The 114,106-nt window shown below is 63.4% G+C and carries 103 protein-coding genes and 2 pseudogenes; 49 read left to right on the top strand and 56 right to left on the bottom strand.

What is annotated here, in order from left to right; translation table 11 throughout:
- Positions 1–135: 135 nt before the first annotated feature.
- Together ACZ9H4_RS34030 and ACZ9H4_RS34025 are read right to left on the bottom strand one after the other, a co-directional pair.
- On the bottom strand, positions 136–2,961 hold the full coding sequence (locus ACZ9H4_RS34030; protein ID WP_476122560.1) for an MGH1-like glycoside hydrolase domain-containing protein: 2,826 nt from the start codon (positions 2,959–2,961) through the stop codon (positions 136–138).
- A gap of 51 nt (positions 2,962–3,012) precedes the next feature.
- Positions 3,013–4,989, bottom strand: coding sequence for an amylo-alpha-1,6-glucosidase (locus ACZ9H4_RS34025; protein WP_476122559.1), 1,977 nt, complete (start codon positions 4,987–4,989; stop codon positions 3,013–3,015).
- A gap of 211 nt (positions 4,990–5,200) precedes the next feature.
- On the opposite strand from ACZ9H4_RS34025, the gene ACZ9H4_RS34020 reads away from it, so the two are divergent.
- A complete protein-coding gene (locus ACZ9H4_RS34020; protein ID WP_408142021.1) occupies positions 5,201–5,509 on the top strand; it encodes a hypothetical protein in 309 nt (102 codons plus the stop codon).
- A 60-nt stretch (positions 5,510–5,569) separates the two neighbouring features.
- Positions 5,570–7,714, top strand: a complete 2,145-nt coding sequence (locus ACZ9H4_RS34015) for a phosphocholine-specific phospholipase C (RefSeq protein ID WP_476122558.1) — start codon at positions 5,570–5,572, stop codon at positions 7,712–7,714.
- A 325-nt stretch (positions 7,715–8,039) separates the two neighbouring features.
- Here the strand turns inward: ACZ9H4_RS34015 and ACZ9H4_RS34010 are convergent, their stop codons facing one another.
- A complete protein-coding gene (locus ACZ9H4_RS34010; protein WP_408142017.1) occupies positions 8,040–8,267 on the bottom strand; it encodes a hypothetical protein in 228 nt (75 codons plus the stop codon).
- Between the two features lie 236 nt (positions 8,268–8,503).
- Here ACZ9H4_RS34010 and ACZ9H4_RS34005 point away from each other — a divergent pair, with 236 nt between their 5' ends.
- Positions 8,504–8,767: a cupin domain-containing protein gene (locus ACZ9H4_RS34005; protein ID WP_408142015.1), complete on the top strand. Its 264-nt coding sequence runs from the start codon at positions 8,504–8,506 to the stop codon at positions 8,765–8,767.
- A 76-nt stretch (positions 8,768–8,843) separates the two neighbouring features.
- Here the strand turns inward: ACZ9H4_RS34005 and ACZ9H4_RS34000 are convergent, their stop codons facing one another.
- Together ACZ9H4_RS34000 and ACZ9H4_RS33995 are read right to left on the bottom strand one after the other, a co-directional pair.
- The gene (locus ACZ9H4_RS34000) at positions 8,844–9,959 is read right to left on the bottom strand and encodes a succinylglutamate desuccinylase/aspartoacylase family protein (protein WP_408154194.1); all 1,116 of its coding nucleotides are present in this window, start codon (positions 9,957–9,959) and stop codon (positions 8,844–8,846) included.
- A 40-nt stretch (positions 9,960–9,999) separates the two neighbouring features.
- Entirely contained in the window at positions 10,000–10,767 is a 768-nt protein-coding gene (locus tag ACZ9H4_RS33995) for a transporter substrate-binding domain-containing protein (RefSeq protein ID WP_408142011.1), read from the bottom strand.
- Between the two features lie 128 nt (positions 10,768–10,895).
- Here ACZ9H4_RS33995 and ACZ9H4_RS33990 point away from each other — a divergent pair, with 128 nt between their 5' ends.
- Entirely contained in the window at positions 10,896–11,816 is a 921-nt protein-coding gene (locus tag ACZ9H4_RS33990; RefSeq protein ID WP_408142009.1) for a LysR substrate-binding domain-containing protein, read from the top strand.
- A 25-nt stretch (positions 11,817–11,841) separates the two neighbouring features.
- On the opposite strand, the gene lysA is transcribed toward ACZ9H4_RS33990, so the two are convergent.
- Positions 11,842–13,080, bottom strand: a complete 1,239-nt coding sequence (gene lysA, locus ACZ9H4_RS33985; protein ID WP_476122557.1) for a diaminopimelate decarboxylase — start codon at positions 13,078–13,080, stop codon at positions 11,842–11,844.
- A gap of 110 nt (positions 13,081–13,190) precedes the next feature.
- On the opposite strand from lysA, the gene ACZ9H4_RS33980 reads away from it, so the two are divergent.
- Positions 13,191–14,120, top strand: coding sequence for a LysR family transcriptional regulator (locus ACZ9H4_RS33980; protein ID WP_408154188.1), 930 nt, complete (start codon positions 13,191–13,193; stop codon positions 14,118–14,120).
- Between the two features lie 178 nt (positions 14,121–14,298).
- Positions 14,299–15,153 (top strand): oxidoreductase, encoded by an 855-nt coding sequence (locus ACZ9H4_RS33975; protein WP_408154186.1) that lies wholly within the window; start codon positions 14,299–14,301, stop codon positions 15,151–15,153.
- A 78-nt stretch (positions 15,154–15,231) separates the two neighbouring features.
- Here ACZ9H4_RS33975 and ACZ9H4_RS33970 read toward each other — a convergent pair whose 3' ends face one another.
- From ACZ9H4_RS33970 to ACZ9H4_RS33945, 6 genes and pseudogenes are all read right to left on the bottom strand, one after another.
- Positions 15,232–15,645, bottom strand: coding sequence for a rubredoxin (locus ACZ9H4_RS33970; RefSeq protein WP_476122564.1), 414 nt, complete (start codon positions 15,643–15,645; stop codon positions 15,232–15,234).
- A gap of 540 nt (positions 15,646–16,185) precedes the next feature.
- Entirely contained in the window at positions 16,186–17,436 is a 1,251-nt protein-coding gene (locus ACZ9H4_RS33965) for a Rieske 2Fe-2S domain-containing protein (protein WP_408142002.1), read from the bottom strand.
- Positions 17,437–17,638: 202 nt separating this feature from the next.
- Positions 17,639–19,090 carry a glycosyltransferase family 2 protein gene (locus ACZ9H4_RS33960; protein ID WP_408327995.1) on the bottom strand — a complete coding sequence of 484 codons (1,452 nt, stop codon included), beginning with the start codon at positions 19,088–19,090 and terminating at the stop codon, positions 17,639–17,641.
- 79 nt (positions 19,091–19,169) lie between these two features.
- The gene (locus tag ACZ9H4_RS33955) at positions 19,170–19,769 is read right to left on the bottom strand and encodes a cytochrome b (protein ID WP_408327992.1); all 600 of its coding nucleotides are present in this window, start codon (positions 19,767–19,769) and stop codon (positions 19,170–19,172) included.
- Positions 19,770–20,022: 253 nt separating this feature from the next.
- Positions 20,023–20,826, bottom strand: a complete 804-nt coding sequence (locus ACZ9H4_RS33950) for a class I SAM-dependent methyltransferase (protein ID WP_476122556.1) — start codon at positions 20,824–20,826, stop codon at positions 20,023–20,025.
- A 308-nt stretch (positions 20,827–21,134) separates the two neighbouring features.
- Positions 21,135–21,494, bottom strand: a pseudogene (locus tag ACZ9H4_RS33945) (SAM-dependent methyltransferase); the annotation flags it as partial.
- Here ACZ9H4_RS33945 and ACZ9H4_RS33940 point away from each other — a divergent pair.
- The 4 genes and pseudogenes from ACZ9H4_RS33940 to ACZ9H4_RS33925 form a co-directional block, all read left to right on the top strand.
- A pseudogene (locus tag ACZ9H4_RS33940) lies at positions 21,495–21,629 on the top strand (LysR family transcriptional regulator); the annotation flags it as partial.
- Between the two features lie 195 nt (positions 21,630–21,824).
- Positions 21,825–22,028, top strand: a complete 204-nt coding sequence (locus tag ACZ9H4_RS33935; protein ID WP_408141996.1) for a DUF3562 domain-containing protein — start codon at positions 21,825–21,827, stop codon at positions 22,026–22,028.
- 168 nt (positions 22,029–22,196) lie between these two features.
- Positions 22,197–23,300 (top strand): NAD(P)/FAD-dependent oxidoreductase, encoded by a 1,104-nt coding sequence (locus tag ACZ9H4_RS33930; RefSeq protein WP_476122555.1) that lies wholly within the window; start codon positions 22,197–22,199, stop codon positions 23,298–23,300.
- Between the two features lie 489 nt (positions 23,301–23,789).
- The gene (locus tag ACZ9H4_RS33925) at positions 23,790–24,251 is read left to right on the top strand and encodes a GNAT family N-acetyltransferase (protein ID WP_408154180.1); all 462 of its coding nucleotides are present in this window, start codon (positions 23,790–23,792) and stop codon (positions 24,249–24,251) included.
- Positions 24,252–24,416: 165 nt separating this feature from the next.
- Here ACZ9H4_RS33925 and ACZ9H4_RS33920 read toward each other — a convergent pair whose 3' ends face one another.
- From ACZ9H4_RS33920 to ACZ9H4_RS33855, 14 genes are read right to left on the bottom strand one after another with little or no spacing between them, the layout of a single operon-like run.
- Positions 24,417–25,820 carry an MFS transporter gene (locus tag ACZ9H4_RS33920; protein WP_476122554.1) on the bottom strand — a complete coding sequence of 468 codons (1,404 nt, stop codon included), beginning with the start codon at positions 25,818–25,820 and terminating at the stop codon, positions 24,417–24,419.
- Positions 25,821–25,845: 25 nt separating this feature from the next.
- A complete protein-coding gene (locus tag ACZ9H4_RS33915) occupies positions 25,846–27,111 on the bottom strand; it encodes an NAD(P)/FAD-dependent oxidoreductase (protein WP_476122553.1) in 1,266 nt (421 codons plus the stop codon).
- Positions 27,104–28,069, bottom strand: coding sequence for a VOC family protein (locus ACZ9H4_RS33910; protein WP_408141986.1), 966 nt, complete (start codon positions 28,067–28,069; stop codon positions 27,104–27,106). Before ACZ9H4_RS33910 ends, ACZ9H4_RS33915 begins: the two co-directional genes overlap by 8 nt.
- An 18-nt stretch (positions 28,070–28,087) precedes the next feature.
- The gene (locus ACZ9H4_RS33905; protein WP_476122563.1) at positions 28,088–29,578 is read right to left on the bottom strand and encodes an aldehyde dehydrogenase; all 1,491 of its coding nucleotides are present in this window, start codon (positions 29,576–29,578) and stop codon (positions 28,088–28,090) included.
- Positions 29,579–29,626: 48 nt separating this feature from the next.
- Positions 29,627–30,457 (bottom strand): aspartate dehydrogenase, encoded by an 831-nt coding sequence (locus tag ACZ9H4_RS33900; RefSeq protein ID WP_476122552.1) that lies wholly within the window; start codon positions 30,455–30,457, stop codon positions 29,627–29,629.
- A complete protein-coding gene (locus ACZ9H4_RS33895; protein ID WP_408141982.1) occupies positions 30,450–32,108 on the bottom strand; it encodes a thiamine pyrophosphate-binding protein in 1,659 nt (552 codons plus the stop codon). Before ACZ9H4_RS33895 ends, ACZ9H4_RS33900 begins: the two co-directional genes overlap by 8 nt.
- Positions 32,101–32,913 carry an SDR family oxidoreductase gene (locus tag ACZ9H4_RS33890; protein ID WP_476122551.1) on the bottom strand — a complete coding sequence of 271 codons (813 nt, stop codon included), beginning with the start codon at positions 32,911–32,913 and terminating at the stop codon, positions 32,101–32,103. Before ACZ9H4_RS33890 ends, ACZ9H4_RS33895 begins: the two co-directional genes overlap by 8 nt.
- Positions 32,910–33,797 (bottom strand): IclR family transcriptional regulator, encoded by an 888-nt coding sequence (locus ACZ9H4_RS33885; protein ID WP_476122550.1) that lies wholly within the window; start codon positions 33,795–33,797, stop codon positions 32,910–32,912. Before ACZ9H4_RS33885 ends, ACZ9H4_RS33890 begins: the two co-directional genes overlap by 4 nt.
- Positions 33,798–34,700: an alpha/beta fold hydrolase gene (locus tag ACZ9H4_RS33880; RefSeq protein WP_476122549.1), complete on the bottom strand. Its 903-nt coding sequence runs from the start codon at positions 34,698–34,700 to the stop codon at positions 33,798–33,800.
- A 39-nt stretch (positions 34,701–34,739) separates the two neighbouring features.
- Positions 34,740–35,267 carry a cupin domain-containing protein gene (locus ACZ9H4_RS33875; protein WP_408154172.1) on the bottom strand — a complete coding sequence of 176 codons (528 nt, stop codon included), beginning with the start codon at positions 35,265–35,267 and terminating at the stop codon, positions 34,740–34,742.
- Positions 35,268–35,293: 26 nt separating this feature from the next.
- A complete protein-coding gene (locus ACZ9H4_RS33870) occupies positions 35,294–36,061 on the bottom strand; it encodes an SDR family oxidoreductase (protein WP_476122548.1) in 768 nt (255 codons plus the stop codon).
- Positions 36,054–37,148, bottom strand: a complete 1,095-nt coding sequence (locus tag ACZ9H4_RS33865; RefSeq protein ID WP_408154168.1) for an aromatic ring-hydroxylating dioxygenase subunit alpha — start codon at positions 37,146–37,148, stop codon at positions 36,054–36,056. Before ACZ9H4_RS33865 ends, ACZ9H4_RS33870 begins: the two co-directional genes overlap by 8 nt.
- Positions 37,149–37,197: 49 nt before the next feature.
- Positions 37,198–37,509: a recombinase-like helix-turn-helix domain-containing protein gene (locus tag ACZ9H4_RS33860; RefSeq protein WP_408141967.1), complete on the bottom strand. Its 312-nt coding sequence runs from the start codon at positions 37,507–37,509 to the stop codon at positions 37,198–37,200.
- A gap of 1 nt (position 37,510) precedes the next feature.
- Complete coding sequence (locus ACZ9H4_RS33855; protein ID WP_168664133.1) at positions 37,511–37,825, bottom strand: non-heme iron oxygenase ferredoxin subunit; 315 nt, start codon at positions 37,823–37,825, stop codon at positions 37,511–37,513.
- A 439-nt stretch (positions 37,826–38,264) separates the two neighbouring features.
- On the opposite strand from ACZ9H4_RS33855, the gene ACZ9H4_RS33850 reads away from it, so the two are divergent.
- Positions 38,265–39,338: a porin gene (locus ACZ9H4_RS33850; protein ID WP_408141965.1), complete on the top strand. Its 1,074-nt coding sequence runs from the start codon at positions 38,265–38,267 to the stop codon at positions 39,336–39,338.
- Positions 39,339–39,436: 98 nt separating this feature from the next.
- On the opposite strand, the gene ACZ9H4_RS33845 is transcribed toward ACZ9H4_RS33850, so the two are convergent.
- Positions 39,437–40,411, bottom strand: a complete 975-nt coding sequence (locus ACZ9H4_RS33845) for an IclR family transcriptional regulator (RefSeq protein WP_408141964.1) — start codon at positions 40,409–40,411, stop codon at positions 39,437–39,439.
- Positions 40,412–40,634: 223 nt separating this feature from the next.
- On the opposite strand from ACZ9H4_RS33845, the gene ACZ9H4_RS33840 reads away from it, so the two are divergent.
- Together ACZ9H4_RS33840 and ACZ9H4_RS33835 are read left to right on the top strand one after the other, a co-directional pair.
- On the top strand, positions 40,635–40,922 hold the full coding sequence (locus tag ACZ9H4_RS33840; protein WP_408154166.1) for a hypothetical protein: 288 nt from the start codon (positions 40,635–40,637) through the stop codon (positions 40,920–40,922).
- A gap of 99 nt (positions 40,923–41,021) precedes the next feature.
- Complete coding sequence (locus tag ACZ9H4_RS33835) at positions 41,022–42,728, top strand: acid phosphatase (protein WP_476122547.1); 1,707 nt, start codon at positions 41,022–41,024, stop codon at positions 42,726–42,728.
- 48 nt (positions 42,729–42,776) lie between these two features.
- Here the strand turns inward: ACZ9H4_RS33835 and ACZ9H4_RS33830 are convergent, their stop codons facing one another.
- On the bottom strand, positions 42,777–43,457 hold the full coding sequence (locus ACZ9H4_RS33830; protein ID WP_476122546.1) for a DUF4410 domain-containing protein: 681 nt from the start codon (positions 43,455–43,457) through the stop codon (positions 42,777–42,779).
- Between the two features lie 162 nt (positions 43,458–43,619).
- Between ACZ9H4_RS33830 and ACZ9H4_RS33825 the strand changes: the two genes are divergently transcribed.
- The 6 genes from ACZ9H4_RS33825 to ACZ9H4_RS33800 all read left to right on the top strand — a co-directional run bounded on the left by ACZ9H4_RS33825 (position 43,620) and on the right by ACZ9H4_RS33800 (position 47,534).
- Positions 43,620–43,979, top strand: a complete 360-nt coding sequence (locus ACZ9H4_RS33825; RefSeq protein ID WP_408141956.1) for a DUF3564 domain-containing protein — start codon at positions 43,620–43,622, stop codon at positions 43,977–43,979.
- Positions 43,980–44,286: 307 nt separating this feature from the next.
- Positions 44,287–45,036, top strand: coding sequence for a DNA/RNA non-specific endonuclease (locus ACZ9H4_RS33820; protein ID WP_476122545.1), 750 nt, complete (start codon positions 44,287–44,289; stop codon positions 45,034–45,036).
- Positions 45,029–45,289: a hypothetical protein gene (locus tag ACZ9H4_RS33815; protein ID WP_042326559.1), complete on the top strand. Its 261-nt coding sequence runs from the start codon at positions 45,029–45,031 to the stop codon at positions 45,287–45,289. The genes ACZ9H4_RS33820 and ACZ9H4_RS33815 overlap by 8 nt, the downstream gene beginning before the upstream one ends.
- A gap of 295 nt (positions 45,290–45,584) precedes the next feature.
- A complete protein-coding gene (locus ACZ9H4_RS33810; protein WP_476122544.1) occupies positions 45,585–45,956 on the top strand; it encodes a hypothetical protein in 372 nt (123 codons plus the stop codon).
- 241 nt (positions 45,957–46,197) lie between these two features.
- On the top strand, positions 46,198–46,539 hold the full coding sequence (locus ACZ9H4_RS33805) for a hypothetical protein (RefSeq protein WP_476122543.1): 342 nt from the start codon (positions 46,198–46,200) through the stop codon (positions 46,537–46,539).
- Between the two features lie 2 nt (positions 46,540–46,541).
- Complete coding sequence (locus tag ACZ9H4_RS33800; RefSeq protein ID WP_476122542.1) at positions 46,542–47,534, top strand: 4-hydroxy-tetrahydrodipicolinate synthase family protein; 993 nt, start codon at positions 46,542–46,544, stop codon at positions 47,532–47,534.
- On the opposite strand, the gene ACZ9H4_RS33795 is transcribed toward ACZ9H4_RS33800, so the two are convergent.
- The gene (locus ACZ9H4_RS33795; protein ID WP_408141948.1) at positions 47,474–48,115 is read right to left on the bottom strand and encodes a lytic transglycosylase domain-containing protein; all 642 of its coding nucleotides are present in this window, start codon (positions 48,113–48,115) and stop codon (positions 47,474–47,476) included. The two genes, ACZ9H4_RS33800 and ACZ9H4_RS33795, sit on opposite strands and share 61 nt — an antisense overlap.
- 152 nt (positions 48,116–48,267) lie before the next feature.
- The gene (locus tag ACZ9H4_RS33790; RefSeq protein WP_408141946.1) at positions 48,268–48,981 is read right to left on the bottom strand and encodes a Crp/Fnr family transcriptional regulator; all 714 of its coding nucleotides are present in this window, start codon (positions 48,979–48,981) and stop codon (positions 48,268–48,270) included.
- Positions 48,982–49,072: 91 nt separating this feature from the next.
- Here ACZ9H4_RS33790 and ACZ9H4_RS33785 point away from each other — a divergent pair, with 91 nt between their 5' ends.
- Positions 49,073–49,612 (top strand): Mpo1 family 2-hydroxy fatty acid dioxygenase, encoded by a 540-nt coding sequence (locus ACZ9H4_RS33785; protein ID WP_408141944.1) that lies wholly within the window; start codon positions 49,073–49,075, stop codon positions 49,610–49,612.
- A gap of 45 nt (positions 49,613–49,657) precedes the next feature.
- On the opposite strand, the gene rarD is transcribed toward ACZ9H4_RS33785, so the two are convergent.
- Positions 49,658–50,554, bottom strand: coding sequence for an EamA family transporter RarD (rarD, locus tag ACZ9H4_RS33780; RefSeq protein WP_408141942.1), 897 nt, complete (start codon positions 50,552–50,554; stop codon positions 49,658–49,660).
- 547 nt (positions 50,555–51,101) lie between these two features.
- On the opposite strand from rarD, the gene egtD reads away from it, so the two are divergent.
- Complete coding sequence (gene egtD, locus ACZ9H4_RS33775) at positions 51,102–52,082, top strand: L-histidine N(alpha)-methyltransferase (protein ID WP_408141940.1); 981 nt, start codon at positions 51,102–51,104, stop codon at positions 52,080–52,082.
- Between the two features lie 79 nt (positions 52,083–52,161).
- Here the strand turns inward: egtD and ACZ9H4_RS33770 are convergent, their stop codons facing one another.
- On the bottom strand, positions 52,162–52,455 hold the full coding sequence (locus ACZ9H4_RS33770) for an acylphosphatase (protein ID WP_408141938.1): 294 nt from the start codon (positions 52,453–52,455) through the stop codon (positions 52,162–52,164).
- A gap of 173 nt (positions 52,456–52,628) precedes the next feature.
- Here ACZ9H4_RS33770 and hpnA point away from each other — a divergent pair, with 173 nt between their 5' ends.
- Both hpnA and ACZ9H4_RS33760 read left to right on the top strand, forming a co-directional pair.
- Positions 52,629–53,639, top strand: coding sequence for a hopanoid-associated sugar epimerase (gene hpnA, locus ACZ9H4_RS33765; RefSeq protein ID WP_408328919.1), 1,011 nt, complete (start codon positions 52,629–52,631; stop codon positions 53,637–53,639).
- A gap of 142 nt (positions 53,640–53,781) precedes the next feature.
- Entirely contained in the window at positions 53,782–54,354 is a 573-nt protein-coding gene (locus ACZ9H4_RS33760; protein WP_408154622.1) for a hypothetical protein, read from the top strand.
- A gap of 62 nt (positions 54,355–54,416) precedes the next feature.
- Here ACZ9H4_RS33760 and ACZ9H4_RS33755 read toward each other — a convergent pair whose 3' ends face one another.
- Both ACZ9H4_RS33755 and hpnC read right to left on the bottom strand, forming a co-directional pair.
- On the bottom strand, positions 54,417–55,589 hold the full coding sequence (locus ACZ9H4_RS33755) for a glycosyltransferase (protein WP_408154620.1): 1,173 nt from the start codon (positions 55,587–55,589) through the stop codon (positions 54,417–54,419).
- The gene (gene hpnC / locus ACZ9H4_RS33750; protein ID WP_408328925.1) at positions 55,589–56,455 is read right to left on the bottom strand and encodes a squalene synthase HpnC; all 867 of its coding nucleotides are present in this window, start codon (positions 56,453–56,455) and stop codon (positions 55,589–55,591) included. The genes ACZ9H4_RS33755 and hpnC overlap by 1 nt, the downstream gene beginning before the upstream one ends.
- 337 nt (positions 56,456–56,792) lie before the next feature.
- Between hpnC and ispH the strand changes: the two genes are divergently transcribed.
- Positions 56,793–57,737, top strand: coding sequence for a 4-hydroxy-3-methylbut-2-enyl diphosphate reductase (gene ispH / locus ACZ9H4_RS33745; protein ID WP_408141929.1), 945 nt, complete (start codon positions 56,793–56,795; stop codon positions 57,735–57,737).
- A gap of 10 nt (positions 57,738–57,747) precedes the next feature.
- On the top strand, positions 57,748–58,899 hold the full coding sequence (hpnH, locus tag ACZ9H4_RS33740) for an adenosyl-hopene transferase HpnH (protein ID WP_408328929.1): 1,152 nt from the start codon (positions 57,748–57,750) through the stop codon (positions 58,897–58,899).
- 108 nt (positions 58,900–59,007) lie between these two features.
- On the opposite strand, the gene ACZ9H4_RS33735 is transcribed toward hpnH, so the two are convergent.
- Positions 59,008–59,610, bottom strand: coding sequence for an MlaC/ttg2D family ABC transporter substrate-binding protein (locus ACZ9H4_RS33735; RefSeq protein WP_408141926.1), 603 nt, complete (start codon positions 59,608–59,610; stop codon positions 59,008–59,010).
- A gap of 213 nt (positions 59,611–59,823) precedes the next feature.
- Here ACZ9H4_RS33735 and hpnN point away from each other — a divergent pair, with 213 nt between their 5' ends.
- Together hpnN and ACZ9H4_RS33725 are read left to right on the top strand one after the other, a co-directional pair.
- Complete coding sequence (hpnN, locus tag ACZ9H4_RS33730; protein WP_476122541.1) at positions 59,824–62,439, top strand: hopanoid transporter HpnN; 2,616 nt, start codon at positions 59,824–59,826, stop codon at positions 62,437–62,439.
- A gap of 2 nt (positions 62,440–62,441) precedes the next feature.
- Positions 62,442–63,446: an MlaA family lipoprotein gene (locus ACZ9H4_RS33725; RefSeq protein ID WP_408328935.1), complete on the top strand. Its 1,005-nt coding sequence runs from the start codon at positions 62,442–62,444 to the stop codon at positions 63,444–63,446.
- Positions 63,447–63,636: 190 nt separating this feature from the next.
- Here ACZ9H4_RS33725 and ACZ9H4_RS33720 read toward each other — a convergent pair whose 3' ends face one another.
- From ACZ9H4_RS33720 to ACZ9H4_RS33685, 8 genes are all read right to left on the bottom strand, one after another.
- The gene (locus ACZ9H4_RS33720; RefSeq protein WP_408328938.1) at positions 63,637–64,116 is read right to left on the bottom strand and encodes an acyl-CoA thioesterase; all 480 of its coding nucleotides are present in this window, start codon (positions 64,114–64,116) and stop codon (positions 63,637–63,639) included.
- 174 nt (positions 64,117–64,290) lie between these two features.
- Positions 64,291–65,025, bottom strand: coding sequence for a phosphorylase (locus ACZ9H4_RS33715; RefSeq protein WP_476122540.1), 735 nt, complete (start codon positions 65,023–65,025; stop codon positions 64,291–64,293).
- Between the two features lie 3 nt (positions 65,026–65,028).
- Entirely contained in the window at positions 65,029–67,080 is a 2,052-nt protein-coding gene (shc, locus tag ACZ9H4_RS33710) for a squalene--hopene cyclase (RefSeq protein ID WP_408141916.1), read from the bottom strand.
- Positions 67,077–68,345 carry a hydroxysqualene dehydroxylase HpnE gene (hpnE, locus tag ACZ9H4_RS33705; RefSeq protein ID WP_476122539.1) on the bottom strand — a complete coding sequence of 423 codons (1,269 nt, stop codon included), beginning with the start codon at positions 68,343–68,345 and terminating at the stop codon, positions 67,077–67,079. Before hpnE ends, shc begins: the two co-directional genes overlap by 4 nt.
- A 4-nt stretch (positions 68,346–68,349) precedes the next feature.
- Positions 68,350–69,198 (bottom strand): presqualene diphosphate synthase HpnD, encoded by an 849-nt coding sequence (hpnD, locus tag ACZ9H4_RS33700; protein WP_476122538.1) that lies wholly within the window; start codon positions 69,196–69,198, stop codon positions 68,350–68,352.
- Positions 69,199–69,439: 241 nt separating this feature from the next.
- The gene (locus tag ACZ9H4_RS33695; RefSeq protein WP_408141911.1) at positions 69,440–70,378 is read right to left on the bottom strand and encodes a sensor domain-containing diguanylate cyclase; all 939 of its coding nucleotides are present in this window, start codon (positions 70,376–70,378) and stop codon (positions 69,440–69,442) included.
- Positions 70,375–70,998 carry a chemotaxis protein CheC gene (locus ACZ9H4_RS33690; RefSeq protein ID WP_168663193.1) on the bottom strand — a complete coding sequence of 208 codons (624 nt, stop codon included), beginning with the start codon at positions 70,996–70,998 and terminating at the stop codon, positions 70,375–70,377. Before ACZ9H4_RS33690 ends, ACZ9H4_RS33695 begins: the two co-directional genes overlap by 4 nt.
- Positions 70,991–71,359 carry a response regulator gene (locus tag ACZ9H4_RS33685; RefSeq protein WP_168663191.1) on the bottom strand — a complete coding sequence of 123 codons (369 nt, stop codon included), beginning with the start codon at positions 71,357–71,359 and terminating at the stop codon, positions 70,991–70,993. The genes ACZ9H4_RS33690 and ACZ9H4_RS33685 overlap by 8 nt, the downstream gene beginning before the upstream one ends.
- A 685-nt stretch (positions 71,360–72,044) precedes the next feature.
- On the opposite strand from ACZ9H4_RS33685, the gene ACZ9H4_RS33680 reads away from it, so the two are divergent.
- A complete protein-coding gene (locus ACZ9H4_RS33680; RefSeq protein ID WP_476122537.1) occupies positions 72,045–74,336 on the top strand; it encodes a hybrid sensor histidine kinase/response regulator in 2,292 nt (763 codons plus the stop codon).
- A 241-nt stretch (positions 74,337–74,577) separates the two neighbouring features.
- Positions 74,578–75,600 carry a hypothetical protein gene (locus tag ACZ9H4_RS33675; RefSeq protein WP_408328950.1) on the top strand — a complete coding sequence of 341 codons (1,023 nt, stop codon included), beginning with the start codon at positions 74,578–74,580 and terminating at the stop codon, positions 75,598–75,600.
- A gap of 105 nt (positions 75,601–75,705) precedes the next feature.
- On the opposite strand, the gene ACZ9H4_RS33670 is transcribed toward ACZ9H4_RS33675, so the two are convergent.
- On the bottom strand, positions 75,706–76,260 hold the full coding sequence (locus ACZ9H4_RS33670) for an NADPH-dependent FMN reductase (protein ID WP_476122536.1): 555 nt from the start codon (positions 76,258–76,260) through the stop codon (positions 75,706–75,708).
- A 454-nt stretch (positions 76,261–76,714) separates the two neighbouring features.
- On the opposite strand from ACZ9H4_RS33670, the gene ACZ9H4_RS33665 reads away from it, so the two are divergent.
- Positions 76,715–76,921, top strand: a complete 207-nt coding sequence (locus tag ACZ9H4_RS33665) for a hypothetical protein (RefSeq protein ID WP_408154604.1) — start codon at positions 76,715–76,717, stop codon at positions 76,919–76,921.
- Positions 76,922–77,218: 297 nt separating this feature from the next.
- On the opposite strand, the gene ACZ9H4_RS33660 is transcribed toward ACZ9H4_RS33665, so the two are convergent.
- The 3 genes from ACZ9H4_RS33660 to ACZ9H4_RS33650 all read right to left on the bottom strand — a co-directional run bounded on the left by ACZ9H4_RS33660 (position 77,219) and on the right by ACZ9H4_RS33650 (position 79,565).
- Positions 77,219–77,350, bottom strand: coding sequence for a hypothetical protein (locus ACZ9H4_RS33660; RefSeq protein ID WP_408141899.1), 132 nt, complete (start codon positions 77,348–77,350; stop codon positions 77,219–77,221).
- A gap of 409 nt (positions 77,351–77,759) precedes the next feature.
- On the bottom strand, positions 77,760–78,050 hold the full coding sequence (locus ACZ9H4_RS33655) for a DUF1272 domain-containing protein (RefSeq protein WP_408141897.1): 291 nt from the start codon (positions 78,048–78,050) through the stop codon (positions 77,760–77,762).
- 138 nt (positions 78,051–78,188) lie between these two features.
- A complete protein-coding gene (locus ACZ9H4_RS33650; protein ID WP_476122535.1) occupies positions 78,189–79,565 on the bottom strand; it encodes a GntT/GntP/DsdX family permease in 1,377 nt (458 codons plus the stop codon).
- Between the two features lie 222 nt (positions 79,566–79,787).
- Between ACZ9H4_RS33650 and ACZ9H4_RS33645 the strand changes: the two genes are divergently transcribed.
- The gene (locus ACZ9H4_RS33645) at positions 79,788–80,771 is read left to right on the top strand and encodes a sulfonate ABC transporter substrate-binding protein (protein ID WP_476122534.1); all 984 of its coding nucleotides are present in this window, start codon (positions 79,788–79,790) and stop codon (positions 80,769–80,771) included.
- A gap of 85 nt (positions 80,772–80,856) precedes the next feature.
- Here the strand turns inward: ACZ9H4_RS33645 and arsC are convergent, their stop codons facing one another.
- Complete coding sequence (arsC, locus tag ACZ9H4_RS33640) at positions 80,857–81,216, bottom strand: arsenate reductase (glutaredoxin) (RefSeq protein ID WP_408328962.1); 360 nt, start codon at positions 81,214–81,216, stop codon at positions 80,857–80,859.
- A gap of 1,135 nt (positions 81,217–82,351) precedes the next feature.
- On the opposite strand from arsC, the gene parA reads away from it, so the two are divergent.
- Together parA and ACZ9H4_RS33630 are read left to right on the top strand one after the other, a co-directional pair.
- Positions 82,352–83,014, top strand: coding sequence for a ParA family partition ATPase (gene parA, locus ACZ9H4_RS33635; RefSeq protein WP_476122533.1), 663 nt, complete (start codon positions 82,352–82,354; stop codon positions 83,012–83,014).
- A gap of 25 nt (positions 83,015–83,039) precedes the next feature.
- The gene (locus ACZ9H4_RS33630) at positions 83,040–84,095 is read left to right on the top strand and encodes a ParB/RepB/Spo0J family partition protein (protein WP_476122532.1); all 1,056 of its coding nucleotides are present in this window, start codon (positions 83,040–83,042) and stop codon (positions 84,093–84,095) included.
- A gap of 46 nt (positions 84,096–84,141) precedes the next feature.
- On the opposite strand, the gene ACZ9H4_RS33625 is transcribed toward ACZ9H4_RS33630, so the two are convergent.
- Positions 84,142–85,491, bottom strand: a complete 1,350-nt coding sequence (locus ACZ9H4_RS33625; RefSeq protein ID WP_408141887.1) for a replication initiation protein — start codon at positions 85,489–85,491, stop codon at positions 84,142–84,144.
- 2,080 nt (positions 85,492–87,571) lie between these two features.
- On the opposite strand from ACZ9H4_RS33625, the gene ACZ9H4_RS33620 reads away from it, so the two are divergent.
- Complete coding sequence (locus ACZ9H4_RS33620; protein WP_476122531.1) at positions 87,572–88,798, top strand: DNA-binding protein; 1,227 nt, start codon at positions 87,572–87,574, stop codon at positions 88,796–88,798.
- 51 nt (positions 88,799–88,849) lie between these two features.
- On the opposite strand, the gene ACZ9H4_RS33615 is transcribed toward ACZ9H4_RS33620, so the two are convergent.
- The 3 genes from ACZ9H4_RS33615 to ACZ9H4_RS33605 all read right to left on the bottom strand — a co-directional run bounded on the left by ACZ9H4_RS33615 (position 88,850) and on the right by ACZ9H4_RS33605 (position 91,145).
- On the bottom strand, positions 88,850–89,932 hold the full coding sequence (locus ACZ9H4_RS33615; RefSeq protein WP_408141885.1) for a tyrosine-type recombinase/integrase: 1,083 nt from the start codon (positions 89,930–89,932) through the stop codon (positions 88,850–88,852).
- A 58-nt stretch (positions 89,933–89,990) separates the two neighbouring features.
- Positions 89,991–90,389 (bottom strand): DUF2471 family protein, encoded by a 399-nt coding sequence (locus ACZ9H4_RS33610; RefSeq protein WP_408141884.1) that lies wholly within the window; start codon positions 90,387–90,389, stop codon positions 89,991–89,993.
- Between the two features lie 117 nt (positions 90,390–90,506).
- Positions 90,507–91,145, bottom strand: a complete 639-nt coding sequence (locus ACZ9H4_RS33605) for a helix-turn-helix domain-containing protein (protein ID WP_408141882.1) — start codon at positions 91,143–91,145, stop codon at positions 90,507–90,509.
- A gap of 167 nt (positions 91,146–91,312) precedes the next feature.
- Between ACZ9H4_RS33605 and ACZ9H4_RS33600 the strand changes: the two genes are divergently transcribed.
- The gene (locus tag ACZ9H4_RS33600; RefSeq protein ID WP_408141880.1) at positions 91,313–92,512 is read left to right on the top strand and encodes a glycine C-acetyltransferase; all 1,200 of its coding nucleotides are present in this window, start codon (positions 91,313–91,315) and stop codon (positions 92,510–92,512) included.
- 13 nt (positions 92,513–92,525) lie between these two features.
- Complete coding sequence (tdh, locus tag ACZ9H4_RS33595; protein ID WP_408154590.1) at positions 92,526–93,557, top strand: L-threonine 3-dehydrogenase; 1,032 nt, start codon at positions 92,526–92,528, stop codon at positions 93,555–93,557.
- A gap of 71 nt (positions 93,558–93,628) precedes the next feature.
- On the opposite strand, the gene ACZ9H4_RS33590 is transcribed toward tdh, so the two are convergent.
- Positions 93,629–94,279: a YceI family protein gene (locus tag ACZ9H4_RS33590; protein ID WP_408154588.1), complete on the bottom strand. Its 651-nt coding sequence runs from the start codon at positions 94,277–94,279 to the stop codon at positions 93,629–93,631.
- A gap of 108 nt (positions 94,280–94,387) precedes the next feature.
- Here ACZ9H4_RS33590 and ACZ9H4_RS33585 point away from each other — a divergent pair, with 108 nt between their 5' ends.
- From ACZ9H4_RS33585 to ACZ9H4_RS33570, 4 genes are all read left to right on the top strand, one after another.
- Positions 94,388–95,110, top strand: coding sequence for a TetR/AcrR family transcriptional regulator (locus ACZ9H4_RS33585; protein WP_476122530.1), 723 nt, complete (start codon positions 94,388–94,390; stop codon positions 95,108–95,110).
- A gap of 13 nt (positions 95,111–95,123) precedes the next feature.
- Positions 95,124–95,603, top strand: a complete 480-nt coding sequence (locus tag ACZ9H4_RS33580; RefSeq protein ID WP_121319791.1) for a nuclear transport factor 2 family protein — start codon at positions 95,124–95,126, stop codon at positions 95,601–95,603.
- A 221-nt stretch (positions 95,604–95,824) separates the two neighbouring features.
- The gene (locus ACZ9H4_RS33575) at positions 95,825–96,343 is read left to right on the top strand and encodes a hypothetical protein (RefSeq protein WP_408141872.1); all 519 of its coding nucleotides are present in this window, start codon (positions 95,825–95,827) and stop codon (positions 96,341–96,343) included.
- Positions 96,344–97,050: 707 nt separating this feature from the next.
- The gene (locus ACZ9H4_RS33570; RefSeq protein ID WP_408154584.1) at positions 97,051–97,236 is read left to right on the top strand and encodes a hypothetical protein; all 186 of its coding nucleotides are present in this window, start codon (positions 97,051–97,053) and stop codon (positions 97,234–97,236) included.
- Between the two features lie 154 nt (positions 97,237–97,390).
- Here ACZ9H4_RS33570 and ACZ9H4_RS33565 read toward each other — a convergent pair whose 3' ends face one another.
- Both ACZ9H4_RS33565 and ACZ9H4_RS33560 read right to left on the bottom strand, forming a co-directional pair.
- Entirely contained in the window at positions 97,391–98,638 is a 1,248-nt protein-coding gene (locus tag ACZ9H4_RS33565; RefSeq protein WP_476122529.1) for an ATP-binding protein, read from the bottom strand.
- On the bottom strand, positions 98,622–99,359 hold the full coding sequence (locus tag ACZ9H4_RS33560) for a response regulator (RefSeq protein WP_408141867.1): 738 nt from the start codon (positions 99,357–99,359) through the stop codon (positions 98,622–98,624). Before ACZ9H4_RS33560 ends, ACZ9H4_RS33565 begins: the two co-directional genes overlap by 17 nt.
- A gap of 348 nt (positions 99,360–99,707) precedes the next feature.
- Between ACZ9H4_RS33560 and ACZ9H4_RS33555 the strand changes: the two genes are divergently transcribed.
- The 9 genes from ACZ9H4_RS33555 to ACZ9H4_RS33515 all read left to right on the top strand — a co-directional run bounded on the left by ACZ9H4_RS33555 (position 99,708) and on the right by ACZ9H4_RS33515 (position 112,253).
- Positions 99,708–100,928: an efflux RND transporter periplasmic adaptor subunit gene (locus ACZ9H4_RS33555; protein ID WP_476122528.1), complete on the top strand. Its 1,221-nt coding sequence runs from the start codon at positions 99,708–99,710 to the stop codon at positions 100,926–100,928.
- Between the two features lie 14 nt (positions 100,929–100,942).
- Positions 100,943–104,161, top strand: coding sequence for an efflux RND transporter permease subunit (locus ACZ9H4_RS33550; protein WP_476122527.1), 3,219 nt, complete (start codon positions 100,943–100,945; stop codon positions 104,159–104,161).
- A complete protein-coding gene (locus ACZ9H4_RS33545) occupies positions 104,158–105,666 on the top strand; it encodes an efflux transporter outer membrane subunit (RefSeq protein WP_476122526.1) in 1,509 nt (502 codons plus the stop codon). The genes ACZ9H4_RS33550 and ACZ9H4_RS33545 overlap by 4 nt, the downstream gene beginning before the upstream one ends.
- Before the next feature lie 385 nt (positions 105,667–106,051).
- The gene (locus ACZ9H4_RS33540; protein ID WP_476122525.1) at positions 106,052–108,442 is read left to right on the top strand and encodes an ATP-binding protein; all 2,391 of its coding nucleotides are present in this window, start codon (positions 106,052–106,054) and stop codon (positions 108,440–108,442) included.
- A 35-nt stretch (positions 108,443–108,477) separates the two neighbouring features.
- The gene (locus ACZ9H4_RS33535; RefSeq protein ID WP_476122524.1) at positions 108,478–109,218 is read left to right on the top strand and encodes a methyl-accepting chemotaxis protein; all 741 of its coding nucleotides are present in this window, start codon (positions 108,478–108,480) and stop codon (positions 109,216–109,218) included.
- The gene (locus ACZ9H4_RS33530; RefSeq protein ID WP_408141855.1) at positions 109,215–109,754 is read left to right on the top strand and encodes a hypothetical protein; all 540 of its coding nucleotides are present in this window, start codon (positions 109,215–109,217) and stop codon (positions 109,752–109,754) included. Before ACZ9H4_RS33535 ends, ACZ9H4_RS33530 begins: the two co-directional genes overlap by 4 nt.
- Positions 109,755–109,791: 37 nt before the next feature.
- Positions 109,792–110,763: a chemotaxis protein CheX gene (locus ACZ9H4_RS33525; RefSeq protein ID WP_408141854.1), complete on the top strand. Its 972-nt coding sequence runs from the start codon at positions 109,792–109,794 to the stop codon at positions 110,761–110,763.
- A gap of 20 nt (positions 110,764–110,783) precedes the next feature.
- The gene (locus ACZ9H4_RS33520; protein WP_408141853.1) at positions 110,784–111,149 is read left to right on the top strand and encodes a response regulator; all 366 of its coding nucleotides are present in this window, start codon (positions 110,784–110,786) and stop codon (positions 111,147–111,149) included.
- 246 nt (positions 111,150–111,395) lie between these two features.
- Positions 111,396–112,253, top strand: a complete 858-nt coding sequence (locus ACZ9H4_RS33515) for a class II glutamine amidotransferase (protein WP_408141851.1) — start codon at positions 111,396–111,398, stop codon at positions 112,251–112,253.
- 704 nt (positions 112,254–112,957) lie between these two features.
- On the opposite strand, the gene ACZ9H4_RS33510 is transcribed toward ACZ9H4_RS33515, so the two are convergent.
- On the bottom strand, positions 112,958–113,716 hold the full coding sequence (locus ACZ9H4_RS33510) for an SDR family oxidoreductase (RefSeq protein ID WP_476122523.1): 759 nt from the start codon (positions 113,714–113,716) through the stop codon (positions 112,958–112,960).
- Positions 113,717–114,106: the final 390 nt, after the last annotated feature.

The following is a 114,106-nucleotide window of genomic DNA, read 5'->3' as shown; positions in this document are numbered from 1 at the left end:
CGGACGTGGCGGTACATGAAAGACCACGCTTGAACCCACACAGTTCAAAAACGATCACGCCAGTTGCAAGATGCGCGGCGTTACAGAGCCACAGGGCCGATCTCATCCCGCAGCGTGCGGGTCGGCCGCGGCCCATTACTTGGTCACTGGATCTGCGACTGCGGGCTCGGGTGCGGGCTTGAGCACGCGTGCCGGGGTTGCGGTTTGTGCCGCAGCCCCAACCGCCGACCCGGCCGCCATGGGAATCGGCGCCCGCTCCGGCTCGCCCGCGAGCGGTACGTTGCCCGATGCCGCCATCGCACGCGGCTGCAGCAGCAACGCGACCAGCCCGCTCCAGCCGGTCTGGTGCGAAGCGCCGACGCCGCGTCCGTTATCGCCGTGAAAATACTCGTGGAACAGGACCAGATCAGCCGACTTCGGGTCGGCCTGCAACAGCGGATACGCGCCCATCACCGGCCGCTCGCCGTCCTTGTTCTTCAGAAACAGCGTGGTCGCGCGGCGCGCGAGTTCGTCGGCGATTTCGCTCAGCGAGAACTTCTGCCCCGAACCGGTCGGGTATTCGACGCGGAACTCGTCGCCGTAATAGCGGTGAAATTCGTATAGCGATTCGATCAGCAGATAGTTGACCGGCATCCACACCGGACCTCGCCAGTTCGAATTGCCGCCGAACACGCGCGTGTCCGATTCCGCCGGCAGATACTTGACGCAGAAACTGTTGCCGTTGTGATTGAACACGAACGGCTGATCGCGATGAAAGCGCGACAGCGCCCGCACGCCGTGATCGGACAGGAACTCGCTTTCGTCGAGCGCGCGCCGCAGCAACGCTTTCATCCGATGACCGCGTAGCAGCGACAGCAGCAGCGCGTTGCCCTTACCGGGCTCGTTCCAGCGCGACACCAGCCTCGCCAGATCCGGCCGATGCTCGAGGAACCACACGAGCCGCTCGCGCAGGCACGGCAGCTCGCCATGCAGACGCTCTTCGAGCACGTGCACGGCGAACAGCGGAATCAGACCGACGATCGAGCGCACCCGCATCGGCACGTTGCTGCCGTCGGGCAGGCGCAGCTTGTCGTAGAAGAACTCGTCTTCGCTGTCCCACAGGCCCGTATCGCAGCCGTCGTCGCAGCTCACGGCTTCGGCGATATACAGGAAGTGCTCGAAAAACTTCACGCCGATATCGACGAACACGTGGTTCGCATACGCGAGTTCGAGCGCGATGCGCATCAGGTCGAGCGCATACGCGGCCATCCATGCGGTGCCGTCGGCCTGGTCGATGTGGCCGCCGGTCGGCAGCGGCGACGAGCGGTCGAAGATCCCGACGTTATCGAGCCCGAGGAAGCCGCCCTGAAATATATTGTGGCCGTCGGCGTCCTTGCGGTTCACCCACCACGAGAAATTCAGCAACAGCTTATGGAACACGAGTTCGAGAAAATCGCGATCCGCCTTGCCGGTCATCGCGCGATCGATCTCGTACACACGCCATGCGGCCCATGCATGCACCGGCGGGTTGGCGTCGCCGAGCGCCCATTCGTAGGCGGGCAGCTGGCCGTTCGGATGCTGATAGCGGTCCTTCACCAGCAGCAGCAACTGACGCTTCGCGAACGCCGGGTCGATCAGCGCGAACGCGGCCGCATGAAACGCGAGGTCCCACGAGGCGTACCACGGGTATTCCCACTTGTCGGGCATCGACACGATGTCCGCATTGCACAGGTGCCGCCAGTCCGCATTGCGGCCGTGCTTGCGGCTCGCGGGTGGCGCGGGTTGCAGCGGATCGCCCTGGAACCAGCGTTGCACGTCGTACTGGTAGTACTGCTTGGACCACAGCATGCCGGCGAGCGCCTGGCGCTGCACGAGGCGCGCGTCGGGATCGGCGATCTCGTGTTGCAGCGCGCCATAGAATTCATCGGCCTCGGCGATGCGGCGCGCGAACAGTGCGTCCGCGTCGAACTGCACGTCGTCGGGCGCCGACTGCGGACGCCAGCGCAGGTACACCACCGCGCGCCCGTGCGGACCGAATTCGAGCGCCGCATGTGCGCCGGCCTTGGTGCCGCCGTCGTGACGTATCGCGTGCTGGTCGCCATGCACGAGATAGTCGTTGAAGCCGTCCTTGAACGGGCCAGCGCCGTCCGTGTTGAACAGACGCTTGACGTTGGTGTCGTTCTCACAGAAAAGCCACGCGAGCTGCGGCGCGTCCTTCGACCACGCCGTCACGACAATCGGTTCCTGCCCATGCTGACGCCCGATCAAATGCGCGTCACCGTTGTGGTCCGTGCCGGCGAGCAGCGACGGCTTGTCCTTGTTCTCCTTCCACGACCACGAATTGCGTGCCCAGATTTGCGGCAGCACGTCGAGCGACGCGGATTCGTCGGCGCGATTCTCGATCGTCACGCGCATCACGATGTCGTCGGGCGCGTGTTTCGCGTATTCGATCTGCACGTCGAAATAGCGCAGATCGTCGAACACGCCGGTATCGAGAATCTCGTACTCCGGCATGTCGCCGCCGCGGCGCGCGTTTTCCTGTACCAGATCCTCGTACGGGAAAGCGGCGTGCGGGTATTTGTAGAGCATCCGCATGTACGAATGCGTCGGCGTGCCGTCGAGATAGAAGTACAGCTCCTTCACGTCCTCGCCGTGATTGCCTTGAGCGTTGGTGAGGCCGAACAGGCGCTCCTTGAGGATCGGATCCTTGCGGTTCCAGAGCGCGAGCGACACGCACCAGCTCAGCTTGTCGTCGCCGAACCCGGCGATGCCGTCTTCGCCCCAGCGATACGCGCGGCTGCGCGCATGATCGTGCGGGAAGGAGTCCCAGGCGGTGCCGTCCGGGCTGTAATCCTCGCGCACCGTGCCCCATTGACGCTCGCTCAGATACGGGCCCCAGCGCTGCCAGTGGGCGCAGTCGGCCGAGTGCAGGCGGGCGCCTTCGAGAGTGGCGAGCAGATTGGCAGCGCGCAGCGGTGGCATAACGTCGTCCTTGCTTCGGGCCTGGCGGTGGGACACACATCGTAGCGCGGTTTACGCGGCGATGGGCGCCAACCGGGCAAGCAGGTTCTCGATGCGCAGCAACTCCCCGAGCGACCACGCCTGAAACGGCGTACCGGCGGGCGTATGGGGCGCGTCGCCGTCGGCGATTTCGGACAGGTGGTCGAGACCCGTGTGATCGAGATGCGCGTAGAGCGGGTCGAGAAAGCGCGCTTTGGCTTGCGCGCGGGTCTGCTCCGTCACGCCGTGAACTCGCAGCCACGCTTCGACGAACGGGCCGAGCAGCCATGGCCAGACCGTTCCCTGATGATAGGCGCCATCACGCTCGAACGGAGAGCCGCCGTAGTGTCCGCGATACGCGGGATCGGACGGCGCGAGCGTTCTCAGGCCGAGCGGCGTGAGCAACTGCGCTTCGACCTGGTCGAGCACCGCGCGCGCCGGCGCGCCGTCGAGTAACGGGAACGGCAGGCCACCCACCGCGAAAATCTGGTTCGGCCGGATCGCGTGATCTATCGCGCCTTTCACGTGATCGACGTCGACGTTATCGAACAATGCCTGCGTGGACGGATCGACGAAGCGTTCACGAAACGCTTGCAACACTCGCTCGGCTGGTTGTTGCCACTGTGGGTTCCATGCTGCTGCAATGCGCAACGCGTTATGCCACAGCGCCTGCACTTCAACCGGTTTGCCGATGCGCGGTGTGACGACCCAGTCGCCGACTTTCGCGTCCATCCACGTGAGCTGCACACCGGGGACGCCCGCGCTCAGGAGACCATCGTTCGCGCAGGCGCGGATGTTCAAGCGCGTGCCGTTCGTGTAGCCGGTGAGAATCGCGTCGGCGGCCTGTTGCAGACGCGCGCGGGTCGCGGCAACTGCATGACCTGTGGCCAGATAATCGTGTACGGCGACGATGAACCATAAGGACGCGTCGACGGAATTGTATTCCGGCGTATCGCCGTAATCGGGGAAGCGGTTCGGCAGCATGCCTTCTGACAGCGTGGCCGACCATTGGAGCAGGATCGACTCGGCTTCGTCGAGGCGGTTCGCGCCGATCAGCAAGCCGCGCATCGCGATGAAAGTGTCGCGGCCCCAGTCAGTGAACCACGGAAAGCCAGCGAGAATCGTGCGGCCTTCGTTGCGCGAGACCACGTAGGCATCGGCGGAGCGTTGCAGGCGTGAGCCCAGTGCGTTGCGGCGTTGTTGTTCGATGTGGGCGAGCTCGGCGGCATGGGTGGCGGTTGCGCATGTGGACGCTGCCGCGCCCGCTGCATTCGACGCGTTGAGAACCATCACCGCTTCACCGTCGCTCAGATCGAAGCTGAACACGCCAGGCGTCGCGAGATCTTCGCTGAAGTCGAGACCGCGTTCCCGCTCGCGCACATAGCAGAAGTTGCGATACCAGTCAGGCGCGTGCATATAGACGCCATTCGTCGCCGCATGAATGGCGGGCAGGCCGTCATACGGTTGCCAACTGACGCATGCGCGATCTCCACTCGTCTGCGCATCGAAATTAAATGCCGCGTTTTCATGATGCAGCGCGTGATAATCACGACCCGACAACAACAGCCTGACCTTCAGCACGGGCGCGCTCATTTCGCCTGCCGCCGCAGCGCTTTCCAGGCGCCAACGCAAAACCGTTTCACGCGTCGCTTTACTGACGAGTACTTCGGCAATCAATACGTTCAACGTGTCGAGCTGAATGCGCCAGGTCGGCCACGGCGCAGTATCGAAGCCGGTGAGACTCGCACTCACATCCGGATAGATCACGTCCGGCACATACCGCTGCGAGCTCAACGGATAACGCCGCCCTCCCGCTTCCAGCCACGCCTCCACACCGTTGACGAGCACGACACGCCCGCCCGGCGCGCGCGTGGCGCTCAGCAGCAACGCGTGATAACGGCGCGTGCGCGACATGCCCACCGTGCCCGATGCGAAACCGCCGAAGCCGTCGGCTTCCAGCCATTCATCTTCGAGACGCGTGATGTCGAAAGGTCGTTGGATGCGTGTCATGGACTAACCGGTTATGCAAAGCCGCGAATCGTTCGGTATGCCAAAAGCATCAGGCAAATGGCATTACGGTGACTATTGTCCTTCTTATCACTTTCCACTTTCTTTCGAAAAACAAACGAATTAACGAAACTTATGCTGCTCGCAAACGTTTCACAATTATTTCTTGAAAGGAATAGAGACTGCACACGCTTTCACTCAACCGGATGCAGACATGAGAAGAGACAAACGCCTCGCGGGCGCCGCCTTGCTCGCACTCGCCACTTTTGCGTTGAGCGCTTGTGGCGCGGATGACTCTCCATCGACGGCAACGTCGTCGGCGCCTTCCGCCGCCGACGATCCCGCGCAACGTCCGGCGACCTTGTCGGCCGCGCTGCCCGACGCGTCCGCCCCGCTCGCGGCGAACCCCGTCGCCGCGTCCGATCCGATCACGCAAAACATGCAAGCCAGTCTCGCTGCCGACAACCAGCAAGTCGCACCCGTCATGCACTACGCCCCCGGCGACAGTGCCAGCAACAACTGACCTGCTTTTCACAGTGCGCAGAGGCGCGCTATTCTTTCCCCCCGCAGAAGGTGATATTCGATGACATCAACTAGCCGTCGCCGTTTCCTGCAGACCGTGGCTTCTTCCACCGGCGCTGCCGCCGCGCTGACCGCGCTGCCCGAGTCGATCCGCAATGCGTTGGCCGTGCCCGCGTTCTCGCGCACGGGCACGATCCGCGATGTCGAGCACATCGTCGTGTTCATGCAGGAGAACCGCTCGTTCGACCACTACCTCGGCCATATGCGCGGCGTGCGCGGCTACAACGACCGCTTCCCCATTCCGCTGCCGAACGGCAAGCCGGTGTGGTATCAGCCGTCGAAAGCGGACGCCACCAAGCCGGTGCTGCCGTTCCATCTGGACACCTCGACCACCAGCGCGCAGTGTGTCGGCGATCTCGATCACTCCTGGTACAAGACCCACGCCGCGATCGACGGCGGCCGCTACGATCAGTGGCCGGCCAACAAGACCGACATGACGATGGGCTATCACCTGCGCAGCGACATTCCGTTTCACTACGCGCTGGCCGATGCGTTCACCACCTGCGACGCGTACTTCTGCTCGCTGCCCGGACCGACGCACCCGAACCGTTCGTACCTGATGACCGGCATGGTCGATCCGACCGGGACGCTCGGCGGACCGCTGCTCGACAACAACGATTTCGTCGACGGCGACGGTCCGCCGAATTATCAGCTGCTCTCGTGGACCACGTATCCGGAGCGCCTGCAAGCCGCGGGCATTTCGTGGCAGGTGTACCAGCAGGGTACGACGGGCGCCGATCCGTTGAACGGCAACTACGGCACCAACATCCTGCAGAACTTCACGAACTTCATCAACGCGCAGCCGGGCTCGCCGTTGTATGAGCGCGCGCAAACCGTGCGCACCATCGACGACCTGAAGGCCGACGTGCTCGCGAACAAGCTGCCGCAGGTGTCGTGGCTGTGCCCGCCGGCCGCCTACTCCGAGCACCCGCAATACACGCCCGCATACGGCGCCGAATACACGTCGCAGATCCTCGATGCGTTGACGTCGAATCCCGAGGTGTGGAGCAAGACCGTGCTGTTCATCATGTACGACGAGAACGACGGCTTCTTCGATCACATCGTGCCGCCGCAACCGGCGACGACGCCCGCGCAGGGCAAGTCGACGGTCAGCACCGAAGGCGAAATTCACAACGTGGTCAATCCCGCGCGCGGCGGCAGCTATACCGCCGACGGTTTGCCGTACGGCCTCGGCCCCCGCGTGCCGATGACGATCGTGTCGCCGTGGAGCAAGGGCGGTTTCGTGTGCTCGCAGGTGTTCGATCACACGTCGGTGATCCGCTTCATCGAAACACGTTTCGGCGTTCACGAACCGAACATCACGGCATGGCGCCGCGCGGTGTGCGGTGACCTGACCACCGCATTCGACTTCCGCACGCCGGACTCGAAAGTGCCTCCGCTACCGGACACGAGCAACTACAAGAGCATCGCCGACAACCAGTGCGCGACGCAGCCGAAGCCGACCGTGCCCGCGACGCCGGGCGCGATCGATCCGCAGGAAAGCGGGATTCGGTTCGCGCGTGCATTGCCGTACGAACTGCATGTGAATGGCGAAGCGGACGTGAACCGCAACACGTTCGAGATTTCGATCGCCAACACGGGCGACCAGGGTGCGCACTTCTACGTGTACTCGAGCAATCGCACCGATGGTCCGTGGCGTTACACCGTCGAAGCGGGCAAGTCGCTCAGCGAGACCTTCGATCTGACGACGACGAACGGCGTGTACGCGTTCGAAGTGTTCGGGCCGAACGGCTTCGTGCGCAAGTTCGCCGGCAATGCACAGCCGTCGAAGACGCAGAATTCGCACGGTCTGGGCCAGTTTGGCAACAAGCCGGCGCTGCCCGAAGTGAAGACGCAATACGACGTCGCGAACGGCAACGTGTTCCTGAAGTTCAGCAACAGCGGCGGCGGCATCGCGCGTCTGACGGTGACGGATAACGCGTATGGGGCGCGCACGCGTCCGGTGCTGGTGCCGGCCGGCTCGCATCTCGAAGAAGTGTGGGTGCTGGCGGCGAGCCATCACTGGTACGACCTGACGGTGACGAGCAATGACGATGCGAGCTTCTCGCGCCGCTTTGCGGGTCACGTCGAGAACGGGCGGCCGAGTATCAGCGATCCGGCGGCGGTTGCGCCGGTGTTGGTGTGAGGTGAGGGTGCGAGGCTTCGCTGTAGAGGCGGAGCCCTTGTCGATAGCAATCCGTTGCGCAGGGAGGCTGTCGGCTGGCGAGGTTTGTCCTTCGAGGATACGTCTGGCGATAGTTCGTCATCCCGATCACCTGACAACAAATTCGATAGATCCTCCGGCCGCAGTCTCCGCATTGCCTGTTCTACCTTTCTGTCATATCTACGGTCATTCGGCTCGGTCGCCTTTTGTGCTTTGCGCGCGTACTGCTGCACAAAGCGGCCAAGTCGGCCGGCGACGCGAGACTGCTTGGGACGCGAGTTCATCAGGTGAGGAAACGCTGTCTCGCTTAACCAAGGCTAATTATCGAGTCGATCAATTCCGCGCCGCCTTCGATGTCCTCGTGCCCAATGAAGCGAGACACTTCCATCTGCCCGTCAGCGAACACGTCAATCTCAATTCGCTGGCCAACGACGGTTACCGAAACAAGCACGCTGCCCGAGCGTTGACGGCTTAGCGAGTAGTGAATTCGAGCGTCGTCGAGTTTTTCCAGCAGGGCATACAGGGGATGGGTCATCGTGGTCGTCCTATTTCTTGAATCGTGCGCCATTGAGTAGTTTGAGCGCTTTTCGGGCTTCTTTCACCCCATCCCGTCGCTTCTAACGGCGTAGCCCTAGCAGATCACCGCAGTCCTATGTTTTTGGGATCGACAGCTATCGTCATTGGCAGTCCATTGGCATCGCACCCGCCTGCACAAAACCGCGCATCGCGTTACAGTGAGTCTCCCCTTCACCGCACACCGAGACAACTCCCATGAACCGCAACACCTTCACCGAAAGCCTGACGAAAGAAGGCTTCCCCGACGCCGTAGTCGTCACGCGCGAAGCCGGCACGATGGATGTGCACGAGCACCAGTTCGAAGCCAAAGCGCTGATCCTCGAAGGCGAACTGCACATACGCGTCGGCGACGCAGAACGCTTGTATCAGGTCGGCGACGTATTCCACGTGCCGGCTAACAAAGCGCATTCGGAACGCTACGGTCCGAATGGCGTCACGTACCTTGTCGGAAGGAAATAGCAAGGCACGCCGCGAGCGACGTATGCGTTGCTGACTGTTAAACCGCACAACGCATCCACGCCGCCCGCGAAAAAACTCAAGCCCCCAGCAACACGCCGGTCCTGAACGGCCGTGTCCCAGTCACCCGTCCCAACGGCGCCCCTGCCGTCACGAAGCGTATCGCGCGACGCATATACAGCACACCTTCGGTGTTGCTCGTGATCGTGGTCGTCTCGTCGGTGAGCGGATCGACGATATCGAACAGAGCCTGTCCGACGCGAATCGTCTCGCCGATCTTCGCGCGATGAATCAGAATCCCGCTGACAGGTGCGTAAAACTGCTCGCTGCCCGCGAGCGGCGTCGCAGGCGCAAGCAGCGGCGGCAACGGTCGCGCGTCCAGCCGGATCGCATTGCGCCACACAAGATAATCGACAATCGCGTCGGCGTCCCGTTGCGCCACTTCGTACGAGACGTCGCGCTGACCGCGGCATTCCACCGTCACCGCAATCGTGCCGGTGGGCACCGGTTTGCCAGCGGGCATGGCCTGCTGCAAGGTCCACCACAACAGGCTATGCGTCTCGTCGAACGACTCGCCACCCGAGTTGGTCGCAAGCAGTGACGCCTCGGCGCCGAGATAGCGCGACAAAGGCTCGAACTCGGGCCACGCCGCTTCGCTCGTGTACAGATGCATCGCCGCTTCGAGCGAACAATGCAGATCGATCACGACGTCCGCATCGAACGAGAGGTTGAGCATCGCCAGTTGCAGCGACTCGAATTCGGTCAACGGCTTCTGCTCGGCCAGTTCAGCCGCGATCAACTCGCGAACGATGCGCCGGTTTTCGGTCGCATCCGAACCCAATGCGTCCTTCGCGCGCGCGACCAGCTTCGAGAACTGCAGGAAGTGCCGATTGAAGTTCTTGCCGCTGCCGAGATCGAAGCGTCCGAGAAACTGACCGAGCACGTACTGACCGAGCCCGACCGGATTCGCCACCGGCACCAGCACGATTTCCGCATTCAGCGCGCCCTGCTTCTCCAGTTCCAGCAGGCGGCGCTTGAGTAGAACAGTTGTCAGCATCGCGGGCGTCTCGTCGGCATGCAGCGACGACTGGATATAAATCTTCTGCCCGCTATTCTTGGGGCCGAAATGAAACGACACCAGTTCGCGGTGCGTGCCGATAGCCGGCGAAAGAAGCGGAATCGATTGCCTGTTCATGAGGGGAAAGCCTGGGGAAGAAGAGTCGGGAGTAAAAGAATCAATTGCCGTACGGATCGAAGTCGAAGTACTTCTTCGCGATCTGCGCGTACGTGCCGTCCTTGAGCATCGAAGCAATCGCCGCATTGATCGACGCCTGCACCGCGGTCTCGTCCTTGCGCAAGCCGATGCCCACGCCGCGGTCGCCCATCGACAGCGGCTCGCCGACAAACGCAAAGCCCTTGCCCGCCGGCGTGCGCAGAAAGCCGATGTCCGCTTCCACCGACCCGAGCAACGCGCCGTCGAGGCGTCCGTTCTGCAAGTCGGCGAACACTTCGTCCTGGCTCTTGTACGCGGTCACGTGCGCGCCGAGCGGCGCCCAGTTCTTCAACGCGTAGCCTTCGAACTGCGTGCCCGATTGCACGCCGATCTGCTTGCCGGCCAGCGCGTTCAAGCCGCCCGCAAGCGGCGAGCCTTGACGCGCGATCAGCCGCGACTTGAACTGGAAGAGCTTCGACGAAAACAGGATCTGTTGCTCGCGTTTCTCCGTGATCGCCATCGACGACAAAATCGCGTCGATCTTGCGCGCCTGCAGCGCCGGGATCATCCCCGAAAATTCGAGTTCCACCCATTGGCAGCGTGCGTGAATGCGCCGGCAGATTTCGTTGCCGAGATCGACGTCGAAACCCTTGAAGCTGCCGTCGGGCGCCTTGGCGTCCATCGGCGGATAGCTCGGATCGATGCCGAGGCGCAGCATGCCGGCTTCAGCGGCAAACGCGCCGCTGCTGAAAGTCAGCGCGGCGCTCAGGATCATCAGCGGAATTTTCATGGGAGGCGAAGTGTGGGAGGGACGAAGGACGACCGCGCCATCGTATGACGCCACCGCGCCTCCAAGAAGTCCCGTTCGAACTATCATGATCACTTTTACCGATCACCGGATCATCGAACGGAACCCTCATGGCGTTGACGATCTCCCAACTACGCGCCTTCACGGCGGTCGCCGAGCACGGCAGCATCCGCGCGGCGTCGCGCGCGCTCGGCATCGCACAGAGCGGCATCACACAGCAGTTGCAGAACCTCGAATCGATGCTCGGCGCAACGCTGTTCATCCGCACGAACCGCGGCATTGCGCTGACCGCGCTCGGCCAGCGGCTGTTGCAGCGGGCCGGCGCGATCATCGGCGAGTGCGAGCGCGCCGAGCAGGAAGTGCGGCAAGTGCGCGGCGACTATGTCGGCGAAGTCACGTTCGGCATGACGACCGAGCCGCTCGTCGACGCGTTCGCGCCGGTGCTGATGGAATTTCGCACGCGCTTCGAGCGGGTCGCGGTGCACTTGCGCACCGGCACGTCGCGCATGATGATTTCGTGGATTCGCGAAGGCACGCTCGACTTCGCGGTCGCGCTGGTGTCGAAGCATACCGACACGGCCGATCTGTCGGTTACGCCGCTGTATCCGTCCGATCCGGTGATCGTGTGCCGTCAGGGTCATCCGAAAGCGGGGGCGACGTCGCTCGCGGAACTGGTCGACTGCACGTGGGTGGCGACGCGCTCGCCGAATCTCACCGAAGATCCGCACGTCAACCGCCTGAGCCATCTGTTCGAAAGCCACGGCCTGCCGCCGCCGAAAATCATCGCGACGGTGGAGGGCCTGTACGAGACGCTGCATCTGGTCGGCGCGACGGACTGCCTGTCGCTGGAGTCGTCGATCGTGGCGAAACGCGGGCCGTTTGCCAGCGCGCTCACGGTGATCGCCGTGCGCGAGCGGGCGGTCGAACAGCACGTCTGCCTGCTGCAGCGCGCGGCGATCCCGCTCACGCCCGCCGCACAGGAACTCGCGACGATGATCGCGTCATACACGCGCACGGTGCGGGCGCGCTGACTTCGGTGCGATGTCGGTCGATGCGTCAATCCACGGCTTCGAGCGCGATCAATTCGCCGATGCTTTGGCGGCGCCGGATCAACCGCGCCTCGCCCACGTCGAGCAACACCTCGGGCGCGAGCGGCCGGCTGTTGTAGTTCGATGACATCGACGCGCCGTACGCGCCCGCGTCATGGAACACGATGAAGTCCCCCACTTCGGGCGCGGGCATCGAGCGGCTCGTGACGATGCCGCCCTCGGCCTGCGTGAACACGTCGCCGGCTTCGCACAGTGGGCCGGCTACCGTGAACGCGTCGAGCGGCGCGTCGCTCGGCACGCCGTTGCGTTTCACCACGCTCATCCGGTGGTGGCTGCCGTAAAGCGAGGGCCGCACGAGGTCGTTGAAGCCCGCATCGACCAGCGCGAACTGCCGCGTGGGCCGCCGGCTCAACGCATGCACTTCGGCGATGAGCACGCCCGCCTCCGCCACCAGAAAACGCCCCGGTTCGATCTCCAGCCGCACGCGATGCCCGACGTGCGCTTCGATCCGCTGGCGCGCCGCATCCCACAGCCGGAAGTAATGATCGACGTCGATGCGCGGCTCGCCCTCGCGATACGGCACCGACAAACCACCGCCGGCGGAGATCGCTTCGATATCGTGGCCTAGGCCCGTCACGGCATCGACCATCGCCTCGCAGACGCGCGACAGATGTGCATAGTCGACGCCCGAGCCGATATGCATGTGCAGTCCGACGAGCGTCAACCGGTAACGGCGCACCAGCTCGATCGCGCGCGGCACGTCGTCGAGCCAGATGCCGTGCTTGCTGTGCTCGCCGCCGGTGTTGGTCTTGTTGCTGTGTCCGTGACCGAAGCCGGGATTGATCCGCAGCCACACGCGATGGCCTGTGTACGCATGGCGTCCTATCCGTTCGAGCATATCGAGCGAGCCGGCGTTGACCGTGATGCGATGCTCGAGCACGGCGGCGAGCGTGGCGTGGTCAAGCAGGTCCGCGGTGAACACCACGCCTTCGGGATCGCCCCCGGGCGAGAAACCCGCCGCGAGACTGCGCGCGATTTCGCCCAACGAGACCGCGTCGACCTTGACGCCTGCGTCGCGCATCAGCTTCAGAATGTGCACGTTCGAACAGGCCTTCTGCGCGTAGCGGATGACGTCGAAAGCGCGGAGTTCGGCGATGCGCTGGCGAATCGCATCGGCGTCGTAGACCCAGAGCGGCGTGCCGTGCTGCCGGGCGAGTTCGACGAGTTGTTCGGGATTGAATGGCATAACGGTGCTTTCGATGTCGAAACATTGCAATGACCGACATGATGCTGAGAACCAGTCATTCAGTAAAATATCTATTCTTCGATTACCCATTCATTTCTGATATACCCGATATGGCGCTCACACACCGGCACATCGAAGTCTTCCGCGCCTTGATGACGGCGGGCAGCGTCACCAAAGCAGCGGAGATGCTTTTCACGTCGCAGCCCACCGTGAGCCGCGAACTCGCACGCATGGAGCAAAGCATCGGCTTCGCGCTGTTCGAGCGCACGGGTGGCCGGCTGCGTCCCACCCTGTCCGCGCTGACGCTGTTCGACGAAATCAAGCGCGCGTATATCGGGCTCGAACGGGTGGCATCGACGGCGGCCAGCCTGCGCGAATTCCAGGGCGGCCAGCTTTCCATCATCGCGTTGCCCGCGTTTTCGCATTCGATCCTGCCGGGCGCGTCGAAACGCTTTCATGACGCGCAGCCGGGCGTGAGCGTGTCGATCGCCACGCAGGAGTCGCCGTTCCTCGAAGAATGGCTGAGCGCGCAGCGCTACGACCTCGGTCTGACCGAACACGGCGCGCCGCCGCCCGGCACGCGCCTGACGCCGCTGCTCGAAGTGGACGAGGTGTGCGTGTTGCCCGAGCGGCATCCGTTGCTGAAGAAACGCGTGATCGAGTTGAAGGATTTCGCGGATCAGGCTTTCATCAGCCTGTCGCCGAGCGATCCCTACCGGCTTCAGATCGACGAAGCGTTCGCGCAAGCGGGCATCGCGCGCCGCCAGCTGATCGAGACACCGACCGCTGTTTCCGTGTGCAGCTTCGTGCGCCAGGGTCTCGGCATCGCAATCGTCAATCCGCTGACCGCCGTCGATTTCGCGGGCCGCTATCTGCATATCCGGCCGCTCGCCGTGTCGTTGCCGTTTCGCGTGAGCGTGATACATCCGGAGCATCGGCCGGGCCATCCGCTGGCTGGTGCGTTCGTCAAGGCGCTGCAAAGCGAAGCCGCCGCGCTGCGGCTACAATTGAAAAACCATACCGGACAGCGGCGCCCATAACGGCGTCGCCCGGCACACTGCGCAAACTCGCGCGAGCCGTCGCGGATGACCTCCGCCGACAACGCCGCGCACGCAACATCCAGAACACCATTAGCACACCGATCGCGGATGCGAACGGCGCGCCTTGCGCCGTAGCGCACGCTTCACTCGTCGTAGACCATCAACAGGAGTTTCCCAAATGATGAATCGAGACAATCCCGTCTGGCTGATTACCGGCTGTTCCACCGGCTTCGGCCGTGAACTGGCGAAGCTGGTGCTGGAGCGCGGCTGGCGCGCGGTGGTTACCGCACGCGATGTATCGAAAGTGAAAGATATCGCCGAGGCCCACGGCGAGCGCGCGCTGGCTCTGCCGCTCGACGTGACGAACCGCGCGCAGATCGAAGCGGTGGTCGCGCAGGCGAAGCAGCGTTTCGGCCGCATCGACGCGCTCGTGAACAACGCGGGCTATGGCTATCTGGCTGCGATCGAGGAAGGCGAGGACGACGAAGTCCGCGCGATGTTCGAGACCAATGTGTTCGGTCTGGTCGACATCACGAAAGCGGTGCTGCCGATCATGCGCGAGCAGCGCAGCGGGTTGATCGTCAACGTGTCGTCGATTGGCGGCATTGCGAGTTTCGCGGCGACCGGCTATTACCACGCGACCAAGTACGCGGTGGAAGGCTTGTCCGAATCGCTGGCGCTGGAGGTGAAGCCGCTCGGCATCGGCGTGCTGATCGTCGAACCCGGCCCGTTCCGCACGAACTGGGCGGGACCGTCGATCAAGCAGTCAGCCACCATGATCGACGACTACGCGGGCACGGCGGGCGAACGCCGCCAGCAGACCGAAGCGCGCAGCGGCAAGCAGGCGGGCGATCCGGTGCGCGCCGCACAGGCGATCATCGACGCCGCGCTGTCGGACCAGCCGCCGCTGCGATTGCTGCTCGGCAAGATCGCGCTCGACCTCGCGTACAAGAAGCTCGATTTCATGCGCGGCGACTTCGACGCATGGAAAGCCACGACCGAGGGCGCGGATTATCCGCAAGAAAGCGCCTGATCACGCCGGAAGCCGGGACCGGGGCGGGGCAACGGATCGCCGCAACGGACTGATTCGTTCAAAGCCGTTGGCCGGCTTTCAAAACTCGACCAACGCGAAATCTTCCTTGCCCACGTCGCACAGCGGGCAGCGCCAGTCGGCCGGGACGTCCGCCCAGCGCGTGCCCGGCGCGATACCTTCATCCGGCAAACCGGCTGCCTCGTCGTAGACCCAGCCGCAGATCACGCAGACCCATTGCTTGAAGTCGTCCGCCGACACCGCATGACCGGACGCCTCGACCGCGCCTGCCACAGCATGCTGCAAGGGCGTCTCATCGAGACTCACGACCAGCGGCGCGACAGTGCCGCCGCCAGCGGCGAGGCGCGCCTGCAGGTTTTCCAGCAAGCGCTGCGCTTCGTCCTGCGTCAGATCGATCCAGTACGGATCGCCCGCGCCGTCGTTGAGCCGCTCGGGGGAAAACTGGATTTCTACGGCTACGCCCTTCTTGTACATGGCATTCGGAATATCGATGAAGCCGGCAACGAGTGCCGGCATGGAGCCGCACGCATGATGCGAAGGCGATGGAACTAGACCAGATGATTCAGCAGGATGGAGGCGATCAGGCCGGCGGCGCCGATGAGGCCAAGCAGTTGCATCAAGGTGAGCGATTTACGGGGTGCGGTGGAAGCTTGTTGCGTGGTCACGAGAAAGTCTTGAAAGTTGGAAAAAGCGAAATGGTACACGGGTGTGGGCGCGGCGCATGCCGATTGGCGCAAACCCGCGCGTATCGGGCGACATTATCGCCGCTCGCGCGCGCCGTATTGCCCACCGGGTGGAGATGGATTAATTCGCTGGGAGGGGGAAAGGAGCGTGCGCCGGCGCGTTTCGCCGGGTTTTTCCTGTGGATGCGCCGCATTGCCCGCATGGCGTGCGACTGCGGCGGCAATTCCGGCTCGCGCCGCAGGTTCAAGCCACCAGGGCGGTCAGGCCGATATGACTGACGCGATGCGCCGCGCGCCGCGCCTGCGTGTGCGCGGCATCTCAGCCCGAATCTCAGGTCTTCGCCAACGGATTGCCCTGACGCGAATCCCAGAAACGGATCACCGACGTGTCGCCGGTGCCGGCGCCCACCACCTGATCGGCCGCGCCGCCCTCGCGCAGCAACGCGCGCAGTTCGTTGATGACCGGAAACACCTCGTGATTCCAGTCCGCGCCCTGCGAGTCATGCGCGCGCTGTTCGGCTTCGACGATTTCGCGGTCTTCCTTGAAGATGCGCTCGGTGAACCACACGAGCAGCGGCCACGCGAGATTCAGCACGCCGGGAATGCCGGGCTTGCGGATCGACAGCAAACCGAACGTGCGGTTGGTGCGCTGCTCGCGATCGAGCGGCACGTAGACGATCCACAGGTCCATCACCAGCGTCTGCTCGGTCGTGCGGATCTGCAGCGTCTGATACGGATACTCGGTGCGGATCGTCATCACGTCCTTGTCGTTGTCCCCGCCGGTCTTGCGGCTCTGGCCGAACACGATCGCTTCGCCGATCGGCTGCTGGCCGGCCATGCGCGCAAACGTGTAGTCGACTTCGACCCAGCCTTCGCCGCGCCGCCGCCCGAGCGAACGCGCGCGCATCTGTCCCATCTGCTTGCGATGCAGGAACTGATGGTTCATATCCATCAGGTTCTCGTGCATGAACGAATAGTGACAATTCACCGGACGGCCGAAACGGCGCGTTTTGTACTTCCTGTCGCCAACCGAACCGAGTTTGGGCAGCGGCCGCTGTTCCGCCAGTTCGGCATCACCCGGAAACACGAAGATCAGCCCCTCGACTTCCTGGCACGGATAGGAACGTACGCCGTTGGGCAACCGGTCGCGGCCCAGATACGGCACGTCGATGCACTTGCCCGAGCAGTCATAGGTCCAGCCGTGATAGCCGCAACGAATCGACTCGCCCTCGACCACGCCCTGATGCAACGGCACCTGCCGATGCGCGCAGCGGTCTTCCAGCGCGAACACCTTGCCGGACTCCGCGCGCGCGAGCACGATCGGGTCCCCGGCGAAAGTCACGCCATGCGTCTTGCCCCGCTTCACTTCATGCGACCACGCGAGCGGATACCAGTAGTCCGGGTGAATGCCGACGCGGCGCAGATCGCGCACCGGTGCGTCGTGAGCGGCGAGGCCCGGCGCATGTGCATGGGCCGCTGCCGGAGCGGCCGCATGCGCGGCATTCTGCGACGCTGTTTCAGCAGACGCCGCATCGACGGTTGCATCGACGGTATCTTGTTCGAGCGGGGGAACAGCATGCATACGTGAAGCCTCCATGCACCAGCGGATAGAAGGTCGCCGCCCTGCATGTCTTCGAGGCCGGCATCGTCGCCAGTCTACTAGATGCGACCGCCGTCCGGGTCTGACGAGGGCGTCCCGTGCCCCGCGACGCTGCGTTGCGTTGCGTCCGCCTGAGCGCGCCGGTCCGCGCGCTGCCGACAGTGCCGGAAAACGCGGCGCGCCGTCAGCCCTCGTCGCGCGCCACCAGGCCCGAGCGGCGTTGCACGCCCCACGAGTGTCCGCCGCGCAGAAAGTGCAGCCAGCCGAGCGCCGCGCCGACGTGCCGCACGAGCTGAAACGTGAACGGCTCGGCAATCGCCGCGAGCATCGCCATCCACAGGCTGTTGCCGCTGCGCTCGCCGGTCCAGCGCCGATACAGATGAATGCTCCACAGATAGAACGCGAGATCGATCGCGGTCTTCAGGCCGATCACGCTGAAGATCGACACGACAATCGCGCCATGCCCGCCGAACAGAAAACCGAGCAGCAGCGCGAACGCCGTCAGGCCGTAGATCGGCTGCATCGTGTCGAGCGCCTTGACCGGCAGCATCAGCATGCCGAGCGTGCCGTAGCGCCGGTTGCCGGTCATATCGCGGTTCCAGTACTGCGTTTGCAGGAAGCCCGCGAACCAGCGTCGGCGTTGCCGCAGAAAACTGCCGAGGTTGTCCGGCGCGTCGGTGTGCGCATGCGCGTCGCCGACCACCCGCACGTCCCAGCCGAGACCGCGATCGACCGAATAGCGGCGCAGCCGGTGAATCAGCTCGTAGTCTTCGACGAGACATTGCGGATCGAAACCGCCGACGTCGAGCAGCGCGTCGCGTCTGAACGACGCGAATGCGCCTGAAATCAGCAGCAGACTGTCCGCGCGCATCCACGCAAAACGGGCGATGAAGTTGCGCATGTACTCGTAGGTCTGGAACCACTGGAACACGCGGCCCGAGAGCGACCTGCCGCAGACCGGCACCAGAATGCCGGCCGCCGCGACCAGCTTCGGCTCGCTCGCGAAAGCGGCGCGCATGGCGTAGGTGGCGTCGTCGTCGAGCAGCGTGTCGGCATCGACGGTCATCACGGTGTCCGTGGTCATCATGGTGATTGCGGCGTTCAGCGCGCGCGCCTTGCCCCCGTGCGGCACGCGCAGCCAGAACAGGTTCGGATGCAGCGAACTCGCCGCGCTCAGCACGCCGTCGGCGGCGGCCGTGAGGCCGAAGCGTTCGGTGAGCAGGGCGTGCGTGGCGTCGGTGGAGCCGTCGTCGGCAATCACGATCTGCGCCGGGCCGTGCGTCTGGCGCAACAGCGCGGCGAGCGTCACCGGCAGCACCGCCGCTTCGTTATGCGACGCGACGATCACGCCCATGCTCGGCAACCGGCGCTGCTCGTAGTCGGCGTCGAGCGGCGCCGGGCGCCGCATCAGCGGCAGCGATTTCCACGTGACGAACGCGAGCAGCAGCGTGTCGTAGACGACATACACAATCCCGGTCGACCACGCCAACGCCCCTTTAAGAAAGAACGCGCGCGCGAACAGCAGCAGCCACACGGCGACGACGCTGAAGTGAATTAGCGTGCTCGACAAGGCCGCGGGACGCGGCAAGATGCGCGGCGAGGCGAGTGCAAGCGCGTGTTCCAGAGTGTTTTTCAAAATGACTGCCGGGTTTGGGTTCGTCGATGCCGCGCTTATCGGAAAACGAAAACGAGAATGGAAAGCCGCACAGCGGCGCTCACGGCGCCATGCGCCGGAGTACCGACTTGCGATCGATCCACTGATGCTTGAGCGCGCCGCCGATATGCATCGCCAGCAATGCGTAGAGCGCATAGCCGAGCCACGTATGCAACGCGCCGAAGCGGTCGTGCAGGCTCTCCTTGAGCGCGGGATCGAGGTTCATCACATAGCCGATGCGCGGCCAGGGAATCACGTTGAACAGATGCATCGGATGCGTTGCCGCGTCTTTCCATGCGGAGTCGTGCAGCCAGCCGGACAGCGGCAGTGCAATCATCAGCAGATACAGCAGGAAATGCGCGAGGTGCGCGGCGACCTTCTCCCACGACGGAAACTCGCGCGGCAACGGCGGCGGCTTGTGCGACACGCGCCACAGGATGCGCAGCAGCGCGAGACCAAGCACCGTGATGCCGACCGACTTGTGCGTATCGATCACGGGACGCACCCAGTCGTCGGGCAATGAATCGGCGCTCAGGCCGAGCACGACGTTGCCGATCATCAGCAGCGCGATCAGCCAGTGCAGCGTGATCGCCGTGCGGGTGTAGCGCGTCGGCAGCGGCGCGCCGGTCGAATCGGTCAGGGAATCGGCGTGAGTGTTCATGGTGGTTTTGTCCACGAGGACGGTACGTTGCTGCGAAAGCTGTTTTGAAGATCCGGCCCGGCGGCACGTCACACGTTCAAATGCACAACCGTTATCGAACTAACGCCTCAGTGTGCCGTTTTATTCCTCCAGACGCTTAACTGCCTATTTCAGATTGTTTCGCCGGAGCGTGGTGCGCCAGCGCGATTGCCCTCGTTGCCACGCATCGGCCATGCAGCGGCCATGCTGTTGTCATGCGCCTGCCATGTGGCCGTCATTGACCCGCGCGGCGCCGGGCGATCAATGCGGTCGATTCGATCCGCTCGTCGAGCCAGCCGTCGGTTGCATGTGCATCGAGCAGTTGGCCGATGCGCGCGAGCAGGTCGTCGAGCCTCGCGCCGAGCCGCTCACGCGACAGGCTCGACATCGACAACGGCCGCGCACTCAACGATTCGACCGACACCCGCCGCGTTTCGACAATCGACACACGCTCCAGCGATGAGAATGCCGACTTCGCCAGCACCGTGTCGTGGCTCTCCCAGTCGTCGGCCTTGCGTTGCATGCGCGCGGAATCGCTCTGCGCATATTCTTCGAGCAGCGCGTGATAAGGCGCGAGCCAGGCGATCGGCGCGTCGACGACTTGCGCCGTCGAGAACAGCGCCACCGCGCCTTCCGGTTCGATCAGCGCATCGAGGCGCGCGAGCGTGTCAGGCCGGTCCATCCAATGAAATGCGCGGCCGACGACCGCCAGCCGGAAGCGCCCCAGCGCCGCCGACAAATCGTACGAACTGCCTGCGCGATACTCGATGTTCGGCGCAATTCCCGCACCCAGTCCGGCCGCCACACGCAGCATTTCCGCTTCCGGATCGAGCGCAAGACCCGCGCCGACCCACGACGAAAACGCCAGCGACAATTGCCCCGGCCCGCAACCGAGATCGAGCAGCCGATGCGTGCCGCTCAGTTCGCACACTTGCGCGACACGCCGGATCAGTTGCGGCGAATACGCGGGACGCCCGGCGAGGTAGTGCACGGCATTGGTCTTGAATCGATCGGGGACGAAGGGGATCGGAGCGGTCATCGGCGTTTCCTGGCGGTGGATGAGAGTGACGGCGAGGCAGCGGAGCATCGGCCGCGACGCATCGGAGCGCACGCAAAAGCCTTGGCCCCGGCTTCTATGCTCGCTGAGCCTGGCCATTCGCTCAAGCTGTCCCGCGTCGGCATGGGTGAAGGTTTGATGCGCGTGCGTCGGCGCAGTTTCCGGCATCCCGATCATTCGCGGGAACAGTAAGCCGGAAAAATTCAATCGAAATCCGAATGAAAGACGGCCGGCGCATGCACTCCCTCGCGACGCTGCGCGCCAGTTTAGGCGAATCGGCCGTCCGCCGCTCAGCGCTTCACAAAGCGGTAGTGGCCGACGCCCCACTCGTTGCCGCTCGCGTAGCCGAACAATTCGGCGACCGCCATGTAGAACATGCGCCAGCGCTGCCGCCACACGGCGGCGTCGGGTGCGCCGTACGTGTCGACGAACATCGGCGTCACCTGATCGCGCGCGGCGTCGAGCGCGGCGAGCCAGTGATTCGCGGTGCGCTCGTAATGCGTGCCGCTCACCCACCACTGCCGCTCCATGCGCAGATCGTCCTGGAAGTTCAGCAGCAGCGCTTCGGATGGCATCGTGCCGCCGGTGAAGAAGTACTTCGACATCCAGTCGCCGCCGTCCCGCACCTCGAAGTGATCCGCGCAGGCACGCTGCGCAGCGTGCTCGCGGAACATCTCGCGCACGCGGGACAGTTCTCGGTGGTGTGGCCGTCGAACCGCCAGCTCTCGCCGAAACTGCGGGCGTTCGTGGATTTTCTGTCCGAGCGGTTATTCAGCGACTTGTAAGCATCGGCATGGCCATGGATTTCGCACATCGCCCGCTGCGCCGGCACTCGCCGCAGTGCAAGAAAAAAATCTCTGTGAAACGGATTACACGATAGATCGATTCAATTGGCATGCTTGCGGATCGCATCCTGTAATGAATTTTCTGCTGTCCGCGTTCCGTCCGTCCCAACCCACCGGCCTTATCCGGAGAAATCCATGTCGCAGCCCGAGCCTGATGTCAACGAAGTGGTGAGAAGCATCGCAGAAGAAACCGACACGCCGACCGAAACGGTTTCCCGCATGTATGCGGACACGCTGGCCGATTACCGGCTCGATGCGCGCGTATTCGATTACGTGCCGCTATTCGCCGCGAAGAAGGTCCGCAATCAGCTTCGCGATAGCTCGAATCAAAAACATTGACACGATGGCGCGCGGAGACCACCGCCTTTCACCACGACGCTGGTGATGACGCTTGTGACGACGTTTCGCATCGGCTCGCCGGCTCGCGCGCCGATTCTCGCGAACGCGTATCGAAGATATTTTCCCGCTGCTAGACTCTGAGCCTGAGTCATGACTCGGGGGATCTGAATGCGAGTGACAATCGTAGGCGCGGGTATCACCGGCTTGAGTACGGCGTGGTCACTCACCAAGCTCGGGCACGACATCACCCTGATCGAGCAGGGCTCGATTCCGAATCCGCTCGGCGCGTCGGGCGACCGCCATCGCATGATCCGCCGCGCGTACGGCGATGCCGACGGCTACGCGCGCACCATCGCCGAAGCCCTGGATAGTTGGGATCTGCTGTGGAACGACCTGGGCGTGTCCCACTATGCCAACTGCGGCGTGCTCGGTATTTCGCAATTTCCCAACGATGGCGCCGAACAGTTCCGCGCGGGCCTCGACCGGATGGGCTTCGAATACGAACGGCTCGATGCGCGCGAAGCGGCCGCGCGTTATCCGTTTCTCGACCCCGATACATTTCGCTATGCGTACCTCGATCGTGACGGCGGTGCGCTCTTCAGTGAACGCATCGCGCGCGACATGAAAGCGTGGCTCAAGATGCGCGGCGCGGACATTCGCATGCATACCAAGGTGCTTGCAGTCGATCCGCACACGGCGTCGGTGCGGCTCGGCGACGATATGATCGTGCGCGCCGACCAGCTGGTGGTCGCCACGGGTGCGTGGACGCTGCAGCTGTTTCCCGCGCTCGTCGACAACCTGATGACGTACCGCAACGCCGTCGCCTACCTGGAACCGCCCGCGGATCTCGAAGAAGCGTGGTCGAATGCGCCTGCGATCGTCGACATCGGCGGCCAGAGCGACGGCTATGTGCTGCCGCCGCTCGACGGCATCGGCCTGAAGTTCGGCGCCGGCGTGCATAAGGCTCGCGCGCCGGACCCCGACGCCGATCGCGCCGCCTGCCCCGACGAGGGCGAGCAGATACGACGGCTGTTTGCGCCGCCGTTCAGGCGAATCGACGAATATACGGTGACCGAAGTAAAGACCTGCGCGTACACGTTCACCGCCGACCGGCGCTTCTTTTCGAGGCGCATCGGCAATACGCTGGTGGTGTCGGCGTGTTCGGGGCATGGTTATAAATTCGGCGCGGCGGTGGGCCGGCGCGTCGCAGAAGCGCTCACGACCGACGACGACGCGACGCTTGCGCGCTGGCTCAGAGCCGAGATGGTTTGAGCGATTTTCGTTCTGCACCACACGCGGCAATTTCAACGCACGCCACGATGTCCGACGCCAACGCGCTGTTCATCCCCCAGCAGGACGAGATCGTCACACCGCGTATCAGGAACGGCGGGTGATTTTGGTTAGTCCTCGCAAGGGCCAACTGCGCGTGGTGTATTCGTGCAATCGCGCGGACAGTTCGATCATTACGCAGCATCGCAATGTTTGGATCGTGACGTGACGTCACGTGGCGGGACGGATGCTGGGGGATCAAGCAGCGTTCGTATCGAGCGCGGTGTCGCATGCGTGACGCTCATCAGGTTCATACAAGGCGCGGCGCGATTGATCGCCGCCACATCCAGCTCGTGGCTCCATGTTTCGCTCGCGTCGTGGAGCTAACAATGCAGGCGCAAATTTCTTATGCTGACGGGCCGGAAACCGTTATCCGCCTGGCCATAACGGGCCATTCGCAATGGCATCGTCCATGAACAAGGAGCCACCAGCATGTCCGCCCCGATTCAGATCCGCCCCGTTACCCGTGAAGATTTCGACGCATGGCTGCCGCTCTGGGACGCCTACAACGCGTTCTACGGCCGCTCGGGCGAAACGGCATTGCCGCGCGACATCACGCAGATCACATGGGGACGCTTCTTCGACGGCTACGAGCCGATCCACGCGATGGTTGCCGAACGCAATGGCCAGTTGGTCGGCATCGTGCATTTCCTGTATCACCGTCACACGACGATGGCGGGCCCGATCTGCTATCTGCAGGATCTCTATACGCTCGAAACGGAGCGCGGTAAGGGCGTGGGGCGAGCGCTGATCGAAGCGGTCTATGCGCGCGCGAAAGCGGATGGTGCGCAGCGCGTGTATTGGCAAACGCATGAGACGAATCACACGGCGATGAAGCTTTATGACGGTGTGGCTGACAAGTCGGGGTTTGTGGTTTATCGCAAGGCGTTGTGAGGGGACGGTGAATCCGCGCGAGCGGTCGGTGTACACGGTCGTCAAATGAAGGAAGTTCGCGATCACCCGTCACCTGAAAACAAAAGGCGCACCACCCGGTGCGCCCTTCGTCTCCCTACTATCGCGGTACTCAACCATCAACCGCCCACCAAACCCCTCACCCCTTCAAGCCTCCAGCTGCTCCAGCACCTTCCCCTTGGTCTCGATGCCAAGAAAATGCACCGCCATCGCCGCGAGAAACGGCACTGCCGCGAGAATATAAAACGCCACCTGCAAGTTGCCGCCGATCATCGTCTTCGACACGATCGCCGGGGCGAAAATCGCCGCCACCTTGAGCCACGCGCCGCCGACACCGCAGCCCATCGCGCGGATACTGGTCGGATACAACTCCGGCGTGTACACGTAAGCAGTAATGAAACCGCACGCGAGGAAGCCCAACGCCAACGCGCAGAACGTCGCCACCACATACACCGACGAACCGTGGAACACACCCGCCAGCACCAGAGAAAGCGCGCATGCGATGAACGACACGTTGATGATCGGCTTGCGTCCCACCTTGTCGACCAGCAACGCGCAGGTCAGCGAGCCCAGCACGCCGAGCACCGAAGCCGCCACCGCCAGATTCAGCGCGAGTTGCAGCGGCGCGTGATAAATCGTGCGATAGATCGTCGGCAGCCAGGTCGACAGACCGTACTGGATGAAGCCGCAAGTAATCCACAGCATCGCGACAGCCAGCGTGCGCTTCAGATAAGCCGGGCCGAACAGATCCGCCATGCGGCGCTTCGGATGACGATTCGCCATCGCGTCGAACTCGGCCGCATTGACCACCGGCGGCAACGGACCTTTGCTGGCGCGTTCGAACGCATGCACGGCGGCGTCGGCATCGGCCATCCGTTCACGCTCGGCGAGCCAGCGCGGCGATTCCGGCACCAGCTTGCGCAACACGAAGAACAGGATCAACGGCATGCCGCCGATGAAATACATCGCTTGCCAGCCGAAGCGCGGCACGATCCACGCACCCAGCGCGTTCGAGGCGAGCAGGCCGACCGGAAAAACGATTTCATAGAGGAGCACGAAACGTCCGCGGCCATGCGCGCGACTGATCTCGTTGATATAAGTCGCGGCCACCGGCAATTCACCGCCGAGCCCCAAACCCTGGATCACACGCAGCACGACGAACGCGGCGAACGTCGGCGCAAAACCGCACGCAATACTCGTGATGCCGATGATCCCCGAGCTCAGCGCGATCGCCTTCACGCGGCCCTTGCGCTCCGCGTACCACGGAAACACGAATGCGCCGATCAGTTGCCCGACCGAACCGGAGCCGATCAGAAAGCCGATCTCCCACGGCGTCAGTTGCCACTTCGCGATCAGGATCGGCAGCGTGGCCGCGATCGCGATCACGTCGAAGCCGTCGAAGAACGTCGCGAGTCCGATCAGAATGCGCGCGCGCACCTGCATCGCGTTCTTCGGCAACCGCTCGAGACGCGCGATGATCGAGCCCCGGGTCACGGGGCCTGAGACACCGGCGCTGCTGCGGTCTCCGATGGTGTTGTCGATGGTTCTCATGCCGTGGTGCCGTCCGTAGATGTGGTTAGGCAAGCGCCGTCGAGGCGTCGGTCAGGGTGGCAAGGTCGATGGTTCGGCCTTGGTTCATCCATTTGCGCGAGAGTTTCAGCTCGCGCGGCGTATTGATCGCGATCACGCCGCGAATCGCGCCGTCTTCCAGATGGAACAGGGTCGCGCGTTTGCCCGGCAAATCGCCGCGCACCGCCAGTTGCGCATCGCCCGGAATATCGCCGAGGATTTGCAGGTTGACGTCGTACTGATCGGACCAGAACCACGGAATATCCGCGTACGGTTCGAACGTGCCGAGCAAGGCCTTCGCCGTACTGATCGCCTGGTTCTGCGCGTTGGCCCACGATTCCAGCCGCACGCGACGCTTGAGCCACGCGCTCGGATGATTAGCGACATCGCCGCACGCGAAAATGCGCGGGTCGTCCGTGGCGCCGAAATGATCGACGACGATGCCGTCGTCCACCTTCACGCCCGCCGCTTCAGCCAACGCCGTGTGCGGCGTGAGACCGATGCCGGCCACCGCGAAATCGGCGTCGAGCGTCGAGCCGTCCGCGAAAGTGGCGCGAATCCGGTTGGCGTCGTGCGGATGATCTTCAAGCTTCACGAGCGACGCATTCAGGCGCACGTCCACCCCATTCGCACGATGCAGTTCGAGCAGGAAGCCGGACACCATCGGCGGCAGCGAGCGCGCACACAGACGCGGCGCGCCTTCCACCACGGTCGCGCCGACGCCGAGCTTGCGCGCGGTGGCCGCCACTTCCAGGCCGATCCAGCCGCCGCCCACCACCAGCACGCGTTTGCTTGCGCGCAGCCGCTCGCCGAGCGCGACGGCTTCGTCGAGCGTACGCAGGTAGGTAACGTGCGAGGTCTTCACGAGCGCATCCGGCAGCTTGCGCGCCGCGCCGCCGGTGGCGATCACGAGGCGGTCGTAGTGCACTTCGCGGCCCGACTGCGTGCGCACGATACGTTGCTCGCGATCGATCGAACTCGCGCAATCCGGTTGCCACGCTTCGACGTTCAGCGCATCGAAGTCGTCGGGCTTGACCAGCCGGACGGTGTCGATATCCGCTTCGCCGGCCAGCACGGCCTTCGACAGCGGCGGACGTTCGTACGGCAGGTGCACCTCGTCGGCGATCATCACGAGACGGCCGCCGAAGCCTTCCTTGCGCAGCGTCTTCACGACCCAGCCGGCCGCCTGGCCGCCGCCGATCACGACGATCGTGCGCGGCGCTTCGAGCCCGGCATGCGCCGCTTGTGCCTTTTCAGTAGCAGCGTCAGTCATTTTTGCGCTCCGTCATGAACTTGCCTTCCGGCGCCTTCGCGTTTTTCTGGCGCCGCGTATTGCCGTCGATACCGCCGTCGATCGCCCATTCGGCGAACACCGTCGGCCCCGGCTCGAAATCGCGCGGCTGCCAGTCGGGCGTGAGCTGGTCTTCATCCGCGTAGTACTCGATCAAACCGCCAGCCGGATTCTGGAAGTACCAGAAGTACGCCGACGACACCGGATGACGCCCCGGCCCGAGTTGCGTATCCCAGCCGCAGCGGCTGATGTGCATGCCGCCGCCGAATACTTCGTGGATGTCGCGCACGGTGAACGCGACGTGATTCAGACCACGCTTACCGTTGGGGAGCGCCAGCAGGAAAATGTCGTGATGGCCGCCGTGCGGCGCGCAGCGCATGAACGCGCCGCGGCCCGGGTAACGGTCCGACATTTCGAAGCCGAGCAGCGCCTGGTAGAACTTTTCCTGTTCGGCGAGCTTGTTCGTGAAGAACACGACGTGGCCCACTTCGACCGGCTCCGCACGTTCGTAGATCGGCGACGGCTGATCGACGCGCAACGTCTGGCCCCACACGTTCGACGGCGAACCGTGCACGTCGAGCGCGCGCTTGCGGGTCACCTCGACGCGGATCGCCATACCGTTCGGGTCGATGCAGCCCACTGCGTCGTCGGTTTCGAAATGGCCCGGCTGACCGGCGAAGCGGCCGCGCAATTCGTCGAGTTCGGCTTTCGTCGCGACGCCCCAGGTCACTTCGCGCAGCGTCGGGCCTTCTTCGAAAGCGGGCGGCAGCGACGGGTCGTTCGCGTCGACGGCGAGTACCGTGCAGCCATTCAGCGTTTCGAAGCGGGCGTGCGTCTCGTCGTGTGCGGTCTCTTTCAAGCCCCAGTCCGCGAAAAAGCGGCGGCAGGTGGCGAGATCCGTCACGCCGTAAATAATCTGTTCAATGCCGAGAATTGTCATAACGTGCCTCTTGCGTATTCAGTTTGCCCACGCCAGCGGCGCGTCGTTCAAGCCCCAATAGAGGCTCTTCTGTTGCATGTATTCGCGGATGCCCAGGCGGCCTTTCTCGCGTCCCATGCCGCTCTCTTTCCAGCCGCTGAATGGCGTCGAGATCGAGAACAGCTTGTAGGTGTTGATCCAGATGGTGCCGGCTTCGAGTGCACGGGCGATCCGATACGCGCGCTTGTAGTCGCGCGTCCAGATGCCGGCGGCGAGGCCGAACACGCTGTCGTTCGCATCTTTCAGCAGCGCGGCCTCGTCGTCGAACGGCATTGCTACCAGCACCGGCCCGAAGATTTCTTCCTGGCAGATGCGCGCGTCGTTGGTGAGGCCTTCGAGAATCGTCGGCTGAAAATACGTGCCGGCTTCGCGGCCGTCGCCGACCGGACGTTCGCCGCCGCACAGGAGGCGCCCGCCTTCTTCGAGACCCAGCGCGACATAGCGCTCGACCGTTTCGCGATGTGCCGCCGTGATCAGCGGACCCATCTGCGTTTCAGGACGCAACGGATCGCCGACGCGCAGCTTGCGCGCGCCTTCGGCCAGGCGCTTCATGAACGCGTCGTAGATCGAGCGCTGCACGAACAGCCGCGAACCCGCGATGCACGCCTCGCCCGACGAACTGAAAATGCCGTACAACACGCCGTTGACCGCGTGATCGAGATCGGCGTCGTCGAACACGATGGTCGGCGACTTGCCGCCGAGTTCGAGCGACACCGGCATCAGCTTGTCCGCCGCGATGCGCGCGATGCCGCGGCCCACTTCGGTGCCGCCCGTGAACGACACCTTCTTCACGAGCGGATGGCGCACCAGCACGTCGCCGATCACCGAGCCCTTGCCGGGCAGCACGCTGATCACACCCTTCGGCACGCCGGCTTCTTCGCAGATGCGCGCCAATGCCAGCGAAGTCAAAGGCGTGACTTCAGCGGGCTTCAGCACCACCGCGTTACCGCCTGCCAATGCCGGCGCGAGCTTTTGCGCATCCGATGCAATCGGCGAGTTCCACGGCGTAATTGCCGCGATCACGCCGATCGGCTCATAGAGGCTCATCGTCAGATAGTCGCCGCGCGAGGGCGTCACTTCTTCGTCGAGCGTTTCGAGGCAGGCCGCGAAATAGCGGAACGTGTTCGCGGCGCTCGCCACCAGCACGCGCGTCTCGCCGATCGGCTTGCCGTTGTCGCGGCGCTGCAATTGCGCGAGCGCTTCGTGGCGCGTCATGATGAGATCGGCGATGCGGTACAGGATCAGCGCGCGTTGGTGCGGCTTCAGACCCGACCAGTCCGCGCGGCGCCATGCGAGGTCGGCGGCTTTCACCGCGTCGCGGGCGTCGTCGGCATTGGCCGTCGAAATTTCCATGTTGACCGACTGATCCGCCGGATACAGGCTTTTGTACGGGTTGCCACGCCCTTGCCGCCATTCGCCGCCGATGAAAATATCGCCGGTGGGCACGAGGCTGGTATCGAAGTGAGTCATGTCGGTCATTCCGGTTTGCTTCAGCTATTCAACTATTCGGCCAAGGTCTCAGATCACGCAGCGCGCCGCGCGATTGCGCAGCGCGCGCATCGCGCTGTACGCGGTCAATGCGGACGTCTTGGGGTTGTCCGGCAGCGGCTTGCCGCACATTTCCAGCGACATCTCGCCGAATGCGCCACGCGCCACGATGCGATGCACGTTGCGCGTCACGTTCGGATCGGCAATCAGCCGGACCGTGGTGTTGTCCAGACCGAGGCCGGCCAGTGCGATCGTCGCGGCAACGTTGGCGTTCTTCGGATAGAGCCGCGCCGCTTCCCGCGCGCTGCCTTCGAAGATCACCCGCTCTTCGTTCAGCGTATTCAGGTCGCACAGCTGTTCGGCCGGCGTGCCGAGCCAGCCGGTCGGCGGCTTGCGGCCCGTGTACAGCACTTCGTCGAGACCGCCGAGCTTGGCCGCGGCCAGCGCGTCCACGCCGCCGATCGCGCCGGACAACAGCGTGAGCGTCGCGTCGCCTTCATCGGCGGCGGCGGACAACGCGTCGAGCAGCATCATGTCGGACAACGCACCGATCGACGCCACCGCGCAATCCGTGCCGGCTTTGAGCAAGGGCACCACGTGATCGACCAGCGCGCTATGGCCCGCGCATTCCAGCGCGAAATGCGGCTGGCTGCTCAATGCGGAAACCGACGTCACCACATCCACCGACGCACCCACCACTTCGCGCACCGACGCCATGTGACGCTCCGGCACGATCACGTGCGACACCCTCACCGTCGGATCGGCGGCGACCGCGCGGTACACCGCCTGGCCGATCGCGCCGAAGCCGATCATCGCGACGTCGACGGGTGCGTGATGCCCCGCGTAGCCGGCCTCATGCATGTTCGGGCTCCTGTTCCTTGACCGGCGGGCCCGCGAACGCGGTCGCGAACGAGCCGACCGACAGCATGTCCACTTCGACCAGCACCGGGCCGGTCTTCGCGATGCCTTCGCGGATGATCGCATCGGCCTGGTCGAGCGATTTGATGCGGTAGTGCGTGAGCTTCAGGCTCTCGCAGAACTGCGCGAAATCCGGCTGATGCAGATCGACGTAGCAGCGGCGGCCGCCGTATTGCGCGTCCTGGATGTTGCGGATCACGCCGTAGCACTGGTCGTTCATCAGCACGATCATCACGTTGGCGTTTTCCTGCACGGCCGTCGCGAGTTCGCCCACGTTGACCATCAGGCCGCCGTCGCCGACGAGGCACACGGTCTTCGCGGCATTGCCCGCGAGCGCCGCGCCGATGCCCATCTGCATGCCCTGGCCGATGCCGCCGCCGAGCGCATGCACGCCCGCACGCGGCGAGAAGATCTTCAGCATGCGGTTGCCCCACGTGCTGTTCGAGATCGTGACGTCGCGCACCCAGTTGTAGTCGCGGCCCACGGCCTCCTGCAGCGCGTCGACGAGGCGCTTGTACGGGCCGAGGCCCTTGCCCACGTCGGCGACTGCGCGCTCGCGCGCGGCGGCCAGATCCTGTGCGAACTTCGGATCGACCTTCAGGCGGCCTTCGAGCAGCGTCGCGAGTTCTTCGAGAACGGCCGATGCATCGCCATGAATGAACATCTCATTGCGGTAGCCGCGGTTGTCGGCGAGCGCGTCGGCGTCGATGCGATACAGCGGTTGCGGCAGCGCGAGCTTGTATTTCAGCGTTTCATTGCCGCGCAGACGCGAACCGACGACGACCAATGCGTCGCAGGTCTTGTAGAAGCTCTCGACCGCCGCATGCACGTTGAACGCGCCGAGCGTCGCCGGATGGTCTTCGGGCAGCACGCCACGGCCCTGCACGCTCGTCACGACGCCAAAGCCCAGCGCGACCAGGCGTTCGACCGCCTTCGTCGCATGACGCGTGCCGCCGCCCAGCCACAGCAGCGGGCGCTTCGCGTTGACCAGTTGCTCCGCGAGTTGCGCGACGCGCTGGCTGCAATGCGTGAGCGTCGTGACGTGCGGCGCGGCCAGATCGGTGGGCCATTCGATTTCGGCGGCCTGAATGTCGATCGGAATCTCGACGCTGACCGGACCGCTCGGCGCCGTTTGCGCAACGCGCACGGCTTCGCGGATGGTCGGCAGCGCGGTTTCGACCGAGCGCACGCGGAACGCGGCCTTCGAGATCGACGACAGCATCGACAGCTGGTCCGGCGCTTCGTGGATATAGGCGAGGTCCTGGTCCAGATACTCGGTTTCGATCTGGCCGGTGACGTGCAGCAGCGCGGTGCCGGCGGTCAATGCTTCGACCATCGCGCCCGCCGCGTTGCCCGCCGCGGTGCCGGTGCTGGTGAACGCGACGCCGAGGCCGCCGGAGACGCGCGCGAGGCCGTCGGCCATGTTCACCGCGCCGGCTTCGCCGCGCGCGCCGACATAACGGATCTTGCCGCGGTGATGAATCGCGTCGAGGATCGGCATGTTGTGGATCGAGATCACGCCGAATGCGGTTTGAACGCCGCATTGCTCGAGGAAAGCGGCGATCAGTTCGCCAACGGTGGTTTTGTTAGACATGTCGTGCAACGCCTCCAGAAACATCGATGTGACTGCCCGTCGTATAGGACGACAGCGTCGTAGCCAGGTAAAAGAGCGCTTGAGCGGCTTCTTCGGGACGACCGAAGCGGCCTAGCGGAATGTTTTTCTTGCGCGCCAGTTCGGCGGTCCAGTCTTGCCAACTCTGGCCCGGCTGCGCTTCTTTCGCATAACGGCGGCGCCACTGACCCGATTCGACGATGCCGATCAGAATCGAATTGACGCGGATGTGCTGCGGCGCGAGTTCCACCGCGAGCGACTTGATCAGGTTTTGCACGCCCGCACGCGCCGATGAAGTCGCCACCATGTGCGGCTCCGGTTGCAACGCGAGCAGCGAGTTCACGCAAACCACCGTCGCGTTGCCCGCGCCGCCCCCGGCTGCATCGCGCAGCATCGGCAGGAACGCGCGGGTCGGGCGGATCACGCTGAAGTACTTCAGGTCGAGTTCTTCGCGCCAGGCGTCGTCGGTGGTGTCCGCGAACTTCGATACGCGGCCCTGGCCTGCGTTGTTCACCAGCATGTCGGTGCGGCCGAAGCGTTGCTGTACCGCTTGCGCGAACGCGTTGACGTCGTCTGCGTTCAGCACGTCGCAGCTTTGCGCCAGCAGTTGCGCGTCGGGGAACTGCCCCTTCAGCGCGGCTTCCGCCTGGGCGAGACGGTCGGTGTCGCGGCCGCAGATCGCGACCGAGGCGCCCGCCCGCAGAAACAGTTCGGCGGTCGCGAGGCCGATGCCGGACGAACCGCCCGTCACCACCGCCACCTGCCCGGTCAAGTCGATTTGAATCATCGGAGTCCCAGTGCCTTCATGTATTTGCTGCCCGCGTTCGGGCCGTTCTTCGGCCGATAGTTGAGCCGCTGCGAAAGTTCGTCGGCCGCGCGTCGGACCTTGTCGATCAAGCCGCTGTCGAGCAGCGATGCGTCGATCTCGTGGCGCGGAATCGTCGTCGTGATGACCGCGACGATGCGGCCCGTGTCGTTGCGCACCGGCGCGCTGACCACGGAAATGCCGCGCTCGAACGACGACTCGCTGAGCGCGAAACCGCGCCGCGTGTCATCGAGAATCCGCTCGTACAGGTCTTCGACGGTGGCGGGCGTCTGCTTCGTGAAGCGTTCGAGTTCCGGTTCCGGGTAGAGCTTCTTCAGATCGTCGAGCGTCATGTCACCCATCAGCACCTGGCCGTGCGTGGTCGCATAGGCGGGCAGGCGGGTGCCGACGTTGACCTTCACCGAACTGAAAATCGGCGTATGGCTTTGCGCCTTGGCGACGAACACGACATCGCGTCCGTCACGAATCACGATGTGGCTCGTCAAGCCGGTTTCGGTGCGCAATGCTTCGATGATCGGCAGGCCGAGGTCGGTCAATTCGAGCGAGCTCAGATATTCGAAGCCGAGCCGCAGCACCGCCACGCCGAGGCGATAGTTGCGGTCCTTGTCGGCGCGTTCGAGAAAGCCGAGCGATTCAAGCGTTTGCAGCAGACGGAACACGGTTGTGCGAGGAATCTTCAGGCGCCGGGACAATTCCGGTGCGCCGAGAACCGGCTCGCGCGGCGAGAACTCGGTCAGAATCTTCAGACCGCGCTCCAGACCCGGCACGCGGTAGCCGGAATCGCTACCGGTGTCGTTGCGCTCGTCGTCCGCGTCGCGCTCGGCGTTGATAGTGTCGGGCGTCATTCATTGGCTCCGTTGTCCGCCGCTCACGCGGCAGAACGTGTCGATGATCGCGGTGTACGCGGCGGGTGCTTCGATATAGCCGGCGTGTCCCGCGCGCGGCACGACCTGCAATTGGGTGCCCGCAGCGAGGGCGATTCGCTCGCAGGCTGCGGGAGGGGTGATGGTGTCGTCGGCGCCGACCGCGACGCTGACGCGGCCTTTGAAGCGCGCGAGGTCGCGCGCGAGGTCGGCGTTGGCGAGCAGATGGGTGGCTTGCGCGTAGCCGTGCGGAGTCACGCGCGACATGTTCCAGCGCACCCAGGCACGGGATTCGTCGTCCGCGTGAGCGGACAGCATATTGCCGCTGCGTTTTTCGGCGAGACCTTGCGGGCCGAGTTCGTTCAGCATGGCGAGGCGCTGATCGCGTTTCGTTTCGCGCACCTCAGCCGATGCCGCGCCGTAACCGCCCGCGGGCGACAGCAGCAGTAGACCGGTCACGCGTTGCGGATGAGCCGCAGCGAACGCACCGGCGATGATGGCGCCGAGCGAATGTCCCACCAGCACGCAGCGTTGGATGCCGAGCGCGTCGAGCCAGTCCTTCAGTACGGTGGCGTAATCGTCGGCAACGGGCGACGCCGCCGCGACCGGCGTGGACGCGCCATAACCCGGCGCGTCCCACGCCAGCACACGGCGGCTCGCGCCGAGTACGTCGAACTGCTGCACCCACGATGCCGCACCCGAACCGATGCCGTGCAGTAGCACGAGCGGCAGCGCGGCGCTGTTGGCGCTGTTGGCGGCGCTACCGGCTTCGCGATAGCTCAGCGTGCCTTGCGAGGTCAGCAAGACCTGCCGCGCCGGAGAGCGCGCAAGGCGTGCTTCGAGCGTGGCGTGCTGATCGGCGGTAACGGACGGGACTGCGGACATGATTTCCTTCGCGGGTGTTTTCACAACGATGCGGCAGGCTTAGCGCTTGAGCTTGGCCAGCGGCGAATCCGGCGGATACGTCGGCGTGATCGGCTTCGGCGAACCGAGCATCACGCACATCAGCGCGTCTTCTTCGCCGATGTTGATTTCCGTGCGGTATACGCCCGGCGGCACCGAGATCAGATCGCGCTCGCCGAGCACGGCTTCCCACGTTTCACCGTCTTTCTCGCAGATCACTTTCATCTTGCCGCGCAGCACGAAGAAAATTTCTTCGACATCCATATGAATATGGCTCGGGCCAATGTTGCCGGCCGGGATCACCATCGTCGAGAACGTGAAGCCGCCCGCGGGCACCGTGTTCATGTCCTTCGCGACGCCCGTGCCGCCCGTGCCGACATAGCGCATTTGCGCGCGGCGATACTTCGGGTCGTAGTCGGCCTGGAACTTCAGCGCGTCCCAGTCGTAGCGACGCGTTTCCAGGCGCGCGACGCGGCTGTCCAGCCATTGCGCGAAGCTCGCATCCACGGGTTGGTCCCACGATTTGCGTTCGATATCGGCGTCCGCCATTTCTTTCTCCTTTCGATTCGACAAGATCAATTCATCACGAAGCCGCCGTTCACCGGCAGCAACTGGCCGGTCACGAAGCGCGCGGCGTCGGACAACAGGAACAGCACCGGCCCGGTCACGTCGTCGGGCACTTGCGCACGCGTGAGCGCGCGGCCTTGCAGGTAATACTCATGACGCTCGGCGGGCACGTACGCGGTGGCCTCGACTTCGGTGAGGCCCGGCGCGATCGCGTTGACGGTCACCTGATGGGCGCCGAATTCGCGCGCCAGCGAGCGTGTCATCGAGATCACCGCGCCCTTGCTCGCGACGTACGCGAGCAGCTTCGGCGCGCCCCACATCGCCGTGTCCGACGCGATGTTGACGATGCTGCCGCGGCCCGAGTCGCGCAGATACGGCAGCGCGGCGATGCTCATGAGCCAGGTGCCGCGCACGTTGACGTTCATCACGGCGTCCCACGTCTGAACCGACAACTCGTCGGCGAACTTGCCGCCGGAGTTGGTGATCGCCGCGTTGTTGATCAGCGCGTCGATGCCGCCGAGTTGCGCGGCGCCTTGCTGCGCGAACTGTTCGATGCTGACGGGGTTGGCGAGATCGAGCGGCAGGCAGGTCGCGGCATGGCCTTGCTCGCGCAATGAGGCTGCGAGCGCCGTGCCTTCGTCGTGCAGCACGTCGCCGAACACCACTTGCGCGCCGGCTTGCACCAGCGCACGGACAAACGCCGCGCCGAGGCCGCGCGCGCCGCCCGTCACGAGGACGCGCCGGCCATTGAGCGCTGCGTGTGCGTCGTTATGCATGGCTGTGGCCTGCTGCTTGCGTCGCGGCCGGCGCGGCTGCCGCCACTTGAGCGCGATGCGCGTCGAGCTCGGCGAAGTGCTGTTGCGCGCGCTGGCGCAGCATGCGGCGCACACGCGTCATGCCGACGTCGTGCTGATAGAGGAATTCGTGGTCGCGCGCGTTCGGCGCCATGCTTTCGAGCACATAGCGGTCTTGCTCGAGCACGGCCCAATGCAGACCTTCAAGACGGTTGCGATACAGGAAGCGCCATGCGTCGCGCTGCCAGCCTTGCACCTTGCGGGTACGCCAGAAATAGACCTGGCAGTTGTCTTCGTCGACGGGTACGGCGAAGCCGATGATCCCGAAGCTGCCGCCCGGGCCGAACTTCTTCTTGTACGGAATCGCGAGGCGCATCCACAGGGTGCCGGTTTCGCCGAGTTCCACCCAGTCGAAGTTCACGTCGCGCTGGCCGACCTTTTCGAACATCAGACCGGTTTCGGTCTTGCGCACGCGCATGTCGGCCTGCTTGTCGCCTTCGGCCATCGAGTGCGAGCTCGCGTGCAGATACGCGCCGTGCATCGGGTCCATCACGTTGTCGATCGCGTACTGGTAATTGCACTTCCAGTGCGACATGCACAGGAAGCTCGCGTACTCCTCGCCGACCAGTTCTTCCGGCAGCGTGAGCGGCGCGGGTTCCTGATGCGCGTCGTCGCCGAACCACAGAAAGATCGCGCCGGCGTGCTCTTCGACCGGATACGACTTCACGCACTTCTGGCCTTCCAGCGGACAGGCCGACACGGCCGGCACTTTCTGGACCGTGCCGCTGCCGTCGACCTCGATACCGTGATACCAGCACGCGACGCTGCCGCCGAGGTTCCAGCCGAGCGACAGACGAGCGCCGCGATGCGGGCAGCGGTCTTCGAGCGCGCGGACTTTGCCTTCCTTGTCGCGCCACAGCACGATCTGGTCGCCCAGGCGCGTGATGCCGACCGGCGCGTCGCCGACTTGCCAGCTCGGCGCGACCGGATACCAGTAGTTGCGCAGACCTTTGTTCAGGTACGACTGGATCGGGTCGGCTGCGCCTTGAGTTGTAGTGGGGGACGTCATGAAGAGACTCCGGGTACGGATGCGATGAAACGTGTTCGGGAAAGCGCGCTTAGTCGGCGAGCAGGCGGAATTCGGTGGCGAGACGCTCGGCGTCCCACGCAGTGCCTTCCGGCGTACGGAAGCCGATACGGTTCAAACCGTCGACCACCTCCTGCAACTCCATCGCGCCCGCTTCGAAGACTTTTTCGAGCGCGTCGCCGAAGTCGTTCTCGTATTGGGTCGGCTCGGCCTTGCGCGTTTGCCAGATGAAGTTGTCGGTTTCGCCCGGCTTCTCGATCACGCCCTTGCCTGCGACGTTGTTCGGCTGCGGCGCGAGCCACGGTTTCAGGAAAGGATTGAAGTTCACGGCTACCTCACGCATGTCATGCCACCTTGATCTGGATTTCTTCGCCTGCGAGACGTACGGAATACATCTTCAGGTCGCGGCCGCCGGGCTCTTTCAGACATTTGCCGGTGGGGATATGGAACACGGCCTCGTGCAGCGGGCACTCGACGGTGTCGCCGTCGATAAAGCCTTGCGTCAGCAATGCGTATGCGTGGGGGCAAACATTTTCGAGTGCGTAAAGCTCGTCACCCACCTTGTAGATGCCGATTTCGGTGCCGTCGAGTTTGAACTCGAGCGGCGCGTCTTCGGACAGGTCGCCGGCATGGCCGGCGCAGCGCCATTGATCAGTCATTTCTCGCCTTCTCCTGAAGCTCTGTGTTCCACATAAGGAACATCAGTTCGTGTATGGATGATTATAGGAGTGGCTTCGGCGAGAAAAAATAAAAATCTGAAGTCGCAGGGGAAAACACTGACTGTGGCGCCCACGACACTGCTCGAAGGACTCCGCGAGATGCTCACGAGCCGGCTCCAAGTCTTATCGGGCTTGGGTTTGCGCCGAATTTTCAGGTCAATGCATGACGCATTATTCGGGTTTGTACGGGGTCCGAAAATTTATTTTGACCACTTCTAGACTCACTATACTTTTCCATAGGCGATACAAACGCCCATAGGTGAAACATAAAGCAGAGCAGTTTTCGCGCATAAACCCGCAACTGCATTCAACCCCAAAGCAAGGATCAGGGACGACGCATTTGGCGCAAGCCAGCGTCGTGTGATCAGGAGAACCAACGGTGAAGCACATCATTGCAGCCGGCTTGACGGCAATCTGCGCGACCACAAGCGCATGGGCGCAGAGCAGTGTGACGCTATACGGCAGCCTGGATGCCGGTATCGCGTACGTCAGCAATGTGGGAGGTCATTCCAAGTGGATGATGGAACAGGGCAACATGCAGCCCGACCGCTGGGGCCTGAAGGGCGTGGAAGATCTGGGTGGCGGTCTGAAGGCGATTTTCCAGCTTGAGAACGGCTTCTACACGAACACTGGCGCGTTCGCCAAGTCGGGCACGCTGTTCAATCGCCAGGCGTTCGTCGGCTTGAGTTCCGACAAGATCGGTGCGCTGACCTTCGGCCATCAAACGCCGTTCAGTTTCGACGTGCTAGGTCCGCTGAGCACCGCCTATCTGGCCGCGAGCTGGTATGCGTTCCATCCGGGCAATATCGACTCGCTCGCCGACACCGGCGTGGTGCCGTTCGACAACTCGGCGAAATTCCGGTCAGCAACGTTCGGCGGCTTCTCCGTTGGCGCGATGATGGGTCTGGGCAACACGACCAATTTCTCCACCGGCCGGACAATGAGCTTTGCGCTTAGTTATGCAAACGGTCCGTTCAAGGCGGGCGCGGCGTATTCGAACGAACACGACCGTACGCCGTCGATCGTCACGACCGGCATCACCACGTTCCAGGGCGTGCCATCCGCCAACTATGTCGCCGACAAGGTTCAGAACATGGGCGCGGGCGCGTCGTACCAGTTCGGCAAGCTGCTGGTGCACGCGTTGTACACGCGTGTGAAGCTGGAGTCGGCGGGGCATTCGGACACGTACCAGAGCTACGACGCGGGCGCGAATTACCAGTTCACACCGTTCAACACCGTGGCCGGCGGTGCCGCGACGACGACGTTGGCCGGGCATCGCTGGACGCAATTCATGATCGGCGATATCTACGCGCTGTCGAAGTCTACGCAGGTGTATGTGAACGCGCTGTATCAGCGCGCGGGTTCGGACACCAACGCCGCGTTCTTCACTGCGGGTGTGTCGAGCGGACGGAACCAGACGATTGTCCTGACCGGCATCCATCATTCGTTCTGATCTGTTGAACGGACAGTGAGAGTGGTGTGAAATACGCAGTCCGGCTGCACGCGCAACCGGACTTGCGAACCAGCGCTGACGCCACCGTCAGCGCTGGCTCAGCTTGCCGCGACCTGCTTGCGGCGCGCCTGAGCCGCGGTCGGATCATCCGGCCGGGGACGATAGCTGAGACGCTCGGACAGTTCGAGCGCCGCCTGGCAAACGGCGATGACGAGCGGCTCGCGCTCTTCGGCTTCGCCGATATCCGAGCGCGGAATCGTGACGGTCAACGCGGCCACAATCTTGCCGCTCTGATCGCGCACCGGCGCGCTCACCACCGAAATGCCCCGCTCGAACGACGCCTCGCTCAGCGCATAACCGAGCGCCGCGCTTTCGCGCACACGTCCATACAACTCTTCGACGGTAGCCGGGGTGCGTTCGGTGAATCGTTCGAGTTGCGGCTCGGGATACAGCTGCCGCAATTCCTCGAAGCTCAAATCGCCCATCAGCACCTGGCCGTGTACCGTCGCATGGGCCGGCAAACGCGTACCGACGTGCACTTTCACCGAGCTGAACATCGGCGCATGGGTTTGCGCTTTGGCGACGAACACGACATCGCGCTGATCGCGAATCAGCAGGTGCGTGCTCAGACCGGTGACGTCGCGCAGACGTTCGAGAATCGGCGTGCCGACGTCCGTCAGTTCGAGCGAACTCAGATATTCGAAACCGAGCCTCAGCACCCCGACGCTCAGGCGGAAATAGCGGTCGCCGTTGACGCGCTCGAGAAAGCCCAGCGCTTCGAGCGTCTGCAACAAGCGGAAGGTGGTGGTGCGCGGAATGCCGATACGCTTGGACAATTCCGGCGCGCCGAGCACCGGCTCGCGCGCGCTGAATTCGGCGAGAATGCGCAGGCCCCGCTCGAGGCCCGGCACCAGATAGGTCGATGCGCCGGCGCTCTCTTCGTCGGCGGGATCGGTGGAAGCGGCGGCGGCGTCCGTTTGCGGCAACGCCGCATCGTCGCTCGATGACGAGGCGGCCGCGCTACGTGGCTTCGTCAGTTTGCGTCCCGCTCCTGTTTGCTCTTCTTTTGCCATCTTGGGCTGCCGTTTTATGCTGTTCATCATGGTCAGACCAGCATGATAGCGCGAAGCGTGCGGCGCTCATTAACGGGCGGCGGCCGCGGCTCGGAAGCGACGCGACTATCGTCGCCGTGACCCATTGCGGAAAGGCTGCGCGGTGCTATTCTTTGATCCGGTCCATTGCGCTGGGCATCACTGCCGCGCTCTCGCTCCGCTCAAGCGTATGGAGGCCACGATCATGTCCAGTTCCATTCAGATCCAGGTTGCCGACTCGCATCTATATCCGGGCTGCGCAGTCAGCATCGCGCATCTGCCCGAGCCGGCCGGACCAGCCGCTGCGATCGTCGAATTCGCGGACGGCTCGGGGGCGCATGCCACCTGTCGCCGGCGCGCGCATGACGAACTTGAGTTGAACGTCGACCGCTATGCAACGCAACGGCGTCATCCCGTGGATGCGCGGCATTGGCTGCTGCTCGCCGTCGATGCAACGCACAATAGTTGGCGCGTGAAGCGTCGGCTGCCTTAGCCCGCGAGGCCACCCGCCTCCACGAATCCGCAACCGGTGCCGCGCGCGCCGCCCCGAGCGGCGGTCATGCGCCCGTCACGTCCACTTCGGAACTCACCGATGACCGACCACGATTCCAGCCTCCCGCCGAACGCCGACACCACGGCTCACCATCCCGCCGACACCCCCGACGATCCCGACCGCCGCCGCGTCCTCAGCGGGCTCGCGGCGGTCGGCCTCGGCCTCGCGCTGACGGGCTGCAAGACCCACGAGCCTGAGGCGAGCGACGGCGCACCGCGCAGCGCCGCCGACTTGCGCCTCGACGCCGCGCTGCACGATCAGGTCAAACACATCGTGGTGATCTATGCGGAGAATCGCAGCTTTGCGAATCTGTACGGCAATTTCCCCGGCGTCCAGCATCCGCTCGACGCGGTGAGCGCCGAGCGCTATCTGCAACTCGACCGCGACGGCAAGACGCCTTTGCCCCGCTTGCCCGCGATCTGGGGCGGGCTCGTGCCGCAAGCCCAGCAAGTGGACGGCCGGCGCTTCATGATCGGCCAGAACGATCTGGATCATCTGCACAACCGCCCTTTCCGCATCGTCGATGCGCACGGCGCGCCGCTGCCGACCGGCGTGATCACGCGCGATCTGGTGCATCGCTTCTATCAGAACCAGATGCAGATCAACGCCGGCCGCAACAACCAGTTCGCCGCGTGGGGCGATTCCGGCGGACTCGTCATGGGGCATTACCGCAATTCCGCCGATTCGCTGCGCCTGTGGAATCTCGCGCAGCAATACACGCTGTGCGACAACTTCTTCATGGCGGCTTTCGGCGGCTCGTGGCTGAACCACATCTTTCTGATTTCGGCGCAGGCGCCGTTCTATCCCGACATCCACAACAGCCCGGCGAAGAAACTGGTGTCGGTGGTGGAAGGCGACGATCCGACCGGCACGCGCCTGAAGATGGCGCATGACTCGCCCGCGTCCGCGCTCGACGGTCCGCCGAAATTCGTCAACGACGGCGCCTTCACGGCCGATGGCTATGCCGTCAACACGATGGCGCCGCCGTATCAACCGAGCAACGTGCGCCCGGCCGAAGGCGGCAATCCGGCCTTCGCGGATCCGTCGAATCCACGCGTGCTGCAACCGCAAAACTACGCGACGATCGGTGACCGGCTGACGGACAAAGATGTCGATTGGGCGTGGTATAGCGGCGCGTGGCAATACGCAATGGAGCATCAGGATACCGGCGCGGTGCCCGACTTCCAGTATCACCACCAGCCGTTCAACTACTTCGCCAACTACGCGCCGGGCACGGCGGCACGGCGCCGGCATTTGCGCGACGGCGGCCTCGGCAACGACGCGTCGACGAACCGGCTGATCGCGGATATCGATGCGGGGCGCTTACCCACCGTCACGTTCTACAAACCGCAAGGCGATCTGAATATGCACGCTGGCTACGCAGACGTCGAATCGGGCGACCGTCACATCGCGACGGTGATCGAGCATATCCAGCGCGGCCCGCAGTGGGCGAATACGGTCGTGATCGTCACCGTCGATGAAAACGGCGGCTGGTGGGATCCGGTTGCGCCGCCGCAAGGCGACCGCTGGGGTCCGGGGTCGCGGGTTCCCGCGCTGGTGATTTCGCCGCTGGCGAAGAAGGGTTACGTCGACCACACGGTGTACGACACCAACTCGATTCTTCGCTTCATCAGCCGCGTGCACGGGCTGACGCCGCTCGATGGCGTGCGTGCGCGGGACCGGGCGTTCGCGAGCAATGGGCTGGCACCGCTGGGGGATCTGACGGCGTCGCTGGATCTGGCCTGAAGGCGTTTGGCTGGCGAAGTGGGATTGGCCGGCGGCGACGCGCGCGCTCTATTGCGCCGCCGCCGCGTGCAGTTTCACGATCACCGCGTCCGCAATCTCCTGCGCCGTCTTCCGGATCGTCTTGCTCTCGTCGCCGCTCGCCATCACGAACTTGGCCGCGATCACATACGGATTCAGTTTGATCGCCGCGCCCGGCATGGTCTTGCTGCCGGCCCCTTCGACCGCCTGATACAGCGGCGGCAAATCGGCCGCGCCCAGACTGTCGCAGGACACCGCCACCTGGATATCGTTCTGGCCCGCGCCGAAGCCCACCATCGCGCGTTGCAAGCGATTGCCGTCGTCGACGCTCAGAAACACGCCGCGCACTTGCCAACCGGCAGCCGGCGACGGCTGTCCCGGCGCGATGCGGCGCGCATCGACACCGCCCTTCTTCAGATCTTCCGTCAACGCGTCCGCCATCTCGTTCACGATTCGCGCGGCGTGCTCCTGCGGATTCTTCTCCTGGCCCTCTGGTCCTGGTCCGGCCGGCAGCAAACCGCGCAGCCGACGCACGCGTTGCCCCGGTCCGCTATCCGGCGCGATGTTCGCCACATCCAGATCGAAGTTCGACACATAGACGACCGGCGCGGGTGCGGCGAACGGCACGCTGTCCGCTGCCGCCACGCTGAGCGGAGTCGCCGCGCTCAGGCATGCCGCCATCATCGTGAATTGCAGAAACCGACGCAGCATGGCGCGCCTCCGCGACCGTCATCGTGACGTCGGCTATCGTACTGCCGCGCGCAGCGGGCGTCCGTTTTTTTCGTATCCGATCCTCATACCTTTTGCCTTGCATAACGCGCTTCACCGCATAGACTGTTAGAGGATTACTTCGCACTTTGTACGGAACCTGCCATGCGACTGACCATCCTGATCAACGGTTCCGATCCCACCGTCAACCACGACTACGCTGTGCTATGGCTCGACACCGACGAACACCGGTGGTCGAGAGAAGCGCATCAAGGGATCGATCTGCCCCCCTGGGGCGAGTTGCACGACGAAGACGGCGTCACCACGCTCTGTGCGCCCCGCACGGATGCACCGTTATGTACGCTGCGAGGCTTGCACGTGGACCGCAAGCAACGCGTGAGCGCGGCGCAAGGCGCCGCCGCCTGGACTGGTTTGCCGACCCGCGCGCCGACCAGTGGCTTCTGGCGCCTGCAAGCCGTCGACCGTCAAACGGTTCGCGCCGAAAACAGCGTGTTCGGTAATTAAGTTTTAGCGTCTTTTTCAAGAGCCGATTGTGTCGGTCGAAAGTTCCGTTCACGGCTCGCGTTCGCTCGTGCGCGCGGGCGTTTGTACGCCGTGTCACCTACTTTCATTCTGCGTCGCGTGCGGTTAAGCCGGTCTTAAGCATGCGTGCGTAGAGTCGAAAGTCCACGCATTAGGGTCGCTGCAAAGCGGCCCGTTTTTTTGCCCGCGCGATCTCTCTTCTTTCTCTCCGTTTGCCCTGCATGTCCGGTCGCCCGATGAAGGCTCGCGACGCTATACTTGCGCCCCCAATCCCTCGACTGACTGACACATGAAGAAGTGGTTCGCCTGTCTGTTATTCACCGTTGCCGCTCACGCGAGCGCGGCGCCGTCCTGTTCCCAGTTCACACCGAATGCGCAATGGCCCGTTCTGACCAATCAGAAGATGGCGCCGAAAACGCGCATGCTGTGCTATAGCGATTTCGCGGTTCTGCATTCGGGCATCACGCACGGCCCGCTCTGGTCTGCCGAACATCTGACGCGCGACCATATCGAAGCCGCGAAAGACATGGTGCGCACCAACAAGTTCTTCGAAGATGCGCGTTTGCCCGACGGCGAAGGCGCAGCGCTCGCGGACTACAAGCGCAGCGGTTTCGATCGCGGCCATATGAGTCCGGCGGGCAATCGCTGGAATCAGCAGGCGATGGCACAATCGTTCTCGCTCGCCAACATCGTGCCGCAGAATCGCGAGAACAACCAACGGCTGTGGGCGCGCATCGAAACGTCGGTGCGCAAGATCGCGGTGTCGTACGACGATACCTACGTGGTCACCGGACCGATCTTCAACGGCCAGCAGTTGCAGACCATCGGCGCAACGCGCGTGTTCGTGCCGACGCAGTTGTTCAAGGTCGTCTACGTGCCTTCGCGACAACTGGCGTTCGCGGTGGTGGTGGACAATGTCTCGACCAATCGTTATGACATCCGGACGATTCACGAACTCGAAGCAGCATCGGGCATCCGTTTTCCGGGCATTCCGGAAAACCTCAAGGACCAGCGACCGGGAGGACTCAAAGGTGTTTAAACCCTATTCGAACGATGACGACGTACTCAACATTCAGGGCGACGCGCTCACGTTGAGCAACGGCACGACGCGCGTCGTGCTGAACGGCACGCTGGAACTGACGCAGGATCAGCGCGGACTGAAAGCGGCGCTTGCATTGAAGGAAGCGGTGGATGCGATCGTCGCCAGCTTGCAGGCGCAAACGAATCTGCCGGCGAAGGTGAAGGACGAGCCGGATGCGAAGCCGGGTGTCGTCCAGAATCCGTTTCAGTGATGCTTCAGGTATGGCTCTAGCGAAACACGCGTGATGCGAAGGCGAGGGTAAAGCTCGCCGCCTTCGCATTCATGACCGCCTACGCGCTTCCTTCGTTTCACAGCGAACGCCACCCCCTTCTGCCTCGCATACCGCGCCGCACCGCCGTTGATACAGCACCCCCGATATGTTTCGGCGGTTACGTTTTGTCACCAGAGCAGCGTCAACGTCTGTCGTTCGGCCACCGTTAAACCGGCAGCGCTGAAATCATTCAGCCGCGACACAAGAATCCACCGGTTCAACCAGGAGTCACATCATGAAGACGCTTTTCGCCGCTCTCGCTTCCGCTTTGCTCGTGTCGACCGCGTTCGCTCAAACGACCGCGCCGTCCACCACGCAACCCGCGCAAATGCAGCCCGCCGGTCAAGCGAATCTGAAGGCGAGCACCGCCGTGCAAACCGGCGCAACGGACGAAGGCGCCGCTACGACGAAAGCGCCCGCCAAGGCTTCGACGAAGGCATCGGTGAAAAAGACTTCCGCCACGCACACGGCCAAAGCACATAAAACCGTCAAGAAAACCGCCGCTAAGACCAGCGACGCGAAAGCTAATACGGGGAGCGCGAAAGAGGCCAGCAATGCCCCGGCAAAAGCCGACGGCGCACAAGCCGACACGACAAAGACGCAATAACACGTGATCGGCTCAGGCACACACCGGCCATGCATGTGTAACTAATCGAAGCCGAACCGTGCCGTTCAGAGAGGGCGAGTCGCATGACTCGCCTTTTTTTCTGCACAATTGCGTGGCGGGGTGTGCCGCGCGCCACCATGATTTTTTCAGCGCATGTGCCAATTTTTGCACCGCGTTTACTTACGGAAGTCTAATCTCGAACTGTCTTGATCAACCATGGCGTCAATGAACGCCACATCACATGGCTCTTACGCAATCCATCGACAGCTTCGCCACGCAGTCGCTCGACAAGCCGCCGGTCCAACACAGCAACATCATTCCCTTTCCTTCGGCACGCGCCCTCTTGCAGGTGACGCTGCCGCATCCGCCGCACGATCTGGCGGGCACGCAACTTCGCGCGCTGCTTCACTCGCCGCTCGGCGTCTATGTCATCAGCACGGAAGCCGTACGCGACGAAGTTCGCGTGCAACTCGACATCGCGTGCGAAGACTTCGACTTCACGTTGCACACGCTGATCTCGACTGTCCCCACCGCGTTGATCGGCCCGATGAAGCGCCGTGGCAACGCCGCAAAGGCGCGCTAATCATGTTCTCCGGTATCTGGTTGCCCATCGTGACGCCGCTGCGCAATGGCGAAGTCGATATCGACGCATTGCAGCGCCTCGCGGACTACTATCTGCACACGGAGATCAGCGGTTTCGTCGCGTTGAGCACGACCGGCGAAGCCGCGTTGCTGGAGCAGGCCGAGCGCCTCGCCGTATTGCACGCGTTGACCGACGTGATCGGCTCGCGTCTGCCGATGCTGATCGGCGTGGGCGGATCGAATACGCGCGAAGTGCTGCGCGAAATACAACGCTATGAACGTTGGGATTGCGCCGGCTATCTGGTCTCGGCACCATCCTACGTGTGCCCGGATCAGGCCGGTGTGCAGTGGCATTTCGAACAGGCCGCGCTCGCCACCAACCGCCCTATCATGCTGTACAACGTGCCGCATCGCACCGGCGTGACGATCGAGCCGGACACGGTCGCGCGCCTCGTCGAATACGACAACATCGTCGCGATCAAGGAGTGCGTGAAAGAACACTTCGCGAAGCTGCGCGGTCTGCCGGTCAATGTGCTGTGCGGCACCGACGACACCTTCGACGAGTGTCTGAATCACGGCGGCACAGGTGGCATTCTCGCCAGCGCCCATGTGTGCGCGGACCTGCTCGTCACGATTCAGGAGCTGATCCTCACCGAACACGATCTCGAGGCGCGCAATCTGTTCGCGAGCTTGCTGCCGGTCTTGCGACTTCTGTTCTCCGCGCCGAATCCGTCCGCGATCAAAGCGTTGCTGGCGTTCGATCATTCGCTCAGCGACGAAACGCGCATGCCGATTACACGCGCATCGGCGCAACTCGTCGAAACGTCTGAGCACCGCGCGCGACAGGTTGCAGGACCTGCGTGCCGAGTTCGCCGGCACGATGAGCTAACGCTAACGCGATCCACTCGACTGCCCGTGCGCCGCAAATCGGTTCATCATTCGCGGCGCAAACTCGCGTCGAAGCGCTGCATGCGCGACACGACGCGCCGCGCGTAACCGCGCCCGCCGCCGCTATAGCGAAGCAGCGCGGCATCGAGATCGCCGCCGCTTTCGTCGAGATAGGTGCTCAGAATCGTCGAGCCGATTCGCACGTTGATCGCCGGGTCGGACAGGTCGGTGCCCGCGATCAGGCGCGGATGCGCAGCGGGCAACACCTGCATGAGCCCGCGCGCGCCCGCGATGCTGACCGCGTAGCGATCGAAGCTCGACTCGACGGACATCACCGCCAGCAGCAACACCGGCGAGATCGCGTGACGATCGGCTTCAGTCAGCACGGCACGCGCGATCTTCAGGGATTCCATCGGGGCGACGCGACATTGCGCACGCAGCATCGTGGCGATGTCGCCGAGCGTCGGCCAGCCGGTAGCGGCAGTGGCGTCGCTCGTGGGGATCGGCGCGGCGGACGTGGGAGCGGCTATGGTCGGCGTCATGGCGGCCAGCCGTGTGTCGTCGGCGTGCGACGCAGTGGCGAGCGAGAAGGTCAGCGACGCCAGCATCGCCCTCAGGACGAAGGCGGGCCGTCGACGGCTCGCTTTGCTTCGGATCGGCAAACCATCCAGCGCGCTATTTCCATGCATAGTTTCGCTTCCTGACCGGGATGTCTCGACCTTACCGGGCTTGGTGTAGCGAATCGCCAAAGAAACAAGGGCGCGCCGTAAAATGCTTGTAAAAATGCCGCGCCGTGTCGGCGTGTCGGCGCGTTATTCAGGTATCCGAATATCAGGAAAGATCACAGCGGCCCCATGTCTAGTTCCGCCAGCATGCCGAGTTTGCGCACATCGGCAATTTCAATTTCCGCATAACCCAGCTTCAACGCGCCTTGCGTTTCGAACTGCTTCAGCACCTGGTTGATCGTCTGGCGGGACAGCGCGAGCATCATCGCCAGATCTTCCTGCGGCACCCTGAGCACGCGCCGCAATGCGCCGGGTTCGCCATAGCCGCCCGCCATCAGCAACAGCCGGCGCGCGACGCGTTGCGCGGCAGGCAGCAACGCGGCTTCTTCAATGGCCTCGAACGCAAGGCGCAGTTTCTGCGTCAGCAGCAAACCGAACACGTGCCAATATGCGGGCCTGCGTTCGAGCAGCGCGACGAGCGCGGCGCGCGGCGCATGAAACAGTTCGGAATCGCGTTCGGCATACGCGTCGTGGGTTCGCGGCCGGTTGTCGAACAGCGCGATCTCGCCGAACCAGTTCACCGGCTCGATGACGGCGAGCAACGCCTCCTTGCCCGTCGCACTGGCCGCGCCGATTCTCATGAGACCGTCGAGCACACAATAGAGGCCGTCGTCGGCATCGCCGCGCGTAAAAAGCCGTTGCCCGGCGACAAGCCGTACGACGCGCCCTGCTTCGATCAACTCCGCCTGCATCATGGCGGGCGCCGAGCGAAACCACGCACTGCGCCCAAGACGCATGCCAAGCTCATTCGATGAAAAACTCACACTCATAGGACGGCATCCGTGCGCGATTGTCGGCTACCCGATGGTTTCAAATCCGGTTGCCCGCGATTATGCTGACTTTGAAGGAGGAGCGGCATCCATGAGAACGCTGACGCAACAACTGACGCAATACGCGGCCTATCATCGCGACCGGCGCAATATCGCCACGCACTTCATCGGCATTCCGCTGATCGTGCTGGCGCTGGCCGTGTTGCTGAGCCGCCCGGCTTTCGGCGCCGGCCTGCTGCCGGTGACGTTATCGGCCGCGTGGCTGCTGTTCACCGCTGCAACCGTCTACTACCTCACGCTCGACGTGCCGCTCGGCGTGCTGATGGCCTGCGTGTCGGCGCTGTGTGTCGCGTTCGGCGAGTGGCTCGCCGCGCAATCCACGCTTGTTTGGCTCGCCACCGGCATTGGGCTGTTCGTGATCGGCTGGGTGTTCCAGTTCGTCGGCCATGTCGCGTATGAACATCGCAAGCCGGCCTTCGTCGACGATGTGATCGGCCTGCTGATCGGGCCGTTGTTCGTTCTTGCGGAAGCGCTGTTCAGCTTCGGCTGGCGGCCCGAGCTGCGCGAAGCGATCGACGCGCAAGTCGGCTCGACGCGTATCAATGCGAGCCGCTCAGCGACGCCTCGCTGAGCGGCGGGAACGCCGTCCGCGTTCGATATCGATGTCGGGCGCCACTCAATTCGGCGCGAGCCGGACGAGGCGAACGCCATGCAATGCCGTCAACGCCACTGCGATCCAGATCGGAATGTAAGTCGCCAGTTGCGCGGCGCTGAGCGTTTCGCCGAGCAGTGTGATCGAGACCAGCACCAGCAGCACCGGTTCCACGTAGCCGAGGATGCCGAACAACGCGACCGGTAATAAACGGCTCGCCTTCAGATACGAAGCCAGCGCAATCGTGCTCAACGCGCCGAGACCCGGCAACAGCAGGCACCACATGTCGACGCGGCCGGCGATCGTCGTCAGAGAATCGCCACTGACAATGCACACGATCGCCACCGGCAGCAGCAGCGCCATTTCGACGGTGAACATCGCCAGCGAGTCCTCGTTGATTTTGCGGCGCAGCGCGAAGTACGGCGGATAGCCGAGCGCGACCAGCAACGTCGGCCACGAAAACGCGCCCGTCGCCCACAGTTCGTGGCCGACGCCCACCGCCGCGCACAGCACGGCGAACCATTGCAACGCGTCGAGGCGCTCATGATAGTAGAAGCGCCCCACCAGCACCATGGTGAGCGGCAGCAGGAAATAGCCGAGCGACACTTCGAGCATCCGCCCGTGCAGCGGCGCCCATAGAAACAACCACAGTTGCGCGCCGAGCAGCGCCGCGCTCACGATCATCGCGGCGCAGAGCTTCGGCTCGGTCACCATCCGGTAAAGAAGTCGTCGGAGAATGGGCAGGCGTTTGCGCAACGCGACCAGCAGCAGCGCACCCGGCACCGTCCATACGACACGCCACGCAAAGATGTCGAGGCCGCTCAGCGGCGCAAGCAGCGTTGCGTAAGCGGACAGCAGGGCGAACATCGCGGACGCCCCGACCGACAACGCAATACCGCGCTTTGGGTCATACTGGTTCATCGCGCGGCTCATGACGTCAACGCGTCGGCCAACGCGTCGGCATATGAGGCGTATTCAGGCGAAGCGGTTTGCAGCGCAGCATCCGCTCGCGCGGTGTTCGTTGTTGTCATTGGCAATGAGGTCTCGCACGCGGGCAATGCCATCAGAAAGCCCTGCGTTTTTGTTTTCGAAAGACGGCGCAAGCCGGCATTCTAGACGGGTTATTCATTTACGGGCCTGCGCTTTTCCGGCGACCGTCTGCAATTAGTTCGTGCGCATCGCGCGTCGATGCACTAGAACATAAGCTTCATGCGCGGCGGGCGAAGCCGCGATGTCTCATCGACCGCGCTGCACATCGTCGCGCGATCGACTCAAGCGCGAATCTTGCTACGAAGTCTTGCACGCTGTTTGCAACAGCACACGCAGCATCAACGAGCCGGAACGGCAATGACGGTCTGCGAAGCCCCGTCCGCCCTTCTCTCTCACGGCATGCAGCGCTCGCGTTTCACCGCGCATGCCGCCGTCCGGCCAGCAATCCCGCTCATCGAATATGACTACTGGAGCCAGCATGACCCAGCCAGCCCTATCGCACGACACCTCGCCCGACCTACGCTCCGCCTTCGCCGCCGAGGTGCGCGCGGGACTCACCCACACGCCGCAGAAAGAGCTGCCGTCGAAATATCTGTACGACGAAGTGGGCTCCGCGCTCTTTGAAGTGATCACCGTATTGCCCGAGTATGGCGTGACGCGCGCCGAAGAACGGCTGCTCGCGGAGCACGCGGCGGACATCGTCGAACATCTGCCGCATGACGTGACCGTCGCCGAACTCGGCAGCGGAAGCGGCCGCAAAACACGGCGCATTCTTGAAGCACTGTGTAAAAAGCGCCCCACTTCTTACTGCCCGATTGAAATTTCGCGCAGTGCGCTGCAGTTGTGCAGACGCGAACTCGGCGACATCGAGCGCATTTCGATCGTCGGCTATGAGCGTGACTATCTGGCCGGTCTCGCCGAAGTGAGCAAGCAGCGTGCACCGGACGAGCGGTTACTCGTTCTGTTTCTCGGCAGTACCATCGGTAATTTCGGCAGGCTCGCGGCCACGCGGTTTCTGCGTGAAATTCGCAACATGCTCGCGCCCGGCGACGCATTGCTGCTCGGCACGGATCTGATCAAGCCGACGCCTGTGCTAGTCGCCGCCTACGACGATTCGATAGGCGTGACCGCATCGTTCAATCTGAATCTGCTCGCACGCATCAACCGCGAACTCGATGGCGACTTGCCGCTCGACGCATTCGAGCACGTCGCGCGCTTCAACCCCGACGCGCGCAGCATCGAGATGCATCTGCGGGCGAAGCGCGATATCACGGCGCGCATCGGCGCGGCGCAGTTGACGGTGTCGCTCAAACAAGGCGAAACGATCTGGACCGAGAGCAGCCACAAATATCGCGCGGAAGAGATGCCCGCGATTGCCGACAGCGCCGGCTTCGTGTGCAGCCATCAGTGGATCGAAGACGAATGGGGCTTTGCGGAGAGTCTGCTGGTGGCGCGATAGGCGCAGACGGTTTCGGCACAAACGAAAAAGGCGGCGCGCCATCGTGTTGATGGCGCGCCGCCTTTTTTCGCTGGTCCGTTCAGTGCTGCTCGAAACGCTCGTAGCGCTTTTCGGTCGAGCGCTCTTCGCCGGTCACTTCCGTCACGCGCGCCGCCGGCGGACCATGCCGCAGCCACGACAGCATCCGGTCCACCTGATTGGCCGGACCCTGCAGCATCGCTTCGACGGAACCGTCGTCGAGGTTCGCGACCCATCCCTTGATGCCGAGCGCGTGCGCCTGCCGCACTGTCGCGTGGCGAAAGCCGACGCCCTGCACCAAGCCGCGTACGTGCACGTGATACGTTTCGATCCGCTGATCCAGATCCGGGGCCATGCCGTCTTCTCCTCACAATCTTTCAAGCCGGCATTCTAGTCGCGTCGCGGCGAGGCTGCTCGGCGTCGTGCAGGTTCGACGGCCTCTTCGCTGCCGTTCGAGATCCGCGGCACGCCACACCGGGTGCGCGCCACGTACAATCCGTCGACTGTCATGCAGGGAATGGAAACAGAATGACCGAACAGAATCGCGATCTCGTGCTCGTGACCGGCGCTTCCGGCTTCGTCGGCTCGTCGGTGGCGCGCATCGCGCAACAGAAGGGCTTCAAGGTTCGCGTGCTGGTGCGCGCCACCAGTTCGCGCCAGAACGTCGAGGCGCTGGATGCGGAAATCGTCGTCGGCGACATGCGTGACGAAGCGTCGATGCGCAACGCGCTGTGCGGCGTGCGCTATCTGCTGCACGTGGCCGCCGACTACCGGCTGTGGGCGCCGGACCCGAGCGAGATCGAGCGCTCGAATCTCGAAGGCACCGAGGCGACCATGCGCGCGGCGCTGAAGGAAGGCGTCGAACGCATCGTCTACACGAGCAGCGTGGCGACGCTCAAGGTGACCAGTTCGGGCCAGTCCGCCGACGAAACCTCGCCGCTCAAGGCGGACCAGGCGATCGGCGTGTACAAGCGCAGCAAGGTGCTGGCCGAACGCGCAGTGGAGCGGATGATCGCCGAGGACGGACTGCCGGCGGTGATCGTCAATCCGTCCACGCCGATCGGCCCGCGCGACGTCAAGCCAACGCCGACCGGGCGCATCATCGTCGAGGCGGCGCTTGGCAAGATTCCCGCGTTCGTCGATACGGGCCTGAACCTCGTGCACGTGGACGACGTCGCGGCCGGCCACTTCCTCGCGCTCGAACGCGGCAAGATCGGCGAGCGCTATATTCTCGGCGGCGAAAATCTGCCGCTTCAGCAGATGCTCGCGGACATCGCCGCCCTGACCGGCCGCAAGGCGCCGACGCTCAGTCTGCCGCGCTGGCCGCTCTATCCGCTCGCGATGGGCGCGGAAGCGGTGGCGAAGATCACGAAACGCGAACCGTTCGTCACCGTCGACGGCCTGAAGATGTCGAAGAACAAGATGTATTTCACCTCGGCGAAGGCGGAACGCGAACTCGGCTATCGCGCGCGGCCGTATCGCGAAGGTTTGAGCGACGCGCTCGAATGGTTCCGCGAGGCCGGCTACCTGAAACCTTAAGCACTGCATCAAGCTCGGCCCTCGCGCCGCACCGGACAATCCGATGCGACCGTAAGCATTTTGTTACAAGTCCCGCGTCCGCGACAGGTCAAAGCCTACGCGCAGCAGGTAAAATCGCGGGTCTTACCAGAGAAACCCTCGCATGAATCTTCACGAACAGCTCGGCGCGCTGGAAATGGGCGTCGATCAGCTCATTCAGGCTGTCGTGGCCCAGCAGCCCGAAAACATCCCCGAGACACCCGCACAGAACGCAGCGCCGCACGCGCCTGCGGAGGACGTCGCGCCCGAATCCGTGGCGCCGACGCTTGCGTCTGAGACGGCCGCGCCCGCACTCGTCGAGGACAATGCGGCGGTCTCCGATGAGCCGCCGGCGGAACAGCCGGCCGTGCAACTCCAGCCGACGCTGGAAATCGATCGCCCGTCGCAGGACGAGATCACGATGAAGATCGGCAACCAGATGGTTGCGCTGCGCCCGGACCAGATCGGCCGACTGATCGAGGAATTGTCGAACGCGCGCGCGTCGATGACGCTCGAGCAGCCGCCGGGCATCCCGCCGGGCTGGCAATTCGTCTCGACGAAGAACCCGGTCATGGCTGTGCAGAAGCAGTCGAACGGCGACCGCTTGCTGGTGATGCGCCATACCGGCCATGGCTGGGTGCCGTTCCAGTTTTCACCCGACGTGGTGATTCAGCTCTACATGCTGCTGACCCAGTGACATAAAAAAAGCGGCGCCGTAGCGCCGCTTTTTTTCATCCAATCGATTTCAACCGTGCCGCGTCAACGCTCCTGCACCGGCGCCTGAACCCGCGCCTTCCACTGACCGCCCTTGCCGCGCCAGTAACGCACCGCTGACGCGAAGGTCGCGCCGACATAAAACAGCGCCACCAGCGGCAGAAACGGCGCCCACAACGGCGAGCGGCGGTAGTAGCGGAGCATCGGCGCATACGCGCAGCACATCGCCGCCCACGCGAGCCACGCAGGCCAGCCCAACGGACCGAGCACCAGCGCGGCGACGGGCGGCATCAGATAGATGATCGTCATGCCGGCCAGCGTGCCGGCCAGCAACAGCGGCGAGTAATGCAACTGCGTAAAGGCGGTACGCGCGATCATGTTCCAGATCTCGCGCCAGCTATCGTACGGACGCAGTGACACGCTGCGCGCCGCCACATCCAGCCGGATCGGATGACGCCCCGTGCCGCGGTGTTTGATGCGTGCGGCCAGGCTGCAATCGTCGATCAGTTCGGCGCGGATCGACTCGATGCCGCCAGCCTCTTCGAGCGCGCTGCGCCGCACCAGCATGCAGCCGCCCGCCGCCGCCGCGGTGCGATTGCGCGGGTTGTTGACCCACGCGAACGGATACAGCTTCGCGAAGAAGAACACGAAGGCCGGGATCAACGCCTTCTCCCAGAACGAATCGCAGCGCAGACGCACCATCAGCGAGACGAGATCGCGCTTTTCCACATCCGCGCGGGCGACGAGCTGCTTGACCGCGTCCGTGGGATGGCCGATGTCGGCGTCGGTGAGCAGCAGGAAATCGGCGGGCAGGCCGAGCGTGTGCACCGCCTCGATACCCTGCGACTGGGCCCACACCTTGCCGGACCAGCCCGGCGGTAGCGGCTTCGCGCTCAATACGGTCAGGCGGTCCGGGCATTGCAGCTGCAGCGCGGCCGCGCGGGCGGCGTCGGCGGTGCCGTCGGTGCTGTGGTCGTCGACGACGATCACGTGGAACGCGCCGGCATAGTCCTGCTGCAGCAGCGTCGTGACCGCCTCGGCGATCACGTCCACCTCATTGCGGGCCGGCACCACGGCGGCCACCGCGGGCCACGTCGCGCGCGGCGCGACGCTCAGCGGTGCGGCGGGACGCGCCCGCCAGAAACCGCCGCGCCCGAGCAGCAGCACGCCCCAGATCAGCAGGGAAACACACGAAAGAACAAACAGAACCGCCGCCATTAAGCTTTACCCTCGATTGAATGCGCCTCGACGCCGACGCGCCGCGACAGCCGCATCACCACCGCGCGCAGCGCGACCACGCACCAGTCAAATGTGTTGAGCACCGGACGCTCGCGAAACACATCGTAGCCCGCTTTCTCGATCCGCTCGAGAAAGCGCAGCCCGCCATGCACGGCGACGCACAGCTCGATGCCGAGCCGCCCCGGAATCCGCAACGCGAGCGGCGCGCTGCGCACCAGCATGTCCCGCACGAACGACACTTCGTGCGTCATCAGCGCCCGCCAGGCGTCGTCGACGATGCCGTTGGCGATCTGCGACTCGGTCACGCCAAAGCGCCGCAAATCCGCGAGCGGCAAATACACACGGTCTCTTTTCCAGTCGGCGGCGACGTCCAGCCAGAAGCTGATCAGTTGCGACGCCGTGCAGATCGCGTCGGCGTCGGCGAGATTGTCCGGCGTGGCCGCGCCCACCAGATGCAGCATCAGGTGCCCGAGCGGGTTCGCCGAGCGGCGGCAATAGTCGAGCAGCGCGGCGCGGTCGCCGTAACGGCGGGTGCCGATGTCCTGCGCGCAGGCGTCGAGCAACTCGTAAAACGGCGCGAGCGGCAGCTTATACTGAGCCACCACGCCGGCGAGTTTGCCGAACAGCAGCGGATGAACCGGCGCCGCACGCCGCTCCGCCACCGCGTCGAGGCCGGCCCGGAGGTCGGCGAGACGGGCATGCCGCTCGACGGCGCTCCAGTCGCCTTCGTCGGCAATATCGGCCGCGGTACGGACAACCTGATAGATAATGTCAACTGGCGCGCGCAGCGCCTTCGGCAGCAGCACGCTCGGGATCGGAAAATTTTCGTACTGATCGACGTCCATCCAGCGAGCCTCGAAACCATTCTGTAATGCGGCTCGCTGATGCGCTCCGCAGGAACCTTGTAGTTTAAGGGTTCCGTCCAAGCGGTGCAGCGTGCAATCATTACCGCATGCGCGATCCATGCGGCCCCGCAAGGTAGGCCGCAGCTGCGGCAGGCGCCCCACACACAAGGGGCGCACCAAAAGCAAAGCTGGCCTGATAGCGTTAGAATGCGCGTTTGGTTTTGCTGTACCGGCCCGTCGCCGGGGCTCAAGACGTCAACTAAATTAGATGGTCGCGGCGATAAAGTCAGATTTACCGACTTCTTCGAGACCCGCGTCAGTCGGAGTTCGCCAACCTATGCGAGTCATCCTTGCTCAGCCCCGCGGCTTTTGTGCGGGTGTTGTTCGCGCAATCGAAATTGTCGATCGCGCGTTACAGCAACACGGCGCGCCCGTGTATGTACGTCACGAGATTGTTCACAATCGCCACGTGGTCGACAATCTGCGCGAGAAGGGCGCGCGCTTCGTCGAGGAACTCGATGAAGTGCCACAAGGCGCCGTGGCCATTTTCAGCGCGCATGGCGTTGCCCAAACCGTCGAACGGGATGCAGAAGCGCGCGGCCTCGACGTGCTCGACGCCACCTGCCCCCTCGTCACCAAAGTGCACGTGCAAGGCCGTCAATATGTCGGCGCCGGGCGCACGCTGATCCTGATCGGCCACGCGGGGCATCCCGAAGTGGAAGGCACGATCGGTCAGATCCCCGGCAAGGTGCTGCTGGTGCAGAGCGAAGCCGAGGTCGCGCATCTGGACCTGCCGCTCGACACGCCGCTCGCGTATGTCACGCAGACCACGCTATCGGTGGACGACACGCGCGGCATCATCGACGCGCTGCTGCGCCGGTTCACCAACATCGTCGGTCCCGATACGCGCGACATCTGCTACGCGACGCAAAACCGCCAGGCGGCGGTGCGCGAGCTGAGCAAGCAGGTCGACGTGCTGTTGGTGGTGGGCGCGACCAACAGTTCCAACTCGAACCGGCTGCGCGAGATCGGCAGCGAGAGCGGCGTGGCGAGCTACCTCGTGGCCGACGGTTCGGAAGTGAAGGCGGAATGGTTTGCCAACGTGCAGACCGTCGGCATCACGGCCGGTGCTTCAGCGCCGGAAGAGATGGTCAAGAACGTCATCGATGCGCTGAGCGCATTGGGCCCCGTCGATGTCACGACGATGGCCGGCCGTGAAGAAAAGGTCGAGTTCAAGTTGCCATCGAAGCTGATGCAACCACTCGCCGCACGCGAAGTTTGAGGAGGACATTTTGTCTATTCCGATGCTGCAGAAAGTTCGGGTCGGCGCATACATCATGCGTCAGCACGTCTCCGGCAACAAACGCTACCCGCTCGCCCTGATGCTGGAGCCGCTGTTCCGCTGCAATCTCGCCTGCAACGGCTGCGGCAAGATTGATTACCCGGACCCCATCCTGAATCAGCGTCTGTCGCTCGAAGAATGCCTCGGCGCCGTCGACGAATGCGGTGCGCCCGTGGTGTCGATCGCTGGCGGCGAGCCGCTGCTGCACAAGGAAATGCCGCAGATCGTGAAGGGCATCATCGCGCGCAAGAGGTTCGTGTACCTCTGCACGAACGCGCTGCTGATGGAAAAGAAAATGGACGACTACGAGCCGAATCCGTACTTCGTCTGGTCGGTTCACCTCGACGGCGACAAGGAAGCGCACGATCACTCGGTGTCGCAGGAAGGCGTGTATGAAAAGGCCGTGGCCGCGATTCGCGAAGCGAAACGCCGGGGCTTTCGCGTGAACATCAACTGCACGCTGTTCAACGACGCAGTGCCGGAACGCGTAGCCGCTTTCTTCGACACGCTGGGCCCGATGGGCGTGGACGGCATCACCGTCTCGCCGGGTTATGCGTACGAACGCGCGCCCGACCAGCAACACTTCCTGAACCGCGACAAGACCAAGCATCTGTTCCGCGAAATTTTCAAGCGCGGCAACAATGGCAAGAACTGGTCGTTCAGCCAGTCGGATCTGTTCCTCGACTTCCTGGCCGGCAATCAGACGTATGAATGCACGCCGTGGGGCAACCCGGCGCGTACCGTGTTCGGCTGGCAGAAGCCGTGCTATCTGGTCGGCGAAGGTTATGTGAAGACCTTCAAGGAACTAATGGAAACGACGGAGTGGGAAAAATACGGCACGGGCAACTACGAAAAGTGCGCCGACTGCATGGTGCATTGCGGCTTCGAGGCGACCGCCGTGATGGATACGGTTGCGCATCCGCTGAAAGCGTTGCGGGTGAGCCTGCGTGGTCCGAAGACCACGGGCGCTTTCACGAAGGACATTCCTTTGGGCAAGCAGCGCCCGGCTGAATACGTGTTCTCGCGTCACGTCGAAATCAAGCTCGACGAGATTCAGCGCAGCGGCAAGGGCAAGAAGGTGCAGACGGCTACCGCGCACTGATGAGTCCATGAGGCGGCCTCGCGCCGCCCCGGATTGCGCCCGACAAAAAAGCGCGGTGGCCGTCTGGCCACCGCGCTTTTTCTTTTGCTACCTGGAATCAGTTGGGCGTCAGGCGCCGCGCGCGTTGTGCGCAGTCAGGAACTTGATCAGCCCGTCGATCCCGCCCTTGGCGATCTGATCGGCGAACTGGGTCTGATACACCTGGATCAACCAGGCGCCCATCATGTTGATGTCGTAGATCTTCCAGCCGGACGGACCCTTGGTCAGCCGGTAGTCGATCGCGTCGTCGCCGCCGTTGCTGATAACGTGCGACTGCACGACGACGTCCGTCGCGCCGGCCGGCACGTTCACCGGCTGGAATTTGAACTTCACGTCCTGGTCGCGCAGTTGCGAAAGCGACGCGGCGTAAGTGCGCACCAGCAGCAGCGTAAACTGCTCGTACAGTTGCTTCTGCTGTTCAGGGGTTGCGCTCGACCACGCCTTGCCGACGGCGATCCGCGTGGTGCGCTGGAAGTCGGTGGCCGGCACGAAGCGCGTCTGGACCAGACCGGTGATCTTCGCCATGTCGCCGCCGCGCGCCTGGGGGTCGGCCTTCATCGCGGCGACCGTGCCTTCGACGGCACTTTTTACGAGTGCATCAGGCGCGGTTTGCGCATAGGCCGCCGTGGACACCACGGCCGCCGCCAGAAAAGCAGACAGATAACGTTTCATACGGTCGTCAGAACCTGAGAGAAGTAAGCGCCGACGGGCTTGCGAGCCCAAGGCGAAAGCAGGATAGACCAGTATATCGAGAATGCGTTCCCACCCCTGAAAGCCCTTGCGGGAGCCGTACTTGCTACCGAAGTCGGGTTAGAGCGCTCCGGCTCTGTATACTTGTGCACTTTCGTCAAAAACAACACCCGTGATAAGGCCACGTTCGCCTACATGCTGAAGTCATCTATTGTCCGTCTCGTCGCCTCTTCGGTGCGCCATCCGTATAGGATCATCGCACTGTCGCTCGTGCTCGCCGTTTTGAGCAGTTTCTATGTTGTGCACAACTTCAAGATCAACACGGACATCAGCCGTCTGATCGAGACCGACAAGCAATGGACGGCGCTCGAAAACGCGGTAAGCCAGGCCTTCCCGGATCGCGGCGACACCGTGCTGGTGGTGGTCGAAGCGCGCGCGCCGGAATTCGCCGACGCGGCCGCCAGCGCGCTGACCACTGCGCTCAAAGCCGACACGAAGGAATTCGTCGCCGTCTCGCAGCCGGCCGGCGGGCCGTTTTTCGAACACAACGGTCTGCTGTTCCCGTCCACCGACGAGGTGATGTCCACCACCTCGCAGCTCGTCCAGTCGCGTCCGCTCGTCAACGCCCTCGCCCACGATCCGAGCCTGACAGGCCTCGCCGGCACGCTCACCACGAGCCTGCTGCTGCCGCTGCAACTCGGTCAGGTGAAGCTCGCCGACATGAGCCACCTGCTGTCGCAAAGCGCGAACACGCTCGATCTCGTGCTGGCCGGCAAGCCGGCGGCATTCTCGTGGCGCGCCTTGGTCGACAAAAGCGCCGCTACCGATCCGGCGCGGGCATTCGTGATCGTGCAACCGATCGTCAACTACGACGCGCTGCAGCCGGGCGCGAGCGCGTCGAAAGCGATCCGCGACACGGCCGCGTCGCTGCACCTCGACGCGCGCTACGGCGCGACGGTCCGGCTGACCGGCGAACAGCCGCTCGCCGACGAAGAGTTCGCGTCGGTCCAGGACGGCGCGGTGCTCAACGGCATCGGCACATTCATCGTCGTGCTGGTGATTCTGTGGCTCGCGCTGCGCTCGGGCCGCATGATCGCCGCGGTGTTCATCACGCTGTTCGTCGGACTCGCGATCACGGCCGCGCTCGGCCTGCTGATGGTCGGCGCACTCAACATGATTTCGGTCGCCTTCATGGTGCTGTTCATCGGCCTCGGGGTCGATTTCGGCGTGCAGTTCGGCGTCAAGTACCGCGAGGAGCGCAACCGCGACAACCGGCTCTCCGCCGCGCTGATGCACACCGCACACAGCATCGGCGTGCCGCTGACGCTCGCGGCGGTCGCGGTCGCGCTGAGCTTCTTCTCGTTCCTGCCGACCGCGTATCGCGGCGTGTCGGAGCTGGGGCAGATCGCCGGCGTCGGCATGTTCGTCGCGTACTTCACCAACATGACGCTGCTGCCGGCCCTGCTGAAAGTCTTCAATCCGCCGGGCGAAGCCGGCTCGCCGGGCTTCAAGCAACTCGCGCCCGTCGACGATTTCCTCGACCATCACCGCCGCCCGGTGCTGATCGGCACGCTGATCGTGGTGATCGGCGCGACGCCGCTGCTCACGCATTTGCGCTTCGACTTCAACCCGCTGCATCTGAAGGATCCGCATACGGAATCGATGGCGACGCTGCTGTCGCTGAAGGATTCGCCGGAAGCCGCGGTCAACAACGTGCATGCGCTGGCGCCATCGCTCGACGAGGCCGAGCGCATGGCCGGGCGTTTGCGCGCGTTGCCGGAAGTGGGCAGAGTCACCACACTGAACACGTTCATCCCGACCGAGCAGCAGCAAAAGATGATGCTGATCGCGAGCGCCGCGCAGCAACTGCTGCCCGCGCTGCAGCAGCAACCCGCGCAGCAAGCCACCGATGAGGTGCGCGTCGCCGCGCTCAAGCGTGCGGCGAACCAGCTCTCGCTCGCCGCCGAGGATCACCCGGGCCCGGGCGCCGCCGAAGCCCAGCATCTGTCGGCGACGCTGCAAAAATTCGCCGCCGCCGACGCCGCTACGCGCGAGCGCGCCGAAACCGCGATGTCGCAGACGCTGCGCATCGCGTTGAAGCAACTGGAAAACCTGCTGCAGCCGACCGAAATCACGCGCGAGAATCTCCCCAAGGCGATCTCAGCCGCGTGGGTGTCGAAGGACGGCCGCGCCCTCGTCGACATCGCGCCGAAGGTCAAACCCGGCACCGATCCCGGCGACGACGCGATGCTCGCCCGCTTCGCCCACGCGGTGAAGAAGGCGGAGCCGGGCGCGATCGGCGGACCGATTTCGATCCTGCATTCGGCCGACACGATCATCAAGGCGTTCCTGCAAGCAGCCGGCTACGCGCTGCTGTCGATCGCCATCCTGCTGTGGATCGCGCTGCGGCGGATCGGCGACGTGCTGCGCACGCTCGTGCCGCTGCTGGTCTCCGCGCTCGTCACGCTCGAACTGTGCGTGGTGTTCGGCATGCCGCTGAACTTTGCGAATATCATCGCGTTGCCGCTGATGCTCGGCGTCGGTGTGGCTTTCAAGATCTACTTCGTGATGGCGTGGCGCAACGGCCAGACCGGCCTGCTGCAGTCGAGCCTGACGCACGCCGTGCTGTTCAGCGCGGCGACAACGGCGACCGCGTTTGGTAGCCTCTGGCTGTCGCACCACCCGGGAACGTCCAGCATGGGACGGCTGCTCGCGCTGTCGCTGTTCTGCACGCTGATCGGTGCCGTGGTGTTTCAACCTGTACTCATGGGCAAGCCGCGCCAACGTCGCGCGAAGCAAAAAGGAATATAAGCATGATGCTGCGTAACACCGCGCTGGCGCTCGCCGCTACGGGTCTGATCTCCGGTTGTGCGACCGGGCCCGACCGCAAGCCCGGCGACCCGTTCGAACCGATGAACCGGGTCGTGTTCAATTTCAACGACGGGGTGGACCGCTATGTCGCCGTGCCCGTCGCGAAGGGGTATCAGAAGGTGACGCCGCAGCCGTTGCGCACGGCGGTCAGCAACTTCTTCTCGAACCTCGGCGATCTGACCAACGCCGCGAATGCGCTGCTGCAATTGAAGTTCACCGACGCGACGGAAGACATCATGCGCTTCGCGTTCAACTCGGTCTTTGGTATCGGCGGCCTGCTCGACTGGGCGACGCCCGCCGGCCTGCCCAAGCACCATCAGGACTTCGGCCTGACGCTCGGGCACTGGGGCATTCCGTCGGGTCCGTATCTGGTTTTGCCGCTGTTCGGGCCGAGCACCGTGCGTGACAGCATGGGTCTCATCGTCGATGTGAAGTTCAACCCGCTGAACTACATGGAACCGGCGCTGCGCAATCCGCTGTATGTGCTGCAGTTCGTGAGCGTGCGCTCCGATCTGCTGGGCGCAAGCGACCTGCTGCAGCAAGCCGCGCTCGACAAATACTCGTTCGTGCGCGACGCGTACACGCAGCAGCGCCGCGCGCGTCTGCGCGGCACCAGCGACAACGCCGCGCCGCTGCCGAACTACGACGACCAGGGCGATTCGGGCGCGGCAGCGCCCGCCGCCGGCGCACCGGTAGGCTTGCCGAACTATGCCGACCCAGGTGACGCGGCCGAAGCCCCGAACGCGGCCTCCGGGGCCGCCACGGGCACGCCGGCAGGCGTGCCCAACTACACCGATCCGGGCGACACGCCGGCCAGCGGCGCAGCGGGCGCCGAACCGGGCGCGCCGGCAACGGCCCCGGCGCCTGCGTCCGCCACACCCGCGCCGTCGCCTCAAACCAACCCGGCCGACGACAAACAACCGGCTGAGGCACCGGTCGCGCAATAACGCAAGAAAGATGAGAGGCGGGAAAAGCGCTGAGGATGTACGAACGCGCTGCGGGACGCCCAGAACGGGCGTCCCGTAAAACTAGCCAGAAGCTGGCCACACCACCGAACGGGAATGCCGCATCACCTCGGCGTGCGGCGCAGCGGCCCCACCGCAACTCAAACCAACACCGGAGCTGATCGACTCTGCCTCAATGCAGGCTATCCGCTTCGACACGCGCGGCCACCCGCTCGTCTTCAACGGCAACCGGGCCTTGCGGCACCTGCCGCGAGCTTTCGCGGTAGTTGGCAAACGCCTCTTCGGCGTAACGGATCTGCGTGCGCCCATGAGGCGCGGGCTCACCCCTCTCATCCAGATTGACGAACACCATCTTCTCGACGGTCAGGATGCTTTTGCGCGTGATCTTGTTGCGCACTTCGCAACGAAGCGTGATCGACGTGCGGCCGAAATGCGTGGCAGTCATGCCGAGTTCGATGATGTCGCCCTGACGCGCTGAGCTGACGAAATTGATCTCGGACATGAACTTGGTCACGACCCGCTGATTGTCGAGCTGCGTGATCGCATAGATGGCTGCTTCTTCATCGATCCAGCGCAGGAGACTGCCGCCGAACAGCGTCCCGTTGGGGTTCAGGTCTTCGGGCTTGACCCACTTTCTGGTATGGAAATTCATTTGGCACTCCGTGTGTGAGGCGCCCGGGTTCATCGTCGGATAGCGACAAACCTAGGGTTAACACTGACATTGTACCAAGATAAGGGTTTTCCCTAGTATCTCAATAGCTACTGAATTACTTGCCGAGCGGCGGCCCCTGCGGAGCACGGCAACGCGCGGTTCGGGCCGCCGTCTTCACACGACAGCTGCGATCCGCAACGCCCCGGCCTCGCCCATTGCCCGGCGCGCCTGCACCAGCGAAGTCCGCGCGGCGCGGGCGTCGACGGCAACCTGAATCAGGCCGCCGAGTTGCGACGGCTGCCGCAACAGTTCCCGCAGAATCGGCCCGAGCGCCGTACTGCCGTCATCACGCAGTCCGGCCGTGGCGGCGGAAGGCAGCGTGCGCCAGGCCGGATCGACGATTGCGCGGCACACGGCAAACGGCACCCCATGCGCGGCGGCCATCGCGCCGGCGATGTGCGATTCCATATCCACCGCCAACGCACCGGTCGAGCGATGCAGCGCGCGTTTGTCGTCAGCCGATACCAACGGCGCGGCGACTGCTGCCATCAGACCACGCTGCAAACGCCCCGCAAGCGGCGCTGCCATCATCGCGGCGGCGAGCCTGTCCGCCCATTGCCGATCGGTTTCGTGCCGCCCAAACGGTCCCTCGACCGCGTTCGCGACGATCAGCGAGCCCGGTTCCAGATCCGGCGCCAGCCCGCCCGCCGTCCCGAAACTCACGATGCCCGAACAACCGCGCGCGACCGCCGTATTCAGCGCGCGCTCGAGCAGATCGGCGCGCGCCGCGTAGACCACCTCGACGCCCTCGCCGCGCGCGATCCGCGCTTCGAACGCCATGCCCGTCACCATGATCACCGGCAAGCTGCTGCGGCCGGCACCGGCTGACGGTGTTGTCGAAAACGGCATCCGTTACATCCCGACCGCGACGCGCGTGAGCCCGTTGCGCTTCAGATGACGGAACCGCGCCAACGCCCACAGCGGGAAGAACTTGCGATAGCCGTGGTAGCGCAGATAGAACACGCGCGGAAAGCCGGTTGCGGTGAAGCGCGTTTCGTCCCAGAGGCCATGCTCGCGCTGTTCGCGCTGCAAGTAGTCGACGCCGCGTGCGACCGCTTCGTGATTGACCTCGCCCGCCGCCATCAGACCCATCAGCGCCCACGCCGTCTGCGATGCCGTGCTCGCCGCGCGCTCATAGCCGCGATAGTCGAGCTTGTAGCTTTCGCCGCCCTCGCCCCAGCCGCCGTCGGGGTTCTGGATCGACAGCAACCACTGCGCCGCGCGTTTGATGCGCGGATCGTCGTGCGGCATGCCGGCGGCGTTCAGCGAACACAGCGCGGTCCACGTGCCGTAGATGTAGTTCAGGCCCCAACGGCCGTACCAGCTGCCGTCCGACTCCTGCTCCTGCAACATGTATGCGAACGCACGTTGCGCCGGCTCGCTGTTCTGCGGCAATTCACCGAGTTGCGCGAGCATCGACAGACACCGGCCCGACACGTCCGCAGTCGGCGGATCGAGCAACGCGCCGTGATCGGAGAACGGAATGTTGTTCAGGTAGTACTGGGTGTTCTCCGGCTCGAACGCGCCCCAACCGCCGTCGCTGCTCTGCATGCCCACCAGCCACTCGCGTGCGCGCGCAATGGCCTGGCGATCGGCCGTGGATTGCGTGATTGCCGCCGAGCGCTGCATCGCCATCACGACCACCGCCGTATCGTCGACATCCGGATAGTGCGCGTTGTTGTACTGGAACGCCCAGCCGCCAGGCCGCACATTCGGCCGGCGCGAGATCCAGTCGCCGCGCACGTCGAGAATCTGCAACGGACGCAGCCACGCGAGCCCGCGTTCGGCCGCCTGCTCGGCATGCGCTTCGCCGGTTTCGAGCAGCGCGTGCGCGACGAGCGACGTGTCCCAGACGGGCGACAGACACGGCTGGCAATATGCTTCGTCATCCTTGATAACGAGCAACTTCTCGATCGACTGACGAGCGATCGCCCGATTCGGGTGATCGGCCGGGTAGCCGAGCACGTCGTACATCATCACCGAGTTCGCCATTGCGGGGAAAATCGCGCCGAGGCCGTCTTCGCCGTTCAGCCGTTCGTCGACAAAGGCGAGCGCCGCGCGCACCGCGCGCTCGCGGGTGGCTTTCGGGAACAGGCCGTCGACCGTGCGCAGCAGCGCGTCCACACCGCGGAAAAAGCCGAACCAGCCGGCATGCTGATGCGGCGCCCGGTCGTTCATGCCCGTATTGACCGGCGCGCCACGGAACAACTCGTCGATGCGCACCTTACGCGGATTGCGCGCGAGCGGGCGCTTCGCGTTGAGCACCAGCAGCGGCACGATGACCGTACGCGCCCAATACGACACCTTCGACAGATGGAACGGGAACCACATCGGCAACAGCATGATCTCGACGGGCATCATCGGCACCGCGCGCCACGACACCACGCCGAACAGCGCGAGCAGAATCCGCGTGAAGACGTTGACGTTTTCGGCGCCGCCGTGCGCGAGAATCGCTTCGCGCGCGCGGACCATGTGTTCGGCGTCAGCCGGGTCGCCGATCATCTTCAGCGCGAAGTACGCCTTCACGCTCGCGCTGATGTCGAGCGCGCCGTCGGTGAACAGCGGCCAGCCGCCATTGGGCAACTGGATGCGGCGCAGATAGCGCGCGATCTTCTGTTCGAGTTCGAGGTTCGGCGTTTCGCCGAGATAGTGAACCAGCAGCACGTATTCGGCCGGAATCGTCGCGTCGGCTTCGAGTTCGTAGACCCAGTGGCCGTCCGGCTGTTGCGCGGCGAGGATCGCATCGGTCGCGCGCGTGATCGCGGCGTCGAGCGATACGCTCGACGCCAGCGGCGCGGCGTTCGCTTGCGTGTCGGCAGCGGATGCGTTCGGCACATCCAGCGCCGGGTCGGCGAGTTCGGGCAGGACGTCGTCCAGCGGCTGGGCTTGAGATAAATCGTTCATCGGCGTTCCATCGGTTCATTCAGCAACGTATCCGCGGCCTTCTGGCCGGAGCGGATCGCGCCTTCAATCGTCGCGGGCAGGCCGGTGGCCGTCCAGTCTCCCGCGAGCATCAGGTTGTTCCAGCGAGTGCGCGTGCCCGGACGCAGCTTTTCCTGGTCCGGCAGCGCAGCAAACGTCGCGCGTTTTTCCATCACGACCTGCCAGAGCGGCAGCGGCGTGGCGGGCAGATCGACGGCCCGCGCCACTTCGGCCCAGACGGTGCTCGCGAGCGCTTCGTGCGGCATGTCGAGCAGCCGCTCGGCCTCGTTGAGCGTGACCGACAGGCGCCCGTCGAACGCGAACAACCATGCGGCCGTCGCGTTCAGCAGCGTGGTGATCGGCGGCAAACCGAACGGCGGCTCGACTGCGAAGTGCACGTTGACGGTCGCCGCGAAACGGTTCGGCGCGCGCAGACCCGGCACGACGCCCGGCGCGATCTCCGGCGGCAGGGCGAGAATCACCGCGTGGTTCGCTTCGAGCGCGACGCTTTCGTCGGCGAAATTCAATGCCTGCACGCGAGCGCCGTTGGCAGCGAAGACGATTTCCGTCAGCCGCGAACCCAGCTTGATGCTCGCGCCGCCATGCTGCAGCAAACGCAACGCGGGATCGACGAACGCACTGCCGAGGCCATTGCGTGCGATCAGCGGCCGGCATGCGAGGCCGCCGGCCAGCAAGGTCTCGCGCACCATCGCGCCGGTCAGTTCCGCCGACGCATCGCGCGGCTCCAGATTCAGCATCGCATGAAACAGCGGTCTCAGCAGACGGTCCCACAGCGGGCCGTTGCAGCGCATGGTCTGCGCAAGGCTGCGGCCCGGTTTGGCGAACAGCAGCGGCACGAGCGAAAGATAGTCGCCCGGATCGGTGTTCGGCACGCGCGCATTCGGGTCGAAGATCCACCAGGGCACGTGTCCCGGCGACAGGCGCACGGTCCAGCGCGCCCGCGTGGCGAGATCCATGAACGGAAACTCGGCCTGCGACGGGCCGGTCAGTTCGTCGGCGGCACCGATCGCCCGCAGGTAGTTGAGCGTCGCGGCATTGCCCGAAAGCACGACGTGATTGCCGCTGTCGAGGGTCGTGCCCAGCCGGGTGTCGTAGTACGAACGGCAGCGGCCACCCGCCTGGGGCGCCGCTTCATGCAGCACGACTTGCGCGCCGCGCCGCTGCAACTGCACTGCGGCGGCGAGGCCCGCGAGGCCCGCACCGACCACATGTACGAGCTTCGGCATCAGGTCAGGAGAGCGCGTAGCGCGCGACGATCCACAGCATGCGCAGCTTCGGCTTGCTGACCTTCGTACGCGGAATGTCGAAGCCCCGTTCCAGCGTGCGTTCGAGCAGCAGGCGATAAACACCCGACATGATGCGCGGCGCCTTCACCTGATTGCGCGGCTCGCGATCCATGATGGCGTCGGATGCGGCGAAGTGTTGCTGCGCGCGCTCGGCGAGCGTGGCGCACACGCGCGGCAGCGACGGATCGTCGGCGATCTGCGTCGGGTTTGTCACCGCGATGCCTTCGCGCGCCAGCAGTTCATGCGGCAGGTAGCAGCGGTTGATACCGGCGTCTTCGTCGATATCGCGCAGGATGTTGGTCAGTTGCAGCGCGTGGCCCAGATGGTGGGCGAGCAAACGGCCGGGCTCTTCCTGCATCCCGAATATTCTCACCGATAGACGGCCCGCCGCACTGGCGACGCGATCGCAGTAGAGATCGAGCGTGGCTTCGTCGGGCGCGCAGATGTCGGCGGCGGCGTCCATCGCCATGCCGTCGATCATCGCGTGAAAATCTTCGCGCTGCAGGTGGAACGTGTGAATGTGCCGCGTCAGCGCGCGCAGCGATGCGCGCGGCGCGCCCGCGTAGCACGCGTCGATGTCGGCGCGCCAGCCCTCGAGCGCGGCGGCACGTTCGGCGCGCGGCATGTCGCTGTCGGCGATATCGTCGACAGCGCGGCAGAAGGCGTAGACCTGATACATCGCATCGCGCTGCGCAGCCGGCAGGATGCGCATGGCGAGATAGAACGAACTGCCGGACGTGGCGGCAGCGGCGTCGATTTCTGTATCGTCCACGACAAGATTGGAAACAGCCAAGACGATCTCCGCAGGAGGCGCCCGCTGAAAGGCGTTCAATGAGGTTTTGTGCTTACCCGCAGGGCAGGTAGCCCACGCGCGCGGACGCGCGCGAAACAGCCGGCCAGGAGGCCGGAAACGGCGAAAAGTATATCAACGTTTGCGATAGGCCGCAGTTTTGAGGACGATTTAAGGGCGGGAAGGGCGGGAAGGGCGGGAAGGGCGGGAAGGGCGGGAAGGGCGGGGCGGGAGCGAGGCGCCCTCAGCCGAACGCGACCGAGCGGTTGCGTCCTTGCCGCTTCGCGCTATACAACGCCGCATCGGCCTCGTTGATCAGCACGTCGTACGCCGGCACGCCCTGACGCGCCGCCGCGCCACCGACGCTCGCGGTCACCGGCACGCTCGTGCCCAGCACTTCGACCGGCGTATCGGCGATCACGGAGCGGATCTTGTCCGCGACGCGCATTGCGTCGTCGAGCGGCGTGCAGGGCAGCAGCAACGCAAACTCCTCGCCGCCGAAACGCCCGAAGGTATCCTGCGCCCGCACCACCTCGGCGACGCGCTGCGCCATCACGCGCAACACCGTATCGCCGACGCCGTGGCCGAACTGATCGTTGATCTTCTTGAAGTGATCGAGATCGAACAGCAGCATCGACATGTCGCCGCCGTAGCGCTGCCAGCGCGTGAATTCATCGCGCAGACGCGCTTCGAAGAAACGGCGGTTGGCGATGCCCGTCAGGCCGTCACGGTCCGCGTACTCCTGCAACTTGGCGACCGCCTCTTCGCGCTCGCGCTGCACGATGCTCACGTGCGTGACGTCCGAGATCGTCACGCACACGGCGACCACTTCGCGATCGCGTGTGAGCGGCATGAACGTGCAGTCCTGCTGCATGAAATCGACCCCGCCGGTGATCGGGCGGTCATGGTCGAACCGGAACAGATACGGCCGCTGCTCCCACGAGCTGAACGCAAAACTGCCGAGCTGAAACACGCTTTCGATCTTGCGCGACAACCACACGCGCGGCAGCTCCGGAAAGTGCGTGAACAACGACTTGCCGACCACCTGTTCCGGCGACAGACCACTGTGGTCCTGCATGAAGCGGTTCCACATGAGCACGTTCATCTCGCGGTCGAGCACGAAGATGCCAAAACCGACACGCTCGACCACCAGGTCGCTCAACGAATCCACGGATACATTCATAGGCTGGACAACAGCGCGTCGAGCGCTCCGTTCATGTGGCGAATCGATTCTTCGGCCATCAGCATGACCAGGTGCGCGCGGAAGCTCTGATCCTCCAGCGCGAAATTCACTTCGACCAGCAGCGCGACCTGCCACTGCAGCACGCCGGGCTGAAAGACCTCGTCGAGCGTCATCGTTTCACCGAGCACACCCGGCGCGGAAAACACCGGCGTGCGGCCGAGCTGGTCGAGAATCGACGACACGCATGCGCCCGTCAGCACGTTGGCGACGTCGAGCATCAGTTCCTTCTGGCTCACCGCCTCGTAGCTCGAACGCGCGTACGGATCGCTGACGAGCGAGCACAGCTGCGCGATGCTGTCGCTGCGGCAGATCACCAGCGCCTCGCCCTTGATGTCGGAGCGAAAACCCTGGCGCACCGCGCTCACCGTGTCGTCGATCCCGGTCATCTCGCGCAGCGCCTCGGCTGCCTCGCTGAGCGCCACCATCCGCACGCGCGGCACGGACAGTTCGATGAACGAATCGAGCAGCCGCGCGAGCCGCGTCGCGGCCTGGCCCATCGCCAGATTGGCGACCTCCTGCAGCGCGTCGCGCTGATCTTCGGTGAGGACTGGCTCAGACATACAACCCGTACTCCTTGAGGATGGGCAGTACCGCCTCGGGCGTCACGGGCTTGGCGATGAACGCGGCGGCGCCGAGCGCGCGCACGCGCGCCTGGGCCATCGGTTGAACATCGGCGGAGACGACGATGACGAAGGTGTTCAGATCCTCATGCTGCAATGCTTCGAGCACCTGGTAGCCGGTCATGTCCGGCATCGTCAGGTCGAGGAACATCACCGACGCCTTGCCCTCGCGGTACAGACCGAGCGCCTCGCGCCCGTTCGATGCGTAGGACACGTCGACATCCCAGTCCGGCGGCAATGCCTTGGTGAGCACCTTGCGGGCAAGCAACGAATCGTCGGCGATCACAATGGGCAAGGGCATGGGCGGGTCGAAAAGCGGAATTATCTCTTACGCATAACGGCGCGTAGAGGCGGTTTCTTTAGCGCGAGGTCTGTCGACCCGCGGCAAAGTGCGGTGAAGCCTGCGAAAGCGCAGGTTGCGAACGAGCGGGGAGCGTGCGCGGCGACGCGCGGTTGGCGAATCCGGTCCGCCTGCATGAATGCGAGCGCGCACCGTGGACGACGGCTATGACCGGCATGTTCGAGCCTACCCCGTAGATCAATCTGTGCGGCTCGATGGATCAGGCTGGTCCCTTGGCCGCGCGTGGCGCCACGAACGGCTCGATCCACGCACGGTATGCATGGTCTGGGTGCCCTCGCGGCAAATACGTCCGAACATGGCAGACGAATGTTTATCGTGACGCGATTTTCGAAGCAAATCCGCGTAAAGGCAACTCACCAAAATCGCATACGGCAATAAGATATTCCGCGCCAAGGCTATTTATAAAAATGTTTAGATAGGATGAAGCTGTTTTATTTTATATTTATACTTTTTGATACGTTTGCGCTTCTGGATTCGTCGCTGTTTAACCAGCAGACAAATAGGCGAAAATCCCGGCGGCGCCCGTTCCTGAAGGTAACGTCTGGTGCCGCGCTGTGTCTATGCTTCTCCTATGAAGCCGACTCCCAGGTTCCCTGGACCCGAACGACTTTGGCATGATCGAAAAATGACACCAGACCCGTTCGACCCGCCTCGCGCAGGCCGCCTTTCCCACTATTCCGCGAAGTCGCAGGAGGAAGCATCGTTCCCCGCCGTGCCGGAACAGAATTTCCAGGTGCGCCGCATCACGTTGATCGCGCTGCTGGTCGCGGCGATCCTGCTGCCCTGCGTATATGTCGCCGCGATGGCGCTCAGCGATTTGCGCGCACGCGAGGCCGACGCCACCGACATGACGCTGCGCACGGTGCGGGTGGCCGAGGAGCACGCGCTGAAAGTGTTCGACATGAACGAGACGCTCGACGCGCGCATCATCGATCTGACCGAGGGTCTCGACGACGACGGCATCCGCGCCCGCGAAGCCGAGATTCACGAAAAGCTCCGCACGATGGGCGGCGGCTATCCGCAGGTAGCCGCCGTGTCGATCTTCGGGGGCGAAGGGACGCTGCTCGCGAGCAGCCGTTACTACCCATCGCCGGTACTGTCGATCGGCATGCGCGACGACTTCGTCGGCATTCGCGACGGCAACGCGCGCGAGCACGTGTCGAAGGTGATGACGGGGCACGTTGCCGGCGAGCAGGTGTTCAACATGGGCGTGGAGCGGCGCGCCGCCGACGGCTCGTTCGCCGGCGTGGTCTCAGTGGCGCTGCGGCCGAGCTACTTCGATGCGTTCTACCGCGAGCTGCTCGGCGGCAACGACAGCACACCGATGATCATGAGTCTCGTCCGCACCGACGGCGCGGTTCTCGCGCATTTTCCGCGCACGCCGCGCGAAGCCGCGGCCATGGCGTCCAATTCGCCGTTCGCCGAAGCGGTCGCGCAAGGGCGGCGGGCCGGCGTCGTGCGCATGCGCTCGAACGTCGACGGCGACACGCTGATCCTCGCGTTCCGGCACGTCGGCGCGTATCCGGTGTACGTGCTGTGCGGCTACCGCACGTCGGCGATCTGGGCCGCGTGGTACCGGCACCTGAGCGTCCTGATCCTGTCGATGTTCACGCCGTCGATCGCGCTGTGGTGCGTAATCTGGCTGTCGCTGCGGCGCCTCGGCGCGGAGGAGGAAGCGTGGGAGCGCTGGCAAGCCGAAGCGTCGATGCGCCGTTCGATCGAATCCGCGTATCGCCAGTCGCGCAAGATGGAGGCGCTCGGCACGCTGGTCGGCAGCGTCGCGCACGACTTCAACAACCTGCTGATGATCCTCTCGTCCAACGTGCAGATCGTGCGGCGGCGCGGCGTGGACGGGCTCGACCGCGAATTGTCGGCGATGGAGCGGGCGCTCAAGAGCGGCCAGTCGCTGACCCGGCAATTGCTCGGCGTCGCGCGCAAGCAGCCGCTGCGCACTGAGACGTTGTTGCTCGAACAATGGCTGCCGACGTGCCGCGAGTTGCTGCGCGCGTCGCTCGGCGCCAAGGTCTCACTGGTGATCGATCCCGGTACCGGCACCTGGCCGACGCGCGTCGACGTGGCGGAGCTCGAACTGGCGCTGATCAACGTTGCGGTGAACGCGCGCGACGCCATGCCCAATGGCGGGCGTTTCACGGTGCGGGCCACCAACATCGTGTTCCGTCACGAGGACGGTTTTCCGCTGACCGGCAACTTCGTGCAACTCTCGCTCGAAGATACCGGGGTGGGCATGGCGCCTGAGGTGCTCGCCCGCGCCTTCGAACCGCTTTTCACGACCAAGCCGAAGGGCATGGGTACGGGCCTCGGCTTGCCGCAGGTTTTCGCGTTCTGCGAGAGCTCGGGTGGACTCGCGGCAATCGACAGCGCGGTCGGCGCAGGCACGTCGGTGCGCCTCTATCTGCCGCGCGCCGCGGCCGAACCCGAGATCACGGCGCCGGCTGAGCCGGGCGCCGAGGAAAGTAGTGCCCCGCAAGGGTTGCGCATCCTGCTGGTCGAGGACAACGAGGAAGTAGCCGCCGGCACCGAAGCGCTGCTGCAGATGATGGGCCACCAGGTCACGTGCGTGTTCAACGCCGACACGGCGCTGCGTCTGTTCGACGATGCGCATGCGCGGCGGGCGCGCACCGGCGAGCCGCAGCCGTTCGATCTCGTGCTGTCGGACATTCACATGCCCGGCAAGCTGAACGGCATCGATCTGGCCGAGGCAGTTCTCGCCTTCGACACCAAACTGCCGGTGATCCTCGTCACGGGTTACGCGGAGGAACTCGACCGGGCGCGGCGTGTGGACGTGCGGGTGTTGTCCAAACCCTTCGATATCGGCTTGTTGGAAAAGCTGCTCGAAACGATCCAGCGCGATCTGGCGCAAACGGGCTCCGACCCGGCGGAGCATCCGGCGCAGTAAAGGCGACGGGCCTGGCGGGCGCTGCGCGCCATTTACCGATAGTTGTAAAAGCGTGGCGGTGTCCCGCCGCGCTTTTCTGCGCCAATCCCCCGCCGACCGGCGCGCGAGCAGGCACCAGGGGCGTTTGCGGGGTAAGCAGGGCACCGGGCGCGTCCCCGGCATGATCGTTGCGGCCAGTCAGAAGAAGCGGGCGGCTTGTTCCAGCGCCACCCGCTCCGCCTAAATACGTCGGGAGACAGCCATGCAACATGCCGTGATTGGTTTATTCGACACCTACATGCAAGCGGAAAGCGCTCGCGACGCGCTTGTGCAGACCGGTTTCGCACGCGAAGCGATCGAGTTGCAGGCGAACCCCGAGCCCTCCGTCGGCTCGGCGACCGACGAAGTCGCCGGTGCGGGCATGCTGGCCAACATCGAGCGCTTCCTGTCGAGCTTGTTCTCTACCGGCTCGCGCGCGCCGGACGCGGCGCGCTACGCCGAAGCCGTGCGTCGCGGCGCCGTGCTGGTGTGCGTCAACGCAACGAGCGAATCGCATGCGGAACTCGCCCGCAGCACGCTGACGAGACTGGGCGCAACCGACATCGGCGAACGTCTGCCGGATTGGGAAACGCAAACTTCAAGCGGACGCGAGCATTCGGTGCTCGACGAACTCGGCATTGGCGCCGTGACGCCGGGCACGCCGCGAACATCGAGCGCGGCGTCTGCGGCTGCGACGACCACGCCGGCCGCGAGCGCGCGGCCCGCCCCTACCGCCGATCCTCTGTACACCGCGCCGCCGGGAAGCACCGGCGCCGAGCCATTCGTGCCGCCGCCGCTCAGCGGGCGGCCCACCGTCGATCCGGTGAATGAACCGGTTCGCGATCCGTTGGTCGGCGATGCGGGACGCAGCGCGATCGCAGCCGGCTCGATGCCCGGCTCAGGCGCGGTCATGCAGCCCTCGGAGGTCGTCTCCGAAGCGGGGCAGCCGACCGCGGGTCTGGGCGGGCAAATGCCGAACGAGTATCTGGAATACGAAGAGGATTTTCGCTCGCACTACGACGAGCAATACGCGTCTGAAAATGCGCGTTACGAAGACTATGTGCCGGCGTATCGCTATGGCGCGGAAATCGGCAGCGACGCGCGGTTTCACGACCGTCCGTGGGACGATATCGAACCGGAAGCCCGGCGTCATTGGGAAACGACGTCTCCAGACAGTACGTGGGAGCGTTTCAAGCTGGCGGTGCGTCACGGATGGGAACGGGTGACCGGGCATCACCACGTTTGAACGTTGCAGCGGCGCCTGGTTTGGCGATGGCAGCCGCCGCCTCGCTGCCATGAATGTGGGCTGGCGGAAGTGGCGAGCTTTTTGCACTCGCCACTTAGAAATCCGTCACTCCGCCGCGTGCCGCTTGACCCACGCAACGTAACGGTCGACAAAAGTCTGCAGGAATTTGCGTGTGCCGTCGTTCAAGATCTCGCCTTTTTCGTTGATGACCGCCGCGTCGTGCTTGATGAACACCTCGGGCTGACCCAACGTCGCGACATCGAGATACGCGAGCACGTTGCGCAAATGTTGTTGCGCCAGCGCCGTGCCCGTCGCGCCGAGCGACGTGCCGATCACCGCGCCGGGCTTGTTACCCCATGAGTTCGTGCCCCACGGACGCGAGCCCCAATCGAGCGCGTTCTTCAGCACACCGGGAATGGAGCGATTGTATTCGGGGGTGACGAACAGCAGGCCGTCGGCGGCTTCGACACGCTGCTTCAACTGCTTGCCGGCTTCGGGATAATCGGCGTCGTACTCCTGGCTGTAAAGCGGCAACGAACCGATGTCGATGAACTCGAAGGTGAAATCGGACGGCGCGAGAGAGATCACGGCTTGCGCGAGTTGCCGGTTGAACGAGTCCCGGCGCAGGCTGCCGACGACGACTGCAATGTGATGGGCCATGGTTCGCTTCCTTGATTGGGCGCTTTATGCGCAGAAAGGTACGGACTGTCCATCATAGGCAATAGACGGGCAGTTGTGGACGAAGTCGCTTGCGAATGCGGGTGCCCCATCGGGGCCGGATAGGTGGCGCGCGATGTGAGCGGTGGATAACCTCATGGCCCGCAAAGTTATCCACAGAAACGCTGAATAACCTTGTGGATAACTGGTGTTTTTGCCTTGTCAATCAAGCATGCTTTCGGTGCTGGACGATTTGAGGCAAATGCGTGCTGTGGATGTGGTGGTCGGCGTCGCGGGAAGCATGCGAAGTGTCGCGTTTGGCAAAATTGAGGCAAAAATGTCTTGTCGATCACCACGGGTGAATCTGGCGACGATGGCGCCTCGCCTTCCGGCCGACACGCGTGCATAACGCTGTGCTTCAGCTATAGAGGGAATTGACTTTCTGGAGGAAACAGCCATGAGTTTGAATTACGCAGGCAAGTCCCACGATGAAGCGGTCGCGGCTCGCAAGAAGGAAAAGCAGCGAGCGCAGGAGCAACCCGGTGGCGAGATGGCCGTCGACGGTAAGCAGGCGGACAAGCTGCACAGCAGCGGTGAGCTATCCGAGCGCGGCAAGGAAGTGTGGCGTAAGGGTAGTGGGATGGATGGCGGCGGAAAGACCTAGTCGCCGTTTGTGGTGCGGGTGGACCACGTTGTGTTTGCGGGGCGGGGCGCTTCGGTGGGACGCAGTCAGATGAAGCTGCGGCTTGAGCGGGCGACATCTCATCAGCGCGGTTTGCAAAGCGCGAAGTGAGGTGCGGGGAGCGTGCCATTGCCCTTAGAGGGCCTCGCCATTTTACGACTCCGCCAAATGCAGCTTGAATGCAAAGAGGGCGCCATATTGGGCGCCCTCTTTTTCTCTTTGCAAACTTGCTCGTCAATGAACGCGCTCCGGATTGAGTCCGTCGCGTCCGTCCGCCGATTAGTTGCCGAAAAACACGTTGCAGTAAGATGCCGGACCGTTGCACTGCGCGGGAGCGGCAGCGTGCGCTGCGCCCGAAGCGGCTGCAAACAAAGCAAAGGAAGCGATCAGGGCGGAAAGAATGCGTTTCATGGTGCTACTCCTCATCAGCGTTGGTTCGCGATCTGGTGCGATCGGTGGCTGAAGGATAGCGATTCAGTAGCTGCCTAAAAATACCGAAGATGGGAAGATATTTTTTCAGTTATTGAAATAATTTGAAAGCGGTTCCTGCGTCGTCTTGACAACGCATACAGCGAGCAAGCTCGCGATTCAGCTAGTGCCGCAAGTTGCGCGTGAAACCAGTTTGATTTCAATTTTCGCAACAATGTTTTTCTAACTCTGTAGCGCTTCACCGCTCGCCCGGTCCGGCCAGTTGCGTTGCTGGCGATCGCAACATCGCTTCGCCTGTACTGGACGCGCAGAAGTAGGAACAGGGCCCACGCTAACGGCGATTCGATCCCGTCCACACACACGAGCAGCGGGCAGCACCGCCGCGCTATGCTTAGCGTTCGCCAGGAGGCGTGTCCCGATAACGCTCGAAAAACCGCGCATGCGATGCTTCATCGAGCGCACCAACATGCGGTTCAGTACGCGCCGGATGTTTCTCCAGTTGCGCGCGCGTGCGAATCGGCCGATGTTGGAAATTGCCGCCGCAATTCGGACACACATTGCGCAGCCGGGTCAGCGCGCAGACTTCGCAGAAGGTGCATTCGTAGGTGCAGATCATCGCGTCGGACGCGTTCGGGGGCAGTGACTTGCCGCATCCTTCGCAAGACGGCCTCAGTTCGAGCATGGCGGTGGCTCCACTTTTCATCCATGGCGCGAGACGCGGGGTGCGCCTCGCTTGCCGGCAAGTGTAAGGGGCCCAGGCCGCCCCGAAAAGCTGCCGGGCCTCGGCGTAGGCAGATGCCCGCGCGACCTGTTCCCGTTGTCATGTCAACACGGTCCACAATACGAGCGTCAGCGCGAGGCCGACGACGGAGACGATCGTCTGCAATACCGACCAGACCAGCACCGTCTGTTTCAATTGCAGACCGAAGTACTCGCGCACCATCCAGAAACCCGCATCGTTCACATGGCAGAAAAACACCGAGCCCGCGCCGATCGCGAGGGCCATCAGCGAATTGTGCGTCGCGCTCAATCCAGCGACGACCGGCGCGACGATACCCGCCGTGGTGGTGGTCGCGACGGTCGCCGAGCCGGTGGCCTGGCGCAGCGCGACGGCGATCAGCCAGGCCAGCAGAATCAGCGGCATGTGCGCGCCGACCGCGATCTTCCCGATCGTCGTGCTGATGCCCGCCACCACGAGCGCCTGCTTCAGGCCGCCGCCGGCGCCAATGGTCAACAGCAGCGCGGCGATCGGCGGCAGGCTTTTGCGCAGAATGCCGCCGACGCGCTCGCGCGCCATCCCGCGCGACCAACCGAGCGCCACCACCGCGAACAGCACCGTGAGGCCAAGGGCGACAAGCGGTTCACCCAGAAAATTCAGCGTGTCGAAGAGGAACGTTTCAGGCTGGAGCAACAGCTTCGCAATCGTACGGCCAAGCATCAGTACGACGGGCAGCAGAATCGTGATCAGCGAAATGGCAAAACTCGGCGGCTCGGCGGTGTTTTGCTGCGCGCTGAAGAGCTTGCCCATTTCTTCCGGCTCGGCGACATGCATCCGTTTGGACAGAAAGATGCCGTAGAGCGGACCCGCGAGGATCACCGCAGGAATCGCGACGATCAGGCCAAGGCCGAGCGTCAGACCGAGATCGGCATGCAACGCGCTCACGGCGATCAGCGGACCCGGATGCGGCGGCAGTAGTGCATGCAGCGTGGTCATGCCGGCCAGCGCGGGAATCGCGATGCGCAGGATCGGCTGCTGTGAGCGGCGCGCCATGACGAAGATGATCGGCACCATCATCACGAGGCCGACTTCGAAGAAGAGCGGCAAGCCGATGATCAGCGCGACCAGGGCCATCATCCAGGGCAATGTGCGCGGCGTGGAGTGTTTGAGAATGGTCGACACGAGCCGGTCGGCGGCGCCTGATTCGGCCATCAGCGCACCGAGCATCGCCCCCAAGGCGATGATGATGCCGACGTCGCCGAGCAACGCGCCCGCACCTTTGCTGAATGCGCTCGCGACTGCTTCGAGCGGCAAGCCGGCGGCAAAACCCGCCGCGAACGTGCCAACCAGAATCGACAGAAACGGCGCGAGCTTCAGCACGCTAATGAAAATGATGATGAGTGCGAGCCCCAGCGCACACGACAAAATGAGTTGAGTGTCGTGAGATGCCCACGGAGTAAGTGTTGTCGTCAGATGCACGTTGGTCCTTTTTGTCAATGACGCAGCCGCGGTTTTGCGCGAGTGGCAAATTGTAGCGGCCGGTGACGACTCGGCGCAGCGAGGCCGGCGGGGGCGGTCCACGCGCGTCGCACGCCGGCGTGATTTGCTTATGCGAATTTATCGGTTCGTCCAGGCTTGCAGACGAATTATCGTCGGTGCCAATCGACCCGTTTTGCGGCCGTCTTTTAAATGAGCATTGCCATGTCAGGTCATTCGCATCTCACACGCCGCGCGTTTCTTGCCGGCGTAGGCGCTTCGCTCGCCGCCGCCACGTTGCCGGTCGTCTCCACGTCCGCATTCGCCGCCGATACGCAGACGAAGGAATTTCGCATCGGCTATCAGAAAGCCGCCAACACGCTGGTGTTGCTGAAGTCGCGCGGCACGCTGGAAAAGCGGCTTGCGCCGCAGGGTATCACCGTCAAATGGACCGAATTTCCGGCTGGCCCGCAATTGCTCGAAGGGCTGAATGTCGGCGCAATCGACTTCGGCTATGTCGGCGAGGCGCCGCCGGTGTTCGCGCAGGCCGCGGGGGCCAACTTCGTCTACACCGCTTATGAAATTCCGACGCCACACGCCGAAGGCATCCTCGTGCATCAGGATGCGCCGATCAAAACATTGGCCGATTTGAAAGGCAAAAAGATCGCGCTGAACAAAGGCTCGGACGTGCACTGGTTTCTGGTCGCCGCGTTGCAGAAGAACGGCGTGAAGTACAGCGAGATTCAGCCCGTCTACCTGGCCCCCGCCGATGCACGCGCGGCCTTTGAACGCGGCGCCATCGACGCATGGGCCATCTGGGACCCGTTCCTCGAAGCGGCGAAACGGCAGACGAACGCACGCCTGCTCGCGGATGCCGAAGGTATCGTGAGCCACCATCAATTCTTCCTGAGCGCGCGGCCGTTCGCGGAGCAAAACAGCGCGGTGCTCGCGATCATGATGGATGCGGTTGACAAAGAGGGGACGTGGGTGCGCGGTCACTACGCCGAGGCCGCCGCTCAACTCGCGCCGATTCAGGGGCTCGACGCGAGCGTGATCGAAGCGGGCTTGCGCCACTACGCGCATGTCTACAAGCCCATCGATGCGAGCGTGCTGGCGGAGCAGCAACGTATCGCGGACACGTTCAGCGAGCTGCGCCTCATTCCGACGAAGATTGTCACGAAGGATGCGGCATTGCCGGGGAAAGCTTAGTTTGCTTTCGGGGTTGAGCGTTGATGTGCTCCGGATTTTGACTCTCGACGCTGTTATATCGCGCGAGTCGGCTTTCTTTCGACGCTCAGGCGAATAGCGCAGCAACGTTTTCCGGCGGCCGACCGATCACGGCCCGCCCGTTTCGCACGACGATCGGTCGTTGCAGAAGGATGGGGTGCGCTGCCAATGCTTCGTATAACTGAGCGTCAGTGCAGGTGGCGTCGGCGAGCTGCAGTTCCTTGTACTCGGCTTGCGTGTCGCGAATCATCTCGCGGACCGTGCAGCCGAGTTGCGCGTTGAGTTGTTTGAGCTGAGCGACGGTGAGCGGATGTTTCAGGTACTCGATGACTTCTGTTGTTTCGTTCGTGCTGGTGTAGTTGCTGGTGATGAGTTCACAGGTAGCGCGCGATTTGGAGCAGTGGGGGTTGTGGTAAATCGTGATCACGAGGGAGTTGTTATGTAGTGAGGGATGGGGTGTGGGGAATTTTAGCGGGTAGAGGGGACGTAGGGCGGGGGGCTGGTGACCTTCCTGCCTGCTTCTTGTCCGGTTGGCGAGACGTGGGAGTGGCCTTGTCTGGGTGGGGAATTTCGGGGTTCAAAAAAGGTGCGCTGCTCGACCGAGGTGGATGAATAAGTAGCCGTTAAATTTTTTCTCGCCTGTTGTTGTTTTTTCTGTCCTTCGCTGATGTCGTTTTGCTGCTGGGGTTAAAGCTGGAAGGGCGGGCAGCGACGAGTTTCCGGAAGGGATGATTGCGTGACAGGGCAATACGACGGGGCAGTGGGGCAGTGGTAGTTTATGCGCATAAACTGTATCGCCGACGCTGACATACTCAGCCGCAGCCGCCCTGAACTCTGTCCCAGCCACGAAAAACTCCGGCGCGTTCACATTCGATCGATTCCCGTGCACGCATCACTCCGCGGTTTCCGCGACTAATCTCATCCCCTTGCCTGACACGTCGGCGACTCTCGGTTACGAGGAGATGAACTGAAACCATCCGTCATTTCAAACGAGATACCAGGCCCCTAACTAGATTCACACACATTGCCTGCATCGTCCGAGGCTCTTTCATCTACCTCATCGCGAACATTAGGGGAACGCCCCAGCGATCGGAAAGTGACCGACGAACCTCTTGTTACTTGCCATCGCTGTGGCGACCTCTCCAGACGACCCATCGAGCCCGCTCGCACGAGTAGACTTTATGCGCATAAAGTCCTGTCACATCGTCCATTGGCCACCGGTCGCGCGCTAGTCCACATTGGCTGGGCACTTACTCTCCCATGAGGGCTTCGGGAGAATGCCCATATCAATCCCGCCGCGCGCAGCGAAATACCAAAATCAAATGCCCGCCAGTCGGAAGCCGATGCAGATTCGCACGCCACATTCCTTTCGTTTGAGCACCCCCGAACGAGCGCCCGTCCACCTAGCCTACCGCCGCCCTCACAGCCTTTCCCGCCCGCACGCTCTTTATGCGCATAAACCTATACCGATTGGCCAATTTCGATCTTGAATTCATAAAAACGATTGAAATGAAAATTCATCCAGGTAAAATCCATTTGCGTCTAAAAAGAGGAGGTGGAATTTGGCAGCAGAAATCATCGCGGTAACACAACAGAAGGGCGGGGTCGGGAAAAGCACAATCGCGATGCATCTCGGCGCCGCGTTTCACGAGAAAGGCAAACGCGTCCTCGTCGTAGACGCAGACGGTCAGAACACATTGATCCACTGGGCCAGCGCATCATCCGAGGGAGACACCGGCATCCCTTTCCCGGTCGTCAACCTCTCGGAAGCAGGCAGCCAGATCCATCGTGAGATCAAGAAGTTCGTGGCTGACTATGACATCATCGTCGTCGACTGCCCGCCGTCCATCACCGAAAAGGTTTCTGGCGTCGTCCTGCTTGCAGCGAGCGTTGCAGTCATCCCCACATCGTCATCGCCCGCCGACTACTGGTCGAGCATCGGATTGGTCAAGCTTGTCCAGCAAGCCCAAGTGATGAACGAGGACCTGCGCGCAGTCTTTCTACTCAACAAGACCGAAGAGAAACGGATGCTGACGCGCGAACTGAAGCGCGCGTTGGAAGAACTCGGCTTTCCTCTGCTCAAGACCCAGATTCCGACACGTGAAGCCTACAAGCAGGCAATGGCATTAGGGCAGACGGTACTTCAGATGAACGACCGGGGCGCCAAGCTTGCCGCCCTTGAAGTACGGGCGTGCGCGAACGAGATCGCCGCCTTGCTCCCGTGAAATTTATGCGCATAAAGGACCCTGAATGAAACCCTCCCAATTCGCCAAAGGCTTTCAAGCACGTCCTGATACGACCAGCAGCGAAAAGCGAACCGCGCTCGACCGTCTGAATGCGATCGACGGTCTTGTCAGGAATAGCCCCGGAAGCAGTGAAGCCGCTGCGCGTCCAATTGCCACCGTGATGCCGCCGAGCGTCCCGGAAGCCGATGCCGTCGATACGGCCAATGAATCGGCCGCCTATCGCGCATGGAGAATCGAACACGGGTACAAGCCCAATCAGGTTATCGAGCTTGCGCTGAAAAGCATCAAGCCTAGCCCGTTCAATCCCCGGCACTTCTACCTTAAATCGTCAATTGCGGACCTCGCTGTCAATCTCGCCAAGCAGGGCCAGCAGCAGGCAATTCACGTCATTCCCGACTACGACAGTCCTGGCACCTACTTTGTCAGCGATGGCGGTCGGCGTGTGCGCGCCCTGAAAGAGGCGAATAAGGAGTCCGTGAAGGCGATCGTCATCGATCTGCCAATCGGTATTCAGAGCTACAAGCTGGGATACGACCTCAACGTCCAACGCGATTCGCAGACAGTGTTCGACAACGCAGTGGTCTGGAAACGCTTTCTCGACGATCGCCATTTCCAGAGCCAGAAGGAACTTGCCGAGCATCTCAATCTGGACGAATCGACTGTCGCCGTCGCATTGTCCATCGCCAAGTTGCCTGAGCCCGTCATGCACGAGATGGTCGCGCGTCCCGACCGCTTCGGTTCAAACATGGCCTATCAGGTGGGTCGATACCATTCCGCCCGAGGTGCCGACGCGACACTGCGGTTGATCAACAAGATCCTCTCTGACGACCTGAGCACGCGGCAAGTCGCGGATATCGTGAAGGGTAGGGTGAGTGCACAGGAAAGCGTTAAACCGGCAGGTCGACAACGCTATGCACAGCGTCTGGAAATCAAACTCGAGGGCGTGTCGGTGGGCGATCTCAAATCGTACGGGGATGATCGGATCGAACTGCGCTTGAAGGGGCTCACGCGTGAGAAGCGTGATGACATCCTGCGGCAAATTGAAAAAATGCTGAAGTAAAAGAGCGGGGCGGCGCACTATCGTCGCCGCCTACCTCTTCAAAGAATCAGGCCGCGCGCGATTGGCTCAGCGTGAAGGCGAGCAAGTCGCCGTCGGTCGGTTCGCCCCAGGTCTTGCGTGCGAGCCAATCGAAAAAGGCCGTTTCGACAATCTTCGAATCCAGCCCGCGACGACGCCAATCGTCTCGCATGTGCGTACCGAGTCCCGGCAATTCGTCTTCTTCAAACGACTGCCGTGCGATCTCCCTTTCCGCCTCGCCTTGCTCGTTGTACAACTCGTATGCTTCTTTGCGACGATGTGCCGAATATTCACCCAACAATCGCGCTTTGAGATCATCTGCCGGCGCGGCGACCGCGGCCTTCCCGCCACTGCCTGACGACAATGCTTCGACGGGCGGCGCATAACCCTTCTTCAATGCGTCCTTGAACAGCGCGGGCGCGCTGCGCACAGGCGGCAACGACGTGCTGCGCATGCGTTGCTCGGTCATCTGCAACGCGGCGCGAATACGGTTTTCTTCACTGTCCGCATACAGCGTTTGCGCTTCTTTCAGCGGGATGCCGATCTTCACCATCCGGTCGACCAGCGTGCTGTCGAACACATTCGGATGCTCGTCGAGTGCGAGCATTGGCTGCTTGCGCTCGGTCACGCGAAACTGAATTTCGGCTACTCGCCGCCCTTCGCGATGCTCGATCAACTCGACGAAGATATTGGTGACCGCGTTGACTTCAGCAATCGCCGGCCGCAAGTAATCGCGCTTGAAGTACTTGTATTCGCGTTTCGCTTCGTCGCCAGCTTCCGTGTCCGGCGTGCCCGACAGAATAGGGCGCCACCATTCCCACGTCTCACGCATCGTCAGATGGCTCGGGTTGGTCAGATAGCGCACGCAAATCTCGTAAAGCGCTAGGCCCGCGCTGCTGCGCAGTTGGCTCTGGAACTGCAGACTCAGACGCGCATACTGAACCGGGTCGAGCAGCTTCTTCTTGATCTTCGGCGCGAACGAGAATTCCACCCAGACGCGGCGGGTAGTGGGGTCTTCGAGAATTTCCGCGTCGGCGATCAGCGTCGAAATGCCCCATTTACGACCGGGCTTCTGGCTGGACGTGCCCGTGCTCCATTCGACCTGCACCGACACCATGCGCCGCAGGTGCTCCTTGACGAGCGCGGTGTCGTTCGAATCAAACGCGGAATTGGCGACGATGTCTGACAGCAAGGCTCGGTACGTGTCGCCCGACTCGTCGGCTTGCTGAGCCACGGCGAGGAGCACGTTGAACAGCTTGCGGGTGAGCAGCGTGATTTTGCCGCTCTTCGGCTGAATAGCGATCGCCTCGACGGCTTTGCGCAATTCCGCGGAGCTCGGGCTGACTACGTCGGTCTTCTTCGCGCGCTTCGTGGCCATGCGTCTGGTCGAGGAGGGATTTGGCGAGAGCATACCGGCTGTGGTGATACGCGTCTATAGTGCGATTCTCACCGTTCCCGGTGAAGTGAGTTTACGAGGCACGACTCACCTCGAACAACTCCCGAAAACCCTCACCTCAGCCGTTTGGCACCAGGTTCGGGCCATCCTTACGGGTCGCGGCCTCCGCAAATTCGCACTTTTTCGCAACGTGCGCGAACGGGGAGCATTCAATCCCGAATCTCCTCACCATAAAAAATTTCGTGCATTTCAGGCGACGTCGCCTCGAAGTTCGAGTGGGACTGATGCCGAAACCGCGCTCCGGGGTGCTTCGTGCCGTTTCGTGCGTAAGCAGGGGAGCAGCGACAAGATCTCAATGGCGTCCGCGAGCAGAAGTTGCGGCGAGGTTTTGCCTGATGTGCGCGGCCTGGAGCAAGTGCACCGGGATAAGGCCGTAGCGACTTCCGCTCACAGACTGCCTGCCCGCCGGGATAGCCGATCCAAGCGACGCAACAGGCGCTCTGCGCCGTGCGCCGCCGGCAACTTCTTACCGAGCGCGTCAGAGGTGCCCGTCGCGTCGCCCTAATCCTCCCGCAGGTACGCGCGGCAATGCCGACAGCGTTCGAAACCACGTCAACACCGTTGGCGAAATCGACCGAAAAGACTGCCCTTGGTAAGGACGTGACGCATCGCTCGCACTGTGCCCCCGAAAAAGCTCACCTTTGCACACCGCGAACGCTTGGAATGATGCGGACTTCCGAGGCATCGAGCCCAATATCCACCCCAAAACAATCCCGGAAAGCCTCACCTTTGAGCTTTCCGGGCAGCGTCGCACATCTCCGGGAGAGCCTCCCGAAAAGTCTCACCTTTGACAAAACCAACCAAATATTTCCACAATTTCAAAGACTTAGGATCGCCAAAATAGCAGGGCAACCAATGTGCGCCCCCGTATTTCCTCACCTCTAATCCTTTTCTTCTGAAAAGGGCGTCTTCCAAACACTTTCTCGAGGGTCCCGAAAAACCTCACCAATAAAATTTGGCAGTCACAAAGCAGCGTTAGCGAAGGCGGCATCCGTAGGGCCTTTTCAGGCCTCGGGCACCGTTTTGATCCCGTATTTCCTCACCTCAGCCATAAAAACCTGCTCAGAATCGTCCTGAAAAGCCTCACCTTTGACGGAAACCAGGCAATTCAACCAGCAGCAAATCCCGCCGCAGACGACCTCCCGAATTTCCTCACCTTTCCAATTCCAACAACTGGCAGCCCGAGACCGCAGCCGTCAAATCTCCCACTTGAGCGCCTACAAGCTCCCGCAAAAGCTCACCTTGCGCCCCGGAATGCACAAAATTATGGCAAAACCGCCCCTTGGCCCTGTAAAGTCTCACCTTCGGTTCACGTTTTCTCCCGACTTGGCTCACCAAAGGAGTTAACGGCCTCCAAATATGACCGTAAACCTCGTTCGCCGATGCTCCCGAAAGCGCTCACCTTTGACCCGACGCACCTCGGAAGAGACTTTTCAAGCACGATCGGGCTCCTCACGGCAATCAGGTCCTGCAAAATCTCACCTTTGGCCGACCCCATGTTTACGCGGTCTCCCGAACCCGCTCACGTTCTGTCCCGCAGCCACTCACCAAGGCCCCCGAACCCCATCACTCAAGTTTCCCGCAAAACCTCACCACGTCTCCCGCAAAGCTTCACCTTACCGGGCTAGAACCCTTGCCAGTTAAGGCTTTGCCGTGGCGTTAACGTTTTTAACATGGGTTCAAAGGTGTTTACTTTTATTACTCTCTAGCATTTCTCCCCGCGAGTCCTCCGGACCAAGCCTTCACCCCAACGTTGCCCTCATCGAAAGTTCGTGAAACAGTGCGCGACCGCTGAGAGATCAGCAAAAAAGCTTTCTGTACAAAGACTTATTGGTTATTCTTCGTTTTGTTTCACGGAAAAAACCAGCAGGTGCGAGTCAATCGGTCTCCGTAACGCTCAAAAACACATCAATTCAACAAAACCCCACGCTCCGAACAAATAGGTAGCAAACGTTACGTAAATTGTTATGATCCATCCAATTCGAGCGACATCGAGGTTGACATGAATCTGGACCAGGAACGACAAGCCATCCGTGGCGAGCTTGAAGCGATGCGTGCGCAAGGCGTCCGGCGGCAGGACTTGTCTCTTCATGCATGCAAGCGCCTCTTTTTCGATCTTGGCGTCCGCCCATCCATGGCGGCGGTTCGTGATCTGACGCAAACCGGCAGTGCAAGCGATATACCGAAGGACATTGACCACTTCTGGGAACGCATCCGGAACGTGTCGCGTGTGAAAGTCGGTGCCGGGGCCATTCCTAAAGCTTTGGAAGATCGCGCCGGCGAACTATTGGGCGCGTTGTTCGAAGAAGCGGTTGCTCACGCGCAGACAACGCTCGTCGGCGAACGCGAGGAAATCCGTGCGCAAATCGCGGCCGCCGAGCAACGTGCGCGGGACGCGGAAATTCGCCGGGATGCCGCCGACGAAGCGATCAAGCGCAGCGAGCTCCGCGCCGAAGCAGCGTGGGGGCGTGTTCGCGCGCTCGAAACCGAGCTATCCAGTGCAACCACGCACGGAAACGTTCACCAGGAAGGCTTGCAGTCGACGGTGCATCGACTCGATCGGGAAAACGAAGCGCTCCGTCAGCGTCTCGATAATGAACTGGCAACCAACGCCACTTTGCGTGACCGGATCGACGCATTGCATATCGAGCTGCGCCAAAGTACTGAACACTATGCGCAACAGATCAAGGACGCGGTCGCCGAGGCCGAGCGGCGCGTTAAGCCGATGCTGGTCGAACTCGATTCGCTCCGCAGCATGGCTGCGACCTATCAATCGGGCGTTCGCGACGCAAGTCGCAAGGAATTCGAGTTTATTCAGCAAATCGCGGCGGCCAAGGCGCGCGGCGATCGACTCGACGCTCAGTTGCGCGAGCAATCGGACGAGGTGGATGCCTTGACGAAAGAGGTCACCGTGTTGCGCGGCCGACAAGGTATCGATCCGGCAATCGGCGGCTTGATTTGTTCGCTGGTCGAAGCGGGGCGGCTCACGAGCGACGAGCTGCGCGTAATCGGCACAGCAGCGGACGGGCATGTCATGCTGCCGCAACGATGCCCGAAATGTGATGAAGGTGAGCCGGAGTTGTCGCAAGTCGATCACCGCTTCGAGCTGCTTTGCCCGGAATGCGACCACTCGTCGGGACTCGGCGAATCAAGGCTCGCGGCGGTCAGCCGCTTTTTGTCGAGTGACTCGGCCGCTACGCCGGCACGCCAATTCGACGCGGTGCGATAGCGGATAAAACGTCAAAGGTGAGGAAATTCGGGACCGGAAAGGTGAGTATTTTCAGGGCTCGCCGGCTCCCGATTTCCGCATCAAACGCCCGTCACGTCTAGGCGCGGGTAACGGCGGCGCGGCCGGATCAGGTACCTCGGCGGCAGGCGAATCCTGCTGGTCAACCCACGTTTGCCACGCTCGATACAGCCGGTTGGCCGACACGGCCTGCACGAATCCCAGCCATTGACCGACCAGTTCGGCCTCTACCCCACTTTCGAACAGATCCGCCGCGAAAGTGTTGCGCAAGGTTTGCGGACTGGCGCGGGACAGCCGCGATGCCGCAATCCCGGCACCGTCGATCAACGCGTCGACGGCGCGCAGCATGGTGGCTTTGTGCATCGGCCGCCCGGACGGGGCTGCGGGGAAAACCAGATTGCCGGCCAATTCCGTATGACGCCGTTCGGCGAGCCACGCGTCGAGGACCGCCGTCGCGAAGGGCGCGAGCCGGGTGCGGCGCGTCAGCATGGGATTGGCGGACTCGATCGTTACCCATGGCGAACCGACATTCACGCAACTAACCGTAAGCGCAGCGGCCTCGCCCGTCTTCAATCCGCCGCCGAGAAACGCGGCGATCAACGCGCGGTCGCGACGCTCTCGCCAGCGCTGCGCGGTCGACAAATCAGGCAGCGGTGCAAACAATTGCGCGATCAGCGCGGTTCGTTCGGCATGGGTGAGAAAGCCGGTTGGCTCGTTATCGCGCGCATTTCGCCACGCTGCTTCGCCATCCTGAGCAATGAAGCGCGCGGGGTTGGTCGACGCGGATTCGATTTCGCGCACATGATCCAGGACCCGCTCGATCAGCCGCAAATACCGGATTCGTTGAGGTTTCCGGACATCGAGTCCGGCGACGAATTCGGCAATCATATGCGTGTCGACCGTGACCAGACTCTTCTGGCGCGCGCTGAGCCACTCAAGAAAAAGTCCCCACTGCGCTTGGTAGACGCTTGCAGAAGAACGTCTGAAATGCTGCTTGGCAAGCCAGGCGTCGAAGGCGATTTGCGGGTCGAGACGCCAGTCTTCACGTTGCTGATCGAACAGATCAGTCGATGGCGCAGGACGCAGGACCGGGTCGGACAGATGAGGAGGTGACATGGGCTATCCTTCCGTTAGTTGCGCATATTGTAGGTGGCAACCGACGAAAATACAGCCTTCAGCCGCCCCAGGGCCGCGAGCGTTTCAGCGTCGAACCTTCCGACGCCGGCTTCGCCGCGCGGCGAGCGGCTTCTTCATAAGCACTGACGGCGAACGCGAACACCGCCGGCAGCGCGGTGGACGTGCCGAAATCCACGGCCTCATCGGTTTCCGGATAAGGCAGGTCGGACGGACGTTGGAACAGGCCTAGCAGCAGCGCGTCGTGCCGGCTCGCAAACCCGAGGTCGGCCAGCGCCTCTGCTTCGATCGCATGCAGCAAACGCCACGTGAGCGGCACCTGCTGGACGATGTAACGCGCCGCGATATTGCGCACGATGTGTTCGAGATCGCGCGCCGCAGTTTGGTAGCGCAGCGCGGCCAAAGCTTGATCGGTAGGGTCGGCTCTTAGATTGTTCATTATCGGCTCCAGTCGATACCCTGTACTGTACAAATATACAGTGTCGGATGCAACCTCAGCCGAATGGCCAAATCCGCCAACTGCTAGCCGCAAGGCGCCCGGACCGCGAGCCCGAAATCAGCCGTGGATCACCACCAGCAGTGCTTTCGCTTCGCCCTTGCCGGCGTTGCGGATCGCGTGCGGTTCGTCGGCGACATAGCGCGCGGTGTCCGCGGCCTTGAGCCGTTTCGTCGCGCCGGCCGCCTCGATTTCGATCGAGCCGTGCAGTACGGTCAAATGCTCGCGCGTACCGGGCTCATGCGCATTCGATACCAACGCCCCGCCCGGCTGCAGCGTCAATTCGTACCATTCGAACTTGCCAGCCAGCTCGATCGGCCCCCACACTCGCAACTGATACTTGGCCTCGTGCCCGCTCAAGGTGGGAATCTCGTGCGGACCCGAGACCGCGATTGCTTCCGGCGCTTTGGGCGGCGCGAACAGCGAATCGAGACTGACGCCGAGCGCATTGGTCAGCCGCCAGGCGACCGCGATCGTCGGATTGGCCTTGTCGCGCTCGATCTCCGAGAGCATCGATTTCGACACGCCGGCGGCACGCGACAGATCGTCGAGCGTCATGCGCCGTTCGGCGCGCAGACGCTGAATCTGTTCGCCGACGCGCGGCGGCGCGGCACTCGCCGGCACCGATGTCACGCCTGACGTAGGCACCGCGTTGGCCGCGGCGCGGCGAATACCCGAACTTGCCATTTCCTGACCCATCGTTTAGAGTTGTTCGATATACCGGATTTTAGTTCGAAAAAACGAAAATATCCGATAAAATTGACAGCCGACTATAGCAGGCCGTCTCGCCGCCGTCGCTCATGCCGCACCTATGCCGGACAGGCGAACGCGGGCCGGCGCCACCATCCCATTCAGGAGAAGGGTTCATGCGTGACCAATATCTCGCCCACTTGCGCGGCACCCTCGAGCAGATCCGCGCCGACGGCTTTTACAAAAACGAACGTGTGATCGCGAGCCCGCAGTCGGCCGATGTGCGTCTTGCCAACGGCACGCACGTGCTGAATTTCTGCGCGAACAATTACCTCGGCCTCGCCGATGACGCCCGACTGATCGACGCCGCCAAACAAGGTTTGGACAACGACGGTTTCGGCATGGCATCGGTGCGCTTCATCTGCGGCACGCAAACCGTGCACAAGGAACTGGAACACGCGCTCGCCGCATTCCTGCAAACCGACGACTGCATTCTCTATTCGAGCTGTTTCGACGCGAACGGCGGTCTGTTCGAAACCCTGCTCGACGAGAATGACGCAATCATCAGCGACGAGCTGAATCACGCGAGCATCATCGACGGCGTGCGGCTTTCGAAGGCGAAGCGTTTCCGCTACAAGAACAACGACCTCGCCGATCTCGAAGCCCGACTGAAAGAAGCGGACGCCGCCGGTGCGCGCTTCAAACTGATCGCCACCGACGGCGTGTTCTCGATGGACGGCATCATCGCCGACCTCGCCGGCATCTGCGATCTGGCCGACCGCTACGGCGCGCTCGTGATGGTCGACGACTCGCACGCGGTGGGTTTTGTCGGCGAACATGGGCGCGGCACGCCGGAACATTGTGGCGTGCTGTCGCGCGTCGACATCATCACCGGCACGCTCGGCAAAGCATTGGGCGGCGCATCGGGCGGCTACGTCGCCGCACGCAAGGAAGTCGTGGAGTTACTGCGGCAGCGCTCGCGTCCCTATTTGTTCTCGAACACGCTGACGCCGAGCATCGCCGCTGCGTCGCTGAAAGTGCTCGAACTGCTGGCGAGCGACGAAGGCGCGCAATTGCGCGCACGTGTGCGTGAAAACGGCGCGCACTTCCGCAGCAAGATGAGCGCGCTCGGCTTCACGCTCGTGCCGGGCGAACATCCGATCATTCCCGTGATGCTCGGCGACGCGCTACTCGCTTCGAAAATGGCCGATGCGCTGTTGAAGGAAGGCGTCTACGTAATCGGCTTCTCGTTCCCGGTGGTGCCCAAAGGACGCGCGCGCATCCGCACGCAAATGAGCGCGGCGCACACGCCCGAGCAGATCGACCGGGCCGTCGACGCCTTCGCGCGCGTTGGCCGTGAACTGGGCGTGATCTGACACGGAGGCGCATATGAAAGCATTGGCAAAACTCGAACGCGCGCCGGGCCTCACGCTCACGGACGTCAAGAAACCCGAAGTCGGCCACAACGACGTGATGATCCGCATCACGCGCACCGCGATTTGCGGCACCGACATCCACATCTGGAAGTGGGACGACTGGGCGCAAAAAACCATTCCGGTGCCGATGCACGTCGGTCACGAATATGTCGGCGAAATCGTCGAGATGGGACAGGAAGTGCGCGGCTTTGCGATCGGCGATCGCGTGTCGGGCGAAGGACATATCACGTGCGGTTTCTGCCGCAACTGCCGCGCGGGACGTCGGCATTTGTGCCGCAATACGGTCGGCGTCGGCGTGAATCGTGAAGGCGCGTTCGCCGAATACCTCGTCATCCCGGCATTCAACGCGTTTAAGATTCCACCCGAAATCTCCGACGATCTCGCGGCGATTTTCGATCCGTTCGGCAACGCGACGCACACCGCGCTGTCGTTCAATCTGGTCGGCGAGGACGTGCTGATTACCGGGGCGGGTCCGATCGGCATCATGGCGGTGGCGATCGCGAAACACGTCGGCGCGCGCAATGTCGTGATCACCGACATCAACGACTATCGCCTCGAACTCGCCCGCAAGATGGGCGCGACCCGCGCGGTGAACGTGTCGCGCGAATCGCTGCGCGACGTGATGGCCGATCTGCACATGACCGAAGGTTTCGACGTCGGCCTGGAAATGTCGGGCGTGCCGAGCGCGTTCACCGGCATGCTCGAAGCGATGAATCACGGCGGCAAGATCGCGTTGCTCGGCATTCCGCCCGCGCAGACCGCGATCGACTGGACTCAGGTGATCTTCAAAGGCCTTGAAATCAAGGGCATTTACGGGCGCGAGATGTTCGAAACCTGGTACAAGATGGTCGCGATGCTGCAAAGCGGTCTGGATCTGTCGCCGATCCTCACGCACCATTTCAAGGTCGACGATTATCAACAGGCCTTTGCCACGATGCTTTCCGGCGAGAGCGGCAAGGTGATTCTCGACTGGACGGCTGCGTGAGTTGACACGTCAGCCACATCGCCACGAGCTCAACGCCTTGGCTCGCGGCCGACCCAGCGCCCGCATCGCGCTCACCCGCCTGCGGGCGTTTTCACGAACTCCGCCTGAATGCGCACATGAATGTCGTCGCCGACGGCCGGATACCACGTCGACAAACCGAACTTCGCGCGGCTGAAACGGCCTTCTGCCGAGAAGCCGAGCGTGTCTTTCTTCGTCAGCGGATCGGGCGCGAAACCGTTGAACGTGACGTCGAGCGTCACCGGTTGCGTGACGCCGCGAATCGTCAGATCACCGCTCAGTGTGCCGCGAGATTCGCCGGTGCGCTCGAAGCGCGTGCTCGCAAAGCGAATCGCCGGATTGCGTGCGACGTCGAGCATGTCGGGGCCCTTCACCATCTTGTCGAGCAGCGGCACGTTCGTATCGATGCTCGCCGCGTCGATCGTGACCGATGCCGAGCTCCGCTCGAGCCCGCCCTCGCTCCAGTCGAGCTGACCCTGCTTGCGATCGAAGCGAATCGTAAAGCGCGAGTATTTGAAATGGTCGATGTCGAACGTGATGCTGGTGTGGTCCGGATCGATCTCGTAGCGGCCGACCGGCACGCGCGCCTCGTTCTGGCTGACCGAATGCGTGAGGACTTGCAGCGGTGTGCAGGCGACTGCCGTCAGCAACGTGGCGCCCAGCAGGACACGCGCCAGCGTGGCGCGGACAGGCGATGAGTTCATGAAGTTCGTTCCGGTTGAGCGATCGTCATCACGATAGCAGCTAGCGCACCTGGCTGCCGGAACCCGCAAAAACTTGACGAGGGAGAATGATCGTTCTACCCTTTGTTCATGGCTACCGACACTCTCACTGAAGCAGCCGTGCCCGGCAGCGCGCGCGAGCGTCTGCTGGATGCCGCCGAAGCGTTGATCTACGCCGGCGGCATCCACGCAACCGGCGTGGACGCGATCGTCAAGCAGTCCGGCACGGCGCGCAAGAGCTTCTACACGCATTTCGAATCGAAAGACGCGCTCGTCGCGGCCGCACTCGAACGGCGCGACGAACGCTGGATGAACTGGTTTATCGCCGGCACGCAGCGGCGCGGCAAAAGTGCGCGCAAGCGTCTGCTCGGTATGTTCGAGGTGCTGCGCGAATGGTTTGCGTCGGACGATTTTCATGGCTGCGCGTTTCTGAACGCGGCCGGTGAGATTGCGTCGGCGGAAGATCCGATCCGGATCGTCGCGCGCAAACACAAGGAACGTCTGCTCGATTTCGTGCGAACCCAGTGCGATGAATTCGCAGTCGAGTCAGACATGGATGCGCGGCGTGCCGCGCGATTGTCGCGTCAGTGGCTGCTTCTGCTCGATGGTGCAATCGCCGTGGCGCTGGTGAGCGGCGAGGCCGACACCGCGCTCGACGCGCGCAGCGCAGCCCAGACCTTGCTCGACGCCGAGGCCAACCCATCCGCCGGCGAACGCGCTACGTCCACCGGCAACGTCACAGGCACGTCGCCAGGCAAAACCACAAGCCCTTCCGCAAACCGGCGACCGCCATCCCGGCGCGCCGCAACCTGACCGAGGAACCATCATGGCCGACTCCATCGAAACCCGCCCGCCGTTGCCACCGTTCACGCGCGAAACCGCGATTCAGAAAGTGCGCGCTGCGGAAGACGGCTGGAATACGCGCGATCCCGAGCGTGTTTCGCTCGCGTACACGCCGGACAGCATCTGGCGCAATCGCGCCGAATTCACGCATGGCCGCGCGGAGATCGTCGGCCTGTTGCGCCGCAAATGGGCGAGAGAACTCGACTACCGGCTGATCAAGGAACTGTGGGCGTTCACCGATAACCGTATCGCGGTGCGCTTTGCCTACGAATGGCACGACGATTCGAACAACTGGTTCCGCTCGTATGGCAACGAGAATTGGGAGTTCGACGAGCATGGACTGATGGCGCGCCGTCATGCCAGCATCAACGACCTGCCGATCCGCGAAGCCGACCGTCTGTATCGCTGGCCGCTCGGGCGCCGTCCCGACGATCATCCGGGCCTGTCGGATCTCGGGCTCTAGACCCGCCATCGAAAATGGCAGTGGATGCGGGCACGCATTCACCGCTTTGCCATCGGTTCTCCGTTATCGTTGCGGTTCCAGGCTGCGGGCACGTCTTGTGCCCGCACGTCCGAGCGCAGCCTCAACATCGCGTGTGCGGGTTGAGGTACAGTGCGCGACGGACGGCAAACTCATAGCCAGAACATAGATGACACCGGCGCTCGACCGGTGGCGGAGAGGACATGCATTTTCGGCAGATCAAAAAGAACATCCGACGTACTGCAGTGGCGCTCATCGCGAGCCTGGCGGCGGCATCCGCCGCGCAGGCCGGCAGCTGGTGCGAGGGCGGCATATGGGTCGACGCCATGCTCGGCTCGTATCACATCAACCCCGATCCGAATACCGATTTCGAACAGTTCAATCCGGGCCTCGGCGTCGAATGCTGGCTCAACAATCAATGGGCGCTGACCGCCGGCGGTTTTCGTAACTCGCTGCGCCGACCTTCGTACTATGGCGGCGGCGTCTGGGCGCCGGAGTTCGCGCACTGGGGCATCGTGCGGCTCGCGGCGATGGCCGGGATCATCTCCGGCTATAACTACGGCAACTGGGGCTTGGGCCGCAATCACACGATCGGACCGGTGGTCGCGCCGATCGTGATGGTCGAATACAAACGCGTGGGCGCGAACTTCATCGTGATTCCGCCGATTCCTTCGGACGATCTGCCGTTTACGATCGGGTTTCAGGTGAAGGTGAAGTTCTGAGCGAACTACCGCTCACGCACACCAAGGTGAGCCGTTCCAGGATGGTGAGGATTTCCAGGGGATGGCGACCGTGCGGCGAATGGTGAGGAATTCCAGGAGATGTGATCACCGCGCTCAAAGGTGAGGAATTCCAGGAGATCGTCTCATCGAGGCTATAAGGTGAGGACTTCCAGGATACGGGCTCTCCATTCACCGGGAAGTGAGCCGTTCGACGAGCTGAATAGCACCCTGGAAGCCTCGAAATAGGCGCAAAGGTGAGGAATTCCAGGAGATCACCGTCAAAAGGTGAGCGATTCCAGGAGGTGATCCATGGCCGCTCAGAATCCGCACCGATGCGAAGGTGAGGATTTCCAGGGAGTCGTCGGCATGGCCGCTCAAGGTGACGTGTCGCCGATCTAACAACTCACCTATCAACGCAATGGCGCGAATCGAAGCCGCCGATCTCCTTACATCCTCTTCCATATGCAAACAAAGGGTGAACGCGCACGCATGCCGCGCAACACTTCTCGAACTCCGCGTAACCGGCGCTGGAAGACGACGTCCGCGACAGCGAGGCCGCCTCGTCGTAGTCATTGCCTGCCGAGCTTGTAACGGCCTCGTAAAACATGATCTTTCGCCGCTTGATAAGTTGCGGATGACGCATCGCATCGTCCCTCGAAACCCGAGCGACGTTGTCGCGTCACCGCAGATAGATCGAAGGAGAAAGCATGAAGAAGCTGTTGGCAATCGCGGCGCTCGCCGCACTGAGCGCAACGTTGAGCGGATGCTGGTGGGGACCGCCGCCGGCTTGGGGTGGTGGTGGTCCGGGTGGCGGCGGACCCGGTGGCGGCCACGGTGGAGGCGACGGGCCGCATGGCGCGATCGTCGTTCCGGGCAATGTCGCTCAGGGTTGAGCGACACACCTCACGTGAACCGCGCGGAAACCATGCAGCAACGATGCCGCAACCGCGCGGCAAACTGAACAGCGAACCGCTCAGGCAGCCTGAGCAGACAACTGAGCAGACAACCTGAGCGGGGAAACCTCGGCAAACAACCCCGGCCGACAACCTAAACCGGAAACGTCAGCGACACCACAAAACCCCCATCGACAGCATTGTCCGCATGAAAAGTGCCGCCGTTATAGCGCACGAGCCGTCGCACGATCGCGAGCCCCAGCCCGCAATGCGCATCGCCGCTGCGCGCTTCGTCAAGCCGCACGAACGGTTGCAATGCACGATCGAGTTGATCGGCCGGAATGCCGCTGCCGTGATCGCGCACCCGCAACGTGTAGTGGCCGTTGTGCCGCGACGTCGAGATTTCGGCGGGCGGGTCGCCATAGGTCAGCGCGTTCTCGATCAGGTTCGTCAGAATCCGGTCGAGGTCGACGAGCGGCAACCCGAAGCCATCGCCCGCTTGCAGATCGAGACGCACGAGCGCGTCGTCCGCGAGACTGTCGCCGTAATGCCGGCGGCAGTGCGCATCGACGCTTGTAGTGGGCGACGCGTCCGCCGTCTCTCGTGCGAAATCCAGAAACTGCGTGACGATGCGCGACAACGATTCCGCATCGCGCAGAAAGCCGCGCCGGTTCGCTTCATCGGGCAGCAGGTCCGCGCGCACCTGCATGCGCGTGATCGGCGCGCGCAGATCGTGCGCGACGCCTGCGAGCATCACCGCGCGTTCCTGCTCGGCTTGCGCGAGCTCATGCACCATCTGGTTGAAGTCGCCGATCAGCTCCTTTAGCTCACGCGGCCCGCTCGCCTCGACCACCGGCGCGCGATGGCCGACCCGAAACTCGCGCGCCGCGAGCGCGAGCCGATGCAAGGGCCGCTGCAAATGCCACGCGCCAAACAACGCGACGACCACCGCGAACACCAGCATCGTCGCCGAGGCGCCGAGGAAGCGGCGCGCCGGCAGCATCGAATTTTGCAGCACGAGCCAGCCGGGATGGCCCGCATAGCGCACCCAGACCGTGCCACTGTCGGGGTCGGCTACCACCTCGCTGCCGGCCGGCAACTTCGCGCGCAAGTCGGTTTCGAACGGACCCGAGGTGTTTTCGCAAGGCGCGGGGCAGCCATACGGAATCGCGTCGTTGGCGTTGACCCTGGCAATACCGAGCGTCGCCGAGATCTGCGCGGGCGTGAGCGAGCCTTCGTGTTCGGCCTCGACCGCGAGCAGCGCCGCACGCTGCGCATGGCCGGTGTCGATCTGGCCGCGCTCGCGGTCCACCAACACCATCGAGGTGACGTGAACCAGCACGATGAGGCCCACCGTCATCAACGAGAGCCGCCCGAACAGCGTGTTAAAGGGATTCTTCATCGTCACCGCCGCCGGGCACGAACATATAGCCGGTGCCGCGTATGGTCTGGATGCGGCGCGGATTGGCCGGATCGTCTTCGAGCAGACGGCGCAGGCGCCACACCGGCACGTCGATGCCGCGCTCGGTCACGTCGGAGTGCGGACCGTGCAGCAGGTCGACGAGCTTCGCGCGCGACAGCGTTTCCATCGGATGTTGGGCGAGCACTTCGAGCAGCGCATATTCGCTGCCCGTCAGCTTGAGCGGTTCGTCGTCGCGAAACAGCGTACGGGTGGCGAATTCGAGCCGGAAGCGGCCGAAGCGCAGCGCCTCGCGCTTCTCGGGCGGCGTCGACACGGTCGCGGGCGGGGCATGCCGGCGCAGCACCGCATGAATGCGCGCGAGCAATTCCTGCGGCATGAACGGCTTGCCGAGATAGTCGTCGGCGCCGAGTTCGAGACCGATTACGCGATCCACGCCGTCGGCGCGCGCGGTCAGCATGATCACCGGAATCGTGTCGCCGTTCGCGCGCAATTGCCTGAGCGCGCTGAGGCCGTCGACGCCCGGCATCATCAGATCGAGCACGATGATCGAGGGCCGCTCGCGTTCGAGCCGGCGCGCCAGATTGTTGGCGTCGTGCAGCACGGACATCTCGATGCCGCGCTGCTGGAAGAAGGTGCGGAGCAGGTCGCGAAGGTCGGCGTCGTCGTCGACCAGTAAAACCTGGATGGGCGTGTCGGACATGGCTGGGCCCTGATCGATGAGGACGATTGATGAACGGACAGCGCCGCCGCCCGTTTGTCTTACGCCGCAATATAGCGAATCGCGCGGCGGCGGCGGTTTCGGGTTCTTGTCCGGCCTTACAGTTTATTACGGCAGCGCCGCCAGTTCGAGTGGCAAGCGCGAGTCTTCGCTTCGATCCCACGCCGAGCGTTACACCTCGTAATCCCCGCCTAAGCCAACGTAAGACGCTGCTCACTATGCTGCGGCCATATCTTGCCGCTGGCATCGCGTTGCGTGGCTTTTCCTCCGCGAACGAACGACGCATGCCGGACGGCCCTTTGTCGTTTCCAGTCGAAGGATGCCCACAGCATGCCCAATCCCTCTATCGCCGCCGAGCCGTCACGACGCGCGCCGTGCTTCACGCTGCTGGCCGCCGGCGTCGCGGCCGCCACGTTCATGCTGAGCGGTTGCGGCGAACAGGCGTCGCAAGCAGCGCAATCGCCGGTTCCCGAAGTCGGCGTCGAAACGATCACGCCGCACGCCGTTGTTTCGAGCACCGAACTATCGGGGCGTCTGTCGGCGATTCGCGTCGCCGAAGTCAGGCCGCAAGTCGAAGGCATCGTCAGGCAACGCCTTTTCACCGAAGGCTCGCTGGTCGCGGCCGGCGCCGTGCTCTATCAGATCGACGCGTCCAGCTACCAGGCCACGTACGACCAGGCCGTCGGCACGCTCGCCAAAGCGGTGGCGACCGCCAACGCCGCGCAGACCAAGGCGGCGCGTTACGCGGAATTGTCGAAGATCCAGGGCGTGAGCCGCCAGGACTACGACGACGCCGTCGCCGCGCTCGACGAGGCGAAGGCCGATGTGCTCGCCGACCGCGCCGCATTGAAGACCGCGTCGATCAACCTCGGCTACACCAAAGTGGTCGCGCCGATCGCCGGACGCATCGGCAAATCGAGCGTCACCGAAGGCGCGCTCGTGACCGCCGAACAGACCACCGCGCTCGCGACGGTCCAGGCGACCGGCGAGATGTACCTCGACGTCACGCGTTCGTCGGCGGACTGGCTGCGTCTGCAGAAGGAATTCGCGAGCGGCCAGTTGCAGCAGGCGGGCAGCGACGGCGCGCTCGTGCATCTGGTGATGGAAGACGGCAGCACCTATGCGCAGCCAGGCAGGCTGCTGTTCTCCGACATCACCGTCGACCCCACCACCGGCTCGGTGACGCTGCGTTGCGTGTTTCCCAATCCGGACGGCACGTTGTTGCCCGGCATGTTCGTGCGCGCCCGGCTCGAAGAAGGCGTGAACCAGCAGGCGATCACGGTGCCGCAACTCGCGGTGTCGCGCGCGGCGGACGGCTCCGCGAGCGTGCTCACGGTCGGCGCCGACAACAAGGTCGCGCAGACGCCCGTCACCGCCGATACCGCGTCGGGCGCCGACTGGCTCATCACCCATGGCCTTAAAGCGGGCGATCGCGTGATCGTCGCGGGCTCGCAGAGGGCGCGCACCGGCGCGCTCGTCAAGCCGGTCGAAGCGGGCAGCACGCCCGCCACCGCGCACAACGCCGTTGCCGCGTCGGCCGCCCACAGCTAAAGCGAGACTCTCCCATGGCAGGTTTTTTCATCAACCGACCGATCCTCGCATGGGTCATCGCCATCGTCATCATGATGGTGGGCGGCGCTTCCATCGGGACGTTGCCGGTCGAGCAATATCCGAGCGTGGCGCCGGTATCCGTGCAGATCACGGCGACGTATCCGGGCGCATCCGCGGAGACTATCGCGACCACCGTCACCCAGGTGATCGAGCAGAAGCTGAGCGGCATCGACCATCTGCTCTACATGTCGTCCACCAGCAGTTCATCGGGCCAGGCACGCATCACGCTGACGTTCCAGCAGGGCACCGATGCGGACATCGCGCAGGTGCAGGTGCAAAACAAGGTCGAGCAGGCCAGCTCGTCGCTGCCGGAGACGGTTCAGGAGCAGGGCGTGCAGGTCGCGAAGGCCGCGAACTCGTTTCTGATGATCGTGTCGTTGTCGTCGACCGACGGCAGCACGAATTCCATCGACCTCGGCAATATCATCGCGACGCAGATCGAAGACCCGCTCACGCAGATCGACGGCGTCGGCGACGTGACGCTGTTCGGCGCGCAGCACGCGATGCGCATCTGGCTCGATCCGGTCAAGCTGCAAGCGGTCGGCCTCACCACCAGCGACGTCACCACTGCGATCACGAATCAGAACGTGCAGCTGTCGGTGGGACAGATCGGCGGCTCGCCGTCCACGAAAACCCAGGCGCTCAACGCGACGATTTCCGCATCGAGCCTGCTCACCACCCCCGCGCAGTTCGGCGACATTCTGTTGCGCGTGAACAGCGACGGCTCGAAGGTGATGCTCAAGGATGTCGCGCGCATCGAGGTGGGCGGCGACGATTACAGCACGGATTCACGCCTGAACGGCAAGCCGGCCGCCTCGCTCGCGGTCAAGCTCGCGAGCGGCGCGAATGCGATGAGCGTCGCGAAGGCCGTGCGCGCGAAGCTCACCGAACTGAGCGCGCAATTGCCGCGCAACGTCGTGGTCGATTATCCGTACGACACCACGCCCTTCGTGAAGATTTCGATCGAAGAGGTGGTGAAGACGCTGATCGAAGCGGTGATGCTGGTGTTCGTCGTGATGTACGTGTTCCTGCAGAACCTGCGCGCGACGCTGATTCCGACCATCGTCGTGCCGGTTGCGTTGCTCGGCACGTTCGCGGTGATGTCGGTGGTCGGCTTCTCGATCAACGTGCTGTCGATGTTCGGGCTCGTTCTGGCGATCGGCTTGCTGGTGGACGACGCGATCGTGGTCGTCGAAAACGTCGAGCGCCTGATCGCGGAAGAGGGGCTGTCGCCGCTCGAAGCGACCCGCAAGGCGATGAAGCAGATCACCGGCGCGCTGGTTGGCATCACGACGGTGCTGGTTGCCGTGTTCATTCCGATGGCGTTCTTCTCGGGATCGACGGGCGCGATCTACCGGCAGTTTTCGGTGACGATCGTCGCGGCGATGCTGCTCTCCGTGTTCCTCGCGCTGACGCTCACGCCCGCGCTGTGCGCAACGCTGCTGCGGCGCGCGGACGTCGCGCATCATCCGAAGCGTGGCGTGCTCGGGTGGTTCAACCGCGTGCTCGCACGCGGCACCGATCGCTATGATTCGGCGGTCTCGCGCGTGCTAGGCAATCCGGTGCGCTACATGGTGATCTACCTGCTGATCGGCGGCGTCGTGGCGCTGCTCTTCATGAAGCTGCCGTCGTCGTATCTGCCCGACGAGGATCAAGGCACCCTCATCACGTCGATTTCCGCGCCTGCGGGCACGCCCGCCGCGCAGACCCTGGAAGTCGTGAAGAAGGTCGAGGCGTATTACCTCGGACTTCCGCAGGTGGACAAGATCATCACGCTGACCGGTTTCAGCTTCAACGGCTCGGGCCAGAACAACGCGCTCGCATTCGTGAGCCTCAAGGACTGGAGCAAGCGGCGCGGCAGCGACGGCTCGGCGGCGGCGCTGATCCAGCATGCGAACCAGCACTTCGCCGCCACGCGCGACGCGCAGATTTTCGCGCTCAATCCGCCAGCGATTCAGGAGCTCGGCACGCAGAGCGGACTCGACTTCGAACTGGAAGACCGCATGGGCCAGGGCCACGACAAGCTGATGGCCGCGCGCCAGCTGTTGATCGCACTCGCGGCCAAAGATAGCGCATTGTCCGGCATGCGCCCCGGCGGCCTCGACGATACGCCGCAGTTTCATGTCGATATCGATCGCGAGAAGGCGAGCGCGCTGGGGCTGTCCATCGCCGATGTGAACGATACGTTGCAGACCGCGTTCGGCTCGGCGTATGTGAACAACTATGTCGATACGGGACGCATCCAGAAGGTCTACGTGCAGGCCGATGCGCCATACCGGATGATGCCGTCCGACATTGGACGGTGGTACGTGAGGGCGAGTACGACAAGCAGCTCAAGTAGTTCGAGTTCGACCAGCAGTTCGAGCGCAACGAGCACGACCAGCACCACAAGCACGACCAGCACGACCAGCAGCTACGACAGCCAGATGGTGCCGTTCTCGGCGTTCGCCACCGGTAAGTGGACCTTCGGACCGCCGCAGATCGAGCGATTCAACCGCACGCTGGCGATGGAAATCACCGCGCAAACCGGCGCGAACACCAGCACCGGCCAGGCGATGGCCGCCGTCGATGCGCTCGTGAAAAAACTGCCCGCCGGCTACGGCATCGACTGGACCGGGCAATCGTACCAGGAGCGCGTGGCCGGTTCGCATGCGATCTATCTGTACGCGATCTCGCTCGTCGTGGTGTTCCTGTGCCTTGCCGGTCTATATGAGAGCTGGTCGATTCCGCTCGCGGTGATTCTGGTCGTGCCGCTCGGCGTGCTCGGCGCGGTGCTGGGCGCGCATCTTCGCGGGCTGTCCGACGACATCTACTTCAAGGTCGGCCTGCTCGCCACGATCGGTCTGTCCACCAAGAACGCGATCCTGATCGTCGAGTTCGCCAAGGACCTGCAAGCCCAGGGACGCGGCCTGATCGAAGCCACGATCGAAGCCGCGCGGCTGCGTTTGCGGCCGATCCTGATGACCTCGCTCGCCTTCATTTTCGGCGTGCTCCCGCTCGTCATCAGCACCGGCGCCGGTTCGGCGAGCCGGCATGCGATCGGCACCGGCGTGATGGGCGGCATGATCGCCGCGACCATTCTCGCGATCTTTTTCGTGCCGGTGTTTTTTGTCGTCGTGCGCCGTCTGTTCGGTGAACACGGCGACGCCAAGCAACAGGAAGGTGTCGAATGATGAGACTCAAACCGGGCGCGTGCATGGTCGCGTTCGCCTTTGCCATGCTGACGGGATGCACGCTCGACCCGCACTATGAACGGCCCGCGGCGCCCGTCGCGGCGACGTATCCGCAAGGCGATGCGTATGAAAGCACGAGCGCCGCCGCGCGGGCAAAAGCAACGGCAAACGCGAGCGCGGAAGCGGCGAGCGGCACTGCCGCAACGACCGCAACGACCGCAACGACCGCAACGACCGCAACCATCAGCGCCGCCACTGCCCCGCTAGCCACCGACACCGCATGGCGCACGTTCTTCCGCGACGAGCGCCTGCAACGTTTGATCGACATCGCGCTCGCCAACAATCGCGACATGCGCGTGGCCGCGTTGAACGTGGCCGAATACGAAGCGCAATACCGCATCGCACGCGCCGCGCTTGCGCCGTCGATCAGCGCGAGCGGCAGCCTGACCCGCGAACGCACCGAAGGCGTGACGAGCAGCGTCAGCAATCTGAGCGTCGGCACCACGTCGTGGGAGATCGACTTCTTTGGACGCCTGCGCAGCCTCAAGCGTCAGGCGCTGGAGACCTACCTCGCAACCGACGCGTCGCGGCAAAGCACACAGATCAGCCTGATCGCCACGGTGGCGACCGACTATCTGACCTTGCTGGCCGACGAGCGTCTGCTGCAGTTGACCGAAGACACAGTGAAGGCGAATCAATCCACGTTCGATGTGACGAAGCGCGTCCAGGAGCTGGGCAATTCTTCGCTGCTCGACGTGCAGCAGGCGCAGAACTCGCTCGCGAGCGCGCGGGCCAGCCTCGCGTCCTACCGGCGCGCGGTCGCGCAGGACCGCAACAATCTGGTGGCCGTGCTAGGCGCGCCGATTCCCGACGACCTGCCGCCTCCCCGCGCATTCGACGACGAATCGATGTTCGCCGATATCGGTGCGGGCGTGCCGTCGCTGCTGCTCACCCGTCGTCCGGATATCGTCCAGGCGGAGCATGCGTTGAAGGCGGCGAACGCGAACGTCGGCGCCGCGCGCGCGGCGTTCTTCCCGAAGATCGAGTTGACCGCGTCGGCCGGCACGTCGAGTTCGACGCTCTCGAATCTGTTCAAGGCGGGCACGGGTGCCTGGGCGTTTGCGCCGAGCGTATCGGTGCCGATCTTCGATTACGGCAGCAATAAGGCATCGCTCGATGTCGCGAAGATCGAAAAGCAGATCGAGGTGGCCGACTACGAAAGCGCGATTCAGACCGCGTTCAAGGAAGTATCGAACGCACTGACGGCGCGCGCCACTTACGTCGATCAGGTGCAGGCGGATCGCGACTACGTGGCCTCCGCGCAGCGCTACTACACGCTCGCCGAAGCGCGCTACAAGGCGGGCACGGACAGCTTCCTCACCTTTCTCGACGCGCAACGCACGCTGTTTACCGCGCAACAGCAGCTTGCGACGGATAGCCTGTCGCGGCAGGCGAATCTCGTGACGCTATACAAGGTGCTGGGCGGTGGTTGGGAACACGGCTGACAGCGAACAGGTGAGAAGATTCGGGAGCCGGCGAGGTGAGAATATGCACACCTGTCGGCGCACTTTAGCCCCGAAGGTGAGGAAATTCGGGAGCCCAGGCGGACGCGTGCGGCGCGATCGAATTCGGGCGAAGTCGTGTGCATCGAGCGTTTTTCCTAGCGACGTAATCGCGTCGCAATAGAAAGGGCATTGGATAACGGCCTTTTCCACGCAAACTTTAGAACTCAATTTAGCCCCTCGGGTGTGCGAAAAAAGCGATGTAGTCATCGCTGAGTAATATGCATCGGCAATACTCCGCAGCGCTGCAAGTCAGACCATATATTTCGCACAAAAACGCGCTGCTCCGATCGAGGGCTGGCGCGCAGGCCAGACCCCGGGGGTTCAAATGACGATCCGTCATCGCATCACGCTATTGGTTGTTCTGATGTTCGCCGCCTTGTCGGCGATCGGCGGCTATGCCGTCTACCAGACGCGCGGCAGCGCCGCCGAAGTACGCAAGGTGACCGAGGGCGTGGTGCCCAGCGCACTCGCATCCGCCGACCTCGTGTCGCAAGTCAAGGACGTGCAGCTCGCCACGATGACGCTCGTCTATGCGCCCGACGCCAACATGGTCGCCCAGGCCGAGGACGAGCTGAAGAAGAAAAAAGCCTCGCTGCAACAGGCACTCGCGCTGCAGGCCAGGGAGGCCGCGAGCCACGCGCAGCAGGGTCTCGTCGTGCAGGCGAAGGACAGCCTGGAGAACTACTTCTCCGCGATTGCCGACACCGCGAAAATGAAAGCCGACGGCAAGAACGAACTCGCGCAGGCGTATCTGTTCGCTAACGTCGCGCAGTATCGCGACGAGCTCGAAGGCATCGTCGAGACCTTGCGCGTCGAGAAGAATCGCGAGAAAGACGACGCGATCACGGCGCTGAACGCCACGCTCGCCACGACGACCACGGCCATCGCATCCGTCACCGGCCTTGCGATCATTCTGCTCACTTCGATCGGCGCGCTCCTCTATCGCCAGATCACCCGCCCGCTCAGCCACATGCAGGCCATGATGAGCGAGATCGCGTCGAGCCAGGACTTCACGCGCCGCGTGCCGGTGGGACGGCTCGACGAGATCGGCTGCTCGATCGTCGCGTTCAACGGCATGATCGAGAAGATTCAGGAAAGCTCCGCGCAACTCAAACAGAAAACCGCCGACATCCAGGCGATGTTGCAGAACATGCAGCAAGGCATTCTGACGGTGGTCGACGGCGCGAAGATTCACGCGGAGTACTCGGCGTATCTGGAAGACATCTTCGAGACGAAGGACATCGCCGGGCGCGCCCTGATGGACCTCGTTTTCGCGGATACCGAACTCGGCGCCGACGCGCTGTCGCAAATCGACGCGGCCACCCATGCGTGCCTCGGCGAAGACTGCATCAACTTCGCGTTCAATCAGCACCTGCTGGTGGGCGAGATTTCGAAGCGCATGCCCGATGGCCGCGTGAAGATACTCGACCTCAGCTGGTCGGCAATCACTGACGAAAACGACACCGTCGTGCGCCTGATGCTGTGCGTGCGCGACGTCACCGAACTGCGCAAGCTCGCTGCCGAAGCGAGCGAACAGCGCCGCCGCCTCGACATGATCGGCGAGATTCTCGCGGTCAGCGAGGAGAAGTTCCATCACTTCATCGAGAGTTCGGCGGGCTTTGTCAGCGAGAACGAGCGCATCATTCGCAAGCATTCCGAAGCGGATCATGCGGCGATCGCCGAATTGTTCCGCAACATGCACACCATCAAGGGCAATGCGCGGACCTACAACCTGCAGCATCTGACCAACGTCGTGCACGAAACCGAGCGCAGCTATCACGAACTGCGCCAGCCGGACGCGGATCGCTCGTGGGATCAGGAGCATCTGATGCGCGAACTGACGCGGGTGCGCGAGGCGATCGAAAGCTACGCGAAGATCAACGAGCAAAGCCTCGGACGCAAGGGCAAAGGCCAGGCGAACGATGCGGGCAACGCGGGCCGCTACGTGATGGTCGACAAGGACGACATCCAGCAGACACTCAATATGCTGGAGCGCACCGACGCCGCCGAGCTTCACGCGTTGCAGTCGATGCGCGATGCGCTGCGCCGCACGCTGCGCGCACTGGGCAGCCAGAGCGTGCACGACGCGCTGTCCGGCGTGCTGGACTCGCTGCCGTCGCTCGCGAGCGAGTTGGGCAAGCCCGCGCCGGCCGTGCGGATCGACGACAACGGTTACCGTTTGCGCGGTCAGGCGGGCGGCACGCTGAGCAACGTGTTCATGCATCTGCTGCGCAATTCGATCGACCACGGCATCGAACCCGCCGAGGTTCGCGGTGCGCAAGGCAAAACCCCGGCCGGCACGATCGACATTGAAGTGGGCGTGGACAGCGGCGCCTTGCAGATCACGCTCAGCGACGACGGCCGCGGTCTCGCGCTCGAGCGGATTCGCGGCATCGCGCAGGAACGCGGCTGGATCGGCAATGACGACACGCTGAGCGACGAGGCGGTGGCCGAGTTCATTTTCCGGCCGGGCTTCTCGACGGCTGAGACGGTTACCGAAGTGTCGGGGCGTGGCGTCGGCATGGACGCCGTACGCGATTTCCTGCGGCGCGAGAACGGCAGCATCGAACTGCGCTTCACCGACGACCACACGGGCGCGCCGTTCCGTCAGTTCCAGACGATCGTCTGCCTGCCGGACAGCGTCGCGGTCGACACGCTCGGCGTTCAGGCGCGCGGCCGGGCCGGCGAACTGCAACTCGACGCAGTGGCGGGCTGAGCGCCGACCGACGGACTTCGCAAGGATTGGTTGTGATGCAACAGTATCAAGAGTATCTATTCGCTGCGCTGGCGGGCGGCGCGTTGATCGCGCTGCCGGCATGGGCCGCTCACAAGCTGCACAGCGCGAAGCTGACGGCGCGACTGCGCGGCGAAGCGCAAACGCGGATCGACGCGCTCGAAGCCGCGCACGCGGCGCATCGCGAAGCGCTGCAAGAACACGAGCAAGCCGAGCAGGCACTGCATGCGTTGACCGAACAGTTGCGTGACGAGTTGATGCAGCAGTCGGCCCGCGCCGATGAATTGCGGGCGTCACTCGACGCCGCGCACGGGAGCACGGAGCAGTGGACCGGCCAGGCGCGCCAGATCGCCGGTGAGGCTGCGCGTCTGAAGGGACTCGGCGCGACGTTCGAGCGCTGGCACGAGCAGATGATCTCGCTGATGACGCAGAACCACGACATGCACGCGAAGAATCAGGAGTTGTCGTCGATCGTGCGGCATGTGGTGATCGTGTCGCTGAACGCGTCGATCGAAGCGGCGCGCGCGGGTCCGGCCGGTCGCGGCTTCGCGGTGGTGGCAAGCGAAGTGCGCTCGCTCGCCGCGCGTTCCGAGGAGTTGTCGAAGAGCTATCGCGACAGCTTGCATCGCAACGACCTGACCACGACATCCACGTTCCAGGACATCCAGGCGGGCGGCAAGATGATCGCGGCGTCGCTTGCCAGTGTCGAGTCGCTCGCCAACCGCTTTCATGCGCAGCTCGATCAGGTGCCGATGTGATTTCGGCCCAGGCCCGCGACAGCTTCGAACGCATCTTCCGCAAGGCGGCGCAAACGCGCCTGCTCGCGAATGCGGACGACCTCTGCGAGATCGCACCGCTTGCCGAAGCCGGCGCCGGCGCAACGAAGGACACGCAGGTGGTCGTGCTGACCATTTCGTCGATCGTATTCAGGCTGCTGCTGATCCTGCATTTCGACGAAGACGACAGCACGCGCGGCTACTACCTGAACGGCACCGACGAGCGCCCGTTCCAGGAAGCGTTTCTGGAAATCTGCAACCTGTGTTGCGGCGCGATGAACCAGGAGCTGCTGCGCTATTTTCCAGACCTCGGCATGTCGACGCCGTATGTGTTGAACGCGCATTGCCTGCCTCATCTGCATGAATTGAAGCCGGCTCTGCTGTCGTCGTATTCGGTCGTGCTCAACGGCGACGTGCGGCTCGCCGCGACCGTGTGCGTATGCGCGCATGCGCCGCTCGACTTCGTCGCGGACACGAGCGCCATCGAAGAAACCAGCGGCGAACTGGAGTTGTTTTGACCATGACAGCACGCGTCGCCGCCATCAGGAAAGCGAAATGAATTTCAACGAGCCGGTCAGCAAGGTGTTGGTGCTGGACGATTGCCCCGGGCACAAAGAGGCGCTCAAGCGCTTTTGCGACGAGAACAATCTGGTCGGCGTGAAAGTGGGCAAGAACCGCTTGCAGTCGGTGCTGCGCTCGAACATCGATCTCGGCGCGGTACTGTTCGCCGAAAACTACGGCGGTTCGCCCGAGGCCAGCGCCGAACTCGCGATCAGGATCAACGCGGTGCGTCCCGAGTTGCCGATCATCATGCGGCGTGAGCGCGACCCGAGCACGGAGGGCCTGCCCGAGAGCCTGCGCCGCGTGGTCTGCGCCGCTTACGTCGCGCACGATATGGCGCCGCTGCGCCGCGTGATCGACGAATACATTTTCAGCCTCGACTATCCGAATGCGCTGGTGCGCGGTATCGCCGAAATGACCCAGGCGATTCTCGGCGACGTGTTCAAGGACCTGACCATTACGTGCGATACGCCGTACATCGTGCGCGACCGCATCATCTTTGGCGAAGTGTTCAGCCTGATTCCGCTGGAAAGCGCGTGGTGCCGCGGCTACATGATGATGCAGGCCGAAGAGACCCCGATTCTCGACTTGCTCGACCGTTACCGGATGATCGACAACGCGCCCGACGGCGAGGCGGATTTCCGCGATCTGAACAGCGTGCTCGGCGAAGTGACGAACCTCGTATGGGGCTCGTTCAAGAATCGCTATGTCGGCGACGCGGATGCTTCGCGGCGCAGCGGCGTGCAAGTGCCGCTGCTGGTGAATCACAAGCACAAGTACATCTCGTTCGGCAGCGGCAATCCGCAACTGTGCTTCATGTACTGGCTGCGTGAGCCGCAATCGGGCCGCGCGGTCAGGTTGCATCAACGTTTCGTGTTCAGCCTGAGCTGGTCGCCGGAAGATTTCAGGGAAGTCTCCGGCGATGTCGGCGCGATGGTCGAAGCAGGCGAACTGGATTTGTTCTGAGTAGTGTCAAAGGAAACAACATGGCGAAAATTCTGGTGGTGGATGACTCGAGCACGGTGCGCGACGAAGTGGCCGGCTTTCTGAAGAAGAACGGCCTGGACGTCGATACGGCGGTGGACGGCAAGGACGGCCTCGCCAGGTTGAAAGCCAGCCCCGGCATCAAGCTCGTGATCAGCGACGTCAACATGCCGAACATGGACGGCCTGACGATGGTCGAGAAGATTCGCGGCGAACTCGCGAACACGACGGTAAACGTCATCATGCTGACCACCGAAAGCAGCCCGGCGATGAAGGAGCGCGGCAAGGCGGCCGGCGTCAAAGGCTGGATCGTCAAGCCGTTCAAGGGCGATGCGGTGCTGGAAACGCTCCGCAAGCTGGCGGGCTAAGCGGCTCGGCGGCGGCGCGGCACGCGAAAGGTGAGGGTTTTCGGGAGCCGTGAAACCGGTGATTTGCAAAGCATGATTCGCTATAACGGCGGCTGTTGAAACACGCTAGTCTCCCAGTGAATGTGAACGACACCGGGTGACTTGCAATGGCGGCGAAACCTTCTGGGCGCATAGATACCATCACTGCGAAGGCGGTGACGGCGCACGCGCGCGTCCTGGCACAACGGGCTTAGGACGAAGCCGGACATGTGCCAATTGCTCGCCCTCAGTTGCGCGGAACCCACCGACGTCAGCTTCTCGCTGACCGGCTTCGCCGCGCGTGGCGGCCTGACCGATCATCATGTCGACGGCTGGGGCGTGGCGTTCTATGAAGACCGCGCGTGCCGCGTCTTCGTCGATGAAAGGCCGGCGTATCAATCGCCCGTCGCCGAGTTTCTGAAAAGCTATCCGATCAAGTCGCGCAATGTCGTCGCGCACATCCGCAAGGCGACCCAAGGCGGTGCGCGGGTCGAGAACTGCCATCCGTTCATGCGCGAGTTGCGCGGCCAGCAATGGGTGTTCGCGCACAACGGCGACCTGCAGCCGTTCCGCGAGCAGGAGCCGGGGCCGTTCGCGCCGGTCGGCTCGACCGATAGCGAAGCGGCGTTCTGCTTCATCATGAACCGCCTGCACGCGCATTTCGCAACGCATGCGGATGCAGACCCGGATGACATCGACGCGGTGTTCGACGTCATCGAGCACGCGACGCGCACGCTCAACGTCTTCGGCATCTTCAACTTCGTGCTGTCGAACGGCAAGGCGCAGTTTGCGTATTGCTCGACGCGTCTGTCATACGTGATACGCCATTGGCCGTTTTCGAGCGCGCGTCTGGTGGACGATGATCTGACGGTGAACTTCGCCGAGCGCGGCACGCCGTCCGACCGGACGGCGGTGATCGCTACGACGCCGTTGACCGATGAAGTCTGGACCGCCTGCAAGCCTGGTGATCTGCTGATGTTTCGCAGTGGCGCGCTGTTGCGGCGCGCCTATGTTGCCGTTCCCGCCGAAGTCCTCGCGACCTCGAAGTACGCACCCTCCGAGCTATCCGCTGCGATGGCGGCGTGACTTCGCGCTGCGCGTGTCTTGCGAAGGAATGACGCTGAGCGCGGGCGTTTTTTACCTTGAATTAAGGGGTTAACCGCCGGGCACCGATGACTGCCGGACGCCATCGCACGTGCTGATTGCGTGCGTGAATTGATCGGTTGCCTTCGAACGGCCTGGCTTCAATATGCTCCTCGCGGCTCTACGGTGAGAACATTCGGGAGCCGAAGGCTTTGGACGATACGTGAGTCCGTGCGCCTCGCTTTGCCTCACTCTTCGCCAATTGCGATGACAAGGTCGGCCAACACTCGCTGATCGATGCGGTGGTGTTGGCCTGGCGGCGCACTCCGCCACTGCGCATTGCTGCGCTCAACGTGACGGATAGTGCGTGCTGTATCAACGGTTTAGTCGTCAGCCCGATGGGCGGTGGGGAATCCATACGCCGTTGCTGCCAGAGCCGTCGTGCGCGTCGCACAATACCGCGCGCAACGCGTTGCCCCTCACGGTTCCTGGATCGGCGCGCTGATCACTCCGTACTGCGCGAAAGGTGAGGGTTTGCGGGAGTAGCCTGTTTCGCACCCACCGCAGCACGCCCAGCATGCCTTTGCGCCCTGCCCCCAAGCTCGAAAGGTGAGCGTTTTCGGGAGCTGTTCGAGCGACGCCTCAAGCCGAACCCGCACCGCTGCGCGGCAAAGGTGAGATTTTTCGGGAGGCGTCGTTGTCGCGCGTTACGCCGGTTTGGCGATCTCGCGGATGTCGGCCACTGGCGTTTGCCCGAATGCATCGTCGAGCGCGTAGTCGACCAATTGCGCGGCGCATTGTTCCGGCGTCGACAGTTGGCCGTTGCGTTTAAGGTCTTCGAACTTCGGGCGCATCGGGAACTGCTCTTCGCCGCTGCCGCGAATCTCCGCCTGCATGTCCGTATCGACGACGCCCGGCGCGAGGCTGCAAATGCGCAGCGCGCGGTTTGCATCGAGCGTGACTGCGCGCGCGTGATGATCGAGCGCGGCCTTGGTCGCGCAGTAGATGCTCCAGCCGGGATACGCATTGCGGGCCGCGCCGCTCGAAATGTGCACGATGCGCCGGTCGCTCGCATCGACGGCCGCTGCGGCGAGCGCGCTGGCCAGCATCAGCGGCGTGGCCACGTTGAGGCTCACCGCGCCAGCGATAGCCGCCGCGTCCTGCCCTTCGATCGGACCGATGGGTTGCACCATGCCCGCGTTGTTGATCAGCAGAACCGTTTGTGCGCCGCTGACGAATGCGCGCAGTGCGTCGGTTGCGATCCATTGCGCGACGCGGGTGGGGTCGGCCAGTTCCAGTTCGATTTCTTCGAGCTGTGTCGGGAAGCGTGTCTTGAGGGTTGCATGACGCGAGCGGGACAGGCCCAGCACGGTGACGTTGCGTGCGATCAGTTGTTCGGCGAGCGCCGCGCCCAGGCCGCGCGTGTGGCCGGTGACGATTGCGCGAATGGGAGACGTGGAGGGCATGGGGTTCCTTGTGGACGGTGGCTGGCAAGGGGCCATTTTCTCATAGGGTTTTTTGTGGGGCTTTGCGGGTGGGATGGGCGATGGGGTTTGTTTTGGCGGTTGTGGGGGAGAGGGTTCGCGCGGGTAGAGGGGATGCAATCGCGGCGGTGCCTTGGCGGGGCTAGTCCTTCTGGACGTGGTCATGAAGGGCTTATTGCAACCCACGTCAGCCATTCGTACCCTTGCGCTGTCGACGGCAGCGACGGGGAAGCTTGCAGTCGCCCGTGGCGGCAAGCCAGCCGATGCCCGCGGGACGGGAGGTGTCAGGAATTTTGTGTGCTGAGGTCGGTTAAAAAATCTCAGCTCATCGCGGCGGTGAATCGCTCGCCGAACAGAATGGCGAACTGATTG

Source organism: Paraburkholderia sp. TE9906 (assembly GCF_056279605.1).
Note: the sequence above shows the minus strand (reverse complement) of the source record. Positions and strands in the feature narration are given on the sequence as shown.

Coding starts and splice junctions, on each gene's coding strand:
- ACZ9H4_RS34030 (WP_476122560.1), bottom strand. CDS start 2,961: ATGCCACCGCTGCGCGCTGCCAATCTGCTCGCCACTCTCGAAGGCGCC.
- ACZ9H4_RS34025 (WP_476122559.1), bottom strand. CDS start 4,989: ATGACACGCATCCAACGACCTTTCGACATCACGCGTCTCGAAGATGAA.
- ACZ9H4_RS34020 (WP_408142021.1), top strand. CDS start 5,201: ATGAGAAGAGACAAACGCCTCGCGGGCGCCGCCTTGCTCGCACTCGCC.
- ACZ9H4_RS34015 (WP_476122558.1), top strand. CDS start 5,570: ATGACATCAACTAGCCGTCGCCGTTTCCTGCAGACCGTGGCTTCTTCC.
- ACZ9H4_RS34010 (WP_408142017.1), bottom strand. CDS start 8,267: ATGACCCATCCCCTGTATGCCCTGCTGGAAAAACTCGACGACGCTCGA.
- ACZ9H4_RS34005 (WP_408142015.1), top strand. CDS start 8,504: ATGAACCGCAACACCTTCACCGAAAGCCTGACGAAAGAAGGCTTCCCC.
- ACZ9H4_RS34000 (WP_408154194.1), bottom strand. CDS start 9,959: ATGAACAGGCAATCGATTCCGCTTCTTTCGCCGGCTATCGGCACGCAC.
- ACZ9H4_RS33995 (WP_408142011.1), bottom strand. CDS start 10,767: ATGAAAATTCCGCTGATGATCCTGAGCGCCGCGCTGACTTTCAGCAGC.
- ACZ9H4_RS33990 (WP_408142009.1), top strand. CDS start 10,896: ATGGCGTTGACGATCTCCCAACTACGCGCCTTCACGGCGGTCGCCGAG.
- lysA (WP_476122557.1), bottom strand. CDS start 13,080: ATGCCATTCAATCCCGAACAACTCGTCGAACTCGCCCGGCAGCACGGC.
- ACZ9H4_RS33980 (WP_408154188.1), top strand. CDS start 13,191: ATGGCGCTCACACACCGGCACATCGAAGTCTTCCGCGCCTTGATGACG.
- ACZ9H4_RS33975 (WP_408154186.1), top strand. CDS start 14,299: ATGATGAATCGAGACAATCCCGTCTGGCTGATTACCGGCTGTTCCACC.
- ACZ9H4_RS33970 (WP_476122564.1), bottom strand. CDS start 15,645: ATGTACAAGAAGGGCGTAGCCGTAGAAATCCAGTTTTCCCCCGAGCGG.
- ACZ9H4_RS33965 (WP_408142002.1), bottom strand. CDS start 17,436: ATGCATGCTGTTCCCCCGCTCGAACAAGATACCGTCGATGCAACCGTC.
- ACZ9H4_RS33955 (WP_408327992.1), bottom strand. CDS start 19,769: ATGAACACTCACGCCGATTCCCTGACCGATTCGACCGGCGCGCCGCTG.
- ACZ9H4_RS33950 (WP_476122556.1), bottom strand. CDS start 20,826: ATGACCGCTCCGATCCCCTTCGTCCCCGATCGATTCAAGACCAATGCC.
- ACZ9H4_RS33935 (WP_408141996.1), top strand. CDS start 21,825: ATGTCGCAGCCCGAGCCTGATGTCAACGAAGTGGTGAGAAGCATCGCA.
- ACZ9H4_RS33930 (WP_476122555.1), top strand. CDS start 22,197: ATGCGAGTGACAATCGTAGGCGCGGGTATCACCGGCTTGAGTACGGCG.
- ACZ9H4_RS33925 (WP_408154180.1), top strand. CDS start 23,790: ATGTCCGCCCCGATTCAGATCCGCCCCGTTACCCGTGAAGATTTCGAC.
- ACZ9H4_RS33920 (WP_476122554.1), bottom strand. CDS start 25,820: ATGAGAACCATCGACAACACCATCGGAGACCGCAGCAGCGCCGGTGTC.
- ACZ9H4_RS33915 (WP_476122553.1), bottom strand. CDS start 27,111: ATGACTGACGCTGCTACTGAAAAGGCACAAGCGGCGCATGCCGGGCTC.
- ACZ9H4_RS33910 (WP_408141986.1), bottom strand. CDS start 28,069: ATGACAATTCTCGGCATTGAACAGATTATTTACGGCGTGACGGATCTC.
- ACZ9H4_RS33905 (WP_476122563.1), bottom strand. CDS start 29,578: ATGACTCACTTCGATACCAGCCTCGTGCCCACCGGCGATATTTTCATC.
- ACZ9H4_RS33900 (WP_476122552.1), bottom strand. CDS start 30,457: ATGCATGAGGCCGGCTACGCGGGGCATCACGCACCCGTCGACGTCGCG.
- ACZ9H4_RS33895 (WP_408141982.1), bottom strand. CDS start 32,108: ATGTCTAACAAAACCACCGTTGGCGAACTGATCGCCGCTTTCCTCGAG.
- ACZ9H4_RS33890 (WP_476122551.1), bottom strand. CDS start 32,913: ATGATTCAAATCGACTTGACCGGGCAGGTGGCGGTGGTGACGGGCGGT.
- ACZ9H4_RS33885 (WP_476122550.1), bottom strand. CDS start 33,797: ATGACGCCCGACACTATCAACGCCGAGCGCGACGCGGACGACGAGCGC.
- ACZ9H4_RS33880 (WP_476122549.1), bottom strand. CDS start 34,700: ATGTCCGCAGTCCCGTCCGTTACCGCCGATCAGCACGCCACGCTCGAA.
- ACZ9H4_RS33875 (WP_408154172.1), bottom strand. CDS start 35,267: ATGGCGGACGCCGATATCGAACGCAAATCGTGGGACCAACCCGTGGAT.
- ACZ9H4_RS33870 (WP_476122548.1), bottom strand. CDS start 36,061: ATGCATAACGACGCACACGCAGCGCTCAATGGCCGGCGCGTCCTCGTG.
- ACZ9H4_RS33865 (WP_408154168.1), bottom strand. CDS start 37,148: ATGACGTCCCCCACTACAACTCAAGGCGCAGCCGACCCGATCCAGTCG.
- ACZ9H4_RS33860 (WP_408141967.1), bottom strand. CDS start 37,509: ATGCGTGAGGTAGCCGTGAACTTCAATCCTTTCCTGAAACCGTGGCTC.
- ACZ9H4_RS33855 (WP_168664133.1), bottom strand. CDS start 37,825: ATGACTGATCAATGGCGCTGCGCCGGCCATGCCGGCGACCTGTCCGAA.
- ACZ9H4_RS33845 (WP_408141964.1), bottom strand. CDS start 40,411: ATGGCAAAAGAAGAGCAAACAGGAGCGGGACGCAAACTGACGAAGCCA.
- ACZ9H4_RS33840 (WP_408154166.1), top strand. CDS start 40,635: ATGTCCAGTTCCATTCAGATCCAGGTTGCCGACTCGCATCTATATCCG.
- ACZ9H4_RS33835 (WP_476122547.1), top strand. CDS start 41,022: ATGACCGACCACGATTCCAGCCTCCCGCCGAACGCCGACACCACGGCT.
- ACZ9H4_RS33830 (WP_476122546.1), bottom strand. CDS start 43,457: ATGCTGCGTCGGTTTCTGCAATTCACGATGATGGCGGCATGCCTGAGC.
- ACZ9H4_RS33825 (WP_408141956.1), top strand. CDS start 43,620: ATGCGACTGACCATCCTGATCAACGGTTCCGATCCCACCGTCAACCAC.
- ACZ9H4_RS33820 (WP_476122545.1), top strand. CDS start 44,287: ATGAAGAAGTGGTTCGCCTGTCTGTTATTCACCGTTGCCGCTCACGCG.
- ACZ9H4_RS33810 (WP_476122544.1), top strand. CDS start 45,585: ATGAAGACGCTTTTCGCCGCTCTCGCTTCCGCTTTGCTCGTGTCGACC.
- ACZ9H4_RS33805 (WP_476122543.1), top strand. CDS start 46,198: ATGGCTCTTACGCAATCCATCGACAGCTTCGCCACGCAGTCGCTCGAC.
- ACZ9H4_RS33800 (WP_476122542.1), top strand. CDS start 46,542: ATGTTCTCCGGTATCTGGTTGCCCATCGTGACGCCGCTGCGCAATGGC.
- ACZ9H4_RS33795 (WP_408141948.1), bottom strand. CDS start 48,115: ATGCATGGAAATAGCGCGCTGGATGGTTTGCCGATCCGAAGCAAAGCG.
- ACZ9H4_RS33790 (WP_408141946.1), bottom strand. CDS start 48,981: ATGAGTGTGAGTTTTTCATCGAATGAGCTTGGCATGCGTCTTGGGCGC.
- ACZ9H4_RS33785 (WP_408141944.1), top strand. CDS start 49,073: ATGAGAACGCTGACGCAACAACTGACGCAATACGCGGCCTATCATCGC.
- rarD (WP_408141942.1), bottom strand. CDS start 50,554: ATGAACCAGTATGACCCAAAGCGCGGTATTGCGTTGTCGGTCGGGGCG.
- egtD (WP_408141940.1), top strand. CDS start 51,102: ATGACCCAGCCAGCCCTATCGCACGACACCTCGCCCGACCTACGCTCC.
- ACZ9H4_RS33770 (WP_408141938.1), bottom strand. CDS start 52,455: ATGGCCCCGGATCTGGATCAGCGGATCGAAACGTATCACGTGCACGTA.
- hpnA (WP_408328919.1), top strand. CDS start 52,629: ATGACCGAACAGAATCGCGATCTCGTGCTCGTGACCGGCGCTTCCGGC.
- ACZ9H4_RS33760 (WP_408154622.1), top strand. CDS start 53,782: ATGAATCTTCACGAACAGCTCGGCGCGCTGGAAATGGGCGTCGATCAG.
- ACZ9H4_RS33755 (WP_408154620.1), bottom strand. CDS start 55,589: ATGGCGGCGGTTCTGTTTGTTCTTTCGTGTGTTTCCCTGCTGATCTGG.
- hpnC (WP_408328925.1), bottom strand. CDS start 56,455: ATGGACGTCGATCAGTACGAAAATTTTCCGATCCCGAGCGTGCTGCTG.
- ispH (WP_408141929.1), top strand. CDS start 56,793: ATGCGAGTCATCCTTGCTCAGCCCCGCGGCTTTTGTGCGGGTGTTGTT.
- ACZ9H4_RS33735 (WP_408141926.1), bottom strand. CDS start 59,610: ATGAAACGTTATCTGTCTGCTTTTCTGGCGGCGGCCGTGGTGTCCACG.
- hpnN (WP_476122541.1), top strand. CDS start 59,824: ATGCTGAAGTCATCTATTGTCCGTCTCGTCGCCTCTTCGGTGCGCCAT.
- ACZ9H4_RS33725 (WP_408328935.1), top strand. CDS start 62,442: ATGATGCTGCGTAACACCGCGCTGGCGCTCGCCGCTACGGGTCTGATC.
- ACZ9H4_RS33720 (WP_408328938.1), bottom strand. CDS start 64,116: ATGAATTTCCATACCAGAAAGTGGGTCAAGCCCGAAGACCTGAACCCC.
- ACZ9H4_RS33715 (WP_476122540.1), bottom strand. CDS start 65,025: ATGCCGTTTTCGACAACACCGTCAGCCGGTGCCGGCCGCAGCAGCTTG.
- shc (WP_408141916.1), bottom strand. CDS start 67,080: ATGAACGATTTATCTCAAGCCCAGCCGCTGGACGACGTCCTGCCCGAA.
- hpnE (WP_476122539.1), bottom strand. CDS start 68,345: ATGCCGAAGCTCGTACATGTGGTCGGTGCGGGCCTCGCGGGCCTCGCC.
- ACZ9H4_RS33695 (WP_408141911.1), bottom strand. CDS start 70,378: ATGAATGTATCCGTGGATTCGTTGAGCGACCTGGTGGTCGAGCGTGTC.
- ACZ9H4_RS33690 (WP_168663193.1), bottom strand. CDS start 70,998: ATGTCTGAGCCAGTCCTCACCGAAGATCAGCGCGACGCGCTGCAGGAG.
- ACZ9H4_RS33685 (WP_168663191.1), bottom strand. CDS start 71,359: ATGCCCTTGCCCATTGTGATCGCCGACGATTCGTTGCTTGCCCGCAAG.
- ACZ9H4_RS33680 (WP_476122537.1), top strand. CDS start 72,045: ATGACACCAGACCCGTTCGACCCGCCTCGCGCAGGCCGCCTTTCCCAC.
- ACZ9H4_RS33675 (WP_408328950.1), top strand. CDS start 74,578: ATGCAACATGCCGTGATTGGTTTATTCGACACCTACATGCAAGCGGAA.
- ACZ9H4_RS33670 (WP_476122536.1), bottom strand. CDS start 76,260: ATGGCCCATCACATTGCAGTCGTCGTCGGCAGCCTGCGCCGGGACTCG.
- ACZ9H4_RS33665 (WP_408154604.1), top strand. CDS start 76,715: ATGAGTTTGAATTACGCAGGCAAGTCCCACGATGAAGCGGTCGCGGCT.
- ACZ9H4_RS33660 (WP_408141899.1), bottom strand. CDS start 77,350: ATGAAACGCATTCTTTCCGCCCTGATCGCTTCCTTTGCTTTGTTTGCA.
- ACZ9H4_RS33655 (WP_408141897.1), bottom strand. CDS start 78,050: ATGCTCGAACTGAGGCCGTCTTGCGAAGGATGCGGCAAGTCACTGCCC.
- ACZ9H4_RS33645 (WP_476122534.1), top strand. CDS start 79,788: ATGTCAGGTCATTCGCATCTCACACGCCGCGCGTTTCTTGCCGGCGTA.
- ACZ9H4_RS33630 (WP_476122532.1), top strand. CDS start 83,040: ATGAAACCCTCCCAATTCGCCAAAGGCTTTCAAGCACGTCCTGATACG.
- ACZ9H4_RS33625 (WP_408141887.1), bottom strand. CDS start 85,491: ATGGCCACGAAGCGCGCGAAGAAGACCGACGTAGTCAGCCCGAGCTCC.
- ACZ9H4_RS33620 (WP_476122531.1), top strand. CDS start 87,572: ATGAATCTGGACCAGGAACGACAAGCCATCCGTGGCGAGCTTGAAGCG.
- ACZ9H4_RS33615 (WP_408141885.1), bottom strand. CDS start 89,932: ATGTCACCTCCTCATCTGTCCGACCCGGTCCTGCGTCCTGCGCCATCG.
- ACZ9H4_RS33610 (WP_408141884.1), bottom strand. CDS start 90,389: ATGAACAATCTAAGAGCCGACCCTACCGATCAAGCTTTGGCCGCGCTG.
- ACZ9H4_RS33605 (WP_408141882.1), bottom strand. CDS start 91,145: ATGGGTCAGGAAATGGCAAGTTCGGGTATTCGCCGCGCCGCGGCCAAC.
- ACZ9H4_RS33600 (WP_408141880.1), top strand. CDS start 91,313: ATGCGTGACCAATATCTCGCCCACTTGCGCGGCACCCTCGAGCAGATC.
- tdh (WP_408154590.1), top strand. CDS start 92,526: ATGAAAGCATTGGCAAAACTCGAACGCGCGCCGGGCCTCACGCTCACG.
- ACZ9H4_RS33590 (WP_408154588.1), bottom strand. CDS start 94,279: ATGAACTCATCGCCTGTCCGCGCCACGCTGGCGCGTGTCCTGCTGGGC.
- ACZ9H4_RS33585 (WP_476122530.1), top strand. CDS start 94,388: ATGGCTACCGACACTCTCACTGAAGCAGCCGTGCCCGGCAGCGCGCGC.
- ACZ9H4_RS33580 (WP_121319791.1), top strand. CDS start 95,124: ATGGCCGACTCCATCGAAACCCGCCCGCCGTTGCCACCGTTCACGCGC.
- ACZ9H4_RS33575 (WP_408141872.1), top strand. CDS start 95,825: ATGCATTTTCGGCAGATCAAAAAGAACATCCGACGTACTGCAGTGGCG.
- ACZ9H4_RS33570 (WP_408154584.1), top strand. CDS start 97,051: ATGAAGAAGCTGTTGGCAATCGCGGCGCTCGCCGCACTGAGCGCAACG.
- ACZ9H4_RS33565 (WP_476122529.1), bottom strand. CDS start 98,638: ATGAAGAATCCCTTTAACACGCTGTTCGGGCGGCTCTCGTTGATGACG.
- ACZ9H4_RS33560 (WP_408141867.1), bottom strand. CDS start 99,359: ATGTCCGACACGCCCATCCAGGTTTTACTGGTCGACGACGACGCCGAC.
- ACZ9H4_RS33555 (WP_476122528.1), top strand. CDS start 99,708: ATGCCCAATCCCTCTATCGCCGCCGAGCCGTCACGACGCGCGCCGTGC.
- ACZ9H4_RS33550 (WP_476122527.1), top strand. CDS start 100,943: ATGGCAGGTTTTTTCATCAACCGACCGATCCTCGCATGGGTCATCGCC.
- ACZ9H4_RS33545 (WP_476122526.1), top strand. CDS start 104,158: ATGATGAGACTCAAACCGGGCGCGTGCATGGTCGCGTTCGCCTTTGCC.
- ACZ9H4_RS33540 (WP_476122525.1), top strand. CDS start 106,052: ATGACGATCCGTCATCGCATCACGCTATTGGTTGTTCTGATGTTCGCC.
- ACZ9H4_RS33535 (WP_476122524.1), top strand. CDS start 108,478: ATGCAACAGTATCAAGAGTATCTATTCGCTGCGCTGGCGGGCGGCGCG.
- ACZ9H4_RS33525 (WP_408141854.1), top strand. CDS start 109,792: ATGAATTTCAACGAGCCGGTCAGCAAGGTGTTGGTGCTGGACGATTGC.
- ACZ9H4_RS33520 (WP_408141853.1), top strand. CDS start 110,784: ATGGCGAAAATTCTGGTGGTGGATGACTCGAGCACGGTGCGCGACGAA.
- ACZ9H4_RS33515 (WP_408141851.1), top strand. CDS start 111,396: ATGTGCCAATTGCTCGCCCTCAGTTGCGCGGAACCCACCGACGTCAGC.
- ACZ9H4_RS33510 (WP_476122523.1), bottom strand. CDS start 113,716: ATGCCCTCCACGTCTCCCATTCGCGCAATCGTCACCGGCCACACGCGC.